The 98,642-nt window shown below is 60.1% G+C and carries 82 protein-coding genes, 1 other RNA gene and 4 pseudogenes (1 of these 87 only partly in view); 41 read left to right on the plus strand and 46 right to left on the minus strand.

Annotated features, from left to right (window positions below; translation table 11 throughout):
* The 3 genes from M5B97_RS16430 to M5B97_RS16440 form a co-directional block, all read left to right on the plus strand.
* A protein-coding gene (locus M5B97_RS16430) for a DUF1302 domain-containing protein (protein WP_248732025.1) crosses the window boundary here: on the plus strand, positions 1-1,007 show its 3' portion. The gene continues 853 nt to the left of window position 1, outside the view; only the last 1,007 of its 1,860 coding nucleotides appear in the window; its start codon lies beyond the left edge, outside the window; the stop codon is at positions 1,005-1,007.
* Between the two features lie 29 nt (positions 1,008-1,036).
* Positions 1,037-2,401, plus strand: a complete 1,365-nt coding sequence (locus M5B97_RS16435) for a DUF1329 domain-containing protein (RefSeq protein ID WP_248732026.1) — start codon at positions 1,037-1,039, stop codon at positions 2,399-2,401.
* A 225-nt stretch (positions 2,402-2,626) separates the two neighbouring features.
* Positions 2,627-5,356 (plus strand): LuxR C-terminal-related transcriptional regulator, encoded by a 2,730-nt coding sequence (locus M5B97_RS16440; protein ID WP_248732027.1) that lies wholly within the window; start codon positions 2,627-2,629, stop codon positions 5,354-5,356.
* A 64-nt stretch (positions 5,357-5,420) separates the two neighbouring features.
* Here the strand turns inward: M5B97_RS16440 and M5B97_RS16445 are convergent, their stop codons facing one another.
* The 3 genes from M5B97_RS16445 to M5B97_RS16455 form a co-directional block, all read right to left on the minus strand.
* Complete coding sequence (locus M5B97_RS16445) at positions 5,421-5,555, minus strand: DUF2256 domain-containing protein (RefSeq protein ID WP_134658617.1); 135 nt, start codon at positions 5,553-5,555, stop codon at positions 5,421-5,423.
* Entirely contained in the window at positions 5,552-7,090 is a 1,539-nt protein-coding gene (locus M5B97_RS16450) for a cryptochrome/photolyase family protein (protein ID WP_248732028.1), read from the minus strand. Before M5B97_RS16450 ends, M5B97_RS16445 begins: the two co-directional genes overlap by 4 nt.
* Before the next feature lie 307 nt (positions 7,091-7,397).
* Positions 7,398-8,525: a HAMP domain-containing sensor histidine kinase gene (locus tag M5B97_RS16455; RefSeq protein WP_248732029.1), complete on the minus strand. Its 1,128-nt coding sequence runs from the start codon at positions 8,523-8,525 to the stop codon at positions 7,398-7,400.
* Between the two features lie 484 nt (positions 8,526-9,009).
* Between M5B97_RS16455 and M5B97_RS16460 the strand changes: the two genes are divergently transcribed.
* Both M5B97_RS16460 and M5B97_RS16465 read left to right on the plus strand, forming a co-directional pair.
* Positions 9,010-9,486 (plus strand): hemerythrin domain-containing protein, encoded by a 477-nt coding sequence (locus M5B97_RS16460; protein ID WP_123714627.1) that lies wholly within the window; start codon positions 9,010-9,012, stop codon positions 9,484-9,486.
* A gap of 356 nt (positions 9,487-9,842) precedes the next feature.
* On the plus strand, positions 9,843-10,616 hold the full coding sequence (locus M5B97_RS16465) for an OmpA family protein (protein WP_134658611.1): 774 nt from the start codon (positions 9,843-9,845) through the stop codon (positions 10,614-10,616).
* A gap of 68 nt (positions 10,617-10,684) precedes the next feature.
* On the opposite strand, the gene M5B97_RS16470 is transcribed toward M5B97_RS16465, so the two are convergent.
* The 4 genes from M5B97_RS16470 to M5B97_RS16485 form a co-directional block, all read right to left on the minus strand.
* A complete protein-coding gene (locus M5B97_RS16470; RefSeq protein WP_123714628.1) occupies positions 10,685-11,266 on the minus strand; it encodes a BON domain-containing protein in 582 nt (193 codons plus the stop codon).
* A complete protein-coding gene (locus M5B97_RS16475; protein WP_007904374.1) occupies positions 11,263-11,856 on the minus strand; it encodes a phosphoheptose isomerase in 594 nt (197 codons plus the stop codon). The genes M5B97_RS16470 and M5B97_RS16475 overlap by 4 nt, the downstream gene beginning before the upstream one ends.
* 92 nt (positions 11,857-11,948) lie before the next feature.
* A complete protein-coding gene (locus M5B97_RS16480) occupies positions 11,949-12,320 on the minus strand; it encodes a YraN family protein (RefSeq protein ID WP_248732030.1) in 372 nt (123 codons plus the stop codon).
* Entirely contained in the window at positions 12,320-14,131 is a 1,812-nt protein-coding gene (locus tag M5B97_RS16485; protein WP_248732031.1) for a penicillin-binding protein activator, read from the minus strand. Before M5B97_RS16485 ends, M5B97_RS16480 begins: the two co-directional genes overlap by 1 nt.
* Positions 14,132-14,340: 209 nt before the next feature.
* On the opposite strand from M5B97_RS16485, the gene rsmI reads away from it, so the two are divergent.
* The 18 genes from rsmI (at position 14,341) to lpxC (ending at position 33,827) form a co-directional block, all read left to right on the plus strand.
* Positions 14,341-15,213: a 16S rRNA (cytidine(1402)-2'-O)-methyltransferase gene (gene rsmI / locus M5B97_RS16490; protein WP_248732032.1), complete on the plus strand. Its 873-nt coding sequence runs from the start codon at positions 14,341-14,343 to the stop codon at positions 15,211-15,213.
* A gap of 96 nt (positions 15,214-15,309) precedes the next feature.
* An RNA gene (gene rnpB / locus M5B97_RS16495) (RNase P RNA component class A) lies at positions 15,310-15,663 on the plus strand.
* A 354-nt stretch (positions 15,664-16,017) separates the two neighbouring features.
* Positions 16,018-16,473: a division/cell wall cluster transcriptional repressor MraZ gene (gene mraZ, locus M5B97_RS16500; protein WP_003171868.1), complete on the plus strand. Its 456-nt coding sequence runs from the start codon at positions 16,018-16,020 to the stop codon at positions 16,471-16,473.
* A gap of 2 nt (positions 16,474-16,475) precedes the next feature.
* A complete protein-coding gene (gene rsmH, locus M5B97_RS16505) occupies positions 16,476-17,417 on the plus strand; it encodes a 16S rRNA (cytosine(1402)-N(4))-methyltransferase RsmH (protein ID WP_134658938.1) in 942 nt (313 codons plus the stop codon).
* Positions 17,414-17,707, plus strand: a complete 294-nt coding sequence (ftsL, locus tag M5B97_RS16510; RefSeq protein ID WP_123714631.1) for a cell division protein FtsL — start codon at positions 17,414-17,416, stop codon at positions 17,705-17,707. Before rsmH ends, ftsL begins: the two co-directional genes overlap by 4 nt.
* Entirely contained in the window at positions 17,707-19,449 is a 1,743-nt protein-coding gene (locus M5B97_RS16515) for a penicillin-binding protein 2 (protein WP_167659676.1), read from the plus strand. The genes ftsL and M5B97_RS16515 overlap by 1 nt, the downstream gene beginning before the upstream one ends.
* Complete coding sequence (locus tag M5B97_RS16520; RefSeq protein WP_123714633.1) at positions 19,449-20,912, plus strand: UDP-N-acetylmuramoyl-L-alanyl-D-glutamate--2,6-diaminopimelate ligase; 1,464 nt, start codon at positions 19,449-19,451, stop codon at positions 20,910-20,912. The genes M5B97_RS16515 and M5B97_RS16520 overlap by 1 nt, the downstream gene beginning before the upstream one ends.
* Complete coding sequence (murF, locus tag M5B97_RS16525; RefSeq protein WP_134658601.1) at positions 20,905-22,275, plus strand: UDP-N-acetylmuramoyl-tripeptide--D-alanyl-D-alanine ligase; 1,371 nt, start codon at positions 20,905-20,907, stop codon at positions 22,273-22,275. The genes M5B97_RS16520 and murF overlap by 8 nt, the downstream gene beginning before the upstream one ends.
* Positions 22,275-23,357, plus strand: coding sequence for a phospho-N-acetylmuramoyl-pentapeptide-transferase (gene mraY / locus M5B97_RS16530; RefSeq protein WP_123714635.1), 1,083 nt, complete (start codon positions 22,275-22,277; stop codon positions 23,355-23,357). Before murF ends, mraY begins: the two co-directional genes overlap by 1 nt.
* Before the next feature lie 6 nt (positions 23,358-23,363).
* Positions 23,364-24,710 carry a UDP-N-acetylmuramoyl-L-alanine--D-glutamate ligase gene (gene murD / locus M5B97_RS16535; protein ID WP_123714636.1) on the plus strand — a complete coding sequence of 449 codons (1,347 nt, stop codon included), beginning with the start codon at positions 23,364-23,366 and terminating at the stop codon, positions 24,708-24,710.
* Positions 24,711-24,712: 2 nt separating this feature from the next.
* Positions 24,713-25,930: a putative lipid II flippase FtsW gene (gene ftsW / locus M5B97_RS16540; RefSeq protein WP_123715206.1), complete on the plus strand. Its 1,218-nt coding sequence runs from the start codon at positions 24,713-24,715 to the stop codon at positions 25,928-25,930.
* Positions 25,920-26,990 carry an undecaprenyldiphospho-muramoylpentapeptide beta-N-acetylglucosaminyltransferase gene (gene murG / locus M5B97_RS16545; RefSeq protein ID WP_123714637.1) on the plus strand — a complete coding sequence of 357 codons (1,071 nt, stop codon included), beginning with the start codon at positions 25,920-25,922 and terminating at the stop codon, positions 26,988-26,990. Before ftsW ends, murG begins: the two co-directional genes overlap by 11 nt.
* Positions 26,983-28,428 carry a UDP-N-acetylmuramate--L-alanine ligase gene (gene murC, locus M5B97_RS16550; RefSeq protein WP_123714638.1) on the plus strand — a complete coding sequence of 482 codons (1,446 nt, stop codon included), beginning with the start codon at positions 26,983-26,985 and terminating at the stop codon, positions 28,426-28,428. Before murG ends, murC begins: the two co-directional genes overlap by 8 nt.
* Entirely contained in the window at positions 28,425-29,381 is a 957-nt protein-coding gene (locus M5B97_RS16555; protein ID WP_123714639.1) for a D-alanine--D-alanine ligase, read from the plus strand. The genes murC and M5B97_RS16555 overlap by 4 nt, the downstream gene beginning before the upstream one ends.
* 4 nt (positions 29,382-29,385) lie before the next feature.
* On the plus strand, positions 29,386-30,255 hold the full coding sequence (locus M5B97_RS16560; RefSeq protein ID WP_123714640.1) for a cell division protein FtsQ/DivIB: 870 nt from the start codon (positions 29,386-29,388) through the stop codon (positions 30,253-30,255).
* A 15-nt stretch (positions 30,256-30,270) separates the two neighbouring features.
* A complete protein-coding gene (gene ftsA, locus M5B97_RS16565; protein ID WP_060753906.1) occupies positions 30,271-31,533 on the plus strand; it encodes a cell division protein FtsA in 1,263 nt (420 codons plus the stop codon).
* 73 nt (positions 31,534-31,606) lie between these two features.
* Positions 31,607-32,803, plus strand: a complete 1,197-nt coding sequence (gene ftsZ / locus M5B97_RS16570; RefSeq protein WP_123714641.1) for a cell division protein FtsZ — start codon at positions 31,607-31,609, stop codon at positions 32,801-32,803.
* A gap of 112 nt (positions 32,804-32,915) precedes the next feature.
* A complete protein-coding gene (gene lpxC, locus M5B97_RS16575; protein WP_003171886.1) occupies positions 32,916-33,827 on the plus strand; it encodes a UDP-3-O-acyl-N-acetylglucosamine deacetylase in 912 nt (303 codons plus the stop codon).
* Positions 33,828-33,935: 108 nt separating this feature from the next.
* Here lpxC and M5B97_RS16580 read toward each other — a convergent pair whose 3' ends face one another.
* The 7 genes from M5B97_RS16580 to M5B97_RS16610 form a co-directional block, all read right to left on the minus strand.
* Positions 33,936-35,426 (minus strand): sensor domain-containing diguanylate cyclase, encoded by a 1,491-nt coding sequence (locus M5B97_RS16580; RefSeq protein ID WP_134658593.1) that lies wholly within the window; start codon positions 35,424-35,426, stop codon positions 33,936-33,938.
* Between the two features lie 84 nt (positions 35,427-35,510).
* The gene (locus M5B97_RS16585; protein ID WP_248732033.1) at positions 35,511-37,004 is read right to left on the minus strand and encodes a sensor domain-containing diguanylate cyclase; all 1,494 of its coding nucleotides are present in this window, start codon (positions 37,002-37,004) and stop codon (positions 35,511-35,513) included.
* Positions 37,005-37,088: 84 nt separating this feature from the next.
* Positions 37,089-38,411, minus strand: a complete 1,323-nt coding sequence (locus M5B97_RS16590) for an OprD family porin (protein ID WP_248732034.1) — start codon at positions 38,409-38,411, stop codon at positions 37,089-37,091.
* Positions 38,412-38,695: 284 nt separating this feature from the next.
* Positions 38,696-40,060 (minus strand): heavy metal sensor histidine kinase, encoded by a 1,365-nt coding sequence (locus M5B97_RS16595; protein ID WP_134658587.1) that lies wholly within the window; start codon positions 40,058-40,060, stop codon positions 38,696-38,698.
* The gene (locus M5B97_RS16600) at positions 40,050-40,742 is read right to left on the minus strand and encodes a heavy metal response regulator transcription factor (RefSeq protein ID WP_134658585.1); all 693 of its coding nucleotides are present in this window, start codon (positions 40,740-40,742) and stop codon (positions 40,050-40,052) included. The genes M5B97_RS16595 and M5B97_RS16600 overlap by 11 nt, the downstream gene beginning before the upstream one ends.
* A gap of 30 nt (positions 40,743-40,772) precedes the next feature.
* Entirely contained in the window at positions 40,773-43,868 is a 3,096-nt protein-coding gene (locus M5B97_RS16605; protein WP_248732035.1) for a multidrug efflux RND transporter permease subunit, read from the minus strand.
* Positions 43,865-45,031: an efflux RND transporter periplasmic adaptor subunit gene (locus M5B97_RS16610; protein ID WP_248732036.1), complete on the minus strand. Its 1,167-nt coding sequence runs from the start codon at positions 45,029-45,031 to the stop codon at positions 43,865-43,867. The genes M5B97_RS16605 and M5B97_RS16610 overlap by 4 nt, the downstream gene beginning before the upstream one ends.
* Before the next feature lie 214 nt (positions 45,032-45,245).
* Here M5B97_RS16610 and M5B97_RS16615 point away from each other — a divergent pair, with 214 nt between their 5' ends.
* Positions 45,246-45,479, plus strand: coding sequence for a hypothetical protein (locus tag M5B97_RS16615; protein WP_123714647.1), 234 nt, complete (start codon positions 45,246-45,248; stop codon positions 45,477-45,479).
* 168 nt (positions 45,480-45,647) lie between these two features.
* Positions 45,648-46,439 (plus strand): transporter substrate-binding domain-containing protein, encoded by a 792-nt coding sequence (locus M5B97_RS16620; protein ID WP_248732037.1) that lies wholly within the window; start codon positions 45,648-45,650, stop codon positions 46,437-46,439.
* Positions 46,440-46,486: 47 nt separating this feature from the next.
* On the opposite strand, the gene M5B97_RS16625 is transcribed toward M5B97_RS16620, so the two are convergent.
* The 5 genes from M5B97_RS16625 to M5B97_RS16645 all read right to left on the minus strand — a co-directional run bounded on the left by M5B97_RS16625 (position 46,487) and on the right by M5B97_RS16645 (position 50,844).
* On the minus strand, positions 46,487-47,230 hold the full coding sequence (locus M5B97_RS16625; protein WP_248732038.1) for a YkgJ family cysteine cluster protein: 744 nt from the start codon (positions 47,228-47,230) through the stop codon (positions 46,487-46,489).
* Positions 47,231-47,337: 107 nt separating this feature from the next.
* Complete coding sequence (locus M5B97_RS16630; RefSeq protein ID WP_248732039.1) at positions 47,338-47,820, minus strand: GNAT family N-acetyltransferase; 483 nt, start codon at positions 47,818-47,820, stop codon at positions 47,338-47,340.
* Between the two features lie 3 nt (positions 47,821-47,823).
* A complete protein-coding gene (locus M5B97_RS16635; RefSeq protein ID WP_248732040.1) occupies positions 47,824-48,726 on the minus strand; it encodes a chemotaxis protein in 903 nt (300 codons plus the stop codon).
* Between the two features lie 112 nt (positions 48,727-48,838).
* Positions 48,839-49,813 (minus strand): D-glycerate dehydrogenase, encoded by a 975-nt coding sequence (locus M5B97_RS16640; RefSeq protein ID WP_123714651.1) that lies wholly within the window; start codon positions 49,811-49,813, stop codon positions 48,839-48,841.
* Between the two features lie 62 nt (positions 49,814-49,875).
* Positions 49,876-50,844, minus strand: coding sequence for a LysR family transcriptional regulator (locus M5B97_RS16645; protein ID WP_123714652.1), 969 nt, complete (start codon positions 50,842-50,844; stop codon positions 49,876-49,878).
* A gap of 183 nt (positions 50,845-51,027) precedes the next feature.
* On the opposite strand from M5B97_RS16645, the gene M5B97_RS16650 reads away from it, so the two are divergent.
* Genes M5B97_RS16650 through M5B97_RS16665 form a run of 4 tightly spaced genes read left to right on the plus strand, consistent with a single transcriptional unit; the run spans position 51,028 to position 55,803 of the window.
* Positions 51,028-52,539, plus strand: coding sequence for an efflux transporter outer membrane subunit (locus M5B97_RS16650; RefSeq protein ID WP_248732041.1), 1,512 nt, complete (start codon positions 51,028-51,030; stop codon positions 52,537-52,539).
* A 10-nt stretch (positions 52,540-52,549) separates the two neighbouring features.
* Positions 52,550-54,739, plus strand: coding sequence for an FUSC family protein (locus M5B97_RS16655; RefSeq protein ID WP_248732042.1), 2,190 nt, complete (start codon positions 52,550-52,552; stop codon positions 54,737-54,739).
* Complete coding sequence (locus tag M5B97_RS16660; RefSeq protein ID WP_248732043.1) at positions 54,729-54,929, plus strand: DUF1656 domain-containing protein; 201 nt, start codon at positions 54,729-54,731, stop codon at positions 54,927-54,929. The genes M5B97_RS16655 and M5B97_RS16660 overlap by 11 nt, the downstream gene beginning before the upstream one ends.
* Positions 54,930-54,939: 10 nt before the next feature.
* Positions 54,940-55,803, plus strand: coding sequence for an HlyD family secretion protein (locus M5B97_RS16665; RefSeq protein ID WP_134658568.1), 864 nt, complete (start codon positions 54,940-54,942; stop codon positions 55,801-55,803).
* A 115-nt stretch (positions 55,804-55,918) separates the two neighbouring features.
* On the opposite strand, the gene M5B97_RS16670 is transcribed toward M5B97_RS16665, so the two are convergent.
* Positions 55,919-56,548: a dual specificity protein phosphatase family protein gene (locus tag M5B97_RS16670; RefSeq protein WP_248732044.1), complete on the minus strand. Its 630-nt coding sequence runs from the start codon at positions 56,546-56,548 to the stop codon at positions 55,919-55,921.
* 216 nt (positions 56,549-56,764) lie between these two features.
* Here M5B97_RS16670 and M5B97_RS16675 point away from each other — a divergent pair.
* Positions 56,765-57,097, plus strand: a pseudogene (locus M5B97_RS16675) (transposase); the annotation flags it as partial.
* A 61-nt stretch (positions 57,098-57,158) separates the two neighbouring features.
* Here the strand turns inward: M5B97_RS16675 and M5B97_RS16680 are convergent.
* Positions 57,159-57,638: pseudogene (locus M5B97_RS16680) on the minus strand (IS66 family transposase); the annotation flags it as partial.
* 81 nt (positions 57,639-57,719) lie between these two features.
* The gene (gene tnpB / locus M5B97_RS16685) at positions 57,720-58,100 is read right to left on the minus strand and encodes an IS66 family insertion sequence element accessory protein TnpB (protein ID WP_349292530.1); all 381 of its coding nucleotides are present in this window, start codon (positions 58,098-58,100) and stop codon (positions 57,720-57,722) included.
* A 53-nt stretch (positions 58,101-58,153) separates the two neighbouring features.
* Here tnpB and M5B97_RS16690 point away from each other — a divergent pair.
* Positions 58,154-58,438, plus strand: a pseudogene (locus M5B97_RS16690) (efflux transporter periplasmic adaptor subunit); the annotation flags it as partial.
* Between the two features lie 35 nt (positions 58,439-58,473).
* Here the strand turns inward: M5B97_RS16690 and M5B97_RS16695 are convergent.
* From M5B97_RS16695 to yaaA, 21 genes and pseudogenes are all read right to left on the minus strand, one after another.
* Positions 58,474-59,376 (minus strand): HlyD family efflux transporter periplasmic adaptor subunit, encoded by a 903-nt coding sequence (locus M5B97_RS16695; protein ID WP_248732046.1) that lies wholly within the window; start codon positions 59,374-59,376, stop codon positions 58,474-58,476.
* Entirely contained in the window at positions 59,373-60,125 is a 753-nt protein-coding gene (locus tag M5B97_RS16700) for an ABC transporter ATP-binding protein (protein ID WP_248732047.1), read from the minus strand. Before M5B97_RS16700 ends, M5B97_RS16695 begins: the two co-directional genes overlap by 4 nt.
* Positions 60,126-60,131: 6 nt before the next feature.
* Positions 60,132-61,262 carry an ABC transporter permease gene (locus M5B97_RS16705; RefSeq protein WP_248732048.1) on the minus strand — a complete coding sequence of 377 codons (1,131 nt, stop codon included), beginning with the start codon at positions 61,260-61,262 and terminating at the stop codon, positions 60,132-60,134.
* Positions 61,262-62,620: a TolC family protein gene (locus M5B97_RS16710; RefSeq protein ID WP_248732065.1), complete on the minus strand. Its 1,359-nt coding sequence runs from the start codon at positions 62,618-62,620 to the stop codon at positions 61,262-61,264. Before M5B97_RS16710 ends, M5B97_RS16705 begins: the two co-directional genes overlap by 1 nt.
* Positions 62,621-62,851: 231 nt before the next feature.
* Positions 62,852-63,253: a DUF4440 domain-containing protein gene (locus M5B97_RS16715; protein ID WP_248732049.1), complete on the minus strand. Its 402-nt coding sequence runs from the start codon at positions 63,251-63,253 to the stop codon at positions 62,852-62,854.
* Positions 63,250-63,462: pseudogene (locus M5B97_RS16720) on the minus strand (MFS transporter); the annotation flags it as partial. The gene M5B97_RS16715 and the pseudogene M5B97_RS16720, both read right to left, overlap by 4 nt.
* Positions 63,463-63,470: 8 nt before the next feature.
* Positions 63,471-64,283, minus strand: coding sequence for an SDR family oxidoreductase (locus M5B97_RS16725; protein ID WP_248732050.1), 813 nt, complete (start codon positions 64,281-64,283; stop codon positions 63,471-63,473).
* Positions 64,284-64,297: 14 nt separating this feature from the next.
* Positions 64,298-64,762, minus strand: coding sequence for a multidrug transporter (locus tag M5B97_RS16730; protein ID WP_123714663.1), 465 nt, complete (start codon positions 64,760-64,762; stop codon positions 64,298-64,300).
* Positions 64,763-64,958: 196 nt separating this feature from the next.
* Positions 64,959-66,410, minus strand: coding sequence for a mannose-1-phosphate guanylyltransferase/mannose-6-phosphate isomerase (locus M5B97_RS16735; RefSeq protein ID WP_134658552.1), 1,452 nt, complete (start codon positions 66,408-66,410; stop codon positions 64,959-64,961).
* 218 nt (positions 66,411-66,628) lie between these two features.
* Entirely contained in the window at positions 66,629-67,285 is a 657-nt protein-coding gene (locus M5B97_RS16740; RefSeq protein WP_134658550.1) for an alginate O-acetyltransferase AlgF, read from the minus strand.
* 16 nt (positions 67,286-67,301) lie between these two features.
* The gene (locus M5B97_RS16745) at positions 67,302-68,486 is read right to left on the minus strand and encodes an alginate O-acetyltransferase (protein ID WP_248732051.1); all 1,185 of its coding nucleotides are present in this window, start codon (positions 68,484-68,486) and stop codon (positions 67,302-67,304) included.
* A gap of 11 nt (positions 68,487-68,497) precedes the next feature.
* Positions 68,498-70,030 (minus strand): MBOAT family protein, encoded by a 1,533-nt coding sequence (locus M5B97_RS16750; protein ID WP_134658546.1) that lies wholly within the window; start codon positions 70,028-70,030, stop codon positions 68,498-68,500.
* A 155-nt stretch (positions 70,031-70,185) separates the two neighbouring features.
* Entirely contained in the window at positions 70,186-71,295 is a 1,110-nt protein-coding gene (locus M5B97_RS16755) for a mannuronate-specific alginate lyase (RefSeq protein WP_123714666.1), read from the minus strand.
* 8 nt (positions 71,296-71,303) lie between these two features.
* The gene (locus tag M5B97_RS16760) at positions 71,304-72,752 is read right to left on the minus strand and encodes an alginate O-acetyltransferase (RefSeq protein WP_134658934.1); all 1,449 of its coding nucleotides are present in this window, start codon (positions 72,750-72,752) and stop codon (positions 71,304-71,306) included.
* Between the two features lie 11 nt (positions 72,753-72,763).
* Positions 72,764-74,332, minus strand: coding sequence for a mannuronan 5-epimerase AlgG (gene algG / locus M5B97_RS16765; RefSeq protein WP_248732052.1), 1,569 nt, complete (start codon positions 74,330-74,332; stop codon positions 72,764-72,766).
* On the minus strand, positions 74,332-75,819 hold the full coding sequence (locus M5B97_RS16770) for an alginate export family protein (RefSeq protein ID WP_248732053.1): 1,488 nt from the start codon (positions 75,817-75,819) through the stop codon (positions 74,332-74,334). The genes algG and M5B97_RS16770 overlap by 1 nt, the downstream gene beginning before the upstream one ends.
* Entirely contained in the window at positions 75,816-77,357 is a 1,542-nt protein-coding gene (algK, locus tag M5B97_RS16775) for an alginate biosynthesis TPR repeat lipoprotein AlgK (RefSeq protein WP_248732054.1), read from the minus strand. The genes M5B97_RS16770 and algK overlap by 4 nt, the downstream gene beginning before the upstream one ends.
* An 8-nt stretch (positions 77,358-77,365) precedes the next feature.
* Positions 77,366-78,532 (minus strand): alginate biosynthesis protein Alg44, encoded by a 1,167-nt coding sequence (locus M5B97_RS16780; protein WP_248732055.1) that lies wholly within the window; start codon positions 78,530-78,532, stop codon positions 77,366-77,368.
* A 37-nt stretch (positions 78,533-78,569) separates the two neighbouring features.
* A complete protein-coding gene (gene alg8, locus M5B97_RS16785; RefSeq protein WP_167659673.1) occupies positions 78,570-80,054 on the minus strand; it encodes a mannuronan synthase in 1,485 nt (494 codons plus the stop codon).
* An 88-nt stretch (positions 80,055-80,142) separates the two neighbouring features.
* Complete coding sequence (locus tag M5B97_RS16790; RefSeq protein ID WP_123714671.1) at positions 80,143-81,459, minus strand: nucleotide sugar dehydrogenase; 1,317 nt, start codon at positions 81,457-81,459, stop codon at positions 80,143-80,145.
* An 824-nt stretch (positions 81,460-82,283) separates the two neighbouring features.
* On the minus strand, positions 82,284-83,063 hold the full coding sequence (gene yaaA / locus M5B97_RS16795; RefSeq protein WP_248732056.1) for a peroxide stress protein YaaA: 780 nt from the start codon (positions 83,061-83,063) through the stop codon (positions 82,284-82,286).
* Positions 83,064-83,182: 119 nt separating this feature from the next.
* On the opposite strand from yaaA, the gene M5B97_RS16800 reads away from it, so the two are divergent.
* The 6 genes from M5B97_RS16800 to moaE all read left to right on the plus strand — a co-directional run bounded on the left by M5B97_RS16800 (position 83,183) and on the right by moaE (position 91,358).
* Positions 83,183-84,307, plus strand: a complete 1,125-nt coding sequence (locus tag M5B97_RS16800) for a polysaccharide deacetylase family protein (RefSeq protein ID WP_248732057.1) — start codon at positions 83,183-83,185, stop codon at positions 84,305-84,307.
* Between the two features lie 347 nt (positions 84,308-84,654).
* Positions 84,655-86,049 (plus strand): PhoH family protein, encoded by a 1,395-nt coding sequence (locus M5B97_RS16805; RefSeq protein ID WP_003188745.1) that lies wholly within the window; start codon positions 84,655-84,657, stop codon positions 86,047-86,049.
* A gap of 312 nt (positions 86,050-86,361) precedes the next feature.
* A complete protein-coding gene (locus M5B97_RS16810) occupies positions 86,362-90,081 on the plus strand; it encodes an autotransporter serine protease (RefSeq protein WP_248732058.1) in 3,720 nt (1,239 codons plus the stop codon).
* Positions 90,082-90,193: 112 nt separating this feature from the next.
* On the plus strand, positions 90,194-90,667 hold the full coding sequence (moaC, locus tag M5B97_RS16815) for a cyclic pyranopterin monophosphate synthase MoaC (protein WP_123714675.1): 474 nt from the start codon (positions 90,194-90,196) through the stop codon (positions 90,665-90,667).
* Positions 90,664-90,906, plus strand: a complete 243-nt coding sequence (gene moaD, locus M5B97_RS16820) for a molybdopterin converting factor subunit 1 (protein WP_123714676.1) — start codon at positions 90,664-90,666, stop codon at positions 90,904-90,906. The genes moaC and moaD overlap by 4 nt, the downstream gene beginning before the upstream one ends.
* A gap of 2 nt (positions 90,907-90,908) precedes the next feature.
* A complete protein-coding gene (gene moaE / locus M5B97_RS16825; RefSeq protein ID WP_134658526.1) occupies positions 90,909-91,358 on the plus strand; it encodes a molybdopterin synthase catalytic subunit MoaE in 450 nt (149 codons plus the stop codon).
* 61 nt (positions 91,359-91,419) lie between these two features.
* Here moaE and rhlB read toward each other — a convergent pair whose 3' ends face one another.
* Together rhlB and M5B97_RS16835 are read right to left on the minus strand one after the other, a co-directional pair.
* Entirely contained in the window at positions 91,420-92,889 is a 1,470-nt protein-coding gene (rhlB, locus tag M5B97_RS16830; RefSeq protein WP_134658524.1) for an ATP-dependent RNA helicase RhlB, read from the minus strand.
* A gap of 96 nt (positions 92,890-92,985) precedes the next feature.
* Positions 92,986-93,642, minus strand: coding sequence for an alpha/beta fold hydrolase (locus tag M5B97_RS16835; protein ID WP_123714679.1), 657 nt, complete (start codon positions 93,640-93,642; stop codon positions 92,986-92,988).
* Positions 93,643-93,987: 345 nt separating this feature from the next.
* Here M5B97_RS16835 and M5B97_RS16840 point away from each other — a divergent pair, with 345 nt between their 5' ends.
* The 4 genes from M5B97_RS16840 to M5B97_RS16855 all read left to right on the plus strand — a co-directional run bounded on the left by M5B97_RS16840 (position 93,988) and on the right by M5B97_RS16855 (position 98,156).
* Positions 93,988-95,019, plus strand: coding sequence for an amino acid ABC transporter substrate-binding protein (locus M5B97_RS16840; RefSeq protein WP_053254520.1), 1,032 nt, complete (start codon positions 93,988-93,990; stop codon positions 95,017-95,019).
* 72 nt (positions 95,020-95,091) lie between these two features.
* Positions 95,092-96,273 (plus strand): amino acid ABC transporter permease, encoded by a 1,182-nt coding sequence (locus M5B97_RS16845; protein WP_248732059.1) that lies wholly within the window; start codon positions 95,092-95,094, stop codon positions 96,271-96,273.
* 10 nt (positions 96,274-96,283) lie between these two features.
* Complete coding sequence (locus M5B97_RS16850) at positions 96,284-97,381, plus strand: amino acid ABC transporter permease (protein ID WP_123714681.1); 1,098 nt, start codon at positions 96,284-96,286, stop codon at positions 97,379-97,381.
* A gap of 10 nt (positions 97,382-97,391) precedes the next feature.
* The gene (locus M5B97_RS16855; RefSeq protein WP_003221897.1) at positions 97,392-98,156 is read left to right on the plus strand and encodes an amino acid ABC transporter ATP-binding protein; all 765 of its coding nucleotides are present in this window, start codon (positions 97,392-97,394) and stop codon (positions 98,154-98,156) included.
* Positions 98,157-98,409: 253 nt separating this feature from the next.
* Here M5B97_RS16855 and M5B97_RS16860 read toward each other — a convergent pair.
* The coding region (locus M5B97_RS16860; RefSeq protein WP_248732060.1) for a methyl-accepting chemotaxis protein at positions 98,410-98,642 on the minus strand (233 nt) is incomplete at its 5' end.

The following is a 98,642-nucleotide window of genomic DNA, read 5'->3' on the forward strand; positions in this document are numbered from 1 at the left end:
TGGTACGTCGCGGTCCGGACCGAGATGCCCGCGACAGCGGCCAATTCGGCGTGGCCATGCACTACAACTTCGAGCCGCTGGATACCGAGTTCGGCGCGTACTTCATGAATTACCACAGCCGGGCGCCGATCTTCAGTGCACAAGGTGCTCCGTCGTCGGCTTACACGCGCCCTCTGGGGCCTCTGGCTGCCTTGCGTCCATTGATCGTGGCAGGCAGCTCCAACTACTTCGTCGAGTACCCGGAAGATATCCGTCTGTACGGTTTGAGCTTCTCGACAACGTTGCCGACAGGCACTGCCTGGAGTGGTGAACTGAGCTATCGTCCAAACGCTCCCGTGCAGTTGAGCACCACCGATATCCTGTATGCCGGCGTCACTCCGATCCCTGGTTTTGGCAACGCATCCGTGCTCAAAGGCACACCAGGCCAGGACTTGCATGGTTACAACCGTAAGGAAGTGACGCAGTTCCAGACCACCTTCACGCACTTCTTCGACCAAGTCATGGGCGCCAGTCGCCTGACCACCGTCGGTGAGATCGGGGTGACCCATGTCGGGGGGTTGGAAAGCAAATCACAAGCCCGCTATGGCCGCGATCCGGTCTTCGGCCCTGGTAGCTTGCCGGGTGGCTTCTGCAACGCGCTCAACAACTCCACTGCGACGGGGGCAGGCCTGCCCAATGCCGCTGGCCTGAACACCAACTGCAACAATGATGGCTACACCACAGCAACCTCCTGGGGCTACCGCGCTCGAGCCATCTGGGAGTACCCGGACGTGTTCGCGGGCGTCAACCTCAAGCCAAACGTGGCTTGGTCGCATGACGTCAAGGGGTATTCACCCGGCCCCGGCGGTAACTTCGAAGAAGGTCGCAAGGCAGTCAGCCTCGGCTTGGATGCCGAGTACCAGAACACCTACACCGCGAGCCTGGCCTACACCAACTTCTTTGGTGGCAAGTTCACCACGGTGGATGACCGCGACTTTATCGCCCTGAGCTTTGGCGCCAACTTCTAAGCACACTGTATTTTCAGGAAGACCAGAATATGCAAATAACAAAAAGTCTGTTGCACCTGGGTTTGCTGGGGCTGTCGATCCTGGCGGGCAACGCCATGGCCGCGGTATCGGCCGATGAAGCCGCCAAACTGGGCACCACCCTGACGCCGATGGGCGCGGAAATGGCCGGTAATGCGGCGGGCACCATCCCGAAATGGTCGCCGCTGCCCACCAATGCCGGTGCCGTGGATGCCCGCGGTTTCCTGGCCAACCCGTACGCCAATGAACAGCCGCAGTTCGTTATTACTGCGCAGAACGTCGAGCAGTACAAAGACAAGCTGGCGCCTGGGCAGTACGCGATGTTCAAGCGTTACCCCGACACTTTCAAAATGCCGGTCTACCCGACCCATCGCGGCGCGACCGTGCCGGCTGCGGTATTTGCCTCCATCAAGAAGAACGCCACGCAAACCAACCTCGTTTCCGGTGGCAACGGCCTGGAAAACTTCGAGACGGCGGTCCCATTCCCGATCCCGAAAAGCGGCGTGGAAGTCATCTGGAACCACATCACCCGTTATCGTGGCGGCAGCGTGACCCGCCTGGTCACCCAGGCCACGCCGCAAACCAATGGTTCGTTCAGCCTGGTGTACTTCAGGGACCAGTTCGTGTTCCGCGACAAAATGAAGGATTACGACCCGAAAAACCCGGGCAACGTGCTGTTCTACTTCAAGCAGCAAGTGACTGCGCCGGCGCGCCTGGCCGGTGGCGTGCTGCTGGTGCACGAAACCCTGGACCAGGTGAAGGAGCCGCGTTCGGCGTGGGTCTACAACGCCGGTCAGCGCCGTGTGCGTCGGGCGCCGCAAGTGTCCTATGACGGGCCGGGCACTGCCGCCGACGGCCTGCGTACTTCCGACAACCTCGACATGTACAACGGTGCCCCGGACCGCTACGACTGGAAACTGGAAGGCAAGAAAGAAATCTACATCGCCTCCAACAGCTACAAGGTCGACGATCCCAAGCTCAAGTACACCGACATCATCAAGGCCGGGCACATCAACCAAGACCTGGCACGCTACGAGCTGCGCCGCGTCTGGCACGTGGTCGCCACGTTGAAGGAGGGCCAGCGCCACATCTACGCCAAGCGTGATTTCTTCATCGACGAGGATACCTGGCAAGCGGCAGTGATCGACCACTACGACGGCCGTGGCCAACTGTGGCGCGTCGCCGAAGCCCATGCCGAGAACTACTACGACAAGCAAGTGCCGTGGTACGCCCTGGAAACCCTCTATGACCTGCAGTCCGGCCGCTACCTGGCCTTGGGCATGAAGAACGAAGAGAAGCAGGCGTATGACTTCGGCTTCACCGCCACCACCAGCGATTTCACACCCGCGGCCCTGCGCCAGGACGGTGTTCGCTAAGTTGTAGCCGCTCGACAATGTGTGAGGGGGCTTGCTCCCGATAGCGGTGTGACAGTCAATCATTGCATTGGCTGATCCTCCGCCACCGGGGGCAAGCCCCCTTTCACATTTTTTGTCGCAGTTCTTTTTCAGGCAAATGTTGCAAAGATCTACAAACCTGTGGCTTTTACCGCTAGTCTGCGGACATCTGCAATGCCGACAACAGCCTTCCAAAAGAGCCCGGCGATGACTGATCTGTCCCGAATCCAAAGGCCAGCAAGCGCAGTGATTCCGACGCTGGAAGCGCGCTTCTACCGGCCGCCGCTGCCTGATGGCTACGTGCTGCGACCGCGCTTGTGCGAGCGTTTGAGCGCCGGCCTGGAGGGACGATTGCTGCTGGTCAGCGCACCGGCAGGGTTCGGCAAAAGCTCGTTGGCGGTTGAATTCTGCCAGGCCTTGCCGACGCATTGGCAAAGCCTGTGGTTGGGGTTGAGCCCCCGGGACAGCGACCCCGGCCGATTCCTTGAGCGTCTGCTCGACGGTTTGCAGCAATATTTCCCGCAGCTCGGTGCCCAGTCCCTCGGCTTGCTGAAAATGCGCCAACGCCACCAACCCTTTGCCTTCGAAGAGTGGCTGGATGGTTTGCTGGATGAACTGACGGGGCACCTTTCCACGCAGGCGCCTTTATTGCTTGTTCTGGATGACTACCATCTGGCCCAGGGGCCGGTGCTGGATCGCTGCCTGCAATTTTTCCTCAATCATTTACCTGATGGCCTGGTGGTATTGGTCACCAGTCGACAGCGCCCGGATTGGCATCTGGCGCGCTTGCGCTTGTCGCGGCACCTGCTGGAGTTGCATGAGCAGGACCTGCGTCTGACCCACGATGAGTCCCTGGCTGTTTTGGACCGCCATAGCAGCTCCTTGCGGGGGGAGGCCCTGGATAATCTGATTCGCCGCAGTGAAGGCTGGGTCGCCGGCCTGCGTTTCTGGCTGTTGGCGGCTTCCGAAGCCGGCAATGAAGGCGCGCTGCCGCAAAGCCTGCACGGTGGGGAAGGGCTGATCCGTGATTACCTGCTGGAGGAGGTCATCGACTGCCTGCCGGTCGAGGTTCAAGCATTTTTGTATGACACGGCCCCGCAGGATCGTTTTTGCAGCGAACTGTGCGATGCCGTACGCGAAGCCCATGACAGCGCTGAAATCCTGCGCTACCTGCTGGCCCATCAGGTGTTCCTGGTGCCTTTGGATGAACAGGGACATTGGTATCGCTACCACCATCTGTTTTCCGACCTGCTGCGTACCCGCCGTGCCAGCAGCGCCACGTTGCCCCTGGCCAGTCTGCACTTGCGCGCATGCCGCTGGTTCAATGCCCAGGGTTTGATCGATGAAGCGGTCGAGCAGGCGCTGCGGGCCGGCCATCTCGATGTCGCGGCGAACCTGGTGCAAAACCTGTCGGAAGAGCAACTGCTGGCCGAGCAGAATGTGGGTATGTTGTTGCGCTGGAAGATGGACTTGCCCGACAGCCTGTTGATCAGCACGCCACGGCTGATCGTGTTGTATAGCTGGGCCTTGGGCCTGGCCTGCCAACTGGACGCGGCGCAGGATTTGTCCAGCTATCTCAGTCGCTTCCTGCCGGCCCCGTCGGCTACCGCGCAGAAATCCATGCTGGCCCAATGGCTGGCATTGAGTGGCATCATCGCCCGTGGCCGCGGGGATCGCGAGTTGACTCAGCGCTATTGCAGCGAGGCGTTGGAAAGCCTGCCGCAGAAGCGCTATGGCCAACGCCTGATGTGCCTGTCCACGCTCTCCAACCTGGCCATCGTCGATGCAGACCTATGGCGGGCCCGCGGTTTGAATCGAGAGTCCCTGGAGCTGGCGCAACGCGTCGGCAACCCTCTGTTTGAAGCGCTGGCCCATTACGATCGCGCCCGGGTGTTGCAGGCGCGTGGCGAAATCCTGCGCTCGCTGGACGAAGTGCATCAGGGTTTGCAGCGCTTGCACGGCCTGGCGCCGCAGCGGTTGTATGCCGTGCGGGCGCGACTGTCGCTGTATGAAGGTTATCTGTTGCTGGTGCGTTACCAGCCCGAAGCCGGCATTGTTCGGTTGCGGGCCGGGCTGGCGGAAGCCCGCGCCTGCCGGGATATCAGCGTATTGATCGGGCACTGCGTGCTGGCCAGTTTCGAAGGGCGACGCGGTGATTTCCCCAAGGCGTTCGCCGAACTGGCCGAGGCCGAGCGCCTGATGCATATATGGGATGTGCCGCCGATCTACTACTTGGCGATGATCACACTGATCAAATGCGAGCTGTGGCTGGTCCAGGGGCGCACTGACCTGGCCGATGCCTGGCTGACCCGCCTGGGGCAGACCTATAACGGTGAGCATGCGGCAGCCGCGCCGGAGTTTCATCCGCACTTGCCGCAACATATCGAGCTGCAACAGGCCGCGCTGGATGCAACTCGTCATCAATCTGATGCCTCGCTGCGACGGCTCGAAACGTTGGCGCACCAGGCGCATAACAGCGGGCGCCAGATGATCGCACTGATGGCGTTGACGCAGCAGGCGCACTTGCTATTGGAGTGCGGCCAGGAAGCCAAGGCTCGGCCCATTCTCGCTCGAGCCCTGCAAGCGGGCGCCGGCGGTGCACTGCAACCGTTCCAGCGCTTGCTGGAACACTACCCGGACTGGATGCGCGACCAGCTTGGCAAAGATCCCCATGGCCTGTTGAACCAGAGTCTGCTGGCGCTGCTCCCCGTGGTTACACCGGCCGAAACGTCGCCTGCCCAAGAGACCCTGAGTGCCCGTGAAAGGGCAGTGCTGCAACTGATCGCCCAAGGGTGTTCGAATCAGGAAATCAGCAATCGGCTGTTTATTTCACTGCATACCGTCAAGACCCACGCCAGTCATATAAACAGCAAGCTGGGGGTGGAGCGGCGTACTCAGGCGGTCGCACGGGCGCAGGAATTGGGGTTGATAGGCTAGGGTGCCGCCCGGTGCTTTCAAGTTATAGCCATGGGGGCTCACTCGATCACCAGGACGCGCAGCACTACACACCCTTGTTGCGCCGGCAGCGCTCCGAGCAGTAGCGCACTTCATTCCAGCAGCGGGCCCACTTCTTTCGCCAGGCAAATGTGAGGCCGCAAGACACGCAGGTTTTGACCGGCAGTTCAGACTTTTTCAAAAAGACTCACCTGCATCCAGCCGGGCAAGCAACATCTGCCCCCGCTGCCAGAGCGCATGCTGCTTGGCGTCCGTCAGGCGGTCAAGATTTTTATACACCATGCTCATTCGTTGATTCCCTCGCAAAAGGTCGCCGTGACGCATCACAAAGTGCCAATAGAGCGCGTTGAAGGGGCAGGCATCTTCGGTGGTGCTTTCACTGACCTTGTAGGCACAGGTACCACAGTAATCAGACATACGTTTGATGTACTGACCGCTCGCACAGTAGGGTTTTGAGCCCAGATACCCACCATCGGCGTGCATCACCATGCCCAGCGTGTTGGGCAGCTCGACCCAATCGAATGCATCCATGTAGATCGCCAGGTACCACTCGCATATCTGGGGAGGTGCAATACCGGCCAAGAGGGCAAAATTGCCTGTGACCATCAGCCGTTGAATGTGATGGGCATAGGCGTGCTCCAGGCTTTGGTTGATCGCTTGGCGCATGCAATTCATCTTGGTAGCGCCTGTCCAGTAGAACGCTGGAAGCGGCCTCGTATTACCGAACACATTGCCATTGGCGTAGTCGGGCATCCTCAGCCAGTAGACTCCCCGGACATATTCCCGCCAACCGATCAATTGGCGAATAAAGCCCTCGGCGGCATTCAGCGCGACAGTGCCCGACCAGTACGCTGCCTCCACGTCGTTGCACAGTTGGCGAAGATCCAGCAGGCCGATATTGAGTGCGGCGCTGATACGAGCATGGAACAGAAAGGGTTCATCAGTGGCCATTGCGTCCTGATAGTCACCGAACGCCGCCAGCCCCCAATCGCGGAAATAATCCCACAGCGCCTGCGCGTCTGCATGCGTTACCGGGTAGTCGAAGTTATCAAGGGTGCCGTAGTGGCTGGAAAAGTGTTCAGCCACCAAGGCAAGCACTTCCCGGGTGATTGCGTCTGGCGGGAAACGGGCGGGCGGAGGGGGGCGCACGCCCTTGGGCAGCGGTTTGCGGTTGGCTGCATCAAAATTCCAGGCGCCGCCTGCCGGGGTGCCGTCACCATTGAGCAGGATCCTGTTTTTCCGGCGCATTTCTCGATAGAAAAACTCCATGCGCAGCTGCTTTTTATCTGCGGCCCAGCGGGAGAATTCGGCGCGAGTACAGAGAAATCGACTATCGCAGTGCCATTGAATCGGCAAGCCGCACGCTCGGATCGACTGCTCCAGGCGCCAATCGCCGCATTCGGTGACGTGCAGTTCATCGGGTTCCAGCAGTGACTGCCACCGTTGCAGCTCGCTCGGCACGGACCCACTGTTCTGCGGGTCATCCAGGGTTACGTAGTGAACCTGCATTCCACGCTGCCTCAACGCTTCGGCGAAGTGGCGCATGGCACTGAAGATCAGGGCGATCTTCTGCGGGTGGTGAGGTACGTGACGGGCCTCTTCCATCACCTCGACGAAAAGTACGGCATCGCTCCCCTTATCCAATCCCTGTAGCGAGGCAAGATCGAAAGATAATTGGTCGCCCAGAACGAGGAATAGTCGGTGAGGTGCTTTCATCAAGCGGTTCCAGTGAAAGGAAGAAACGTATAAGGCGGCTGAACACCTGAAGCCATGCTGAAAGGGCGCACGGGTGACAGGCTGTTCACTGATACTTGTACAATAGTAAAAAATTGTACAATTTCTTATACGCCTTGCCGCAAAACGCGCAATGATTTTTTGCCGCTGGGGTGGGGCAAGCCCGGAAAACTCAGCAGGTTTTCTGCCGAGCCGTCTGCCGCCCTCTCGTTTGATTGCGCAGGCGCAGCATGCAGGGCTTGTTTACCCATTGCCTTGCCCGCAGCTCTCCGCCCACTGGGCGAAGGGTTCACTCGGTGAGTGGAAGCTTTACGAGAAAAGTGGTGCCTTGCTTTGAGTCGGAAGTGACGTTGATCGAACCCTTATGGGATGTCACGATTTCCGACGCGATAAACAGGCCCAGGCCCAACCCTTCGGTAGGTCCGCTTTCAGTTGCAGAGTGCTGGGAGAAACGTCCCATTGGGTTGAAGATAAACGGCAGGACATCTTCAGGAATAGGCTCGCCACTGTTGTGCACGCTGAAGACGGCGACGTCCTCTGCCACCGACAATTGCACTGTTATTGGAAAGTGGATATTTCCGTGATTCACAGCGTTGCTGATGATGTTTGAAAACACTTGCTCCAATCGTGGCCCATCAAACTTGCCGACAACCGGAGTCGGTGCGACAAATAACACGTTGGCTTCAGGATGAAACGCCTGGACCTCGTCCACAACTCTCCTGCACACCGGTAAAAGATCCAGGTCCGTCTTGTTGACGGGAATGCCTGGCCCCATATGGCAGCGTGTCAGATCCAGTAAATCTCCAACGATCTGGTTCGCCCGTGTAACGCTGGTATGTATCTGGGTAGCGACCTTGGCGGCCCGCGCCTCAAGACCCTGGGAATGTTTGAGTATTTCGCTGCCCAGCAGAATTGCGCCGAGCGGGGTGCGTAAGTCGTGGCCGAGAACACCCAGGAAAACGTTGCGCGACGCTTCAACCGCTCGGGAGTAACTGGCGATAGACTCCGCGAGCGCTTGGTCAATGGCCTCGTGGAACCGGGTCATATCATCAATATTCAATGACGTACCGGTTTTAACCTGGCTCATCCACTGTCTGAGCACACTCGCCCTGAGGGCTCGATATTCAGAGACCATTTGATCAATGGTGAAGCCCGCCAGTAGCCGAGTAACCGCATGGGTTTCCGCGGCTGTTTGATGCATTGCCACAGGCCCCAGGCCTTGAGATTTTTCAATTTGCTCTTGTACGGTTTGCGCGGTTCGCAAGTCGGTTACGATCGCCAACAGCATTTGTTCCGCATGGTCGCGCAATGCAGCGCGATTGAGGTCAGCGCCTGGCGTCTCAATCGTTCGTGCGAAGTCTTCCCAAGACTGCAAGATGGATTCGAGGTTTTCTAAAATAAAATCTGGCAGGCGCATGTCGGTGTCCCGATCAGGTCCGTTATCAGCGGACTAAACGAAATTGCACAGGGGGTGTGCGAGGCGGTGAGACAGTCTAGGAGGTTCTCCTGCGGATATCAAAGTGCGATTAAGTGTGGTCCTTCCCATCGATATCTGCAGGTATTCATGCCTCTTGTCAGCAACCTCGACTTTCTTGTGAATTCTGCCTAAACGCATTGATGGCAGCTCACGACGTTCCGTTGACAGGCCGCCACAATAAGGCCGCCCAGGGGCGCGATTAACCAGGAAAGTTCGGGCATCCAGGAGTGTTGCTAACTGCAACCATCTCAATGCTCGCTCGGGCAAAGTGCATGAGCGCAACTTGCCATCATTCTGCATAACTTATTGAAAATTAATGTTTTTAAAATTTAAAGGATGTGGCACGGCAAATGCGAGACAGGTATGCAGATAGCCGACAAAGAACGGCTGAACCATTCCGTGATAGTGATAATGAGGTAATAAAATGAATGCCATCGACCTTCTCAAAGCCGACCATGAAAAAGTGAAAGCCATCCTGACCCAACTGAGTGAGTCCACTGACCGCGGGGTAAAGAAACGTACTGATCTTCTGGACAAATTGGAGATGGAAATTTCTATTCATACCCAATTGGAGGAGCAGATTCTGTATCCCGCCTTCAAGGCTGCCGGTGGAAAAGACGAAGCCGAGATGTACTATGAGGCAAAAGAGGAGCACCGCACAGTCGATGCTCTCGTCCTTCCCGATCTGAAGGCAACTGATCCTACGTCCCCCGAGTTCGCGGGGCGGGTGAAGGTGGTTAAAGAATTGCTCGAACATCACATTGAGGAAGAGGAAACCGAGATGTTTCCCAAGGCTAAAAAGCTTCTGGGCAAAGCTCAGCTTGAACAACTGGGTGAAGAAATGCTGGCCATGAAGGCATCGTTGAAAAAGACGCTGACGGCTCAAAAAGTTGCAGCCTGAACCAATGGGGCTGTAAGCGCCGCCTCGTTAGCGATATGAGCCCGATTCCCCGTCGGGCTCGACTTTACGTTCTTCCTGACATGCGCCGTGAACGGTTGAGCTTCTGCTTACGTGGTCCCTGTCTTTCTTTGCCCTTCGGATCTTCTGGATACCAAGTGGCTACTTTCCGGCGACATTTCTGGAAAAATCGACAATCACGGTTCAGCAACAGTCTGCTAGGGTTTGAGTGTGCTCGCTTGCTTCAGAGCACTGCGCGCCGGGTACGGAATTTTTACCGTTTGTCGTGTTCCAAGCTCGGCACAGGTCCATTGCCAATGTCCTCTGCATCATAGAATGCAAAAGTAGGAGCTTCCTTCATGTTTACTCCGCGTCGTCTGCTTGTTGTCGCTACCGCCGTAGCCTTTTTATCCGGCTGCGCTTCACCTAATCCTTATGACGGCAGCAGCCAGGGACAGGCAAGTAATGAGTCCGGCGGTATGAGCAAGACCGCCAAGTATGGTGGCTTGGGTGCCCTGGCCGGTGCATTGGCAGGCGCGGCCATCGACCATAACAACCGTGGTAAAGGCGCACTGATCGGTGCGGCTGTCGCCGGTATTGGTGCTGCAGGTTATGGTTACTATGCCGATCAGCAGGAAAAGAAACTGCGCGAAAGCATGGCCAACACGGGGGTTGAGGTTCAGCGTCAGGGTGATCAGATCAAGCTGATCATGCCGGGCAACATTACCTTCGCCACCAACTCTGACGCGATCGCCAGCAGCTTCTACCAGCCGTTGAACAATCTGGCCAATTCCCTCAAGCAGTTCAACCAGAATACTATCCAGATTGTTGGCTACACCGACAGCACCGGCAGCCGCCAGTTGAACATGGACCTGTCCCAGCGCCGTGCGCAGAGCGTAGCGAATTACCTGACGTCTCAAGGCGTCAGCCCAACCAACCTGAGCGCCCGTGGTGCAGGCCCGGATAACCCGATTGCCAGCAACGCCGACGTGAATGGCCGGGCCCAGAACCGCCGTGTAGAGGTCAACCTCGGTCCGATTCCTGGTCAGCAATACGGCCAGCCTGGCCAGCAGCAACAGGCACCCCAACAGAACAACCAGTTCCAGGGTAATCCGTACCAGCAGTACCAATAAACCCGGGCTGCAAAAAAGGGCGACGTGCACTTAGTGCACGCCGCCCTTTTCTATGCCTGTCGGTTACATCAATCGATGTACTCGAACACCTTCACGATCTTCTGCACACCCGATACGCCTTGCACAAGGTTGGCTGCGCGCGTGGCCTCCGCCTGGGTCAGCAAGCCCATCAGGTAGACGATGCCGTTATCGGTGACGACCTTGATGCGCGAGCCGGGAATGGCGTTATCGGTCAGCATCTGCGCCTTGATCTTGGTGGTCAGCAAGGCGTCGTTGCTGATGGCCAGCAGGGTAATCGGGTCCATTACCTGCAGTTCGTTGTGAACCTTCTTGACGCGCTGAACACTTGAAGCGGCTTGTTCGGCCTGGGCCTTGAGGTCGGCACGCGGGGTTTGGCCGGCCAGCAAGACCACGCCGTTGAAGCTTGTCACGACGATGCGCGAGGCACCGTTGCCCAGGTCCGGTGCGGCTTTGGCAACGTTGACCTCGACCTTGGTTTCGATCAGCGAGTCGTCGATCTTGCTGCCAAAGGTACGAGTGCCCTTATCGTCCTGAATGGGGGTGTCACGTGTTGCGGTGATTGCCGTGCTGCAGCCGCTGATGGCGAGGCACAGCGTCATGGCCAAAAGGCTGAGGCGTTTAACGGTCATTCTTCACTCCCGAACAGTTGGCTGTCGATCAGATCGCACAGGCAGTGGATCGCCAGCAGGTGGACTTCCTGAATGCGTGCAGTGACATTGGCCGGGACGCGGATCTCCACGTCCTCGGGTAGCAACAGCGAGGCCATGCCACCGCCGTCACGGCCGGTCAATGCTACGACAATCATTTCGCGATCATGTGCGGCCTGGATCGCTTGAATAATATTCGCCGAGTTGCCGCTGGTGGAAATCGCCAGCAACACATCGCCCGGTTGGCCAAGGGCGCGGATTTGCTTGGAGAAGATTTCGTTGTAGCTGTAATCGTTGGCAATCGAGGTGATCGTCGACGAGTCGGTGGTCAGAGCGATGGCCGGCAGGCTCGGTCGCTCACGCTCGAAGCGGTTGAGCAACTCGGAGGAGAAGTGCTGAGCGTCACCGGCCGAACCACCATTGCCGCACGAAAGCATTTTGCCTTCGTTGAGCAAGGCATTGACCATGACCTGACTGGCTTGCTCGATGTGCGGTGCAAGTACGTCCATCGCCTGTTGCTTGGTGTCGATGCTGGCCTGGAAAAGCTGGCGAATTCGGGATTGCATGTCCATCTGTGTGACCTTAAGTGGCGCGGCTGATTGGCACGGAAATGTGCAGCCCGCAATGCAAAGAGCAAAAGTGTGTGGTGAAGGTGTCCGGTGATTCAGCTGTCGAAGGCATCTTTGAGCCAATTCAGGCCAGCAAAGCCTGTCGGTGTGCTTTCTATGGCAACCACGTCGAAACGGCAGGGAGAGTCGGCCCAGCGATGCTCTTTTTGCAGGAAAAACTGCGCAGCGAGTATCAGCTTTTGACGCTTGCGCCCGTCGATACTGGCGAGCGCGCCACCCCATTGTGCGTGTTTTCTGTAGCGGACTTCGACGAATACTACTGTATCGCCGTCGAGCATGACCAGATCAAGCTCGCCGCGTTTACACAACCAGTTTTGCGCCAGCAGGCGCAAACCCTGTTGTTGCAGATGCTGGAGAGCTTGAAGTTCGGCATCCTTGCCGCTTTGTGCGCTGGACCGCTCGGGCATCAGCGCGGTGTGTCCGGCAGGCGCTGGATGTCGCCACCGACAAACTTCGCCCAAGGCATCTGGCGGTCGACACGCTGGTTGGCGCTGACGCCCAGACTGCCCGAAAGCCCGTCGACCCGAGTGTCAGGCAGCGCCTTGAGCTGGCCCAGGCGTGGTGCCAGGCGATAGGCGTCGACGCCCATCGCGTACAGGCGGCCGAGGCTGCCATTGGCCTGCGGCCATTGCGCGGCGACCTGATTGCGCAGCGGGTCGGTGCTGTTGAGCAACCATGGGGTCTCGCAGAACATGACGTTGGTCATGTCCAGGTACTGGTTCTTGTCACCGCTGGCACTGAACACGTGGGAGGTTGCATAAACAGGCACATCACCGGCGTACTGGAAGTTCAGGGTCGGTTTGATCTGCTGGGCCAGTTGCGGGGTGACTGCCAGGAAGATGAACTCGATATCCTGGCGACGCGATGGCTGAGCGGCTACGTCAGTACCGACGGTGCTTTGCAGGCTCTTGGCACGGCCTTCGCTTTTACGCAGTTGGAACAGGTCGGCGATCTGCTGGGCGAGGGCGACGGGCTGATCGACGTACTCAACGCCGACGACGGTGCCGCCATTGGCTTCCCAATCCTGGCGGAAGGCCTTGTAGACGCGCTCGCCCCATTCGCCACGAGGAACCATGGCGGCAGCGCGGTGCAGACCATCGGCACGAGCACGGCGCGATACTTCGCGGGCTTCATCTTCAGCGGCCAGACCGAATTGGAACAGCTGGGCCGGGCTGCGCTCAGCCTCGCTGTAGTTCAGTGCCAGGGTAGTGATCGGCAGTTGCGGGCGTGCGCTGAGTTGTTTGACCAGCGGCTTCTCCAGTGGGCCAACCACCAGTTGCACACCGGCGGCCTGGGCCTTGGCGTAGAACTCGTCAAGGGAGTTCAGGCGCGAGCTGTCGTAGAACTCGATTACCGGTGGCTTCTGTCCGGCCTGTTCGGCCTGGTAGTGCGCGGCCATAAAGCCTTCGCGCAGCGCCTTGCCGACCGAGGCCAGCGGACCTTCCTGCGGCAACAGCAGGGCGATCTTGTTCAGGGGCTGGCTGGCCAGTTCCTTGAGCTTGGTCAGCGGCAGGGGCAGTTGTACTGCCGCTGGATGTCCCGGGTTCTGCGCGCGCCAGGTATCGATAGCCGCTTGTTGCTGTTCCAGGGTACCGGCGCCCTTGACGGCCTGGGCAAGTGTGATCCAGCCATCCAATACAGGGTTGCCGCTGGCTTGCAACTGATCGGCCGGCAGCGCGGCAATCAACACCCAGATCGCTTCGTGGTTGCTCTTGGCGGCGTCGCCGCTGAGCAGTGGGGCCATGGCGACGCGTTCGCGAGCGGCGGCCAGGGTCTGGCCATCGGCTTCATAGGCGCGGGCATGCACGGTGCCGGTACGAATCTGCTGGTCTGGCGGCAGATCCTTCAGGTTTTGCAGGCTGGGGTGGTTCAACGCCGCCAGTGCAGCCTTGGGCTGATTGCGGGTCATAGCCAATTCAGCGGCCAGGGTGCTGGCAAATATCTGTGCGGCCGGTTTCAGGACATCCAGCGGCACCTGCGCAAGAATCTGCGACGAACGGCCAGGGTTGTTCTGGTGGAACGCCAGGTCAGCCGCACTCAGGCGCAGCAATGCGGCCTTTTCTGGCGTCTTGGCGGTGGTTGCCTGTTCGAGCAGTTGCTCGATACTGGCATCCGGAGTCCGGGGCAGGTCGCCAAGGCTGGACGAGGGCGAGCTGGCACAAGCGGCCAGGAGGGCAGCGAGGCAGAGGGCGGAGAGCAGCCGCAGGCAAGCGATCATGTAAGTGTTCCTGATACCGATCAAATTAGCGTGGAATTGTACCCAAGCACTGGCTCAGGCGCGATGTTACTGGCGTGAAAGCGTCGATTTAGGTCGTGCAAATGTTGCAATCGGTCGTTGATGGCTTGAAACGCATCCATCGCGATGGCGTATTTTCGAAGCGCCTACGCGCTACAATATGGCTTTTGCCAACCATCGAGGTGTGCGTTTTGACTGCTCCAGGTCCTTTGAATTCCACTGCTGGCTCGCTTTTTGTGGTGGCGACGCCCATTGGCAACCTGGACGACATCAGTGCCCGGGCGTTGAAGGTGTTGCGCGAAGTCAAGCTGATCGCGGCGGAAGATACGCGTCACTCCCAGCGTTTGATGCAGCATTTTGGTATCAGCACGCCACTGGCTGCGTGCCATGAACACAACGAGCGCGAAGAAGGCAGCCGCTTCATCACCCGTCTGCTTGCGGGGGATGACGTGGCATTGATCTCCGACGCGGGCACGCCGCTGATTTCCGACCCCGGCTACCATTTGGTCCGTCAGGCGCGTGCCGCTGGTATCAATGTAGTGCCTGTTCCGGGTGCGTGCGCGTTGATTGCCGCTTTATCTGCCGCCGGCTTGCCGTCGGACCGTTTTATCTTCGAAGGTTTTTTACCGGCCAAGGCGGTCGGGCGGCGTGCTCGTCTTCAAGCATTGAAGGAAGAACCGCGTACGTTGATTTTCTACGAGGCTCCGCATCGCATCCTGGAATGTCTGGAGGATATGGAGCTGGTGTTTGGCGGTGAGCGCCTGGCGCTGCTTGCTCGCGAGCTGACCAAGACGTTCGAGACCCTCAAGGGGCTGCCGTTGGAGGCATTGCGTGCCTTTGTCGAGGGTGACAGCAACCAGCAGCGTGGCGAGTGTGTGGTGTTGGTCGCCGGCTGGACTGCGCCGGAAAATGAGGAGGCTGTCGGCGGTGAGGCGATGCGCATCCTCGATTTACTGCTCAAGGAAATGCCCCTCAAGCGTGCCGCAGCGCTGGCGGCGGAAATTACCGGTCTGCGTAAAAACGTGCTGTATCAAGTTGCGCTGGATAAACAGAAAGCCGAATAGTTCCGGGGGCGAGCCTGTATTTCGTCTGAACGTGATGGCCATTCTGAACTTTTATTACTTGTCCTAAGCCCGCCGTGCCGTTAACCTGCGCGGCGGAGAGTCGATTGGACAGTCGCTGCCCTCTATGAGAATTAGGGGGGGGAGGAAAGTCCGGGCTCCATAGGGCGAAGTGCCAGGTAATGCCTGGGAGGCGTGAGCCTACGGAAAGTGCCACAGAAAATAACCGCCTAAGCACTTCGGTGCCGGTAAGGGTGAAAAGGTGCGGTAAGAGCGCACCGCACGACTGGCAACAGTTCGTGGCTAGGTAAACCCCACTTGGAGCAAGACCAAATAGGGTCCCAAGGCGTGGCCCGCGCTGGGACCGGGTAGGTTGCTAAAGATGTCCAGTGATGGCCATCGTAGACGAATGACTGTTCAAGACAGAACCCGGCTTATAGATCGACTCTCCACCTTTTTCCTTTTGTCCGAATCTCGGGCAGAAAACCGGTAGTAACGCAAGAATCCCTCCCTGCCGAATCATTGGCAGATGCATCTTCGTAATACCAAAAAAATCTTACTCTTAATAAATCACTTTAACTTTAAGCCATAGCTCTATGAGCTATTTGCGGTTGTTGAGTCAAAAACATCGCCAAACTCTCGTTTCTCCTCCTTTTACACTCCTAAATCTCCGTTCTGTAAGGCTTTTCCTTGAATCCGTGCCTTGACGGTGTGGTGGGCGCATTCCTATAGTGTGCGCAAGTGGCGGAAAGTGGCACAAAGTGGGTTTTTTGAACGTAAAACGCTAAAATTTGGAGAAACGCATCTGTGTTTCGCGGAGCTAACGCTATCAGTCTCGATGCAAAAGGCCGTCTCGCCATGCCGAGCCGGTATCGTGACGAGCTCATTTCGCGAAGTTCAGGCCAGTTAATCATCACGATTGACGCCGTTGACCCTTGTTTATGTGTTTACCCCCTCGATGAGTGGGAGTTGATTGAAACCAAGTTGCGCGCTCTGCCTTCATTGCGTGAAGAAAACCGCCGCCTGCAGCGTTTGCTGATTGGTAATGCCGTCGACCTTGAACTCGATGGCAGTGGTCGTTTCCTGGTGCCACCGCGTCTGCGCGAGTACGCCAAGCTCGACAAGCGCGCAATGCTGGTGGGCCAACTGAACAAGTTCCAATTGTGGGACGAAGATGCCTGGGATGCTGTTTCCGCAGCTGACCTGGCTGCTATTCAACAACCGGGCGCCATGCCTGATGAACTGCGTGATTTGATCCTGTGACTATTGATAGCGGCTTTAACCACATCACCGTACTGCTTGACGAAGCCGTTGAGGCTCTCGCCGTACGCGCGGATGGCTGCTATTTGGATGGCACCTTCGGCAGGGGCGGGCATAGCCGGTTGATACTCAGCCAGCTCGGGTCTGACGGCAAACTCCTCGGATTCGACAAAGACCCTCAAGCGATTGCCACCGGGCAAGCGCTAGCGGCCGAAGACGGCCGCTTTGTCGTTGTGCAGCGCAGCTTTGCCGAGCTGGGTGCGGAAGTGGCCGAGCGGGGTATGGCAGGCAAGGTGGCCGGGGTTTTGCTCGATCTGGGCGTGTCTTCGCCGCAACTCGACGACCCGGAGCGCGGCTTCAGCTTCATGAACGACGGCCCCCTCGACATGCGCATGGACCCTACCCGGGGTGTCAGCGCTGCGCAGTTCATCGCCACTGCGCCGGTGGAAGAAATCGCCCGTGTGTTCAAAGAATACGGTGAAGAGCGTTTCGCCGGCCGCATGGCCCGCGCCGTGGTCGAGCGCCGCGAGATCCAGCCGTTCGAACGGACCGCCGACCTGGCCGAAGTGCTGAAGGTCGCCAACCCGGCGTGGGAAAAAGGCAAAAACCCGGCCACCCGCGCGTTCCAGGGGCTGCGTATTCACGTCAATAACGAATTGGGCGATCTGGAAGCCGGCCTCGAAGCCGCGCTGGACGCCTTGGAAGTGGGCGGTCGCCTGGTGGTGATCAGCTTCCACTCTCTGGAAGACCGCATCGTCAAACTGTTCATGCGTCGTCTGGCCAAGGGTGAGTCGGATAACCTGCCGCGCAACCTGCCGGTGCGTTTCGAAGCCTTTGTGCCGAAAATCAAGATCCATGGCAAAGCGCAGTTCGCTTCCGAAGCCGAACTCAAGGCCAACCCACGTTCCCGTAGTGCCGTCATGCGTGTCGCGGAGAAGTTGCGGTGAGCAAGCTTTTCGCCAAGCCCCTCCCGGGCGGCAGCTTCTTTATGTTGCTGCTGTTTATCGGCGTGCTGGTGTCCGCAATCGCGGTGTCCTACAGCGCCCACTGGAACCGCCAGTTGCTCAATACCCTGTACGGGGAATTGAACGTGCGCGATAAGGCACAGGCGGAGTGGGGCCGGTTGATCCTCGAGCAAAGCACCTGGACCGCTCACAGCCGTATCGAGGTGCTGGCCACCGAACAGCTGAAAATGCACATTCCGGGCGCGGCTGAAGTCCGCATGGTGGCGCCATGATGAAGCTCGAAGGCGCACTCTACCCATGGCGCTTCCGCGTGGTGCTTGGCTTGCTGGCACTGATGGTGGGCGCAATCGCCTGGCGCATCATCGACCTGCAGGTCGTCGACCGTGACTTCCTGATTGGTCAGGGCGATGCCCGTAGCCTGCGTCATATCCCGATCCCGGCGCACCGCGGCCTGATCACCGACCGCAACGGCGAGCCTCTGGCCGTCAGTACCCCGGTGACCACCCTGTGGGCCAACGCCAAGGAACTGCAGACCGCCAAGGAAAAGTGGCCGGAGCTCGCAGCTGCCCTGGGTCAGGACCCGAAAGCCCTGGCTGAACGTCTGGAAGCCCAGGCCAACAAGGAATTCATCTACCTGGTTCGCGGGCTGACCCCTGAACAGGGCCAGCAGGTACTCGACCTTAAAGTCCCTGGTGTCTACGGCATCGAGGAGTTTCGTCGTTTTTACCCGGCCGGTGAAACCACCGCGCACATGGTCGGCTTCACCGATATCGACGACCACGGTCGTGAAGGTGTCGAGTTGGCCTACGATGAATGGCTGGCCGGGGTCCCCGGCAAGCGACAGGTCATCAAGGATCGTCGCGGCAGGCTGATCAAGGATGTCCAGGTCACCAAAAACGCCAAGGCCGGCAAGCCCTTGGCGTTGTCGATTGACTTGCGCCTGCAATACCTGGCCAACCGCGAACTGCGTAACGCGATTATAGAGAACGGCGCCAAGGCCGGTAGCCTGGTTATCATGGACGTGAAGACCGGCGAAATCCTCGCCATGGTCAACCAGCCGACCTACAACCCGAATAACCGTCGCAACCTGCAGCCGGCGATGATGCGTAACCGCGCAATGATCGACGTGTTCGAGCCGGGTTCGACCATGAAAGCCATCTCCATGAGTGCCGCCCTGGAAACCGGGCGCTGGAAACCGAGCGACAAAGTCGAGGTTTACCCTGGCACTTTGCAGTTGGGCAAATACACCATTCGTGACGTATCCCGTACCGAAGGTCCGGTGCTGGATTTGACAGGCATCCTGATCAACTCCAGTAACGTGGGCATGAGTAAGGTCGCCTTCGATATCGGCGGCGAAACCATCTACCACCTCGCGCAAAAGATCGGCTTGGGCCAACCCACCGGCCTGGACTTCCCGGGTGAGCGTGTGGGCAACCTGCCGAACTACCGCGACTGGAAAAAGGCCGAGACCGCCACGCTTTCCTACGGCTACGGCATCTCGGTGACGGCGATCCAGCTGGCGCACGCTTTCTCGGTATTGGCCAATAACGGTCGCATGGTTCCGCTGAGCCTGATCCATGTCGACGAAGCGCCGAAAGCCACCCAGGTGATTCCGGAAAACGTCGCCAAGACCATGCAGGGCATGCTGCAACAAGTGATCGAAGCACCGCGTGGCGTATTCCGCGCCCAGGTGCCGGCATACCACGTGGCAGGCAAGTCCGGTACCGCGCGTAAAACGTCGGTGGGCACCAAGGGCTATGCCGAAAACTCCTACCGTTCGCTGTTCGCCGGCTTCGGCCCGATGAGTGATCCGCGCTACGCCATCGTTGTCGTGATTGATGAGCCGAGCAAAGCCGGCTACTTCGGTGGCCTGGTATCGGCGCCGGTGTTCAGCAAAGTGATGTCGGGCACCCTGCGCCTGATGAATATCACGCCGGACAATCTGCCGCCGACCCAACAAGCGAACGCCGGACCACCGGCCGCCGCTGCAAAAGCCAATGGAGGGCGCGGCTGATGTCTCTTAGCCTGAACAAGATTTTCGCCCACGCCGGTCGCGACCTGTTGATTCGCGAGCTGAGCCTGGATAGCCGCAGCGTACGCGCCGGAGACCTGTTCCTGGCGGTGCCTGGCGGCAAATTCGATGGCCGTGAACATATTGCCGATGCATTGCAACGCGGCGCTGCGGCCGTGGCTTATGAAGTGGAAGGCGCCACCGTGCTGCCGATCACCGACGTACCGTTGATTCCGGTCAAGGGCCTTGCAGCACAATTGTCCGATATCGCCGGGCGTTTCTATGGCGACCCGAGTCGCCAATTGAACCTGGTGGGCGTGACCGGTACCAACGGCAAGACCAGCGTGACCCAACTGGTCGCCCAGGCGCTTGACCTGCTGGGTCAGCACTGCGGCATTGTGGGTACTCTGGGCACCGGCTTTTACGGTGCATTGCAAAGCGGCCTGCATACCACGCCGAACCCGATCGCCGTGCAAGCGACCCTGGCCGACCTGAAAAAGGCGGGTGCCAAGGCGGTTGCCATGGAAGTGTCTTCTCACGGTTTGCACCAGGGGCGCGTTGCTGCGCTGGCCTTTGATGTGGCGGTGATGACCAACCTGTCCCGCGATCATCTGGACTACCACGGCACCATGGAGGCCTACGCTGCCGAAAAGGCCAAGCTGTTTGCCTGGAATGACTTGAAGTGTCGGGTGGTGAACCTCGATGACGAGTTCGGTCGCCAGCTGGCGGCTGAAGAGCGTGAGTCGCGCCTGATCAGCTACAGCCTGGAAGACGCCAGCGCCTACTTGTATTGCCGCGAAGCCCAATTCAATGACGAAGGCGTGCTCGCTACGCTAGTGACGCCACAAGGCGAGCATCATTTGCGCAGCACCCTGTTGGGGCGTTTCAACCTGAGTAACGTCCTTGCCGCTATCGGTGCGTTGCTCGGCCTGGATTATGCCCTCGACGAAATCCTTAAAGTCCTGCCGAAGCTGGAAGGCCCGGTGGGTCGCATGCAGCGTCTCGGTGGCGGTTCGCAGCCGTTGGTGGTGGTCGATTATGCCCACACCCCGGATGCCCTCGAAAAAGTCCTCGTGGCGCTGCGCCCACACGCCAAGGGCAAGCTGCTCTGCCTGTTCGGCTGCGGCGGTGATCGCGATCGGGGCAAGCGCCCATTGATGGCAGAGATCGTCGAGCGCCTGGCGGACGGCGTACTCGTGACTGACGATAACCCGCGCAGCGAAAATCCGAGCCAGATTTTCGACGACATCCGTGCCGGCTTCAAAGATGCCTCCAAGGCCACTTTCGTCGCAGGTCGTGGTGCAGCCATTGCCCAATTGATCGCCAGCGCCGGCGCTGACGATGTGGTGGTGCTGGCCGGTAAAGGCCACGAGGACTACCAGGAAATCAACGGCGAACGCCATGCCTTCTCCGACCTGGTCGAGGCCGATCATGCCTTGACCGCCTGGGAGGTTGCCCATGCTTAAAGCGATGAAGTTCAGCGAGCTGACCCAGGCTCTTTCGGCCCGTATGTTGTCGAGCGACTGCAGCTTCGACGGCGTCAGTATCGACAGCCGTAACATCAAGCCAGGCCAGTTGTTTGTTGCCCTGGCCGGCCCGCGTTTTGACGGTCACGATTACCTGAACGAGGTTGCCGCCAAAGGCGCCGTTGGTGCCCTGGTGCAACGTGAAGTCGCGGACTCCACCTTGCCGCAATTGCTGGTCGCCGATACCCGCCTGGCCCTCGGTCAGTTGGGCGCGCTGAACCGCGCCGCGTTCGACAAGCCTGTCGCAGCCATCACCGGCTCCAGCGGCAAGACCACGGTCAAAGAGTTGCTCGCCGGTGTGCTGCGCACGCGTGGGCCGGTACTCGCTACCCGTGGCAACCTGAACAATGATTTCGGCGCTCCGCTGACCCTGCTCGAACTGGCCCCGGAACACACGGCGGCAGTGATCGAACTGGGAGCCTCGCGTATTGGCGAAATTGCCTACACCGTGGCGCTGACCAAGCCTCACGTGACGATTATCAGCAATGCCGGTACTGCCCACGTCGGCGAGTTCGGCGGCCCGCAGAAGATCGTCGAAGCCAAGGGTGAAATCCTTGAAGGCCTGGCTGCTTCGGGCACCGCGGTATTGAATCTCGACGACAAGGCCTTCGAGACCTGGCGCGTGCGCGCTGCTGGTCGCAAGATCCTGACGTTTGCCGTACTGAACGCAGCCGCTGACTTCCATGCTTCCGGTATCACTGTCGATGCCCGCGGCTGTCCGTCATTCACTTTGCACACGCCGCAGGGGAGTGAGCAGGTGCAACTGAATCTGCTCGGCAACCATAACGTAGCCAATGCCCTGGCCGCCGCCGCCGCCGCCCACGCCCTGGGGGTGTCGTTGTTCGGTATCGCTACTGGCCTGGGCGCGGTGCAGCCGGTCAAGGGGCGCACCGTGGCGCAGTTGGCAACCAACGGCATGCGCGTCATTGATGACACTTACAACGCCAACCCATCCTCCATCAATGCTGCCGTGGATCTGCTCAAAGGCTTTGACGGACGCAAGGTGCTGGTGCTGGGCGATATCGGCGAATTGGGCGACTGGGCTGAACAAGGCCACCGCGAAGTCGGTGCCTACGCCGCCGGCAAAGTCGATGCGCTTTACGCCGTCGGTTCGAACATGGCGCACGCCGTCAACGCCTTTGGCCCCGGCGCGCGACACTTCGCGACTCAGGCTGAATTGATCCAGGCGCTGACGGCGGCGGAACAAGACAAAAACACCACTATTTTGATCAAGGGATCGCGCAGCGCGGTGATGGAAAACGTCGTCGCGGCCTTGTGTGGCTCAAGTACGGAGAAACATTAATGCTGCTGCTGCTGGCTGAGTATCTGCAACAGTTCTACAAAGGCTTCGCGGTCTTTCAGTACCTGACCCTGCGCGGGATTCTGGGTGTGCTGACCGCGCTGTCTCTGTCGCTGTTCCTGGGGCCGTGGATGATCCGTACCCTGCAGAACCTGCAAATTGGTCAATCGGTTCGCAATGACGGCCCGCAGTCGCACCTGTCCAAGTCCGGCACCCCGACCATGGGCGGCGCGTTGATCCTGTCGTCCATCGGTATCAGCACCTTGCTGTGGGCCGACCTGCACAACCGCTATGTGTGGGTGGTGTTGCTGGTGACCCTGTTGTTCGGTGCCATCGGCTGGGTGGACGACTACCGCAAAGTGATCGAGAAAAACTCCAAGGGGCTGCCAAGCCGCTGGAAATATTTCTGGCAATCGGTGTTCGGGCTCGCCGCTGCAATTTTCCTCTACACCACTGCGCCAAGCGCCGTTGAAACCACTCTGATCATCCCGATGCTCAAAGACGCCAGCATTCCCCTCGGCATCGGTTTCGTGGTGTTGACCTACTTCGTGATCGTCGGCTCCAGCAACGCGGTGAACCTGACCGACGGCCTGGATGGCCTGGCAATCATGCCGACGGTGATGGTGGGCGGCGCGCTCGGCATCTTCTGCTACCTGTCGGGTAACGTGAAATTCGCTGAATACCTGCTGATTCCCTACGTACCGGGCGCGGGTGAACTGATCGTGTTCTGTGGCGCGCTGATCGGTGCCGGGCTGGGCTTCCTGTGGTTCAACACCTACCCGGCACAAGTCTTCATGGGCGACGTCGGCGCACTGGCACTGGGCGCAGCCCTGGGCACCATCGCAGTGATCGTGCGTCAGGAAATCGTGCTGTTCATCATGGGCGGTGTGTTCGTGATGGAAACCCTGTCGGTGGTCATCCAGGTGGCTTCCTTCAAATTGACCGGGCGTCGTGTGTTCCGCATGGCGCCGATTCACCACCACTTTGAACTCAAGGGCTGGCCCGAGCCACGCGTGATCGTCCGTTTCTGGATCATCACCGTGATTCTCGTGCTGATCGGCCTTGCCACCCTGAAACTGAGGTAGAAACGAGTGTCCCTGATCGCTTCAGACCACTTCCGCATCGTTGTCGGCCTCGGCAAGAGCGGCATGTCCCTGGTTCGCTTCCTGGCGAACCGGGGTGTGTCGTTCGCCGTGGCCGATACGCGGGAAAATCCACCGGAGCTGGTCACGCTGCGCCGTGACTACCCGCACGTGGAAGTGCGTTGTGGCGAGCTGGATGTCGAGTTTCTGTGCCGTGCCGACGAGCTCTACGTGAGCCCCGGCCTGGCCCTGGCGACACCAGCCCTGCAAGCTGCGGCGGCACGTGGCGTGAAGCTGTCGGGCGATATCGACCTGTTCGCGCGTAACGCGAAGGCGCCGATCGTGGCCATCAGCGGCTCCAATGCGAAAAGCACCGTGACCACCCTGGTCGGGGACATGGCGTTGGCGGCCGGCAAGCGCGTGGCCGTGGGCGGCAACCTCGGCACTCCTGCACTGGATTTGCTCAGCGACGACATCGAGCTGTACGTGATGGAGCTGTCGAGCTTCCAACTGGAAACCACCCATGACCTGGGTGCCGAAGTAGCCACCGTGTTGAACGTCAGCGAAGACCACATGGACCGCTACAGCGGCCTGCCGGCGTATCACCTGGCCAAGCACCGGATCTTCCGTGGTGCCAGGCAGGTGGTGGTCAATCGTCAGGACGCCTTGAGCCGTCCGCTGATGAGCGAGGGCCTGCCGTGCTGGACCTTCGGTCTCGGCAAACCCGATTTCAAAGCCTTCGGCATCCGTGAAGAGAACGGCGAGAAATACCTGGCCTTCGAATTCCAGAACCTGATGCCGGTGCGCGAGCTGAAAATCCGCGGTGCCCATAATCAGTCCAACGCCCTGGCGGCGCTGGCGCTCGGGCATGCCGTTGGCCTGCCGTTTGACGCCATGCTGTCGGCACTGCGTACCTTTGGCGGCCTCGAGCATCGCTGCCAGTGGGTGCGCGATCTGAATGGCGTCAGCTATTACAACGACTCCAAGGCTACCAACGTCGGTGCGGCGCTGGCTGCCATCGAAGGCCTCGGTGCCGATATCGAGGGCAAGCTGGTGCTGATCGCCGGTGGCGACGGCAAGGGCGCCGACTTCAAGGACCTCAAAGGCCCGGTGGCTGAACATTGCCGCGCGGTGGTGCTGATGGGGCGCGACTCCGACCTGATCGCCGCCGCCCTGGGCGATGCCGTGGCGCAAGTGCGCGCCACCTCGCTGGACGACGCCATCGCCCAATGCAAAGCCCTGGCCCAGCCAGGTGATGCGGTGCTGCTGTCGCCAGCCTGCGCCAGTTTCGACATGTTCAAGAACTACGAAGAGCGCGGCCAGCTGTTCGCCCGCGCCGTGGAGGCCTTAGCATGAGCATGAATTTCAGAAACATCATCAAGCCCTACCCGTCGCCGATCATCACCGGACGCGGTATCGACCTCGATTTCCCGATGCTCGCCGGTTGCCTTGCACTGTTGGGCCTGGGCCTGGTGATGATCACTTCGGCATCTTCCGAAGTGGCCGCGGTGCAGTCGGGCAACACGCTGTACATGATGATCCGTCACCTGGTGTACCTGGTGATCGGCCTCGGTGCCTGCGTTGTCACCATGATGATCCCTATTGCCACCTGGCAACGCCTGGGCTGGATGATGCTGATCGGCGCGTTCGGCTTGTTGGTGATGGTGATCCTGCCCGGTATCGGTCGCGAGGTGAACGGTTCGATGCGCTGGATCGGCTTCGGTGCGTTCAACGTGCAGCCGTCGGAAATCGCCAAGGTGTTCGTGGTGATCTATCTCGCCGGCTACTTGGTACGTCGCCAGAAAGAAGTGCGCGAAAGCTGGATGGGCTTCTTCAAGCCGTTCATCGTGCTGCTGCCGATGGCCGGCCTGTTGCTGATGGAGCCCGACTTCGGAGCAACCGTCGTAATGATGGGCGCGGCGGCAGCGATGTTGTTCCTTGGCGGTGTGGGCCTGTTCCGTTTTACCTTGATGGTGGTGCTGGCGGTCGCGGCCGTGACGATTCTGGTGCAGGCGCAACCCTACCGTATGGCGCGTCTGATCACCTTTACCGACCCATGGTCCGACCAGTTCGGCTCCGGCTACCAGTTGACCCAGGCGCTGATCGCCTTCGGTCGCGGCGAGTGGCTGGGCGTGGGCCTGGGCAACAGTGTGCAGAAGCAGTTTTACCTGCCGGAAGCGCACACCGACTTCGTATTCTCGGTACTCGCCGAAGAGCTGGGCGTAGTCGGGTCGTTGTGCACCGTCGCGCTGTTTCTGTTCGTGTGCGTACGCGGCATGTACATCGGCTTGTGGGCCGAGAAGGCCAAACAGTATTTCGCCGCCTATGTGGCATACGGCTTGTCTTTCCTGTGGATCGGCCAGTTCCTCATCAACATCGGTGTGAACGTCGGCCTGCTGCCGACCAAGGGCCTGACCTTGCCGTTCCTCAGTTACGGCGGCAGTTCGTTGGTGATCTGCTGTGTGTGCCTGGGCTTGTTGCTGCGCATCGAGTGGGAGAGTCGAACCCACCTGGGCAGCGAAGAGATGGAGTTCAGCGAAAGCGACTTCGCCGAGGAGCCATCTCATGGGCGCTAACGTGCTGATCATGGCGGGCGGCACCGGGGGCCATGTGTTCCCGGCGCTGGCTTGCGCCCGTGAATTCCAGAGCCGTGGCTATACGGTGCATTGGCTGGGTACGCCGCGCGGCATCGAAAACGATCTGGTACCGAATGCCGGCCTGCCCTTGCATCTGATCAACGTCACCGGCTTGCGTGGCAAAAGCAAATTGTCCCTGCTCAAGGCACCGTTTGTATTGCTCAAGGCGGTGTGGCAGGCGCGCAAGATCATTCGTCAATTGCAGCCAGTGTGCGTGCTCGGGTTTGGCGGTTATGTGACCGGCCCGGGTGGCGTTGCGGCAAAGCTTGCCGGCGTGCCGGTGATCGTGCACGAGCAGAACGCCGTTGCCGGCACTGCCAACCGCCTGTTGGTGCCGTTGGCTGCACGGGTGTGCGAGGCCTTCCCGAAGACCTTTGGCGCATCGGACAAACTGCGTACCACCGGCAACCCGGTACGCACCGAGCTGTTTATGGATATCGCGCGCCAGGCCCTGGTCGGGCGCAAGGCTCACCTGCTGATCCTGGGTGGAAGCCTGGGCTCCGAGCCTCTGAACAAATTGCTGCCGGAAGCGGTAGCGCAACTCCCTGTGGAGTTGCGTCCGGAGATCTTCCATCAGGCCGGCAAGGATCACGGTGAAGTCACCGCCAAGCGCTACCGCGAGGCCGGTGTGGAGGCGAACGTACAGCCCTTCATCAAAGACATGGCCCATGCCTATGGCTGGGCCGACCTGGTGGTCTGCCGCTCTGGTGCGCTGACCGTCAGTGAACTGGCCGCCGCCGGTCTGCCGTCGTTGCTGGTGCCTTTGCCCCACGCCATCGACGATCACCAGACCCGCAACGCCGAATATTTGGCCGGGGAGGGCGCTGCCTTCCTGCTGCCGCAAAGAACGACTGGCGCCGCCGATTTGGCCGCACGCCTGACCGAGGTTTTGATGCAACCGCAACGACTCAGCAACATGGCGAGCACCGCAAGCCGCCTGGCCAAACCTGACGCAACCCGCACCGTGGTCGACATCTGCCTGGAGGTGGCCCATGGTTGAGAATCAGAAAGCCATGCCACAACCGGAAATGCGCCGTATCCGTCGCATCCACTTCGTCGGTATCGGCGGCGTGGGCATGTGCGGTATTGCCGAGGTATTGCTGAACCTGGGTTACCAGGTATCCGGTTCGGACTTGAAAGAGTCGCCGGTCACCGATCGCCTGAAGTCCTTCGGTGCACAGATCTTCATCGGCCATCGCGCCGAGAACGCCGCCGAGGCTGATGTACTGGTGGTTTCCAGTGCCGTGAACACCTCGAACCCGGAAGTGGCGACCGCCCTTGAGCGTCGTATTCCGGTGGTGCCACGCGCCGAGATGCTGGCCGAGTTGATGCGCTATCGCCATGGCATCGCCGTCGCCGGTACCCACGGCAAAACCACCACCACCAGTTTGATCGCTTCCGTATTCGCCGCCGGTGGCCTGGACCCGACGTTCGTGATCGGTGGCCGCCTGAATGCAGCCGGCACCAATGCACAGCTCGGCACCAGCCGCTACCTGATCGCCGAAGCCGACGAAAGTGATGCCAGCTTCCTGCACCTGCAACCTTTGGTTGCTGTGGTGACCAACATCGACGCCGACCACATGGCGACCTACGACGGCGACTTCAACAAGTTGAAGAAAACCTTCGTCGAGTTCCTGCACAACCTGCCGTTCTACGGGTTGGCCGTGGTGTGCCTGGATGATCCGGTCGTGCGTGAAATCCTGCCGCTGGTCAAGCGTCCGACCGTGACCTATGGCTTCAGCGAAGACGCAGACGTGCGCGCAATCAATGTGCGCCAGGAAGGCATGCAGACCTTCTTCACCGTGCTGCGTCCTGACCGCGAGCCGCTGGATGTTTCGGTGAACATGCCGGGCAACCACAACGTGTTGAACTCCCTCGCGACCATCTGCATCGCTACCGACGAAGGCGTCAGTGATGAAGCCATTGTCGAAGGCTTGTCGCGCTTTGCCGGTGTGGGCCGCCGCTTCCAGGTCTACGGCCAACTGCCGGTAGAAGGCGGCGATGTCATGCTGGTCGACGACTACGGTCACCATCCGACCGAAGTCGCTGCGGTGATCAAAGCCGTGCGTGGAGGCTGGCCGGAGCGCCGCCTGGTGATGGTCTACCAGCCGCACCGTTATAGCCGTACCCGCGACCTGTACGACGATTTCGTCAATGTATTGGCTGATGCCAACGTGTTGTTGTTGATGGAGGTCTACCCGGCCGGTGAAGAACCGATCCCGGGCGCCGATAGCCGCAAGTTATGCAACAGCATCCGCCAGCGCGGCCAGCTGGACCCGATCTACATCGAGCGCGGTGTGGACCTGGCGCCGCTGGTCAAGCCACTGCTGCGCGCCGGTGACATCCTGCTGTGCCAGGGCGCCGGCGATATTGGTGGCCTTGCCCCTAAATTGCTGGCGAGCCCGTTGTTCGCCGCAGCACAGGGGAAGTCGAAATGATCACGAATTACGACGCCCTGTTTTCCACCCTCACGCCCGCCGACTTTGGCCGCGTGGCGGTATTGTTCGGCGGCAAAAGTGCTGAGCGCGAAGTGTCGCTCAAGTCCGGCAACGCCGTGCTGCAAGCGCTGCAAAGTGCCGGTGTGAACGCCTTCGGCATCGACGTGGGCGACGACTTCCTCGCTCGTCTGCAGGCCGAGAAAATCGACCGTGCCTTCATCATCCTGCACGGCCGTGGTGGTGAAGACGGCAGCATGCAGGGCTTGCTGGAGTGCGCCGGCATTCCTTACACCGGTAGTGGCATTCTGGCTTCGGCCCTGGCCATGGACAAGTTGCGCACCAAGCAGGTGTGGCACAGCCTGGGTATTCCAACCCCGCGTCACAGTGTTCTGTGCAGCGAAGACGATTGTATTTCTGCAGCCGAGGAACTGGGCCTGCCTTTGATCGTCAAACCAGCCCATGAAGGCTCCAGTATCGGCATGGCCAAAGTGAACTCGGCCGCCGAATTGATCGACGCATGGAAAGCGGCAAGTACCTACGATTCGCAAGTGTTGGTGGAACAGTGGATCTCCGGTCCCGAGTACACCATCGCCACCCTGCGTGGCCAGGTATTGCCGCCTATCGCATTGGGCACGCCCCACACCTTTTATGACTACGACGCCAAGTACCTGGCCTCCGATACTCAGTACCGGATTCCATGTGGCCTCGACGCAACCAAGGAACAGGAATTGATGGACCTCACGGCGAAAGCCTGTGAGGCACTGGGTATCGCCGGTTGGGCGCGGGCAGACGTGATGCAGGATGAGCAAGGGAATTTCTGGTTCCTGGAAGTCAATACCGCACCCGGCATGACCGATCACAGCCTGGTACCTATGGCTGCCCGTGCCGCCGGTTTGGATTTCCAGCAGTTGGTGCTGGCGATTCTGGCCGCAAGCATTGAGTCAAGAGGCTAAGAACATGAACGGCGCATCGCTTCGTCATCAGCCCCCACAAGCACCGAGCCGCAAGCCGGTGCCGCGGGGTGCCAGCCGGATGGTGGCTAAAGAGCCGATGTCGGTGCGCTTGCCGAAAGCCAACTTTGGTTTTCTCAAGGCGCTGTTCTGGCCGGTGCTGCTGGTGGTGTTGGGTTTCGGCACCTACGAGGGCGCCCAGCGTCTGTTGCCGTATGCCGACCGACCGATCACCAAGATCAGTGTGCAGGGCGACTTGAGCTACATCAGCCAGCAGGCAGTGCAGCAGCGCATCGGCCCGTACCTGTCGGCGAGCTTCTTCACCATCGACCTGGCCGGCATGCGCTCGGAGCTTGAACAGATGCCGTGGATCGCCCACGCCGAAGTCCGCCGTGTGTGGCCGGACCAGGTGACGATCCGCCTGGAAGAACAGCTGCCCGTGGCCCGTTGGGGCGATGGCGCGCTGTTGAACAACCAGGGGCAGGCGTTCGCGCCGCGTGAAGTGGCCAACTACGAGCACCTGCCGCAGCTGTTCGGGCCGCAGCGGGCGCAACAGCAAGTGATGCAGCAGTATCAGGCGTTGAGCCAGATGCTGCGGCCACTGGGCTTCTCCATCGCACGCCTGGAGTTGCGTGAGCGGGGCAGCTGGTTTTTGACGACCGGGGCAGGCAGTTCCGGCCCGGGCATCGAGTTGTTGCTGGGACGCGACCGCTTGGTGGAGAAGATGCGCCGCTTTATTGCCATCTATGACAAAACCTTGAAAGAACAGATTACGAACATTGCGAGCGTCGACCTGCGTTACGCCAACGGCCTGGCCGTCGGCTGGCGTACACCGGTTGCGCCCACGGCAGCACAACCCGCTGTCGCGAAGAATTAAGAAGAGGCAGGACCCATGGCAAACGTGCAAAGCGGCAAAATGATCGTCGGTCTCGATATCGGCACCTCCAAGGTGGTGGCGCTGGTGGGCGAGGTCGGGGAAGACGGCACGATCGAAATCGTCGGTATTGGCACGCATCCGTCCCGGGGCCTCAAGAAGGGCGTGGTGGTGAACATCGAGTCCACCGTGCAATCGATCCAGCGCGCCATCGAAGAAGCGCAGCTGATGGCCGGTTGCCGGATTCACTCGGCGTTCGTCGGCGTGGCCGGCAACCATATCCGCAGCTTGAACTCCCACGGCATCGTGGCGATCCGCGACCGTGAAGTCAGCTCGGCCGACCTTGAGCGCGTCCTCGACGCCGCCCAGGCCGTGGCGATCCCGGCTGACCAGCGCGTGCTGCACACCCTGCCGCAGGACTATGTGATCGACAACCAGGAAGGTGTTCGCGAGCCCCTGGGCATGTCGGGCGTACGCCTGGAAGCCAAGGTCCACGTGGTGACCTGCGCTGTCAACGCCGCGCAGAACATCGAGAAGTGCGTGCGTCGCTGCGGCCTGGAAATCGACGACATCATTCTCGAGCAGTTGGCCTCGGCCTACTCGGTACTGACCGACGACGAAAAAGAACTGGGCGTGTGCCTGGTGGACATCGGCGGTGGCACCACCGACATCGCGATCTTCACCGAAGGTGCGATCCGTCACACCGCCGTGATCCCGATTGCGGGTGATCAGGTGACCAACGACATCGCCATGGCCTTGCGTACACCTACCCAGTACGCCGAAGAAATCAAGATCCGCTACGCCTGCGCCCTGGCCAAGCTGGCCGGTGCCGGTGAAACCATCAAGGTCCCGAGCGTCGGCGACCGTCCACCGCGCGAACTGTCGCGCCAGGCCTTGGCCGAAGTGGTCGAGCCGCGCTACGACGAGCTGTTCACCCTGATCCAGGCGGAACTGCGCCGCAGTGGCTACGAAGACCTGATTCCGGCCGGCATCGTGCTGACCGGTGGCACCTCGAAGATGGAAGGCGCGGTCGAACTGGCCGAGGAAATCTTCCACATGCCGGTGCGCCTGGGTGTACCCCATGGCGTCAAGGGCCTGGGCGATGTGGTGCGCAACCCGATTTATTCCACCGGTGTGGGCTTGCTGTTGTACGGACTGCAAAAGCAGACCGACGGCATTTCCCTGTCGGGCCCGAGCATCCGTGACAGCTACCGCAGCGACGACGATGAGAAAGCGCCGTTGCTGGATCGGATCAAAAGCTGGGTGCAAGGCAACTTCTGACGATTTACCGCAACACCGCAACACCGTTCTAAGCAGTAGGCGAAAAAACTAGAGAAATGAAAGGAGAGGGAACATGTTCGAACTCGTAGACAACATCCCCGCAAGCCCGGTTATCAAAGTGATCGGTGTCGGCGGTGGCGGCGGCAACGCTGTCAACCATATGGTCAAGAGCAACATTGAAGGCGTTGAATTCATCTGCGCCAACACTGATGCCCAAGCACTGAAAAGCATCGGTGCGCGGACCATCCTGCAATTGGGCACAGCCGTGACCAAGGGCCTCGGCGCCGGCGCCAACCCGGAAGTCGGCCGTCAAGCCGCTCTGGAAGACCGCGAGCGTATCGCCGAAGTGCTGCAAGGCACCAACATGGTGTTCATCACCACCGGCATGGGCGGTGGTACCGGTACCGGTGCTGCGCCGATCATTGCCGAAGTGGCTAAGGAAATGGGCATTCTGACGGTCGCTGTCGTGACCCGTCCGTTCCCGTTCGAAGGTCGCAAGCGCATGCAGATCGCCGACGAAGGTATCCGTCTGCTGTCTGAAAGCGTTGACTCGTTGATCACCATTCCCAACGAGAAACTGCTGACCATCCTGGGCAAGGACGCCAGCCTGCTGTCGGCTTTCGCCAAGGCTGACGACGTATTGGCCGGTGCCGTTCGCGGTATTTCCGACATCATCAAGCGTCCAGGCATGATCAACGTCGACTTTGCTGACGTTCGTACCGTGATGAGCGAAATGGGCATGGCGATGATGGGCACTGGCTGCGCCAGCGGTCCGAACCGTGCACGTGAAGCCACTGAAGCGGCGATCCGCAACCCGTTGCTGGAAGACGTGAACCTGCAAGGCGCGCGCGGCATCCTGGTGAACATCACCGCCGGTCCCGACCTGTCCCTGGGCGAGTACTCCGACGTGGGTAGCATCATTGAAGCCTTCGCTTCCGAGCACGCCATGGTCAAAGTCGGCACCGTTATCGATCCGGACATGCGTGATGAACTGCACGTGACCGTGGTTGCTACCGGCCTGGGTGCGAAAATCGAGAAGCCTGTGAAGGTCATCGACAACACCCTGCACAACAGCCAAGCCAGCCAGGCAGCGGCCGCTCCAGCACCTGTGCGTCAGGAACAACCGTCGGTGAACTACCGTGACCTGGACCGTCCGACCGTGATGCGCAACCAGGCTCAGGCCGGTACTGCGGCATCCCGTAGCCTGAATCCGCAAGATGATCTGGACTATCTGGACATCCCGGCATTCTTGCGTCGTCAGGCCGATTAATGGAATGTATCAGGGCTATGAAGGTGATTGGTGTTCAGCAAAGGTCTGGTCTGCTATTATCGCCAGCCTTTGTTGATACCAGTTCGCAATTTGCGCTGAAGCGGTCCAAGCCATGATTAAACAACGCACCCTGAAGAATATTATCCGTGCAACAGGTGTAGGTCTGCACTCCGGGGAGAAGGTATACCTGACCCTCAAACCTGCACCTGTCGACACCGGCATCGTGTTTGTTCGTGCCGACCTGGACCCTGTGGTGCAGATTCCTGCTCGCGCGGAAAACGTTGGCGAAACCACTATGTCGACCACGTTGGTCAACGGTGACGTCAAAGTGGATACGGTGGAGCACTTGCTCTCGGCCATGGCTGGCCTGGGCATCGATAACGCCTACGTCGAGCTCTCCGCGTCCGAAGTCCCTATCATGGATGGCAGCGCCGGACCCTTCGTATTCTTGATTCAATCTGCCGGCCTGGAAGAACAGGACGCAGCCAAGAAGTTCATTCGCATTCTGCGGGAAGTGACAGTAGAAGACGGCGACAAGCGCGCCACCTTCGTCCCGTTCGAAGGCTTTAAAGTGAGCTTTGAGATCGATTTCGATCACCCGGTATTCCGTGACCGCACCCAAAGTGCAAGCGTGGATTTTTCCAGCACTTCGTTCGTAAAAGAAGTCAGCCGCGCCCGTACCTTTGGTTTCATGAGTGACATCGAGTACCTGCGCAAGCACAACCTCGCACTCGGCGGTAGCGTTGAAAACGCCATTGTGGTCGACGCGGATGGTGTACTGAACGAAGACGGCCTTCGCTATGAAGACGAATTCGTGAAGCACAAGATCCTCGATGCAATCGGTGACCTCTACCTGCTGGGCAATAGCCTGATAGGTGAGTTCAAAGGCTTCAAGTCGGGCCACGCCCTTAACAACCAGCTGCTGCGCAAGTTGATTGAGCAGACAGACGCTTGGGAAGTCGTGACCTTCGAAGATGCCAGCACCGCACCGATCTCTTACATGCGTCCCGTTGCGGCGGTGTAAGTAACAACTCTCTTTCTTTAGTTTTGAAAGGCCACCTTCGGGTGGCCTTTTTTTTGCTCAAATTTAAATGCAGTCCAATCCGGGAGGGGGGGTGGCTCCCTTGCACGTTCAAACGGTCGCCGCATCCACGATACGGTTACGGCCTGTGTGCTTGGCCTGATAGAGCGCCTGGTCTGCACTGAGCAACAGCGCTTCCAGCGACATGCGGCTGCGTTTATCCCAAGTGCTCGCACCAATGCTCACGGTAATCGGCTGATCGGCACCGGCTACCCGAGGCAGGTGCTCGACACTGCTACGGATATGCTCGGCAATCACCCATGCACCCTTGGCATCGGTATTCGGCAGCACCACCGCGAACTCTTCCCCGCCATACCGCGCCGCCAGGTCGGCAGGTCGACGGATGTTGTCGTCTATCACCCGGGCGACTGTGCGCAGTGCCTCGTCGCCGCCGTGGTGGCCGTGGCGGTCGTTGAACGCCTTGAAGTGGTCGACATCGATCATCAACAACGTCAGGGGTTCGGTGGTGCGTTGTGCGCGGTCCCATTCCAAACGCAGACGTTCGTCGAGGGTGCGGCGGTTGGCGACCCCGGTCAGGGCGTCGGTGGCTGCCAATTCTGACAGCACCTGCTCGGCGCGATGACGGCGTCCGAGTTCCTTGCTCAGCATCCAGGTCAGCCACAAAAGGCCGGTGCATAGCACCCCGGTGGCGAGGCTGATCAGCACGGTCGCGCGTTTCCATTGGGCAAAGACCTCATCGGTAGACAGCGCCACCGCTACGATCAGCGGCAAGCTGCCGACGCTGGAGAAGGTGTAAAGCCGCTCCTGGCCGTCCACACTGGAAATGCCACGAAAGCTGCCATCCCGCTCTTTGAGCATGCGCGCCACATTGGGGCGTTGGCTCAGGTCTTTGTCGACGATGTCCTGCTCCAGCAACGGTTGTTGCGCGAGCAGGATGCCCCGGTGGTTGATCAGGTTGATGGTGCTGTTACTGCCGATACTCAGGCTGCTGAACAACTGATGGAAGTACGACAGGCGCATGGAGGCCACCGCAACACCCTGGAAACTGCCGTCCGGTGCGGTAAGCCGGCGACTGAACGCGATGCGCCATTGGTCATCGCATACGCAGCGCGCCGAAAACGGTCGGCTGATATACAGGCCTGAGTCAGGGTGCGTACGGTGCACTTGGAAATAGTCACGATCAGCGAAATTGCCCGCCTTGGGGACGAGCAATGAAGAGTCGGCGATCACCTCGCCATCTGCGTCCAGCAGCAGGATATCGCCCTTGTACGGTGCCGCAGCGGAGCGGTCGAACAGCACCAGGTGCCGGATGTTCGCGGAAACACCCTGCAAGTCACTGCGTTGGGCGGCGGCGATCAAACCTTGGAGGGCCGTGTCATAAAGCTCGACGTTGCGCAGTACATCGGCATCGATGAGTTGTGTGATGTTGTTCGCCGTGCGCGTGGCGGTTCTCAGGGTATTGCCGTGCTCTCGAATCAGCAGTGCGGTGACGATCGCCACGATCAGCATGACAGTGAGGACGCTGCCCAGGATCAACAAACGTTCCGGGCGACGTGTGGGGCGTGAGGGGCTCGGGCTCATCGGGCTGACTTCTGTTTCCTGGATGCCAATAGCGTAGTACGTGCAGGCATTTGCAGGGTACAGGTTGCTGGTGAGTGATCAAGCTCAGAGCAGGCCGGCGTCTACAATTCGATTACGCCCCGTGTGCTTGGCTTCGTAGAGCGCCTGATCGGCCCCGAGCAACAAGGCTTCCAATGAAAGGCGGCTGCCTTTATCCCAGGTGCTCATGCCGATGCTCACGGTAATCGGCTGCTCGGCGCCGGCCACCAGTGGCAGACGCTCGACACTGCTGCGGATATGTTCGGCAATCACCCAGGCGCCTTTGACGTCGGTATGCGGCAGCACCACCGCAAACTCTTCCCCGCCGTAGCGTGCAGCCAGGTCGGCCGGGCGACGGATGTTGCTGCCGATTACCTGGGCGACCGTACGCAGCGCCTCATCGCCACCGTGATGACCATGGCGATCGTTGAACGCCTTGAAGTGGTCGACGTCGATCATCAGCAGCGTCAGCGGCTCGGTCGAGCGTTGTGCGCGGTCCCACTCCAGTTGCAGGCGCTGGTCGAGGATACGGCGGTTCGCCAGGCCGGTCAGGGCGTCGGTGGCGGCCAGTTCCGACAGCACTTGTTCGGCGCGATAGCGGCGGCGCAGTTCCCGGCGCAGCATCCAGGTCAACCATAACAAGCCGATGCACAGTACACCGGTGGCGCCACTGGTCAGCAGTGCGGCACGTTTCCAGGGAGCGAACACATCCTCGCTGGACAGGGCCACCACCACGATCAGCGGCAGCTCGCCCACCTTGGTGAAGGTGTACAGGCGCTTTGCCCCGCTGAGAGTGGAGACCGCCTGGAAACTGCCTTCACCCTCGCGCATGATGCGTTTGAAATTGGGCCGATCGCTCAGGTCCTTGTCGATCATGTCGCTTTCCAGCAGTGGCTGCTGGGCCAGGAGAATGCCTTGGGTGTTCAGCAGGTTGACGCTGCCGCTATTGCCGATAGTGAGGCGATTGAACAACTGATCGAAATACGCCAGGCGCATGGTCGCCACCGCCACGCCGAGAAACTCGCCATTGGGGCCTGATACGCGGCGGCTGAATGCGATACGCCAGACTTGGTCGCAGTCGCAACGGATCTTGAACGGGCGACTGATGAACAGCCCAGCCTGGGGATCCTCTTTCTGCGCCTGGAAGTAATCGCGCTCGGCGAAATTGCGCCGCGTCGGGCGCAGGGTCGAGGAGTCGGCAATCACCGCGCCATTGGCATCCAGCAGCAGGACTTCGCCTTTGAAGGGGGCCGCATTGGATTGATCAAACTGCACCAGGTGCTGGATAGCCGCAGGGGCCTGCGTCAAATCCTTGCGCGAGGTGGCTGCGATCAATCCCTGCAACGCAAGGTCGTAGAGTTCGACATTACGCAGCACATCGGCATTGATCAGTTGGGTGATGTTGGTGGCCATGCGCTTGGCCGCCTGCAGGGTGCTGGCGTGTTCGCGGCTCAGCAACACCGTGACGATCACGACAATCAGGATCACCGTCAGGCTACTGCCCACAATCAGCAGCAGCTCCGAGTGGACAGGCAGTTTACGATTGCGGGGTTGGCTCATCGCGCAGACTTCAACAGGAAGATGCTGGCAGTTTAGTTCTGCACGATGAAAATTAAATCATTGGTTAATAAGAAAAGTGTGTGGTCAGAATACGTTGATCGGGTAATCCACGATCACTCGGTATTCATCCACATCCCGGTCTACCGCCGAGTAGCCATCGCCACCGCGGTTGGTCGCCCATTGCAGGCGCACGGCTAGGTTCTTGGCCTTACCGCCCTGCACGACGTATTTCAGGTCGATGTCACGTTCCCAGTGCCTGGCGTCTTTACCCTCGGCGCTGTACCAGGCGCTGTAGCCGCGGCTGTTGGGGTCGACCTTGGTCAGGTCGGTTTTACCGCTGATATACGATACGGCAGAGGTCAGGCCGGGCATGCCGAGGCCGGCAAAGTCATAGGCGTACTTGAGTTTCCATGAGCGCTCGCCAGGTCCGTTGAAGTCCGAGTACTGCTGGGAGTTGTCCAGGTAAATACTGTCGCCCTGGGTGATGTAGTCGAACGGTGTATTGCCGTTGACCCGCTGGTAGGCGGCAGTGACGCTGTGATGGCCGATGCCCACGGTGAAATGCAGGCTGTAGGTGTTGTTGTCGATGTTGCCCAGCAACGACTGCCCCGTGTCCTGGGTGTGATAGTAGTGCAGGCCAGGGTTGAGGCTGACCAGGTCGTTCAGCGCGTAGGTGTAGTCCAGGTCGTAGTAGTACTGGTGCCAGACATCTTTGAGCTCGGAAGCGTATAGATTGCTGGTCAGTCCCGGGACACCGCTGAACGATACGCCGGCCCAGTTCAGGTGCTGGCTGTCGGCGTGGTCCGGCAGGGTGCCGTAGCTGGTGCCGATACGGCGGTGGCCGCTCTGGTTGTAGAGCTTGGTGAAGCTGGCCTGGCCACCTTCAAGCATCCAGCCATCGAAGCTGTGGTTGGTCAGGCTTACGCCACGGAAGGTTTGCGGCAGCATACGGGTCATGCCGCCGGCGATCACCGGGTTGTTGAGGAATAAATCGCCGGCCTTCAGCTCGGTGTCGAATGCACGCATTTTCAGGGTGCCGCCAGCGGTGGAGAACGAACCGGGGGCTTTGCCGTTGCCGCTGCCGTAAGGAAGGATGCTGGAGCCGTCGGTGCCGCCGCCGCCGTCAAGCTTGAGGCCGAGCATAGCGTTGAGGTCCAGGCCGAAACCGAGCGTGCCCTCGGTGTAGCCAGACTCGAAAGTGCCGATAAAACCCTGGCCCCATTCCTTGCTGTCATCGGTGTGAATGTCGCGGCGGTCGCGGTTCATGTAGTAGTTGCGGGTGTTGATGTTGAGGTGCGAGCCTGCCACGAATCCCTCTTGCGGGGTGGCGTCCGTTGCATGGGCGAGAGGGGTGATCGTTGCTGCAATGGCAATGAATAGCGGGCTGAATATCAGTGAAGTTTTCACCGGTGGAGCTCCTTTGGTCAATCATTAACGGCCAATGTCGTAGGGAGTGCCTGGCCTTTTTTAGCGCAAAAAAAAGCCGCTGAAGTCAGCGGCTTTAAGACGAATTCCCAGTGTAGAGCCCTGGAAATAAGTCGAGGGAAATTCGGGTGAGCGTTAAGCTGTCTTTGCCGTCGCGCTCATCGGTGCGTCAAAGTAACGCAGGCGAGCGATGCGATATAGAGTGTAACAAGATAATGACTGTTGCCCAAACCGCAACAGTCAGGTTTGGATGACGGTGTGTCCATTCAGACGGGCAGGGTGATACCGAAGGTATTGCCACCGCCCTCGCTGCGTACAAACACATCTCCACCGTGCATCAGCGCAATCGCCTTGACGATAGCCAGCCCCAAGCCATGATTGGCCCCGCTGTTGCTGCGGGACGCGTCCACCCGATAGAAGCGTTCGAACAACCGTGGCAAGTGCTCGCCGGCTATCTCATCGCCAGGGTTGGTCACCGCAATCGTCACCTGATGCGCTTGCTGTTCAATGATCACGTCGATGATCTGCCCCGGCGCGGTGTGCTGCACCGCATTGCTCAGCAGGTTGATCAGCGCCCGGCGCAGATGGGCCTTTTCGATATGCACCAAGGCATCGCCACGTACCTGCACGTTGACCTGGGCGTCTTCGAGGATGAAGTCCAGGTAGTCGAGGGTGGTCGCCACCTCATCGGCCAGTGAGCTTTCAATCAGTTTGGTTGCCTTGCTGCCCTGGTCGGCGCTGGCCAGGAACAGCATGTCATTGATGATCGAACGCAGGCGTTCCAGCTCTTCAAGGTTGGATTGCAGCACCTCGAAGTAATGCTCCGCCGAGCGTCCTCGTGTGAGCGCGACTTGGGTTTGACCGATCAGGTTGGTCAGCGGCGAACGCAATTCGTGGGCGACATCGGCGTTGAACGATTCCAGGCGCGAGTAGGCCTGTTCCACCCGGTCGAGGGTGGAGTTGAACGAGTTGACGAACTGGCTCAGTTCCGGCGGCAGCGGTGATAACTGCAGCCGTCCGGAAAGTTTTGGCGGCGCAAGCTTCTGCGCTTCATCCGAGAGCTTGCCCAAGGGTTTGAGCCCGATGCGTGACACCCAGAACCCCAACAGGGCTGCCAGCATCACGCCGACGAAGGCCAGGCCGATCAGGGCCATCAACAACTGGTGTTGGGTGGCGCGGAAATTCTCGGTGTCGATGGCAATCATGAAGCGCAATGGCGGGCGCTGTTCCTTGGCCGGGAATTGGCTCACCAGCACTTTGAACGGGTACTCATGCCCCGGCAGACGCAGGTCACGCTTGCCGGTGGGGCCGGCGGCGAAGGCGCGAATCTGCGCATCCGGTGCACCGTATTCATAGTTGGGGTCACTGCTGACCACCCAAAACCGGATGCGTTTGTCTTCCTCACCCAACAGCTTGAGTTTGGCGGTGATCTTTGCCCAATGGTCCGGCGTACCGAAGCGTGTCACCGAGGACTCCAGCACGCTGTAGCGTGCATCCAGCTCGGCGCCGGGCAGCAAGCCCAGGCCACGGTCCACCTGCTGGTACAGCGCGCCGCCGATCAGTACGAAGATCAGCAGCGCCACCAGGGTGAACATGCCGCTCAGGCGCAGGGCGATAGAGTTAGCCACCACTTTGGTTTTCCAGCATGCGGCTCTCCAGCACATAACCCATGCCGCGAATGGTGTGCAGCAGTTTCTGTTCGAACGGTCCGTCGAGCTTGGCGCGCAGGCGTTTGATTGCAACTTCCACCACGTTGGCGTCACTGTCGAAATTGATGTCCCAGACCATTTCCGCAATAGCGGTCTTGGACAGAATTTCCCCCTGGCGTCGTGCCAATACACTGAGCAACGAGAACTCTTTCGCCGTGAGGTCCAGGCGTATGCCATTGCGGCTGGCCTTGCGGCTGATCAAGTCGATCCACAAGTCGGCGACGGTGACCTGTACAGGCTCATGCCCGCCACTGCGGCGGGTCAACGCTTGCAGGCGCGCCACCAGTTCCAGGAACGAAAACGGTTTGCCCAGATAATCATCCGCGCCTTCGCGCAGGCCACGAATACGGTCTTCCACGCGCTCGCGGGCGGTGAGCATGATCACCGGCGTCTGCTTGCGCGCACGCAATGCGCGCAGCACACCGAAGCCGTCGAGGCCGGGCAGCATGACGTCGAGCACGATCACCGCGTAGTCATTTTCCAGTGCCAGGTGCAAACCCTCGACGCCTTCGCGTGCCACATCGACGGTGTAGCCTTGCTCTGTCAGGCCGCGGTGCAGGTAATCCGCGGTTTTCTCTTCATCTTCAATAATCAGAACGCGCATGAGCCATTGCTCCAGGACGGGGCCTCAGCCTCAGTGTGGCGTCGCCAGCTCAAGCGCTGGTTTGGGCCGGTGAAAAAACTTCTCGAGGTACAAGTATATGACCGGCGTGGTGAACAGCGTCAGCGCCTGACTCACCAGCAGGCCACCCACCACGGCAATGCCCAGTGGTTGACGCAGTTCGGCACCCGGGCCGGAACCCAGCATCAACGGCACCGCGCCGAGCAACGCGGCGAGGGTCGTCATGATGATCGGCCGGAACCGCGTGACACACGCTTCGTAGATCGCCTCTTGCGGTGGCAGCCCGCGCACGCGCTGGGCTTCCAGGGCGAAGTCGATCATCAGGATGCCGTTTTTCTTGACGATACCGATCAGCAATACCAGGCCGATCAACGCCATGATCGAAAAGTCCTGGCCCAGCAGCCACAGCATGATCAGCGCGCCCAGGCCTGCCGAGGGCAATGTGGAGATGATCGTCAGCGGGTGCACGAAGCTCTCATACAGCACACCCAGAATAATGTAGACCGCCACCAGCGCCGCGAGGATCAGCCACGGTTGGCTGGCCAGCGAACTCTGGAACGCCTGCGCCGCGCCCTGGAACGTACCGATCAACGTTGCGGGCATACCGATTTCATTCTTGGCCTGGTTGAGCATGATGACCGCATCACCCAATGCAACGCCGGGCGCCAGGTTGAACGACAGGTTGGCGGCCGGGAACATGCCGTCATGGCTGATGGACAGCGGCCCGACGCTGGGCGGGTCGACCTTGGCCAGTGCCGACAGTGGCACCATTTCGTTGGTCAGCGGCGAGCGCAGGTAAAAGTAGTTCAGGCTTTCGGCCTTGCCGCGCTGTTGGCTGTCCAGTTCCAGGACCACTTGGTATTGGTTGATCTCGGTCTGGAATTCGTTGATCTGGCGCTGGCCGAAGGCGTCGTACAGCGCCTGGTCGACATCGGTGGCGGTCAGGCCGAAGCGCGCGGCGGCCTGGCGATCAATACTGATGTGGGTGATGCTGCCGCCCAGTTGCAGGTCGTTGGACAGGTCCCGAAAGGCCGGGTTGGCGCGCAGTTTTTCGGTGAGGCGTTGGGTCCAGGTGTTCAGCGTCGGGCCGTCATTGCTCTTGAGGACATATTGGTACTGGGCGCGGCTGGGGCCGGAGCTGAGGTTGATATCCTGGCCGGCGCGCAGGTACAGCACAACGCCCGGCACCTTCGCCAACTTGGGGCGGATGCGGTCGATGAACTGGCTGGCGGACACATCGCGATCACCGCGGTCCTTCAGGGCGATCCAGAAGCGGCCGTTGGCGATGGTCTGGTTGCTGCCGGTCACGCCCACCGAATGGGAAAACGCCTCCACTGCCGGGTCGGCCTTGACGATCTCGGCCAGGGCCTTGTGCTTGGCGACCATGTCCGAGTACGACACGTCGGCCGCCGCCTCGCTGGTACCCAGTACAAAGCCGGTGTCCTGCACCGGGAAAAACCCCTTGGGGATAAACACATAGCCAACCACGGCCAGGGCCAGGGTCACCAGGAAGATCGCCGCCATACTGCGTTGATGTGCCAGGGCGCGGCGCAGATTGCGCGCATAACCGGCCAGCAGGCGTTCGCTGAAGCCGGGTTTGTCTTGGGCGTGGTGGTGCGGCGCGCGCATGAACAATGCGGCCAGGGTGGGCGCCAATGTCAGCGAAACCACCACCGAAATCAGAATGGTCGAGGTGGCCGTCAGCGCAAATTCCTTGAACAACCGCCCGACCACGCCGCCCATGAACAGCAGCGGAATAAACGCCGCCACCAGCGAGAAGCTGATGGACACTACGGTAAAGCCAATCTCGTCTGAACCCTTGATTGCGGCTGCGCGTTTGTCGAGACCCGCTTCCAGGTGGCGGTGAATGTTCTCCACCACCACGATAGCGTCGTCCACGACAAAACCCACGGCGATCACGATCGCCACCAACGTGAGGTTGTTCAGGCTGAAGCCCAGCACATACATCAGCGCGAAACTGGCGATCAGCGACACGCCGAGCACGCTGGACACAATCAGTGTCGCCGACAACTGGCGCAGAAACAACGCCATCACTGCCACCACCAGCAGGATGGCGATCATCAGCGTCACTTCCACTTCATGCAGGGACGCGCGGATGGTCTTGGTACGGTCGGTCAGCACGCTGACGTTGACCGAGGCCGGCAGCATGCCTTCCAGGCGCGGCAGTTCGGCTTGGATACGGTCCACGGTCTCGACGATATTGGCGCCCGGCTGGCGCGAAATCACCAGGTTGACCCCGGGCGTATCGCCTGACCAGGCTTGCACGTAGGCGTTTTCCGAACCGTTGATGACTTTAGCGATGTCACGCAGTTGGACCGGTGAGCCGTTCTTGTAGGAAACGATCAGTTGGCCGTATTCGTCCGGGTGAAACAACTGATCGTTGGTCGACAGCGTCGACACGCTGTTTTCCCCGTAGATGGCGCCCTTGGCCAGGTTCAGGCTCGACTGCTGGATGGCCAGGCGCACGTCGGCGAGGGTCAGGCCGATGGCCGCGAGTTTATCCGGCGAGGCTTGAACACGAATCGCCGGGCGCTGCTGGCCGGTGATGTTGATCTGGCCGACGCCATCGATCTGGCTGATCTGGCGGGCCAGCAGGGTTTCCACGTAGTCACTCAGTTCGGTGCTGGGCATGCTATCGGAACTGACGCTGAGAATCAGCACCGGGCTGTCTGCCGGGTTGACCTTTTTCCAGGTCGGCAGGCTCGGCATGTCCCTGGGCAGTTTGCCGGACGCGGTGTTGATCGCCGCCTGCACTTCCTGCGCGGCGGTGTCGATGCTCTTGTTCAGCGTGAATTGCAGGGTCAAGAGGCTTGAGCCCAAGGCGCTGCTGGAGGTCATCTGGGTCACGCCGGGGATGGCACTGAATTGCACCTCCAGCGGCGTCGCGACCGATGACGCCATAGTGTCCGGGCTGGCTCCGGGCAGGGTGGCCGTGACCTGGATCGTCGGAAACTCCGCTTCCGGCAGTGGGGCGATAGCCAGGCGTGGGAAGGCAATCAGCCCCAGTAGCACCAGGGCGAAGGTCAGCAGCAGGGTGGCAACCGGGTGGTCAACACACCACGCGGAAGGTGAGCGGCTGCCGCTCATGGTTGCACCTGCTTGTCAGCGGTCTGGACCACCTGGGGCGGCTCCTTGAGCACCTCCACCTGAGCCCCCGCCTTGAGCCGCGACTGACCATCGCTGACCAGCACGTCCCCCGCCTGCACACCCTTGATGATGTTGATGTCGCTGTTCTGATAGGCCACTTGCACCGGCACTACTTCGACCTTGTCACCGTTGACCCGGTACACGAAGTGCGAATCCAGGCCACGCTGCACCACGGTCGGCGGCACCACCAGCGCATTTTTGTCCAGGGCGGTCTGGATCTTGATGGTCACCAGTTGCCCCGGCCACAGGCGCTGGGCGGCGTTGTTGAACTCGGCCTTGGCGCGCAGGGTGCCGGTGGTTGAGTTGATCTGGTTGTCGATCAGGCTCAAGTGACCTTCGCCGAGCAACTCGCCGGTCTGGCCGTCGGTGTCGGCGCCCGTATAGACGTCGACTTTGGCCTGGGCAGGCGCGGCGATCAAACCTTGCAGGGTCGGCAGCATTTGCTGCGGCAGGGAAAATTCGACGGCAATCGGGTCGATCTGGGTAACGGAGAACAGGCCTTGGGCATCACTCATACGCAGGAAGTTGCCCTCATCCACGGTACGAATACCTACGCGGCCGCTGACTGGCGAGCGAATCTGCGTGTAGGAAAGTTGTACCTGAGCCGCGTCAATCGCGGCCTGGTTCCCCTGGGCGGTGGCCTTGAGCTGATTGACCAAGGCTTGTTGCTGGTCATAAGTCTGCTTGGATACGCCGTCGTCTACGCTCAATGCCTTGTAGCGCTTGAGGTTGACCAATGCCACCTGCAACTGGGCCTGGCTTTCTCCCAACTGTGCCTTGGCCTGGTCGAGGCTGGCACGGATCGAGCGGTCATCAATGGTCGCCAGCAGGTCACCGGCCTTGACCAACTGGCCCTCCTTGACCAGCAGCCTGGTAAGAATGCCGTCGATTTGCGGGCGAATCACCACGCTGTGCAGCGACAACACCGAGCCGATGCCACTGACAAAACGCGGGACATCCTGTTGTGCAACGCTCACCACACGCACCGGAATGGCAGCCGGTGCGGCCAGTTTGGTCTTGGCTGGCCGGGTCGATACCCAGGCCGCAACCGCCAGCACCAAAAGAACGCCCACCATCAGGACTGTGTTTCGTTTTATTTGCATAGGTGAGGCGCCAGGGCAAAGTATCGGAAGAATGAAAGCACCTTTATAGCCCGTCGACCGGGTCAGCAAAGTGACCGCTGTCTGACAGCGCTGTCAGTTAAGGTCCGACCATTCGTATGACAATAGATAAAGATACGAGGGCCGCAGGTATACTGCTCACCAGTGTGGCCTGCAAGCCGGCCTCACTCCATTTTTTGCCCGCTCCGGAGCTTTCATGACTTCCCCGACCCAACCCCCTGTTGAAGCGACCGACCTCGTTGACTCGGCCAACGCCGACGGCGTTGAAAAGGCCGAGATCCCGGCTTTCAAGTTCCCTTTCAAGCCAGGTGAGTTGGCTGGGGCCAAAAATGCCGGCCAGCCTTGGTACAAGGGCGGTGCCAAGAACGGTCATACCAAGACGCCAGGTATGGCCCCACCGGGTACTCGCCGTTCTATGGGTAAACGTTAAGAGTAAAAAATCGGCAGCATTACCGATCATTGCCTACGCCAATAGCTGAAATTTCGCATTGTAGGCCCGCGGACCTTTCTTGAAAGCTTGCACCGTATCCGCTCCGCTCCGGCTGTTTTTGCCGGGACGGAGTGAGAAGAGGCTGGTTTTTCCGGAAAGGATGTCCCCGTGATACTGAAACAGCTCTGTGTTGTGTTAGCCGTATTGGTGCTGCTCGTGATGTTCAGCACCGCCACCGCCAGTGATCCACCACGCCGCGAAATCCGTTTCGCCGTCGCAGCCCATTTCCCGCCTTTTCAAAGCCGCGATCAGCAAGGCCATCTGGTGGGGCTGAACATCGAATTGGGTAACGCCCTGTGCGTGCAGCTCAATGTGCGTTGTACCTGGGTGGACCAGGTTGTCGTGGAAAATTTCCCCGCCCTTGAAGCCCGACAATTCGATGCGATCATGGGCATCGCGCCTACATCGGCGCGGCGCCAGTGGGTGAATTTCACGGATGATCTCTACCCGATCACTACCCACCTGGTAGCCCGTAAGTCATCGGGTTTGACCCCCGATCGTCGGGCGCTCAAGGGCAAGCGTGTCGGCGTATTGGTGAAGAGTAATCGTGAAGCCTTTGCCCTGTCGCAGTGGGCGCCGGCGGGGGTGATCATCAAGAGTTTCTGGCTCAATGACCAACTGGTTCGCAGCCTGGTCGCCGGCGACATCGATGCAACCCTGCAAGGGAGCGTGGAAATTCGTGAAGCGCTGCTCGACACACCCGACGGCCTGGGCTTCGATTTCCTCGGCCCCGTCGTCTCGGCGCAACTGTTGGGCGACAGCGTGGCGATTGCGCTGCGCAAACCTGATACGGCGTTGCGCAGCGAACTCAACCGCGCGCTCGAACAACTGATGCAGAACGGCGAGTACCGACGCATCCTCCAGTCTTACCATCTCAATGCGCTGCATGCCTGTCCGTGATGGCTGGTGATACCGTCCGCCGCGTTTACGCAGGGATAGCCGACCGGTCAGTCGGCGCGCAACGGGATGAATGCGTAGTTGGCTGGCACTTCGGTGGCAATTTGTGCCCCAGCCTCCAGCACCTGTTCGGCGATATCCATACCGGACACATGAAATACCCACTCATTGGCCACGCACGGCTGATCGACCGCCCACTCGATCGCATGGGTAAAGGCATGCATGTCCGGCAGGTAGGCCGTAAACCCATCACCTTTCAGCGCTGTGGTGCGAATGCCGAGCAGGGCGCACACCGCCTCTTTGGTCTGCACATCATCACGGTCTGCCTGGCGTGAGCGGCGGATGAGCTCCGCCAGCTCCGAGTCCATCAGCTCGCCGCCGACGATCAGGGCCGGGCCCTGCTCCCAGGATTCCGGCGGGCACTCCTTGGCCGCCGGGTTCAGCGGAATATGCGGGTTGATTTCCATCGGGTAGATACGACACACCAGCGGCCGACGCTCGTAGATAACGCAACGGTTGTCTTCGTCAAGATTCCGGCAGCGTCCGGCGTTGTAGGCGGCAAAGGTGATTGCCACGAAGGCTTCGGTACTGCCGCTGGGCACCACCACCGAACGGCGCTCGGCATGTTCACGTTGCTGCTGCGGCAAACCCAGGCCGCCGGCCAGGAAACCCTCGACAAGAACGATGACGCTGCCGCCATCCGCCGCCCATTGCCGGGCTTCGTCGAGGGTCAGGGGGACATGGTGGTCGCTGCAGCATTTGCCGCAACCTACGCAGGAAAAATGAGTGTTCATGGCAGAGCTTTCACCAGGCAAGGTAAGAGGGCACGCAGGACGATGACGGGTTTTTACCTCTATCCACCGCTCGGGCTCTCTTGAAGCAAGTTACACGCCAGCGCCTGTCAGGCCTCTGAAACTACACCGCGCAGGACAAATTTCATGCCTGCGCTTTCATATAACTGCCGCGCGCGGAGGTTGCTCTCCAGCACCTTGAGGTCCACATAGGGTTCGCCGCGCTGCTTGAACACGTGAAAGGTATGCAGCAACAGCGCCCGGCCCAGCCCCTGGCCTTGGGCGCAGGGGTGGATAGACAGGTTCTTGATAAAGGCGCTGGTCCAGCATTGAGCCACGCCGAGTACGCCGGTGCCGTTACTGGCCACCAGGCACAGCGTCGGGTCGAACTCGGCGTCCGTGACGAACTGGTGCTGCCATTTTTCCAGGTTGGCCACGTGGCCACCGCCCTGGCCTTGGGTCAGGCACAAGACCGAATGGATGGCCGGGGCCAGTTCGGCGCGGTAATGATCCAGCAGAATATCCCTCGGCCACTGCGGCGCGGGCAGGCTGCCCGTGAGGTCACGGCGCAGCAGCTGGAAGAACGCACTCATGCTTCAGAGGCCGTTTTGCGCCACGCTCTGTGCGGCGATCACCAGGCATTTGGTCAGCTCTGGCGAGGAGAACTTGGTCAATACCGAGTTGGCACCGGCCAGGCGAGCTTTCTCGCTGTTCATCGCGCTGTCGAGGGAGGTGTGCAGCAGCACGTAAAGGTGCTGGAAGTCTGGGGTTTCGCGCAAGGTGCGGGTGAGGGCGTAACCGTCCATTTCGGACATCTCGATGTCCGACACCAGCACGTTGATCTGCTGGTCTGTGCCTTGCAACTCCAGCAACACATCAATGGCTTCCTTGGCGCTGCGTGCGGTATGGCAGGTCAAGCCGAGGTTACGCAGGGTATGCACCGACTGTTGCAAGGCAACCTGGCTGTCATCCACCACCAGGACGCGGGCATGGCCCAGTACTTCGGCTTCTTCCATGGTCAGGTCGGTCGGCGCCGCTTCAATCGGGGCCGGGGCGATGCCGTGAATGACTTTCTCGATATCCAGCACCTGCACCAACCCGCCTTCCACTTGGGTAACGCCGGTGATAAATGCACGATTGCCACCGGAGCCATAGGGCGGTGGGCGGATATCGGTCGTCAGGCAGTGCACGATCTTGCTCACCGCCTGCACATGCAGGCCCTGCTTGGAGCGGCTCACATCGGTGACGATCAGGCATCCGCCGTCCGGGTCCTGCAGGGGCATTTCACCCAGGGCACGGCTCAGGTCGATCACCGACAACGAAGCGCCGCGCAAGGTGGCGATACCTTTGACATGGGGGTGGGACTCCGGCAGCCGGGTCAGCGGCGGGCAGGGAATGATTTCACTGACTTTCAGCAGGTTGATCGCCATCAGCTTGCCGCTGCGCAAGGTAAAGAGCAGAAGCGAGAGTGAGTCTGCGCGGGCTTTGTTGGTGGACATAAAAACCTTCTGTGGATCAGGGAGGGTGATCTATAGAACGTTATCGACTTGGGGGAGCCAGGCTTTAGCCGGATTTTGTTTCGGGCCTGCCGCTCCCCCTATTGGATCTATGTCAGCCCTTCCAGACTTGTGGGTTGACCAGATCCTGCGGACGCTGCCCCAGCAAAGCGCTGCGCAGGTTGTCCAGGGCACGGTTGGCCATGGCTTCGCGGGTTTCATGCGTCGCCGAGCCGATGTGCGGCAGCGTCACGGCATTGCTCAGTTGGAACAGGGGGGATTCAGCCAAGGGCTCCTGTTCATATACATCCAGACCGGCACCGCGAATGCGCTGGTTTTGCAAGGCTTCGACCAGCGCCGGTTCATCGACGACCGGCCCTCGGGAAATATTGATCAGGATCGCACTGGACTTCATCAGCCCCAGCTCGCGAGCGCTGATCAGGTGGCGGGTTTTTTCGCTCAACGGCACCACCAGGCAGACGAAGTCGGCCTCGGCCAGCAACTGGTCCAGGCTGCGAAATTGCGCGCCCAGCTCTTGTTCCAGCGCGACCTTGCGGCTATTGCCGCTGTACAGGATGGGCATGTTGAAACCCAGCCGCCCGCGCCGGGCGATCGCCGCGCCGATATTGCCCATGCCCACAATACCGAGGGTCTTGCCATGCACATCGCAGCCGAACAATGGCGCGCCGACGCTGGCTTTCCATTGGCCGGCCTTGGTCCAGGCATCCAGCTCAGCCACGCGGCGTGCGCTGCTCATCAGCAGGGCAAAGGCCAGGTCGGCGGTGCTTTCGGTGAGTACGTCGGGGGTGTTGGTGAGCATGATCCCGCGCTCGTTGAAGTAGGGCACGTCGTAGTTGTCGTAGCCCACCGAGACGCTGGACACCACTTCCAGTTGGCTCGCCCCTTCAAGCTGCGCGCGGCCCAGCTTGCGGCCCACGCCGATCAGGCCGTGGGCGTGGGGCAGGGCTTCGTTGAACTGGGCATTGATGTCCCCGCGCTTGGGGTCGGGCACGATCACCTCGAACTCCTCTCGCAGGCGTTCGATCATGGGTGGGGTGATACGACTGAAGGCGAGGACGGTCTTTTTCATTGCAGGCGGGCTCATCGACTACGGGAGAATGCCAAGCACGCTAACATTCCTGCCGCCGGTTGTCAGTTCGCCAGGCGCACACCGCCCACACTGCCGCTCAACTCATACGCCGCCAACTCCGCCTGATGCGCCGCGAGAATCTCCGGCAACGAACCGCGCAGGTATTCCACCCAGGTCTTGATCTTTGCATCCAGGTATTGGCGCGAAGGGTAGATGGCGTATAGGTTCAGCTCTTGCGAGCGGTAGGTCGGCATCACCCGTACCAACGTGCCGTTGCGCAGCCCTTCGATGGCGGCGTACACCGGCAGCAGGCCGACGCCCATGCCGCTGGTGATCGCGGTTTTCATCGCATCGGCCGAGTTCACCAGGAACGGCGAGGTGTTGACCGCCACGCTTTCCTGGCCTTCGGGGCCATTAAAGGTCCATTTATCCAGTTGGATCACCGGGCTGACCAGGCGCAGGCAGGCATGGTTGAGCAAATCCTGGGGGCGTTGCGCGCAACCCTTGGCCTTGACGTAATCCGGTGAGGCACAGGCGATGCTGTAGGTGATGCCCAGGCGTTGGGACACAAAGCCTGAGTCCGGCAGCTCGCTGGCCAGCACGATCGACACATCGTAGCCTTCGTCGAGCAAGTCCGGCACACGGTTGGCCAGGGTCAGGTCAAAGGTCACGTCAGGGTGGGTACGGCGGTAGCGGGCAATGGCGTCGATCACGAAATGCTGGCCGATGCCGGTCATGGTGTGCACTTTCAGCTGCCCGGCGGGGCGCGCGTGGGCGTCACTGGCTTCGGCCTCGGCTTCCTCGACGTAGGCGAGGATCTGCTCGCAGCGCAGCAAATAGCGCTTGCCGGCTTCGGTCAGCGCGATGCGTCGGGTAGTGCGGTTCAACAAGCGGGTTTGCAGATGGGCCTCAAGGTTGGAGACCGCGCGCGAGACGTTGGCAGTGGTGGTATCCAGTTGCGCGGCGGCGGCGGTAAAGCTGCCGGCTTCGGCGACACAACTGAAAGCGCGCATGTTTTGCAAAGTGTCCATGGAGTGTTCTCAAGGGAGATGACAAATTGTGACAGAAAGTTGCGCCGTCCAGTGATCCCTACCAACGGATTATCGCCTGAACGGTAACAAAGATTCACAGGAATGCCAGCTTATCGTCCTGCATGCCGCCGCCTAGAATTGCGCCACCTTCCCCGCATCACCCACCTCAGGAATTCGCTTGCCGTGCCGTGCCGCATCAGCAGAGAGCTGAAGACTCTCAGTGTTTGGGCTTTATCGTTAGCAATCAGCGGCTGCATCGGAACCGGAGGAATCGCCCCACAAGGCCAGGTCCTCAATGCCAATACCCTGGCCACCGACGAAGCCATCCAAAGCGCCGCCGAGGACGCCCATTGGCCCACCGCCCATTGGTGGCAAGCCTACAACGACGCGCAACTGAACCGTTGGGTCGAACTCGCCACGCAAAACAGCCCGAGCATGGCCATGGCTGCCGCGCGGGTGCGTGAAGCGCGGGCCATGGCGGGTGTGGCGGAGTCGGCCGAATCGTTGCAGATCAACAGCGACACCACCCTCAAGCGCCACAACTGGCCCAAGGATCAGTTCTATGGCCCGGGCGAACTGAGTGGCGCGAACACCTGGGACAACAGCTCCACCCTGGGCCTGAGCTATGCGCTCGACCTGTGGGGCCGTGAAAGCAACACCACGGAACGCGCTGTCGACCTGGCCCACATGAGCGCCGCCGAGGCGCGTCAGGCCCAGCTCGAACTGCAGAACAACGTGGTGCGTGCCTATATCCAGCTGTCGCTGCACTACGCCAACCGCGATATCGTCGCCGCCACGCTAGCCCAGCAACAGCAAATCCTGGAGTTGGCCAACAAACGCCTGGACGCGGGCATCGGCACGCACTTCGACGTCAGCCAGGCCGAAACCCCACTGCCGGAAACCCACCGCCAACTGGACGCCCTGGACGAAGAAATCGCCCTGAGCCGTAACCAACTGGCGGCGTTGGCCGGCAAAGGCCCGGGAGAGGGCGCGATGTTGCAGCGCCCGACGCTGTCCCTCGCCGCTCCGCTGAAACTGCCGTCCAGGCTGCCCGCGCAATTGCTCGGCCAGCGCCCCGACGTGGTCGCCAGTCGCTGGCAGGTCGCGGCCCAGGCTCGAGGTATTGATGTGGCCCATGCCGGTTTCTACCCCAACGTCGACCTGGTCGGCAGCCTCGGCTACATGGCCACCGGCGGTACGATGCTGGGTTTTCTCAGTGGACAGAAATTCAACTACACCGTCGGCCCGGCGATCACCTTGCCGATCTTCGACGGTGGTCGCCTGCGTGGGCAATTGGGCGAGGCGAGCGCCGGTTATGACATCGCCGTGGCCAGGTACAACCAGACCCTGGTCAACGCGCTCAAAGGCATCAGCGACCAGTTGATCCGCCGCGAGTCCATGGACAAGCAGGCGGCCTTCGCCGCGCAGTCGGTGGCTTCGGCGCAGAAAACCTACGACATCGCGATGATCGCCTACCAGCGCGGCCTCACGGATTATCTCAACGTGCTGAACGCCCAGACCCTGCTGTTCCGCCAGCAACAGGTCGAGCAACAGGTGCAGGCCGCGCGCTTGAGTGCTCACGCCGAACTGGTGACCGCCCTGGGCGGCGGCCTCGGCGCTGGCGGCGACGTGCCGCAACCGGCCAAAACCCTCCCGAGCAAGACCCCGGCGGCGCTCGCCGTGTTTGACCACTGAGTAGGATGTGATGACTCCTTTGCCTGCACCGTTGCGCTGGCTGCATTCCCTTGAGTGGCGCCGTGGTTTCTTCGACTGGGCACGCAGCGACGGTGTGACCTGGGTCTACATCTTCAAGGTACTGATCGCCGCGTTCCTCACGTTATGGCTGGCCATGCGCCTGGAACTGCCGCAACCGCGCACGGCGATGATTACCGTCTTCATTGTGATGCAGCCGCAAAGCGGCCAGGTGTTCGCCAAGAGCTTCTACCGTTTCCTCGGCACCCTGGCGGGGTCAGCGGTGATGGTCTTGCTGATCGCGCTGTTTGCGCAGAACACCGAACTGTTCCTCGGCGCCTTGGCGATCTGGGTCGGCATCTGTACCGCCGGTGCGACGCGTAACCGCAATTTTCGCGCCTATGGTTTCGTGTTGGCGGGCTACACGGCGGCGATGGTCGGCTTGCCCGCCCTGGCCCATCCGGAAGGCGCCTTCATGGCGGCGGTGTGGCGTGTGCTGGAAATCTCCCTGGGCATTCTATGTTCCACGCTGGTCAGCGCGGCGTTCCTGCCGCAAACCTCCAGCGCAGCGATGCGCAATGCCCTGTACCAGCGTTTCGGCGTTTTCGCCTTGTTCGTCACCGATGGCCTGCGTGGGCGCAGCCAGCGCGAAGGCTTCGAGGCCAGCAACGTGCGCTTTATCGCCGAAGCGGTAGGCCTGGAGGGGCTGCGCAGCGTCACCGTGTTCGAAGACCCGCATATGCGCCGGCGCAATGGTCGCCTCAGCCGCCTCAACAGCGAATTCATGAGCATCACCACGCGCTTTAACGCCTTGCACCAATTGTTGGAGCGGCTGCGCACGGATGAGGCCGATCACGTTGTGGCGGCGATCAAGCCGGGTTTGCAGGACCTGGCCGAAGTGCTCGACGGTTTTTCCGGTCGCGCCCTTACCAGCCCTGACGCCGCTCGCCTGGCCAACCAACTGAGCGCTTATAAGGACGGCCTGCCGGCCAAGGTACGCAGCCTGCGCGCGACCTTCCAGGAGGGCGAACCCACTGAGGCCGAGCAGTTGGATTTCCACACCGCCTACGAGTTGCTGTACCGCTTCGTCGATGATCTGCACAACTACGCGTTGACCCACGCCTCCCTGGCCGACCACCGCCACGCGCGGGAAGACTGGGACGAGCCCTACACGCCGAAAACCAACTGGCTGGCCTGCGCCGCCTCGGGAATTCGCGCGTCGTTCATTCTCGTCGTGCTCGGCAGTTACTGGGTGGCCACCGCCTGGCCAAGCGGCGCGACCATGACCTTGATCGCCGCCGCCACGGTCGGGCTGTCCGCCGCCACGCCCAACCCGAAACGCATGGCTTTCCAGATGGCCTGCGGCACCTTGATCGGTGCGCTGGTGGGCTTCGTCGAAATGTTTTTCGTATTCCCGTGGATCGACGGTTTCCCGCTGCTGTGCACGATGCTCGCCCCCGTCATCATCTTCGGCGCGTTCCTCGCTTCACGCCCGCAATACGCCGGCGTGGGCGTGGGCCTGCTGATTTTCTTCAGCACCGGCTCGGTGCCGGACAACCTCACGATCTACAACCCCTACACCTTTATCAACGACTACATCGCCATGGTTATCGGCATGCTGGTGTGCGCGGCGGCGGGGGCGATCATTCTGCCGCCCAACAGCCGCTGGCTGTGGCGCCGCCTGGAACAGGATCTGCGCGAGCAGGTGGTGTATGCGATCAGCGGCAAACTCAAGGGCCTGGCGTCGAGCTTTGAAAGCCGCACCCGCGACCTGCTGCATCAGGCGTATGGCCTTGCTGTCGGTCAGCCGCAGGTACAGCGCGACCTGCTGCGCTGGATGTTTGTGGTTTTGGAAGTCGGCCACGCGATCATTGAGTTGCGCAAGGAACAGGCGATCCTGCCGGTGCACCCGGCGTATGCCCAATCCCAGCCGTGGCGCCAGGCGATACGCGTGATGGGCCGCTCGCTGGTGCGACTGTTCCTGCAACCTAGCGCGAGCAACCTGGAGCGTGGCCTGGTTGCCGTCGACCACGCCATCAGTCGCGTGCAAGCCACCGACGAACCCTTCGCCCCGCATTTCGACACTTCGGCCCTGCGCCGAGTGAAAAGCTATCTGCACTTTATCCGCACCTCGCTGCTGGACCCGCAATCACCCCTGGCGGCGCTCAAAGGCACCACGCAAGGAGCCACGCATGCCCCGTGAAATCGCGTTCCATGGCATCTACATGCCGACCATGACCCTGATGTTTTTGATCGCGGCGGGGCTGGCCTGGGGCGTGGACCGCTTCCTGGCCGGGTTCGACCTGTACCGTTTTTTCTGGCATCCGGCGTTGCTGCGCCTGAGCCTGTTTGCTTGCCTGTTCGGCGCCCTGGCGCTGACCGTCTACCGTTGAGAATGCTCCGATGAAAAAGTTTTTCAGCCTGCTCGCGACCTTGCTGGTGTTGGCCCTGGCCATCTGGATTGGCCGCACGCTGTGGGTGCACTACATGCAAACCCCGTGGACCCGCGATGGCCGTGTGCGCGCCGATATCATCAACGTCGCCGCCGACGTGACCGGCGAAGTGGTGGACGTGCCGGTGCGTGACAACCAACTGGTTAAAAAGGGCGACCTGCTGATGCAGATTGACCCCGAGCATTACCGCATCGCGGTCAAACAGGCGCAATCGCTGGTGGCCTCGCGTAAAGCCACCTGGGAAATGCGCAAGGTCAATGCCCACCGCCGTGCCGACCTCGACGCCCTGGTGATCTCCAAGGAAAACCGTGACGACGCCAGCAACATTGCCGACTCGGCATTGGCCGATTACCAGCACGCATTGGCGCAACTGGAAGCCGCCGAACTCAACTTGAAGCGCACTCAAGTGGTCGCGGCCGTCGACGGTTATGTCACCAACCTCAATGTGCATCGGGGCGACTATGCGCGCATCGGCGAAGCCAAGATGGCCGTGGTGGATATGAACTCGTTCTGGGTCTATGGCTTCTTCGAGGAAACCAAGTTGCCCCACGTCAAAGTCGGTGACAAAGCCGATATGCAGTTGATGAGCGGCGAGACGCTCAAGGGCCACGTGGAAAGCATCTCACGGGGTATCTATGACCGTGACAACCCCGAAAGTCGCGAGTTGATTGCTGATGTGAATCCGACCTTCAACTGGGTGCGATTGGCCCAGCGGGTGCCGGTGCGGATTCATATTGATGAAGTACCGGAGGGAGTGTTACTGGCGGCGGGGATTACTTGCACAGTGATTGTTCGAGAAAATGGCCGATATTGATCGGCCGATTATAATGGGGGAGGGCGTCGACTCTAATGTTTTATAGATAAATTTTAGTTATGTGCAAGTTTGTTTTTGTATAAAGGTTTAGGGTGTGGGTTTTGAGTAATGTAGTCTAAAGCTCAGGCTTGCCTCCTGGGGGCGGGAGTGTTATGTCGGTTGGGTCGGGAAGTTCTGGTTCGCCTACGCCGAGTTCTTTTGCGAATAGGCGTAGTCTCGTTTCTTGTCCGGCAGTTTCTGCTGTAGATGCCTCGATTAAAGCATTTAGTTCCGCTCGCGAACTCTCGTTCCTGGGAAGGTTGTAAATTTGCCAGGCGGTCCACATGGTGCCTGTCCTACCCTCACCAAATCCACAATGAATTAAAACGTTATGCCCTTTCGCTATCGCATCCTGGATCGCCGTGCAGCCGAGGATCAGATCGTGGTTAGTTGGAGTTCCGAAGTCCATAACGGGTAAATGAACATGAATTACGCCAGCGTTGGTCAGTTCGAGACATCCCAATAAAGTATAGGGGGCATTGTGGTTTAGACTGATTACTAGTGCTATAGCATATTGTTGTAAAATCGCAACTGCAGCACTGTCCCAGTAAGGAGGAGTGTCGACATTACCATTGTAGTAAGGCTGTGAGCTTCTAAAAACTCGTGTACCTTGAGGATCAAGGGTTACCCAGTTATTGAATACTGCACTTCCAGTTTGAGGTAAGTTTTGTGTGTATCCGGGAAGACCGCTGGCAGGCTTGTTCATATTGTTTCTCCAGTGAGAATTTTTTAACAGCTCAGTTACAGCTCAGTTACAGCTCAGATATTAATGAGTGTGCCGGTGGCGTCTACTGTCAAAGTTGACAGGTAGGAGGGGAGAACCGATGAGTGGTAGATCTTTGATAGTGCAGCTAGAGACACTCTGAAAAAGACTTTCTAATTTGGCAAAATCTCCGAACACCAGTTGCCGGGCTTTTCGATGATGAAACAGATGACCTTCGCTGACGCCCAGTACGCCAGTAAGTGCAAGCAAACCCGTAAGGAGTTGTTCCTGATCGAGATGGATCAGGTAGTGCTCTGGAAGGGCTTGGTTACCCTGGTCGAGCTACATTATCCAAAGGGTGAAGACGGTCGTCCGGCCTATCCACTGATGGCGATGCTGCGTGTTCACCTGATGCAGAACTGGTTCGGTTACAGCGACCCGGCAATGGAAGAAGCGCTGTATGAGACGACCATCCTGCGTCAGTTTTCAGGATTGGGCCTGGAGCGAATCCCGGACGAAACTACCATTCTCAACTTCCGTTGCTTGTTGGAGACACGTAAGCGCTCCATAAACCCCACCGACTTCAATATGGGTGGTGCGCTCAGCTACCATTTTCGAAATGGTGAAACGGCAGTCCATCGACGTACTTGGTGGTCAGCAGCATCGCCAGAACACTGGGGCTGGCCATGCTTTTTTCAATCAGTTGAGTCGGCTTGTCAGCACTGACCGGCGTGGATCTGCATCGGCACGATTTCAAGCTGCTCGCTGACTTCCTCGCCAATAGTGTGTTTGTGGCAGTCGCAGATGCACGTCAGTTCATGTTCGGGAAATTCGTGGATGATCTCAATGCGAGGCAGATCGGCGGGCAGTGGCTTTCGTTTGCCTCGGCGCCTGGTCGGGGCAGCGAGCTCTTCATCAGAGGCTTCTCCACAGGCTCGACGACGCTTTCTTCTTCATTGACGAGGGCTAGTTGCGGTGCTGGTGCATCAGCTGTTTGCTCGGAATTACGTCCGAACAGACGCTGAAGCAGGAGGGCATTCTGTTCTTCTAGCCGAACAATCTTTCCCTTATCCAACTGACGACCGTCGAGCAGCTACCCAAGTATTTGCTTGAGCAGAACGGGATCGTCTGGAAGATTTTCGGGCAAGGAATTCATGCCCTGGATTATCCCGAATCAGGCTACGAATCGCGGCGTCAAAACTTGATGAGGACGGTTGCGCCAGAGGTCAAAGCCATCGAGCATCCAGTTGAGTTCCTGGACGGTCAGAACGATCGCCTCGTCGGTGACGTCAGGCGATGTTTTGAATCGTTCGGACTCGAGGAGCTTGAGCCAAAGGCAGAAGCTGTTGCGCTCCCAATACAGAATCTTCACTCGGTTTCGAGGCTTGTTGAGGAGGACGAAAATCACGGGGCCAAATACTGCGACTTTAATATCTAGCTCAACTAGCACAGCCAAGCCTCCAATGGATTTTCGGAAGTCGGCCGGCTTGGGGTACTTTTGGCTTTGGCATCGGGTCTCATCATGGCGAGCTGGTTCCTGAGAGAATCGGAGCACAGCATCCGGGATCCGCTAAGCGTTTTGAATGTGGGGTTTATGGAGCGCTTACCTTTGAAGAAACCAAGCTGCCCCACGTCAAAGTCGGTGACAAAGCCGATATGCAATTGATGAGTGGCGAGACGCTCAAGGGCCACGTGGAAAGCATCTCGCGGGGTATCTATGACCGTGACAACCCCGAAAGTCGCGAGTTGATTGCCGATGTGAACCCGACCTTCAACTGGGTACGATTGGCCCAGCGGGTGCCGGAGCGCATTCATATCGATGAGGTGCCCCAAGGCGTGCTGCTGGCGGCAGGCATCACCTGCACGGTGATCGTCAACCCGACGACCCGTTGAGCAGGCCGCGTTGCACGGCCTGCCCAGGCACACGCCTACGGGCCGAACCGCACCAGCATGCGTTGACCGACCCGCAGTGACGCCGGCGGGGGCTGGTCGAACGCCAGGATACATTCGACCGTACGCATATTGGCGCGTACCTGTGCATCGTCTTCAAGGGTGCTGTTGCCCAGTACCGCACTGATACGGATAACGTGGGCAGACAACGGTGCCGAACCATTGCCGCCGTCATCCGTCACTTCGGCCTTCATTCCTGGAGTGACCACGCCGGCGAATGATTCATTCAGCTCGGCACGTACGATACGCGGCTGATTCGGCAACAATACGAAGGCAGGCCCGGACTGCGCGGAGACAGCCGCGCCAGGCTGGATCAGGCGGCGAACCACTTCGGCATCGATAGGTGCGCGAAGGCTGCGCTTGGTCAGTTCGTAGCGTGCTGCGTTGAGCTTTCTCGCCGCGATGTCGGCTTCTACCTTATTGGTTTCGCTCTCGTCGCGCAGCCGCTCGGCCGCTTCGTGAGCCTCATCGGCACTTTGCTTGTCGCCGGCGCCTGCTCCGGCTGCCAGTGTCAGGCGTTTGGCCTTCTGTTCGGCAAACTTGAGCTGGCGCGCCAATTGCCTGGCTTGCACCTGTACCTGTTGTTGCCCGGTCAGTGCTGCACCGACCGCCAGTTGCTCCAGCTCGCTGTCCAGGGTGGCGAGCAGTTGGCCTTTTTTGACCTGATCGCCTTCTTTTACCTTGATGTCATTAACCACCGCTTCACGTGTGAAGCCGAGTTTGAGCAGGCCGCCTTCCACATCAATGCGGCCACGGGCGACTGCCAGGTAGCCTGGGGCTGATGCGGCGGGTTTTGCGGGTTGATCTTCACGAGAGCAACCAATGAGCAACAACAGTGCGCTACTCAGAACCAGCCATGGGCGAAGCGAACGCGAGTTCATACGGAATGTTCCTGGGCACCGGCCAGTCCGGCGGGTGGGAAGGGTTGGAAGTGATCGTTCAGGATGCGGCCGTCTTCCATGCTCAGCACGCGGTCGGAGCTGTTGATCAGACGCGGGTCGTGACTGACACACAGCACCGTGGTCCCGTGTGTGCGTGCGATCCTGTGCAAAATGTCGATCACGATATGGCCGTTCGCGGCATCGAGGGCGCTGGTGGGCTCGTCGGCGAACAGCAGTTCGGGGGCTTTGGCCACCGCACGCGCGATGGCGACACGTTGCTTTTCACCGCCGGACAATTCGGCCGGGCGCAGCTTCATGCGCGCGCCCAGTCCGACTTCTTCCAGGGCCTCAATGGCGCGCTGGCGTACTTCCCGGGCGGGTAAGCCCAGGTAGCTCAAAGGCAGTTCGACCTGCTGCAGTGCGGTCAGGGCCGGGAACAGGTTGAACCCCTGGAACACAAAGCCGGTGTGCTTGAGGCGAAAGCGCTCCAGCGCCTGGTTATCCAGGCTTGCCAGGTTTTGCTCCAGCGCGGTGGTGCTGCCCTGGTCGGGGCGCTGCAAACCGCTGAGGATCGCCAGCAGCGTACTCTTGCCACAACCGGACGGGCCTGAGATCAGGGTCAATTCCCCTGGCCGTATCGACAGGGAAATGTCATGCAGCACAGGCGTGACGATCCGACCCGAAGTAAACGACTTGCTGATATTGCGGGCTTGAAGCGTGACGGCGGGTGCCGATGTCGAGAGGCTCATGGGTGATTATCTCAAAAGGCTTGCCGGGTCGGCGTGACGCAGGGTGCGGATCGCCGCGAGGCCCGACACCAGTGCCAGGAGCATGCTCAGGAACAGGCACGCCAGGGCCGCGATGGGCGACAGTTGCAACGGCACGTTGTAGTGCGCCGCCATGACAAAGAACAGGCCCGCCAGGACCGAACTGCCAAGCAGCCCCAGCGCGCCGACCCAGAACGCCTGCTCCATCACCACTTTGCGCAGGGCATTCACGCCCACGCCAAGGGCATTCAGGGTCGCGTATTCGCGGATCGAACCGACAATAGCGGCCACCAGCGTCTGGCTGGTGATCACGGCGCCCACCAGAAAGACAATGCCTGCCAGGAACAACACACCTGCACCGGCGCCCGTGTCGAACATCCAGTACATCTGCGAGCGCTGCGCGAACTGCTGGGCAGTCCATACCGCGTAGTTGCCGAACCCCGCACCGCCGCCTACGCGCGCGGCAACGGTCTCGGCCTGGCCTGGGTCGCGCACTTTCGCGACCAGGTAAGTCATGCGGTCCGCCGTGGCGGTGGCGTCGAGTTGTTGAGCCGTGGAGAGCGACGCCAGCACGTTGACCCCGCCCAACGCACGCAGGCCGCTGGTGACGCCGACCACATGGACGCGCTGGCCATTGATGATTGCGCTATCCCCAAGCTTGACGCCCAGGCTGTCCAGGTCGGCCCGGTCAACGATCACCGCTCCGGGCTCGTCCAGGCGCGCACGCAGTTGTGGCGGCAGCGTGCGTTCAAACATCAGGCCTTGTGGCCCGGCATCGATGCCGCAGACGTAGACCGACACACCACCGGTATCGCGTGCCCCGCGCCAGTCGGCGTCCACCCAACGGAATGACTCCACGCGCAGGATATCGGCGTCCATGCGCAGGCGCATTTCCACATCGGCGTTGATCGGCCGCCCGAGGTTGACGCTTTGAGTGCCGGGATAACCAACCCAAAGGTCCGCCGTGGAACCGGTGATATACACACTGGCGCTGCCGAAGATGCCCAGTACCAGGGCCGTCTGGAGCAACTGCAGCAAACCGGCGAAGCCTACCGCGATCATCGCGGGCAGGAAGCGGCGCCACTCATGGACCAGTGTCAGACGGGCAAGAGCCACCATCAGTCAGCATCCTTCAACGTTGTCGCCGGTAAAGGCGCGCCGCCGAGCGCCTTGTAGAGTGCAACGTAGGCGACATCCCGTTGGGCGGTCGCGCTGTCGGCCTGTTGCTGGGCACGCAGCGTTTCCACCTGGGCGCCCGTCAGTTCCAGCGGGCTCATCAAACCCAGGTCGACGCGCTGTTGTGCCGCTTCCAGGCGTGTCCGTTGCGCGGCATAGACCTGTTTCGCCGATTGCTCGCGCAGACGCAGTTGCTCAAGGTCACCCAGCGCGATTTCGGCCTCAGCGACGCCTTGCAGCACCGCCTGCCGATAAGCCAGCACGGCGACCTGCATCTGATGACTGCTGGCTTTGGCGGCGGCGGCTCGCTGGCCCCAATCGAACAGCGGGATACTGATCCCCGGCCCGGCCGAGAAAATGCTGTTGCCGCTGGGCGTGCGCTTGCGATTGCTGGCAATGTTCAGCGACCACTGCAACGAGGCGCCCAGGCTCAGGTGCGGGTACATATCGGCTTGGCTCAGCCCCAGTTCACCGGCGGCGATCAATACATTGGCCTCGGCGCCGGCAATCTCCGGACGTGTGCGCAACAGGTCCGCCGGCAGGCCGTTGAGTTGCCATTGGCCAAGCGTGGGCGGGGAGCCGGGTTGCAGCCAGCGTGCGTCGGGTTCCGGTTGCCCCGTCAGTAGCGCCAATTGTTGCGCATGGCTGTTGATCCGTTGCCGTGGCTCGGTCAGCAGCATGTCGGTCTGCGCCAGTTCAGCCTCGGCGCCGGCCACGTCAACCCGGGGTGCCAGGGTGAGCTGCTCACGCACCTGCAACAGCTGCAGCTTTTCACGCTGGGTGTCGCGCAGGGTCATCAGGGCGTGTTCAGCCTGTTGTGCCGAACGCAGTTCGATCCATTGGCGCACCACTTCAGCCACCAACGACACCTGGACGTTGCGCAAGTCGGCTACGACCAGCGCCTGATTACCCTGGGCCACACGGTCAGCGCTTTGTCCGGCGCCAAAAAGCGGTAGTTCCCACTGCGCGTCAAAGCCGATCAGGAAGTACGACGTGCTGGTGTCAGGGCTTATCGCATCATGGGTCTTGATGCCCAGCGCGGGGAGATAGGGCGATTGCGAATGCTCGCGCAAGACCCGCGCGGCCCGCAGGCGCTCGACGGCGGCGGCGACATCCAGGTTGTTCTGCAGTGCCCGCTCCACCAGCGCATCGAGCTGGGGATCATTGAATGCGCGCCACCACCGGTTCAGGTCGGGTTTGAGTGGCGACCCGGCAGGCGGCGCATTGCGCCAGGCTTCGGGTGGGGTGGGCTTCAGTGCGGGCAACGGGGCGACTGAGCAGCCGGTCACCGCTATCAACACCAGTGACAATGTGCAAAGCGTCCGGCAAGAGCGCGATTGGTTAAAAGGCTTGATAAGGTTCACCTAGAAGGTCCCAGGACTGCTTTAGAGGATCGACGCGGACTTCGATCAACGACCAGCCGGATAGGAACGAGGTGATTGTTGAGTCAAGAATCAGGGCGCAACTTTACGCAATGCGCCCGTTCAAGTTTGTAGCGAAATTGTATTGCTCTGTAATGAATGACCGCAGGGTCACGGTTGGCAGTAGGTCTCGTGCAGGTGGCGCCATAGCAGCGCGCCACCGGCCTGCTTCTCGAACACCACCGTGGCCCGGCGGTCCGTCTGGGTGCCGCTGTCATCGATCTGATGTTCGCGATAAGTGACAGTCGCACCGTTCGCGTGTTGATCAATCCCGGCCATCTCGCTCAAGGTGATTTTCAAACCCGGGCGCATGCCGCCCAGGCGTGTGAACAGCGCATTGACCCCGGCGGCATTCACCCTGGCGCCGGTCGCGGGTGCGACCATGCTGAACTCGGGCGAGAAACGCGCGAGCAGGCTCTGTAACGTGCCTTCAGGCGCAACCCCGGCAAACCATTGCTCGATCTGGATGTGGGTGTGGATCACTTCGTCGAAAAAAACACTGTAATCATTCATGGCTTTAGCTCGTTGGCAGGATGAAGCAGTGCGCGGACCCTGGAGGTATCCAGGCGTAACACTGCAAAGAAGGGCAGCACGGTCAAGGCTGCGGCTATCGTGAAGGTTGTAGCGAAACAATCCAAGACCGACAACAGCGCACTGAGTGCGGCGGCGCCGAGGCAGAAGCTGACTTGCCGATTGATGTTCCACAGGGCACTGGCATGGCCATGAAGGGCTAGAGGGAACCGGACAGCCCGAAGCGCTTCTTCAACACCTTCTCCAGCAAGCCCTTGGGCAACAACGCCGCCATCAACGGCAGCGCCCGGCTGCCATTGCCCGAACGCAACAGGCGCGCAGGTTCTTTCTGTTGCACCGCCTTGAGCACATCCGCCGCGAACACGTTGGCGGGGGTCGGCTTGTCCTGGGAGGCCTGGCTGCGCGCGCGAATGCCGTCCCGCAACGGCCACCACGGCGATTGTTCGTTGATTAACAGCTCGGCCTGGGCGCCGGCATTTTTGGCAAAGCGGGTATTGATCGCGCCGGGTTGGACTTCCATCACCCGCACGCCAAACGGCGCCAATTCCATGCGCAGTGCATCGCTCAAGGCATGCACGGCGGCTTTTGATGCGCAGTACGCACCGGCAAACGGTGTCACCAGCACCCCGGAAACGCTGCCGATATTCACCACCAGTCCTTTGCTGCGCCGCAGGGCCGGGAACAGGGCCTGGGTCACGCCGACGATGGAAAATACATTGGTCTCGAATTGGCGTTGCATCGCGTCGGTGCCGCCATCGAGCAGTGGGCCCATAGCGCCATAACCCGCGTTGTTCACCAGCACGTCCAACTCGCCCAGTTGTTCGGCCAGGCGCTGCAAGGCGGCATTGTCGTTGACGTCCAGTTGCACGGCATTGAAGCCGGCAGCGGATAGTCCGGCCACATCGTCCTGGCGGCGGGCACTGGCCCACACGTCGTAGCCTGCGGTTTTGAATGCGTCGGCGAGGGCGCGGCCGATGCCGCTGGAGCAACCGGTGATAAGTACGTTGGGCATGGATCAGTCCTTTGTCAGTCCGAGAAACTGCCTTGCAGGTGCTCGGCGCGAAATTCCAGGGTTTGCGGGCGGTAGCCGGGACGTAGCGGTGGTGTGGGCAGGCAATCTTCCCAGGTCTCACCGGCCTGTAGTTCGCCGGGGCCGCGATAGCGCGGAGCGGCGTAGACGTTGTCGGCGAGGTTGACCGTGTCGCCGGGTGCATAGGCGGCCACGCGCCAGCGCAACTCCGTCAGGGGGACGTCGTTGGTATTCTTCAAGGTCAGCTTCAACGGGCGGTCAGCCTGGCAGTCTTGTGGCGCGTAGAGGATACGCAGCTCGAGACGCGCCAGTTGCGAGGCCTCGCGGTTATCCAGCCACACCACCCAGATCGCCACGAAACCCAGGCCGACAGCGGCGGCGAGGGAGACCGGCAGCGCCTTGGCGGGGTAGCGCAGCAGCAGGACCAGCCAAGTGATGATCAGGAGAACGCCGAAGAACATGGAGACCACCTCAAGTAGGGAACGAGCATCCTAACTTAAGCGTAGGTGGGATTGGCCAGCTTGAAATAGGTGTTGCCTGGGTTCGCTGCCGATTTGGCCTTCGCCGTCGACGCAAAGCCCAAAGAAAAAGCCCCCGCCCAACCGGCTGCGGATAGGGGACGCAGTCGGCTGGACGAGGGCTTCTTGTACGACTGTTTTACTGCGCGATAGTTTTCACCGAAACGCCACGTTCAATCGGGGTCGAGCGCCCATAGATATCTTCGAACCGCTCGATATCGTCTTCACCCAGGTAACTGCCCGATTGCACTTCGATAATTTCCAGCGGGATCTTGCCCGGGTTGCGCAGGCGGTGCACCGAGGCAATCGGGATGTAGGTTGACTGGTTCTCACAGAGCAGGAACACGTTCTCGTCGCAGGTGACTTCAGCGGTGCCGCTGACCACGATCCAATGCTCGGCGCGGTGGTGGTGCATTTGCAGCGACAGGCATGCGCCCGGCTTGACCGAGATGTGCTTGACCTGGAAGCGTCCGCCCATGTCCACCGAGTCGTAGGAACCCCACGGACGGTAGACTTCACAATGGTTCTGGGTTTCGCTGCGGCCTTGCTCATTCAGCGTGTTGACCATCTGCTTGACGCCCTGGACCTTGTCCTTGTGGGCAATCATCATCGCGTCCTTGGTTTCCACCACCACGATGTTGTCCAGGCCGATCACCGACACCAGCTTGCCGTTGCCATGCACCATGCAGTTGCGGCTGTCCTGGATCACCACGTCGCCTTTGCTCACGTTGCCGTTGGCGTCCTTATCGTTGACCGCCCACAGCGAGGCCCAGCAACCCACGTCGCTCCAACCGGCGCTCAACGGCACTACGCAGGCGCGCTGGGTTTTTTCCATCACAGCGTAGTCGATGGAATTGTCCGGGCAGCAGGCGAAGGTGGCTTCGTCGAACGTCACGGTGTCGGCATCCTGGGCACTGCGTTCCAGGGTCAGTACGCAGGTGTCGTAGATGTCCGGGTCGTGCTTTTTCAGCTCTTCGAGGAAGCGGCTGGCGCGGAACAGGAACATGCCGCTGTTCCAGAAGTAACCGCCGTTTTTGACAAACTCCACGGCACGTTTCTCATCGGGTTTTTCCACGAACTGTTGCACGCGGCTCACGCCTTCGGGCAGCAGTGAGTCGTTGGTGGACTTGATATAGCCGTAGCCGGTTTCCGGACGGGTCGCCGGTACACCGAACAGCACCATCTCGCCACGCTCGGCGGCCACGGTGGCCAGGGCCAGGGCGCGTTGCAGGGCTTTCTGGTCATCGATCACGTGGTCGGCGGGCAGCACCAGCATCAGTTCGTCGCGGCCTTCATTGACCAGCATCATCGCGGTGAGGGCCACGGCCGGCGCGGTGTTGCGGCCGAACGGTTCCATCAGGATGCGCTGGCATTCGAGCTTACGCGCGGCCAGTTGCTCGTTGACGATGAAACGGTGGTCCTTGTTGCAGACCACGATCGGGGAGTCCATGCCTTCGAACACCAGGCGTTCCAGGGTTTGCTGGAACAGCGTGTGCTCGCCGGTCAGGGCCAGGAATTGTTTAGGGAACTGTTTACGGGAAAGCGGCCAAAGACGTGAGCCGCTACCACCGGAAAGGATTACTGGGATCATGCTGTTTCTCCTTGAATCGATATGGGTCAGAGCTACGAAGGTTTGTCGTTTCACTCTTGTTTTTGTCTCGGTCCGAACTGACCACTCGACCCTCTGTAGGAGCGAGCTTGCTCGCGAAGCACTTCCAGACACTGCGGGCATTCAGAATGCCCGCGTTATCCTTGGCGATTTTCGCGAGCAAGCTCGCTCCTACAGGGGGTAGTCAGTCCGGAAAATAGTTAGCGGGTCGACACGGGGCGTTTCACCCACACTGGCGACAGGCTCGAACCGGAACCGGTGACGTACAGCACCGCGGCCTCACCACGCTCCAGCGCCACCGGCTTCACGTCGCCGACTTTCTTGTCGCCGTCATACAGCGCCAGGCTGACTTTCACCGGGTTGATCTCGCGCTCGCCACGGCCTTTGGCGGCCACCGACTGGACGACGTCGGTCTTGCCGTCGGCGGTTTTCAGGGTCAGGGCCTTGTCGCTGAGGTTCTGCACGCGTACCAGGGATTTTTGCTTGTTCTTGAACGGTGGTTCTTCGATCAACTGAGGCTGGCCGCTGCCGCTGTTGACCAGGGTGTAGTAGTGGTCCGGGGCGAGTTTGACCGGCACGGTCTGGCTGCCGATCTTGGCGCTGTAGTCACCCCCTGGCATGAAGCTGAAGTCACTGCTGGCCAGTGGCGCTACGTCGCTCAGGTTGGTGGCGCCGACGGTGGCGCTGACTTCCTGGTTGGAAGCGTTGTAGACCCGTACGAAGCTTGAACCTTTTGGCGCGGTCGGGCCGTAGAGCGCGGCGTCGCCACCGGCGAAGGCCGACATCGATACGAAGCTCAAGCCGGCCGCGATAGCCAGGGTTTTAGCGAGACGACGAGGAGTTGTAGTGAAAGTCATGTGAGTTACCTCTCTTTCAGTTTTGCGCCCGGTCGGGCGTCTCGGATTTTTGGTTTTTAACTGGGGTATTCAGTGCCATGTTCTGTTGGCGCGAACCGGCTTGTTTAAGTTGCGCAACCCACGAGGGGTCGGCATCACCGATTTCGTTGTTCACGGGCAGATAACGTTCAGGAAACTCCCAGATCAGCACTTGTGGCGGGCTGTTCTTGAAGTCATCGCTTTTCAGGTAGCTGAGCATCGGCAGGATCGGGCCGTGGCCGTCTTCGGCGTAGTTGATGACGTCGCTGTGCAAGGCTTGCTTGAGCGCACCGACGAAGTTCCAGTTGGGGTTGGCGCTGTAGCTGGTGCCAACCAGGGCCACCGGGTGTTCGCTGTCGCTGAACAACGCATCGTCACCTTTAGTTTCAGCCAGATGAGTGACGCGTTTTTGCAGCGGCTCTTTGGGCGGCATCAGGTTTTCGAACAGCGGATCCAGGGGCAGGAACAGGCGCAGGTCGCCTTTATGCGGCTCGGTTTTTTCGGCTTCGGTGACAAAGCGCTGCGGCTCGCCGCTCAACGGTGTCTTGTCGGCAATCACCTTGGCAATTTGCCTGGCGGCGATTTCGGCACCGTCCGGTGTCCAGTGGGTGTCGGTGCGCAGGAACACCTGCTTGCCGCCGAGCTTGGCCTGTTGCAGCGGGCCAAGCAGGTCGGGAGCGATGATCTTGTCGGCTGCCACACGGGCGTGGAAGTCCTGGTACAGGTTGGCGTGGATGCTCGCCGGTTTCACCTCACCCAGGTGTTCCGGGTACAGACGCACCTTGGCCGGCACGATCGCCATGACCAGTTGAATGCCTTGGGTCTTGAGCTTCTGGCGTACGCCTTCGACCAGTGCGTAATTGTCTTGCAGGTTCTGGTCTTCGTTGGCGGTAGGGTTGAACTCCTCGTCGCTGTACAACCAGTGATCGCGGCCGAGCACCACGCCCTTGCGGCCTTCGTTGAACAGTTTGTAGTCCAGCGCCGCCCAGAGGTTGGTGCCCAGGCGTTTGATCGGGAACTCGTCGTCGTAGTGGGTCTCGACGGCCTTGGTCCAGCGACCGTTGAGTACGGTCGCGTCGGCATTGGTGCTGAAGCCGAAGAAGCTGCGCAGCGACCAGGCGCCCAGGGCCAGCAGCAGCGCCAGGAACAGGCCGATATAGAGGATGCGGAATGAACGGGTCATGGTCGGCTCCCTCAGAATTGGAAGTAAAGGAACGGCGAGAAACTCTGCGCCGACAGTTTGAGAATCGACGCCACGAACAGCAGCAGCACCGCAGCGCGCATGGCGTAGCGTGGCCAGTCAGCGGTCCAGTAGGCCGGTTGCACGGCGGCATCCCGGCCAACGGTGAAGCCTGGCTCATGGATACTGCCTGGGTTGTCGCCCGGTACCGCCTTGATCAGGCTCGGGTCGGCCGGCTTGGCTTTCTCGGCGGGGCGGTTGCTGTAGAAGTCACGCAGGCCGAAGAACGCCAGGGTTGCGTACGCCACCACCAGGGTCGCCACTTGCAGGCCGGTGAGGCTGGCGCGGTTGAGTTCCGACAGAGACCATTCGTTGAAGCTGAACATCGCGCCGTACATACGGCCGGCGACGTGCAGGTTTTCGGCGCGGAAGATCACCCAGCCCATCACCACCAGCAGGAAGGTCAATGCCCAGCGCACGGGGTTGAAGCTGCGCGGGGAAGTATTGAGGCCGATGGCTTTTTCAATCGCCAGCCACATGCCATGCCACGCACCCCACACGATGTAGGTGATGTTCGCGCCGTGCCAAAGACCACCGAGCAGCATGGTCAGGAACAGGTTGCGATAGGTGGTCAGCGTGCCTTTGCGGTTACCGCCCAGGGTGATGTACAGGTAATCACGCAGCCAGGTGGACAGGCTGATGTGCCAGCGCCGCCAGAACTCGGTGATCGACTGGCTGATGTACGGCTGCTTGAAGTTTTCCATGAAGCGAAAACCCATCATCAGGCCCAGGCCGATAGCCATGTCGCTGTAGCCGGAGAAGTCGAAGTACAGCTGCGCGGTGTAGGCCAGCGCACCGAGCCAGGCGTCGCCCGTGGTGGGGTTTTGCAGGGCGAAGCAATGGTCGGCCACCACCGCGAGGGTGTCGGCAATGAACACCTTCTTGATGAAACCCTGCATGAACCGCGTGCAGCCCTCGGAGAATTTATCGAGGGTGTGGGTGCGATTGTTGAACTGGTCGGCCAGGTCGCGAAAGCGCAACACCGGGCCGGCGATCAGGTGCGGGAAGATCGCCACGAACGCCGCGAAGTCGATGAGGTTGCGGGTGGCCGGTGTGTCGCCGCGGTACACGTCGATGATGTAGCTGATGGACTCGAAGATGTAGAACGAGATCCCGATCGGCAACAGCACGTGGGTGAGGATGAACGGCTCCAGCCCCATCGACTTCATCATCACGTTGATGCTGTCGACGCCGAAGTTGGCGTACTTGAAGTAGCCGAGGATGCACAGGTCGACCGCCACGCCGAGCAGCAGCCAGCGTTGAGCCGGCTTGGTGCGCACGCCGGCTGCACCGACCTTGAGGCCGATCCAGTAGTTCCACAGCGTCACGGCGGCGAACAGCGCCAGGAAGTCCACTCGCCACCAGGCGTAGAACACGTAGCTGGCAATCAGCAGCAGCAGGTTGCGATAGCGTTGCCCGCTCAGATAGTACAAGCCGAGAAAGATCGGCAAGAACAGGAACAGGAACACATTGGACGAGAAAACCATCCCGATCTCTCCATGTTTAACCAACAGTCAAGGGCCAACGCCCCCCCCAAACCCCCCCACGAATTCGGGGAGGCGGTACTACATTCCTACTGATGAAACCGGCTTGAAAATGTGGGTGGGGGCTTGCCCCACACACATTTTTTTACCGGGTTCGCTCAGGAACCTTTTTTGCCTTTTTCATGCGTCGGGTCGTAGACCTTGGTCAGGTCGCCGCCCAGGCGGAACGTCTTGAACGGCTGCATCCCGTGCTTGCGCTCGATCACATCCGGGGCGCAGGTGTAGAGGGTGCAGAAAGGTTCGAGCCAGGCGAATTTCATGTCCTGTTTCAAGTCCTTCATGTCCTGTTCTTTGCCGTTCTTCTGCTCGAAGATGCTCGGGTCTTTCACCCCGGCCAGCACCTTTTCGCCCAGGCGCTTGAGCGCACCATGGTTTTCCTCGCGCAGATCTACGCCGTTGACCAGCGCAAAACTGGCGATCATCGACAGCGGCGGCAGCGCGTAGTTGTGGTAGGACAATGCGCGTTGTTGACGCTTGAGTTCATTCGGCAGGAAGCCTTGGTCGTCGACCTGGTTCACGCCGACCTTGTATTCCTTCACCGCCCAATCAAACAGGTCGCGACGGTTGGTGGCGATGGACGTGGCCATCACCGACCAGGCGGCCCAGTAAGAGTGGTTGTTGGTTTTTTCCAGCGGCAGGTTGTCCCAGTCGCTGACGACTTGATCGGCCAGCTTGTTGAACCACGCCTCGATCAGCTGCGATTCCTGCTGATGGTTGGCCAGCGGGTGGGAGTCGGAGAACTTCAGGCGCACATAGGCCGAGGCCATGCTGCCCAACGCCCATTTGCGCATGGATTTGCCGGTGTGGTTGAAGTCCTTGGACATCAATGCGTCAGCCTTGGCCCACGACACCAGCCAGTTCAACGTGCACTCGAGCTGCTCCGGGCGGCCGTCGCGCATGAACTGCATCACCCGCTTGCTGGTGTCTTTTTCCAGCTTGGTGATATCGGCGGTGCTGTCGCGAAAGGCTTGTTCGGACTTCATGTTCAGCGTGGCGCGAGCCTTGTCCGACCCTTCGTACTTGCTGCGAAATTGCAGAGGCCCGGTGTAGGGCGTCGGCATGGTGTCGCAGTTTTCCTTGAAGTCGCCGGTCTTGAACGCTTCGATCGGTGCGAAGTAGCCCTGGGGTGGCCGCAGCGGGGCGGCGGCGTTGACTGAACCTGCGAAGATCGCCAGGCCGAGCAACGATGGAATCCATAGTTTTTGCATAAGTCACCTCACTTCCCGAGTTGGGCGGTCTGCTGACCACCGCTTGGGAATACGTTGCGTGTGCAAATTTTCGCTTCGACCTTTTGCGCGGCAGCGCCCGCTTCGGGACCCTGCACTTCTACAGCCAGCAAGTTCTGCGAGGCCCAGTCTTCATCGGTGCGCAGTTCAAAGGCGAAACGCCCATCTGTATCGGATGTTTCGGGTTTCTCGATCTTGATGTCCTCATGGCGCCCGTTCATGTACCAGAGGGTGGCTTGCAAGGTTTTCACCGACGGATCGGCGAAGCGGATATCCACTTGATGACTGCTGTTACGCAGGTCTTTGTTCGAGCTGTTGACCAGCAGTTCGTTCTTGCCGGGTTTGAGCGTTGTGCTGGCGCTCATCTGCGCGGGCTTGCCTTCACAGCCGTTGTCGAGCAGCGCCATCATCTGGCGGTAGATGGTTTCCTGGTCCAGGCGATACAGCGGCGAGAACTCCCAGATCAGAATCTTCGGCGGGCTCTTCTGGAACTCATCGCTGCCCAGGTACTGGATCATCGAACCTTCCAGGCCACCGCCAGGGAAGGCGACGTTAAGGATGTCGGCACCGATTTCCTCTTCCAGGAAGCCGGCGAAGTTGTAGTTCTTGCCGCTGTGGCTGGTGCCCACCAGGGTGATCTGCGGGTTGCCCGAATCACCGAACAGATCGCCGTCGCCCGCTTCGCCCTTGGGCTCGGTGGTGAACTGGTCCATGTACTGGATCGCGTAGCTGGTGCCGCACAATTGCCCGGCCATGTTGTGCAGGGTGCCGGTCTTGCCCATGCGCCCGGAGCGTTTGGTTTCGAATTCACGCTTGGGAATATCCGCGAACTCAGGCATGGCACGTACTTTGGCACCGACGATTTTCGCGGTGCGCTGGGCGCCGTAGGGCGTCCAGTGCTGGTCGCCACGGAAGTAAAAGTCGTGGGCCGGCAATTCATCGGGCAGTTGCTCATTGGTCAACGGTGACAGGTCCGGCACCACAAAGCCCATCTTGGCGAAACGGCCGAGCATGGTCTTGTAGTTGGCCAGCGCCTTGTCGAAATCGAACTTTGCTTTTTCCTCGGGGTTGAGCTTGTTGCGGTTCACCAGGCCGCGGGTCGGCTGGTAGACCACCACCAGTTCCACGCCCTTGGCCTTGAACGCATCGTGCAATTGCTGCATGCGCTTGTAGCCGGCGGGGCTGGTGTCGAATTCGGTGCGCAAATCTTCCTGAGTACGGAACAGCCAGTCGCCCTGGGCCTGCACCAGGGTGGTGAAATTCTGCTGGTAACGCGTGGTGTAGTTTTTCGCGTCGTGGGCGGCCGGGCACAGGCTGCAGCACGGTTCGGCGGTGAAAGTCGGGGCTTTCACTTCATCGGCGCGTACGCCCTGGCTGGCCGCGAGCAGGCCGAGGGTCAGACCCGATAGGCTCAGCAGTTTGATCATGTGTGGGTGCATAAGGGTCATCCTCAATCCTGCATTTCGGTCTGGCGTTCGACAGGGTCGATCAGCACGGCTTTCTGCTGGCGTACCAGCAGGTCGAGAATCTCTTCCTGGCGATCTCCAAGGACGCCGGAGAAGCTGATGCCGCTGGATTTGGTCGGTGCCAGCATCGACACGCGGTACAGCTCAATACTCAATGGCGAGTCGATGGACAGTGGCCCGCTGCCGTTACCCGCCAGTTCACCGCCGACCACGATCAGCGACACCTTGGCGTCGAACGGGTCGAGGGCGATGTCGCGGTCGGTGTCGGTCAGATCCTTGATGTGGCCGTACACGCCGGTCAGGCCGTTGGCCATGGCCGTGTTCTCGTACAGCTTGATGTTCACACTGTTGCGCACGCGAATGCCGTGGCGACGGTTGCTGATCACCTTGTTGCCCCACAGCAGGTTGTCGCCGCTCTCATAGAGGGTGATGCCGTCGGTGTGGTTGCGGTAGATCTCGTTGTCGACGATCAGGTTGTTCACGCTGTTACGGTCGATCACCAGGCCCGAGAGCTTGTTGTCGTAGCTGCGGTTGTTGAAGATGAAGCTGTCGTTCACCTCACGGGAAATGATGATGCCGTGCTTCTTCTTGGTGCCGTACACGGTGTTGTCGGCGATGATCAGGCCGTGGGAACGGTCGTGGGGGTCGATGCCGTAGACGATGTTGTCTTTGTAGGTATTGCCCTTGAGCACAAAACCCGTGGTTTCGTAGCAGTAGAAGCCGTACCACATGTCCGAGAACTCGGAGTCGATGATCCAGCCGGTAGGCTCGGGACGCTTGAGCACCTTGGCCATGTTCGGCGTGTACTGGGAAATACTCACCCCATAGGACTTACTGTTGGCGTAGCCGAAGCTGGCCATCTTGCTGTTGGCGACGTAGGTCTCGGTGCCGCCCCAGGCCAGCAGGAAGGGACGGAATTCCTTGGGTGACTGGAACAGCGCCGGGCCGTTGGTCTTTTCGTTCCAACCGGTGATTTTGGTATCACGCACAAACAGCTGGCCATCGTTGATCAGGAACGAACCGGCTTGCTGGGAGAGGCGCAGCTCCTGGGTTTTCTTGTCGATTTCCAGGATGCCTTTACGCCCGACCACGATCGGCAGCTTGGCCAGGAACACGCCCGGCGAGGTCTCGCTGAAGTACTGCTTGGGCACTTTGCCGAGCAAGTCCTTGAGGTTCATGTAACCGTCATCGACGAAGATCGCCTGGGGAATGCCATGCTGGCGCACCACCCATTCGGCCATCTTGTTGTCACCGCCGATAAAGTCCTTGAGCGCATCTTCCTGCATCATGCGGCGAATGCTGATTTTGCCCGGCTTGGTTCTTACGATCTTTTTTTCCATCGCTGCGGCGGTGTAGCCCGACAGGTCAGGCAGGGCCGGCTTGGCCATTTCCAGCGGCGCCGTCGGCGGGCTGGAAATGGTGTAGGTCTTGGCCTGTTGCAGCCCTTTGGCGATGGTCGGCGCCTTGGCCGCCTGATCGGCAGAGGCCGTGGCGCTGGCCAGCAGCATTGCCGCGACGAGTAGGCTTTGAGCGTTCATTGCACAGGCTCCCATCAGAATCGCCAGATCACGTCGACAAAGGCGCGGTGCATGTACGAGTCGACCTGGCTGCCATAGGCATCGCCCGGTTTGAACACGCCTGCGCGAAAGCGCACCAAAGCCGAGGGTTCGTCGATCGACTGGCTCAGCGCGGCCGGCAGCAGACCCTTCTTGAAATACTTGGTGACCACCAGGTCCATCTCTTGACCCAGGTCTTTCTTGCCGTCTTCAAGGGGCAGGGAAGTGCTGGACAGGATCGCGCCGGTCACGTCGTCGGTGTTGTTCTGCACGGCGTCGATACCATTGCTGCCCACCGGCTTGTTGCCGTCCACGCGCCAGAACTTGTGATAGACCAGGCTGGCGTCATAGTCCTCGCGCAGTTGCCAGGAACCGAAAAGGCTCATCGACTGCATGTTGTTCATCTCGCCACGGAACGCCTCGCCGAAGCGGTGCACGCGGGACTGAGTGCCGGTCCAGTTCGAACGGTTGCTCTGCAGGCCGTTCTGCTCGTATTCGGCGCTGGCGCGGGAGTAGGCCGCACCGACTTGCCATTGCGGATCGAGGCGCAAGCGCACGCCGATATCGGTGGCCCAGCCATTCACGTCATCACTGCGCTTGGCGTTGCTCGGGCGGGTGCCATCGGCGTTCAACGCGTTGACCGTGTCGCGGTTGCCCTGCATGCCGGTGATGCTGGCCCAGTAGTTGACGGTATTGGTGTTGCGCCAGTTATAGGCGTCGCTGTTGGCTTCGATGCCAAGCCAGGTCAGGTCGCCGTTTTCGCGCTTGTCCAATGGGTCGCTGGCGACGCCGGGTTCGGCGTAGTCGAGCTTGCCGTCGTCATGGGTATGGTGGCCGCGCAGGCCGATCCACTGGCCCGGTGTCCACTGGTAGGACGCATCGGCGTAGAAATGCTGGCGGTCCTTGTCCTTGGGCGACAGTTCCTTGAGGTCGGTGCGGTATTCGCTAAAACGCTCGGCGGCGCCGACGTTGGCCTTGAGCAAGGTGGTGTCGAACGTCCAGTTCAGCGCTTCGATATTGGTGTCGCGCCATTGGCCGTCGTCATTGCGCAGGCGTTGGCGACCCAACTTGAGCAGCTCGCCGGGGTAGGGCGTGAAGCCGCTGTAGCCGACCCAGAACTCGCGCAGGGCGAGGTAGTTTTTCTTGGTTTTGCGGTCGTCATTGCTCGACTGCTCGGTGGCGTCATCGGAGGACTGTTGCAGGGTGTCGGTCTCGATGATGTCACTCGATGTCACGGCCCGGCCCATGGCATAGGCGCTCCACGCGCCGCTTTCACCATAGACCCACGGGCGCAGGTCGAGGCCGATGCCGTTGACGTCGCCGCCGGGCTTGGTGCCCAGGTCGCGGTCGTCTTCGGACTGGCCGGTGATTTTCACTTCCAGGCCGAAGTTCTTGGCTTCGGTCAGCGCGGCCAGGGTCGGGCACGACCATAGCAGGGCGAAGGTCAGGCCAATGCCGGCCTTGACGAATGGGTTGAGCTTCATAGGGATTCCTCGCCGTCTTCTTCTTGCAGGGCGTGCAGTTGCAGCGTGCTCTGGGCCAGGGTGCCGCGGGTGGCCAGCTCTTGTTGCACCAGGCGTTGGCCTTCGGCGCGCTGCTCTGGCGTCAGCGGGGCTTCGAGCTGCGTGGCCAATTCATTGGCCTCAGGTGTGTCCTGGGCCTTGGCCAATTGACTGAAGACATAGGCGTTCAATGGATTGGGCTTGGTGCCCTTGCCTTGGGAAAACAACTGGGCGATGGCGAAATCGGCGCTGTTCTGGCCGTTGCGCGCAGCGGTCAGCAAGTGGTCCAGGGCTTTTTGCGAGTAGACCTTGCCCAGGTAGCCGCGGCGGTAGATCTGGCCGAGGTAGTAATCGGCGGCCACCTCCTTGCCCACGGCTTTTTCGAAATGGGCTTCGGCGGCTTTTGCGTCGGCCGGTACCCACTTGCCTTCGTAGTAGAGCTTGCCCAGCAACAGCTCGGCACGCGGCTGGTCGGCGGCGCGGCCGTTGTCCAGGTACTTCATCATCTGATCGACGTCGCCCAGTTCGGGGAAGTCGTAGAGCAACTGTGCCAGGCTGACCCAGGAAGCGGGGTAGCCGGGGGCGATCTTCTCCAGCAGCGCCTGGGCCGTTTTTTCGTCCGGCGTGCCGAGGCTGGCGTCGCCGAGCACGCGGGCGACGCTGTCGACGCGCTGTGCGGTGACGGTGCCACGGCTGTAGCCTGCTTCCATCTGCTTGAGCAACTGCGCCTGTTTTTCCGGCTCGGCTTTTTTCTGGTAGACCGTGGCCAACTCGACGTAGCAGATATCGGTGGTGTTCAGTGCGCTCTTGCAGATGCGTTCTACGTCATCCAAGTGCTGGTCGTAGGTGCCCTGGGTGCGATACAGCAGCACCTGGGCCAGGCCGGCCTCCGGATAACCTGCCGCTTGCCACTGGCTGATCTGCTGCTGGGCGTTCACGTTCGCAAAGCTATGCGGGTATTGCAGGTACAGCATCGCCAGCGGGATCAGGGTGTTGCCTTCACCATTGGCAAAGGCTTTTTTCAGCAGGGCTTCGGCTTCGTGGTGCTCGGCTTCGGTGGCACCGGGCTTGGCCACCAGCAGGCGGCCAAGGCGTGCCTGGGCCCGCGGCGAGGTGTCGGCGGCTGCGCGATAAGTAGCCTCGGCCTGGCGGATCTGCTCGGGATCGCGGGTGGTGACCTGGATATCGGCCAGGCCGACTTGGGCTTCGCTGTAACCGAGGTCGGCCAACTGCTGGTAGTTCTGCTGGGCAGTCACGGTGTCGCCGCGCTTGAGAGCTTCATTGGCCAAGCGCTGGTCGGGCAGACCGGCACAACCGGCCAGGCTGACTGCAAGCGCCAGCAACGCGACTGTACCCAAGTGGGAACTGCTTTTGTGGCGAGGGAGCTTGCTCCCGCTGGGGTGCGCAGCGCCCCCAAAAGCGGGCTCCAGCTGCGCTGTCGAACGGGAGCAAGCTCCCTCGCCACAGTAAGCCCGCTCCCACAGGGATTGCGGTGTTTTCAAATGAGTCGTCACAGGCATGTCCTCGCTTACAGACCGTGGGCCATGGCTTTATCGATCAGCCAGTTCAGCGATGGGCCACGGTCGCTCGACACTTCCACCGGGCGACCGGCGTAGGTGCTGTCCAGCGGGGCGTCAGGCTTGATCTGCACGCGGATATCGGAAGACAAGTCGGCGCTGTTCAGGCTGGTGCTGCTGACGATGGTGCCGGTGCGTACCTGTTCCTCGTCGGCCACCTGGAAGTTCACCGGAGTGCCTGGGCGGACGTCGGCGAACTGGCGATAGGTGAAGCGCGCTTCCACGTTGGCCTGGCTGCCGCGAGGTACCAGGTGGAAGATCACATCGCCCTTGCTGGCGTACTGGCCGTCGGCGACCAGTTGCTGGGCGACCACGCAATCGCACGGCGACGTCAGGGTGCCGGTCATTTGCTTGCCGAACAGTTCTTCAACCTTGGCCGGTTGCAGTTGATCTTCGTCCAGGTGGCCCTTGAGTACGTCGAGCATGCTGGTGCTGAAGGTCGCCAGTGGCGCGCCCTTGGCGGCGACCGCATCACCTTTGAGCAGGCTTTGCACGGTACCGTCGCGGGGCATGGTCACGTTCATGCCGGGTACGCTGACCAGGCCGGCCTGGGCGTGGCTGACGAAGTACATGCCGTACAGCGATTTGAAGATGAAGCCGAATGCCGCCAGGCCGACGATGAAGATCCCGGCGCTGAACGTCACTGCCCGCAGGCGACCGAACGCGGTCATGCCGCTGCCGCTGTCCTTGACCTTGCGCGCCTTGGTGAAGTTATCCCGTTGCAGGGTGGCGAGCACGTCGCCCATGGTCACGATGTCACCGGACAAGTGTGAGGTGATCAGGTGGCGCAGGGTGGAAATGTCTTGCGGCTCCAGGTTCTGGAACTGGCAACCGGTGCGGCCGGTCTGGCGGTCGTAGGAGCGGATCTGCAGCTCCACGTCCATCGCCAGGCCGAGGTTGTCGATGACAAATTGCAGGCGGCCTTTATGCACTGCGCCGACGGTCAGCGGCTGGGTGGCGGTGAATGCCAGGCCACCGGCAGACAAGTCGATCACCCGTGCTTCGGTCGGTGCGCGGTCAGTGTTGAAGAAGCGCAACTTGGCCGGAATCTTGACTCGGGCATGTTGGCGCTGGGCTTCGGATTCGTGGACAACATTGGCGTTTACTGGGCTGTTCATACTGTTCGATTTCCTAGTTAATTCAGGCTTGGCAGGGTCAGACCATCATCAAAAGCACGGCGACAAAAATGCTCCCGGCGGAGAAGGTCATGGTCCGAGACGACCAGGTGTTGAACCAACGTTGAAAGCTGGCCAAATCGCGGGTCAGTTTGGTGTCCTGGCGGGTCCAGGACTGTTGATCAAGGCGGAAGAACACATAGATCTTCACCAGTGCGCCCATGATCTGGTTGTAATAGAGAATCACCGGGTAGGCCGGGCCGATCTTGTGTCCGGAACACGACAGCAACAGGGTGAGAATCAGGCGGGTGATGCCGATCCACAGCAGGTACGCGAGGATGAACGCGCCGCCGTATTTGAAGGTCGCGATGAAGGCTACGGTCAGGCCGAGCAGCGAGGTCCACATCGACACGCGCTGGTCGAACAACACGATGCTGGTAAACAGACCCAGGCGGCGTACACCGAGACCCAGGGCCCGGGAGTTCTGGCGCAGGTTGTTGCCGTACCAGCGGAACATCAGTTTGCGGCTGGCCTTGATGAAGCTCTTTTCCGGCGGGTGTTCCACCGTGTTGATCGCGGCATCCGGCACGTAGAAGGTGTCGTAGCCCAGGCGCATGAGGCTGAACCAGCTGGACTTGTCGTCACCGGTCAAAAACTTGAAACGGCCCAGGCGCCAGTGTTGCAGCGAGTCGCTTTCCACGTCGGCGATAAAGCCCGGGTCGGTTACGACGCTGGCACGGAACACCGACATGCGCCCGGTCATGGTCAGCACGCGTTTGGACAGGGCCATGGAGCACATGTTGATGTGGCGCTGGGCGAACCGCAGCTTGTGCCATTCGCTCATGATGTAGCCACCGCGGACTTCGCAGAACTCGTTGGTGGTCAGGCCGCCGACATTGCCGAACAGCTGGAACCACGGCACGGTCTTGCGCACCACGCCTTCTGCGAGCACGGTGTCGCCGTCGATCACGGCAACCACGGCGCGGTCATCCGGCAGGTGGCGGGAGATGGCGCGGAAACCGAAGGCCAGGCCATCACGCTTGCCGGTACCGGCGATGCGCACGAAGTCGAGCTTCACGTGAGCGGGCGGGTTCATCTTTTCCCACAGGCTCTTGACCAGCAGCTCATCGGACATTTCCACCAGCGAGCAGACCACGGTGGTGGGGAAGCCACATTCGATGGCTTCGCGGATCACCGAGCTGTAGACCTGCGCGGTCGTCAGTGCATCGATGCGGAAACTGGTGACCATCAGGAACACGTGGGACGGGTCGGCGGCCTTGCCCAGCTTGCGTACTTTGCGCCGCAGGTGCGGGTAGACCACGTACAGGAACAGCATGCCGCGAAAGAAATGCGTAGCACCCATGGAGTAGCGCCAGATACCGACGGCGCCAATCAGGAAAATAAAATTCTTCGACTCGGAGTCGAAGGTGCTGGCTGGCAGAGCCAGAGCTAGAAGCGCTAAAAGCCCCAGAAAGAATAGCCAGCCAGTCGCTTGGTTTAACCGTCGCATATTTGTATCCGTCACGAGGGAGTAGAGCCACAAGCGGCAAGCTACAAGCTGAAAAACATCGCTTCTAACTTGCAGCTTGCCGCTTGAAACTAGCCGCTGCTCCTTACCAGCAAATGCCTTCGGTACGGCCTGTCGCGCAGGTGGCCTTGGACATGAAGCCCACCAGGTCGACCACTTGCTTGCCGTCCGGAGCGTTCTGCGCCAAGGCACGGAATTTCTCGTCACGGTTGCCGAGGATGATCACGTCGGAGTTGTTGATCACGTCGTCGAAGTTCGAGTTGAGCAGGGACGACACGTGCGGGATCTTGCCTTCGATGTAGTCCTTGTTCGCACCGTGTACACGGGCGTACTCGACGTTGCTGTCGTAGATGCTCAGGTCGTAGCCCTTGCCGATCAGCATTTCCGCCAGTTCCACCAATGGGCTTTCACGCAGGTCGTCGGTGCCGGCCTTGAAGCTCAGGCCCAACAGGGCGACTTTGCGTTTGTCGTGGCTGGAAACGATGTCGAAAGCGTTCTGTACCTGCGACTCGTTGCTGCGCATCAGCGAGTTGAGCAGCGGTGCTTCCACGTCGAGGGAACCGGCGCGGTAGGTCAGCGCGCGGACATCCTTGGGCAGGCACGAGCCACCGAAGGCGAAGCCTGGGCGCATGTAGTACTGGGACAGGTTGAGGGTCTTGTCCTGGCACACCACTTCCATCACTTCACGGCCATCGACACCGACGGCCTTGGCAATGTTGCCGATCTCGTTGGCAAAGGTGACTTTGGTGGCGTGCCACACGTTGCAGGTGTACTTGATCATCTCGGCGACGGCGATGTCCTTGCGGATGATCGGTGCGTCGAGTTCTTCGTACAGCGACTGCAGTACGTCGCCGGAAGCTGTGTCGAACTCGCCGATAACGGTCATCGGTGGCTGGTCGTAGTCGGCGATGGCGGTGGATTCACGCAGGAACTCCGGATTGACCGCAACACCGAAGTCGACGCCGGCTTTCTTGCCGGAGCAGTCTTCGAGGATCGGGATCACCACGTTGGCGACGGTGCCCGGCAACACGGTGCTGCGCACCACGATGGTGTGGCGGGTGGTCTTGTCACGCAGGACGAAACCGATTTCGCGGCACACCGATTCGATGTAGTTGAGTTCCAGGTCGCCGTTCTTCTTGCTCGGCGTGCCAACGCAGATCATCGACAGGTCGGTGTCGCGGATGGCTTCGGCAAAGTTGGTGGTGCCGCGCAGGCGACCGTTTGCGATGCCCTGGCTCAACAGTTCGCCCAGACCTGGTTCAACGATTGGCGATTTGCCAGCGTTGATCAGGTCGATCTTTTCCTTGGAGATATCTACGCCGACCACTTCGTGGCCACGGGCAGACAGGCAACCGGCACATACTGCGCCAACGTAACCTAGACCAAATATGCTGATGCGCATCGCAATTACCTCTGTATTTAAATCATGCCATTAGATGGCTGGAGTTCATGTTTGCAAGCGTCACAAGTGCCGCGAAAGTTAGGCGAATAGACGCCGACTTGCCGCGTGCAGGCATGTTGAATAACGAGTGACTAATTATTGCACTCAAGTTGTGCGCAACTTGGCCTTGTTATTGGGGCTTGCCCTGAAATGCAGCCAGCCTTCCTGGGAGAAGAGCCTGGCGCCAGTGCCGCAGAGCCTTGATAGAGGCTTTAAGCCTTTAATTATCAATGCCTTGGGTTTTATCACTGACCCATTAGGGTAAGCACAGCCTTGGCCTTATAGTTCGTGGCAATGGATCCTTATCGCCGCTCTCTACTGATCGATTGGTAATATGACCACTGAGTCGAAGTTTAATATGACAACTTCGCTACTTCCGTTGGTCTGCCATGTAAGTCATCTCCTACAGAACCAGAGAATTTCGTTACCGGTGGTATGAGCGGTGCTTTAGGACGAAGTTCCGGGCCGCTCATCCTGTTTCCGGAAATTTCTTGAAATATGGGAAAAGATGGCACTGGTACTATATTGATAGCACTTGCTATTTGGCCTAGTAGTTACAGGTAGTTGACGCGCGGGGATAGTTTTGTGCCACTAGTGATTTTAAAAATTGGTGCCACTACGAAAAAAAATCGGAAATGTCGAGTGAAAAAAAAGTTAGAGATGTTTCAGACTGTTTTTTGGCGTCAAATAAATGACTGTTTTGAGGTGTGAAAAGCACGCAGAAAGGGTGGGGGGGTTGCCCCCACCCACCTCTGGATTCCGTTGTCTGAAAAAGAGGTGCGGCCTTATTCCGGTGCGTGATCGCGCAAAAACACCAGATTATCCGGTTTGGACTGCTCCGCGTTGAAGCGATAACCCTGCACATCGAACTGCTTGAGCTGGTCAGGGTTGTTGATGCGTTGTTCGATCACAAAGCGGCTCATCATGCCCCGGGCCTTCTTGGCGTAGAAGCTGATGATCTTGTACTGGCCGTTCTTCAGGTCCTTGAACTCGGTATTGATGATGCGTGCGTTCAGGGCCGTACGCTTGACCGCAGAGAAGTACTCGTTGGAAGCCAGGTTGAGCAGCACATCGTCGCCTTGTTCGACCAGGGCTTCATTGAGCCACTCGCTCATGCGTGTACCCCAGAACGCATAGAGGTCCTTACCACGGGCGTTGGCCAGCTTGGTGCCCATCTCCAGGCGGTACGGCATCATCAGGTCCAGGGGGCGCAGCAGGCCATACAGGCCCGAGAGCATGCGCAGGTGGTCCTGGGCGTAGCTGAAATCGGCATCGGTGAAGGTTTCAGCGTTCAGGCCGGTGTACACGTCACCCTTGAAGGCCAGCAGCGCCTGCTTGGCGTTGGACGGGGTGAAGGCGGGCGTCCAACTGCCGAAGCGCGCAGCATTGAGGCCGCCGATCTTGTCGGAGACGTGCATCAACTCGCTGATTTGCGCCGGGCTCAGTCCGCGCAATTGTTCGATCAGTTCCTGGGAGTGGTCCAGGTACTGCGGCTGGGTAAAGCGCTGGGTTACCGGCGGCGTCTCGAAGTCGAGAGTCTTGGCGGGGGAAATCACCATCAGCATAAAGTCGTCTCCTTAAATCGTGGGGCGATTCTAGGGGGTGCAGCGTTTTGACTCCACCTATGATGGCGATAGTCGCGATCCGCTATGATGCCCGGTGACTCTGGAGAGGGAGACCCTGTGTGCGAATCGCGCTTTTAATCTCGGCTTGTCTGTTATGCCTGAATGCCCAGGCCGCGCCGGTGGATCTGGCGAGCCTGGATCGCGGCATCTGGCCCGAAAAGCTCAGCAGCCCGGCGCTGTTCGATGTGGCCTCGCGTGCGGAAATCCTGATGTTCGCCCACAGCCTGTTGGCCAGCGAGGCCCAGGATGAAACCGTGCTCAAGCAACGGCTGGGCCTGAAGATCATCAACCTGGCATCCATCAATGACATGCGTCGCCAGCTCTGGCAGCGCCTGCTGGAGAACTACACCTTCGCCCAGCAGAGTTGCGAGGAAGACGCCTCGTTTTGCTACCTGGTGGAGAACATGGATGACCTGCGCGAGCAGGCCGGCAAGTTCGAGGTCAGTGAAAATTCTTTCTATATAGGCTGGGCGGGGCCGAGCCACCGCTTCCATGAGCGCTACCTCGATGAGCTGCTGCGCAAGGCCGCGCTGTTCCCGCAGATCAGCAGCGAAGTGGCGCGTTTTGGTGACCATGAACGCAATGGCGACGAGCTCAACGATCGAATGTTCCTGCTGACCTTCGACGGTGGCCCGGCACCGCTCAACGGCAATACCGACTGGCTCACCGACTATTTGCGCAAACAGAAGATGAACGCCACTTTCTTCGCCCTCGGCAGCAGCCTGCAAACCCGCTTGGAGCGCAGTTCCGCCAGCGATGTGCAGGCGCTGTACCAAGGCCAGTGCGTGGGCACCCAGGGTTGGCAATACCGGTCTCATAGCCACTGGGTCGACTGGCAAAGCTCCATCACCCGCAGTGCGTCGCTGACGCAAAACCTGATGCCGGAAAACTACGTGCCGCTGTTTCGCCCGCCGTACGGCCAGCGTCGCGCGGACAGCCAGGGTTTCTTCCAGGCGCAAGGTCTGCAGGTGGCGTTGTGGGATATCGACTCCCAGGATGAGCCGGGCCAGCTCAAGGCCGATGAATCGGCGCAGCGGGTGCTGACGCTGATGTTGCTGTGGCGCAGGGGGATGATCGTGTTCCACGACACTCAGGACAAGGCGCGGGTGGCATTGCCGCTGTTGTTGCAGGCTACGGCGCAGAGTGGCCTGGGCTGGCAGGACTGCCGGGAAGCTTTTCGTTGAAAAGATGAAACGCCCGGCCCTGTTGGGGCTAACGCCTTTTTGGGGTGATTTTGTGCGACAAATCGATGCAGGCGGACTTCTGACTTTAACGGGGTACCTGGCACTCGGCTAGTGCTATTCGTCATCCTGAAAAATAAACTTCAAAAAAGCGTCAAAGTGCTTTTTCCTGTCATGGGTTTTGCGGTATTACGAAGTCAGATCGCCGAAACCTGCAGCACAGGTGGCGTCTTACAAGACTCCTCATGTGGGCACCGCGCTTGACGTCACTCAGGTGCGGTCGGTGGTCGAATCGAGGCGCAGCACCGCCCAGGTATTGCGTCGAATGGCTCCCACAAAGGTGACCGAGTATGGATGATCATGGACGTAACCCTTCTTCCGACCAGCCAATCCTTTATGTGCTTGATACCAACGTATTGATCCACGATCCAAACGCACTGCTTAACTTCGAAGAACACCACGTCGCCATCCCGATGATCGTGCTTGAGGAGCTCGACAAACTCAAAAGCGGGCACCACAGCGTGGCCGCCGAATGCCGCCAGGCGATTCGCCTGATCGACAAGACCCTGGGTGAAGCTTCACCCGAAGACGTTGAGGTCGGCGTGCCGATCCAGCGTGGCAAAGGCGGGCCCAAGGGCTTGCTGTCGATTCTGATGAGCAAGCGCAGCGAGCCCAACAGCCTGCTGCCGGAGAATCTGAACGACAACAAAATCATCAACCAGTTGATCGACTTGCACGCACGCGACAAGGATCTGCGCGTGGTGCTGGTGACCAAAGACATCAACATGCGCCTCAAGGCACGAGCATGTGGGATCGCTGCCGAGGACTACAGTACCGACCAACTGGTCGACGACGTGTCGATGCTGTCCCGTGGTTATCACATGATGACCGGCTCGTTCTGGGATCGCGTCAGCAAAGTCGAAACCCGTCAGGACCACGGCCGCACCTGGCATCAGGTACAACTGATCGACAACCTGCCGGCCGTGCATATCAATGAGTTTATCGTCGACGAGCAGGGCTTCGTGGGCTGGATCAAAGAGATCCAGGTCGACAAGCTGCTGATCCTCGACCTGCATCAGGAACCCCTGTTGCACCAGGAAGCCTGGGGCCTGAAACCGCGCGATATCTACCAGAGCCTGGCGTTGTATGCGCTGCTCGACCCGGATATCCACCTGGTCAACCTGACGGGCGCCGCAGGTTCGGGGAAAACCATCCTCGCCCTGGCTGCCGCCATCGAACAGACCATGGTTACCAAGCGCTATCGCCGCATCATCGCCACCCGCAGTGTGCAGGGCCTGGACCAGGAGATCGGTTTCCTGCCCGGCACCGAGGCGGAAAAAATGGAGCCGTGGCTGGGGGCGATCACCGACAACCTCGAAGCCTTGCACATGGATGACGAAAACACCCATGGCAGCGTCGATTACATCCTCAGCAAAGTGCCGTTGCAGTTCAAATCCCTCAACTACATCCGAGGTCGCAGCTTCCAGCAAAGCCTGATTCTGATCGATGAATGCCAGAACCTCACGCCGCACCAGATGAAAACCATCATCACCCGCGCCGGCGCCGGTTCCAAAGTGGTGTGCCTGGGCAACCTGGCACAGATCGACACCCCTTACCTGTCCGCGACCAGCTCCGGGTTGACCTACCTGACGGAACGCTTCAAAGACTTCCCCAACGGCGTGCACATCGCGCTGCAAGGGGTGCCTCGTTCGATCCTGGCCGAATACGCCGAGTCGCACCTGTAAAAACACACCTGTGATAGTTGGTGGCTAAATGCCACGAACCACCCCGGATTTTTCACGAAATCCGGGGTTTTTGTTGTGGGCGACATTTGTCTTCGTTAATGCGCCCAGGGTGCTTGTGGTCTTTGTAATTATTTTGTTACATTTTTTGCCGCTGCAAAAACAATAAGAACACCGCGTGACCCCGTCGGAAAACCACCTCATTCATTCGACGAAATCTTGAAAACCCCCTCGGGTTTTCTGCGTGACCCTGCCTATTACAAAAAGCCCGATACATCGCTCATTGACGACGCACATATCCAAAGGGAAAGGAAAATGGACGTAGCAGGTAATGGCTCCACTGTGTTTTATCGCAAGCGCAAATCGATACCCCTGACACCCATCGCACTCGGCCTGGCCTTATGGCTCGGTCACGGCCCAATGGCCTGGGCGGACGACAGCAACCCCTACACCGCCCAGGTGCTGGAGTCGGCATTTCGCAAAGCGGTGGCGTCGTTTGGCCCGAATACCGATGTGTATAAAAATCTGCGATTCGCCTATGCCGATATCGTCGATCTTGCAGCCAAGGACTTTGCCGGCCAGTCCGCCAAATTCGATTCGGCCCTCAAGCAAAACTACGAGTTGCAACCGGAAAACCTGACCATTGGCGCCATGCTCGGTGACACCAAGCGGCCGCTGGACTACACCTCACGCCTGGATTACTACCGCAGCCGGCTCTTCAGCAACAGCGGCCGCTACACCACCAATATTCTCGATTTCTCCAAGGCCATCATCGCCAACCTGCCGGCAGCCAAGCCTTACACCTATGTCGAGCCGGGTGTCAGCAGCAACCTCAATGGGCAACTCAACGCCGGCCAGTCCTGGGCCACCGCCACCCGTGACTGGAGCGCCAACGCGCAAACCTGGAAGACCCCGGAAGCCCAGGTCAACTCCGGCCTGGATCGCACCAACGCCTATTTCGCCTATGCCTTGGGCATGACCGGCAAGGGCGTGAATGTCGGCGTGCTCGACTCCGGCATTCTCACCGAACACTTTGAGTTCCAGGGCAAGAATGCCCAGGGCCAGGACCGTGTACAGGCGGTGACGTCCACGGGTGAGTACTACGCCACCCATCCGCGCTATATCCATGACACCCCGGACGGCGAATTTCAAAAAGGCGAGCACTTCAGTATTTCCGGTGAGTACGACCCGACCATCAACGACGGCCATGGCACGGAAATGTCTGGAGTGCTGGGCGCCAGCCGCAATGGCACCGGCATGCACGGCATTGCCTTTGACGCGAACATTTTTGTCGCTAACACCGGCGGTACCGACGACAACCGTTTCCAGGGCTCCAACGATCTGGACTACAACGCGTTCATGGCCAGCTACAACGCCCTGGCCGCCAAGAACGTGTCGATCGTCAACCAGAGCTGGGGGCAGAACTCGCGCAATGACGTCGAAAACCATTTCGGCAATGTCGGCGACAGCGCGGCCGACAACTTGCGCGACATGACCGCCGCCTATCGCCCGTTCTGGGACAAGGCCCACGCCGGCCAGAAAACCTGGATGGACGCCATGGCCGACGCTGCCCGGCAAAACACCTTCATCCAGATCATCTCGGCGGGCAACGACAGTCACGGCGCCAACCCGGACACCAATGCCAACCTGCCGTTTTTCAAGCCGGATATCGAAGCCAGATTCCTCTCGATCACCGGTTACGACGAGACCAGCGCGCAGGTCTACAACCGTTGCGGCACCTCGAAATGGTGGTGTGTGATGGGCGTTTCGGGGATTCCGTCCACCGGGCCGGAAGGTGAAATCATCCCTAACGCCAACGGCACCTCCGCTGCAGCACCGAGTGTTTCCGGCGCGCTGGCGCTGGTGCTCCAGCGCTTTCCCTACATGACCGCCAGCCAGGCCCGGGATGTGTTGCTCACCACCTCCAGCCTGCAAGCGCCGGATGGGCCGGACACACCCGTGGGCACCCTGACCGGTGGCCGCACCTACGACAACCTGCAACCGGTGCACGATGCCGCGCCGGGCACACCGCAAGTGCCGGGTGTGGTCAGCGGCTGGGGCCTGCCCAACCTGCAAAAAGCCATGCAGGGGCCGGGGCAGTTCCTCGGTTCGGTGGCGGTGGCATTGCCTGCCGGCACACGCGATATCTGGGCTAACCCGATTTCCGATGAAGCGATCCGCGCCCGCCGTGTAGAAGACGCCACCGAGCAGGCGACCTGGGCGGCCACCAAGCAACAAAAGGGCTGGCTCAATGGTTTGCCGGCGAATGCCTCTGACGATGATCAGTTTGAATACGAAATCGGCCATGCGCGCGAACAGGCAACGCTGGCACGCGGCAAGGATTTGCTCACCGGCAATACCTATGTCGGCAGTCTGGCCAAGTCCGGCGACGGCGAACTGGTGCTGGAAGGCCAGAACACCTACTCCGGCAGCACTTGGGTGCGCGGCGGCAAGCTGTCGGTGGACGGTTCATTGACGTCCGCCGTCACCGTGGATGGCAGCGCCGTGGGCACGCGCAATACTGATAACGGCGTGATGACCACGCTGGGCGGCACACTGGCCGGCAACGGTACGGTGGGTGCCTTGACCGTCAACAGCGGTGGCCGTGTGGCACCGGGTCACTCGATTGGCACGCTGCACACCGGCGACGTGACCTTCAACCCGGGCTCGGTGTATGCCGTCGAAGTCGGCCCTGACGGGCGAAGCGACCAGATCCAGAGCAGCGGCGTCGCCACCCTCAATGGCGGTGTGGTGACCGTGTCTCTGGAGAACAGCCCTAACCTGTTGTCCGCCACCGAGGCGCGCAGCCTGTTGGGCCAGCCGTTCAACATCCTCACCGCCACCCAGGGTATCAACGGACAGTTTGCGGCGATCTCGCCTGATTATCTGTTCATCGGGACTCGGCTTAATTACCAGCCTGACTCGCTGACCCTGGCCGTAGAACGCAACCAGACGACCTTTGCCAGCATTGCGCAAACGCGCAACGAGCGCGCCGTGGCGACGGCGGCCGAGGCATTGGGCGCGGGTAGCCCAGTGTATGAAAGCCTGCTCGCTTCAGACTCGGCCGCCCAGGCGCAAGCTGCGTTCAAGCAACTCTCGGGGCAACTGCACTCCGACGTGGCGGCGGCGCAGATGGCAGACAGCCGTTACCTGCGTGAAGCGGTCAACGGCCGCCTGCAACAGGCGCAGGCGCTGGATTCCAGTGCGCAGATCGAGACCCACGATAATGGCGGCTGGGTGCAACTGTTGGGGGGACGCAATAACGTCAGCGGCGACAACAACGCCAGCGGTTATTCCTCGTCCACCAGCGGCGTGCTGCTGGGCCTGGACACCGAGGTCGGCGACGGCTGGCGTGTGGGCGCGGCCACCGGCTACACCCAGAGCCACCTCAATGGCACTTCGGCTTCGGCAGACAGCGACAACTATCACCTGTCGGTCTACGGCGGAAAACGTTTCGACGCGATCGCCCTGCGCCTGGGGGGCGCCACCACGTGGCACCGTATCGATGCCTCGCGCCGCGTGGCTTATGCCAACCAGTCGGACTATGACAAAGCCGACTACAACGCCCGCACCGACCAAGTGTTCGGCGAGATCGGCTACACCCAATGGAGCCAGTTCGAACCCTTCGCCAACCTGACGTACCTGAACTACCAGAGCGATTCGTTCAAGGAGAAAGGCGGCGCTGCGGCCTTGCATGCCAGCAAGCAAAGCCAGGACGCCACGCTCTCGACACTGGGCCTGCGCGCGCATACCCAATTGCCGATCAGCTCGACGTCGGCGGTCACGTTGCGCGGTGAGTTGGGTTGGGAGCATCAGTTTGGCGATACCGATCGTGAAGCCTCGCTGAAGTTCGCCGGCAGCGACACGGCCTTTGCGGTCAACAGTGTGCCCGTGGCCCGCGATGGCGCGGTGATCAAGGCCAGTGCGGAAATGGCCCTGACCCCGGACACGCTGGTGTCCTTGAGCTACAGCGGCCTGTTGTCCAACCGCGGTAACAACAACGGGATCAATGCCGGGTTTACCTTCCGCTTCTGACCCTGGCTGTTGTATGGGAAGGGGCGCACTGCGCCCCTTCTTGCCAGGGAAACAGCCCTGCGCAATTTGACTCACAGGTTTACAATTGTCGCTCCTGATCAGGAGTAACCCTGTGCTGACTCATCTCGATTCCCAAGGTCGCGCCCATATGGTCGACGTCACCGACAAAGCCGTGACGTTCCGTGAGGCTGTGGCCGAAGCGCGGGTGCGCATGCTGCCCGAGACCCTGCAAATGATTGTCGACGGCGCCCACCCCAAGGGCGACGTGTTTGCCGTGGCCCGTATTGCCGGCATCCAGGCCGCAAAAAAAACCAGTGATCTGATCCCGCTGTGCCACCCGTTGATGCTTACCGGCGTCAAGGTCGAACTGCGCGCCGAGGGTGTGGATGCGGTGCACATCCTGGCGCGTTGCAAACTCAGCGGCCAGACCGGCGTGGAGATGGAAGCCCTGACCGCCGCCAGCGTCGCGGCGCTGACGATCTATGACATGTGCAAAGCGGTGGATCGCGGTATGACTATCGAAAGTATTCGCCTGCTGGAAAAACTCGGCGGCAAGAGCGGGCATTTCAAGGCGGACCAGGCATGAGCATCAATGTATTGTTTTTTGCGCGTTACGCCGAAGCGGTGGGCTTTGATTCGCTGGAGATGGAAGGCGATTTTGCCACCGTTGATGCGGTGCGCCAGGCGCTCGCCAGTGACCCGGAGTTTGCCGTGCTCAACGAGGCCAGCCTGATGTGTGCACGCAACGAAGAACTGTGCAGCCTTGATGAGCCCGTGCAGGCCGGCGACGAAGTGGCGTTTTTCCCGCCTGTGACCGGAGGCTGAGCATGGCGATTCGCGTGCAAACCGAGGCGTTTGATCCCGGTGCTGAAGTCAACGCGATGCACGCGGCGAATGTCGGCGTGGGCGCGGTGGTGAGTTTTGTCGGCTATGTACGCGACTTCAATGACGGTCGCGACGTGTCGGGGATGTTCCTTGAGCACTATCCGGGCATGACCGAAAAAGCCTTGGCCAAGATAACTGTCGAGGCCGAACAGCGTTGGCCATTGCTCAAGTTGGAAGTGCTGCACCGGATCGGCGCTCTTGAACCGGGCGAGCCGATTGTTTTCGTGGCTGCTGCCAGCGCACATCGCCAGGCGGCGTTTGATGCCTGTGCGTTTGTGATGGACTACTTGAAGACCCGCGCGCCGTTCTGGAAGAAAGAGAACACGCCGGAAGGCCCGCGTTGGGTGGAAGGGCGGGGCAGCGATCACGCAGCGGCGGATCGCTGGAAGTAAGCTTGGTGCAAAACCAAATGTGGGAGCGGGCTTGCTCCCACATTTTTTATCGTCTTTCAGCTTACGGGCGTTTGCGTTCCACGGCCCGCAACAGGTGTGTCGGCGGCGTCTCGCAGCTGATCTTGCGGCCCAGCAGCGCCTCGATCGACGGCAGCTGATACGAGTCATCCTCACCGGCGAAGCTGATCGACACGCCCGCCGCGCCGGCACGGCCTGTACGGCCAATGCGGTGCACGTAGTCGTCCGGCACTTCCGGCAGGGTGAAGTTGATCACATGGCTGATGCCGTCGATGTGAATCCCGCGACCCGCCACGTCGGTGGCCACCAGCACGCGAATCTTGCCTTCGCGAAAACCTTCCAGGGTCTTGATGCGCTTGTGTTGCGGCACGTCACCTGACAGCTGCGCGGCGTTGACGCCGTCACGCACCAGGCGTTCTTCGATGCGGCGAACTTCGTCCTTGCGGTTGGCAAAGACCATCACGCGCTCCCAACCGTTGTCGTTGACCAGGTTGTAGAGCAATTTGTACTTGTCGGCCCCGGCTACGGCATAGATGTGCTGTTCGACGTTGACGTTGGCGACGTTTTCAGACTCGATCTCGACGATGGACGGGTCGGTGGTCCATTGCTTGGCGAGGTTCATCACGTCATCGGTGAAGGTCGCGGAGAACAGCAGGGTCTGGCGCTCGGTTTTCGGCGGAGTCTGGCGAATGATCTGACGTACCTGAGGGATAAAGCCCATGTCGAGCATGCGGTCGGCTTCGTCCAGCACCATCACTTCGACCATGTCCAGGTGCACGTCGCCGCGCTGGTTGAAGTCCAGCAAGCGGCCCGGCGTGGCCACCAGGATGTCGCAGTGGCGGGCTTCGAGGTGCTTGAGCTGCTTGTCGAAGTCCATGCCGCCCACGAACGTCATCACGTTGAGGCCGGTGTACTTGGTCAGGTCGGCGGCGTCCTTGGCGATCTGCACCACCAGTTCCCGTGTGGGGGCAATGATCAGGGCGCGCGGTTCACCCATGTAGCGTTCTTTCGGCGGCGGCGTCTGCAGCAGCTGGGTGATGATCGAGATCAGGAACGCGGCGGTCTTGCCGGTGCCGGTCTGCGCACGGCCGATGGCGTCTTTGCCGGCCAGGGTGAAACCCAGTACTTGCGCCTGGATCGGCGTGCAGTACGGGAAGCCCAGGTCCTGGATGGCGTGCATCAGTTCCGGGGCGAGCTTGAAATCGTGGAAGCGGGTCTTGCCTTCCTGGGGCTCGACGACGAAGTCTTCGAGTTTCCATGGCGTGACCGGCGGTTTTGGCGCACGTTCGCGGCGTGGCTTGGGCGCAGCGGGTGCAGGCGTGGCCTCGAGCGGTTTTGCCTGTTCAGGTGGCGTCACCGTCGGCTTCTTCGGCTGGGCGGCAGCTGCGGTCCGGCCGGGCTGTTTACCGTCATTGCGGCTGCCGGACGTGGGGACAGGAGCACTGGAAACAGGCGCGAGCGGCTCAGCCTCGCTTTTGCCGAACATCTTCTTAAGTGCTTTGAGCACGGTGATCTCATTAATTGGTTAAGGAATGTACGCCGGCCAGTGTAATGCAAGAAACGGGCGCGGCGTAGTGCGTCTGTCATACGGCTACATAAACAGCAGGTTTCAGCCCAGCCGAGCGCTCAACCAGTTACCGATATCGCGTATCTCTTCTGGTAACACTTCGTGACCCATTGGGTATTCCTGCCATGTCACGGTGACACTACGGGTCTTCAAGTGCTCGTAGGCACTGCGGCCCATGGCGTTCTGTACCACGTCGTCGTAGTGACCATGCAGGCATAGCGCCGGAATGCGCTGCTGGCTGGCGGATAATTCCAGTTCATTGTCGAACGTCGGTGCGTAGGTGGAGAGGGCGATCACGCCACCCAGGGCGCCTTGCCATTTCAAGTACGCGGTGTGGTACACCACGGCGCCGCCTTGAGAGAAACCGGCAAGAAAAATCCGCGAAGCGTCTATTCCGCTGCTTTTTTGTTCTTTGATCAAGTCGGTGACCATTCTGGCCGACGTTTCCAGCTCTTCCAGGCTGATGGAACGGGCCGGGCTCATGGCCTTGATATCGTACCAACTGGGCATTTCGTAGCCGCCATTGATCGTCACCGGACGGGTCGGTGCCTGGGGCAAAACGAAGCGGGTTGTCAGTAAGTTTTCCTGCAACGCTTCGGCCACCGGCAGGAAGTCGTAGCGATCGGCGCCCAGGCCATGCAGCCAGATTACGCAGGCGTCTGCGGGCTTGGCGGGCTGAAGAATCAAGGGTTCGGTCATGTCTGCTCCATCTGTGTGCGTGCGCTCCGATTGGGTGCGTCGGAACGGTGCGTAAAAGGTCGATCTGTTAAGAGAATGTCGCAAGGTTGAATCTTTTTCTATTGCATGTGGGCTGAAACGACTCAGCCGGCACTCTGGTACGCGCCTTGCTATGTGTAGGTCGATGTCAGAACTATTCGCAGACGGTAACACTATCAGTGACTGCCGCTTGTGGGATAGCAGCTGGAATTACCGCGACGACTTCATGCCGCTTGACCCCAAAAAAAACCAACACGGGTCGATATCGCCTCAAAAGGGTGCGCTGAAGTTCGAGCTCCGACACAACAAGAGCAATTGGAGGTTTGAATGAAGGTATTGAAATCCACCCTGGCCATCGTCACCGCGGCCGCTGTTTTGGGTGTCAGCGGGTTCGCCCAGGCCGGCGCCACCCTGGACGCCGTGCAGAAGAAAGGCTTCGTGCAATGTGGCGTGAGTGATGGCCTGCCGGGTTTCTCGGTGCCGGATGCCAGCGGCAAGATCCTCGGGATCGACGCTGACGTGTGTCGTGCCGTGGCCGCTGCCGTGTTCGGTGATGCGACCAAGGTCAAGTTCAGCCAGTTGAACGCCAAGGAGCGTTTCACCGCGCTTCAGTCCGGCGAAGTCGACATCCTGTCCCGCAACACCACCATGACCAGCTCCCGCGACGCGGGTATGGGCCTGAAATTCCCGGGCTTCATTACCTACTACGACGGCATCGGCTTCTTGGTTAACAACAAGCTGGGCGTGAAAAGTGCCAAGGAACTGGACGGTGCAACCATCTGCATCCAGGCCGGTACCACCACCGAGCTGAACGTTTCGGATTACTTCCGTGGCAACAACCTCAAATACACCCCGATCACCTTCGACACCTCCGATGAAAGCGCCAAGTCGCTGGAATCCGGTCGTTGCGACGTACTGACCTCCGACAAGTCCCAACTGTTCGCCCAGCGCAGCAAGCTGGCCTCGCCGAAGGACTACGTGGTTCTGCCGGAAACCATTTCCAAGGAGCCGCTGGGCCCGGTCGTGCGTAACGGCGACGACGAATGGCTGGCCATCGTGCGCTGGGTAGGCTACGCCATGCTCAACGCTGAAGAAGCCGGCATCACGTCGAAAAACGTTGAAGCTGAAGCCAAGTCCACCAAGAACCCGGACGTTGCGCGTCTGCTCGGTGCTGACGGCGAATACGGCAAAGACCTGAAAGTGAAGAAAGACTGGGTTGTACAGATCGTCAAGCAAGTCGGTAACTACGGTGAAGTGTTCGAGCGCAACCTGGGCAAGAGCACCCCGCTGGAAATCGACCGTGGCCTGAACGCACTGTGGAACAACGGCGGCATTCAATACGCACCACCTGTGCGCTGATCGCTGATGGTTCTGTCACCCGGTGGGCCAACCGCCGGGTGATGTTCTGTTCCATTATTTCCGGGGCACTTCATGCAAAATCAAATCGGCGCACCAAAGCAGAAGCTCAGCTTCAGCGATCCCAAAGTGCGTGCGTGGCTCTTCCAGATCATCACGATTGTGGCGGTGGTCTCGCTGGGCTGGTACCTCTTCAACAATACCCAAACCAACCTTCAGCACCGGGGCATTACCTCGGGTTTCGACTTTCTTGAGCGCAGTGCCGGCTTCGGCATCGCTCAGCACCTGATCGACTACACCGAATCGGACAGCTATGCCCGGGTCTTCGTGATCGGTCTGCTCAATACCTTGCTGGTAACCGGGATCGGCGTAGTCCTGGCCACCCTGCTGGGTTTTCTCATCGGCGTGGCGCGACTGTCACCCAACTGGATGATCAACAAGCTGGCGACCGTGTATGTGGAAGTGTTCCGCAACATTCCGCCGCTGCTGCAAATCCTGTTCTGGTATTTCGCGGTGTTCCTGACCATGCCGGGACCGCGTAACAGTCATAACTTCGGCGATACCTTCTTTGTCAGCAGCCGTGGCCTGAACATGCCGGCAGCGATTGCCGCTGACGGTTTCTGGCCGTTCGTGGTCAGCATCGTTGTCGCCATCGTGGCAATCGTGCTGATGACGCGTTGGGCCAACAAGCGCTTCGAAGCGACCGGTGTTCCGTTCCATAAGTTCTGGGCGGGCCTGGCCCTGTTCATCGCGATCCCGGGGTTGTGCGCGTTGATCTTCGGCGCGCCGCTGCACTGGGAAATGCCCAAGTTGCTGGGGTTCAACTTTGTCGGTGGCTGGGTACTCATCCCTGAATTGCTGGCACTGACCCTGGCGCTTACCGTCTACACGGCAGCGTTTATCGCTGAGATCGTGCGTTCGGGCATCAAGTCCGTCAGCCATGGCCAGACCGAAGCCGCGCGTTCCCTGGGCCTGCGCCCGGGGCCGACGCTGCGCAAGGTCATCATCCCGCAAGCCCTGCGGGTGATCATCCCGCCGTTGACCAGCCAATACCTGAACCTGGCGAAAAACTCGTCCCTGGCCGCCGGTATCGGTTACCCGGAAATGGTTTCGCTGTTTGCCGGCACGGTGCTCAACCAGACCGGCCAGGCCATCGAAGTCATTGCCATCACCATGAGCGTGTACCTGGCGATCAGCATCAGCATTTCCCTGCTGATGAACTGGTACAACAAGCGCATTGCGCTGATCGAGCGGTGAGGAAACGCACATGAGTTCTCATACTTTCAAACCTGACATGCCACCGCCGAACAAGGTCTTCGGGCCCATGGCATGGATGCGCGCCAACCTGTTTTCCAGTTGGCTCAACACCCTGCTGACCTTGCTGGCGATTTACCTGGTGTACCTGGTGGTGCCACCGATTCTGCACTGGGCGATTCTGGACGCCAATTGGGTCGGCACTACACGCGCCGACTGTACGAAGGAAGGCGCCTGCTGGGTGTTCATCCAACAGCGTTTCGGGCAGTTCATGTACGGCTACTATCCCGCCGACCTGCGCTGGCGAGTAGACCTGACCGTGTGGCTGGCCGTCGTGGGCGTGGCGCCGTTGTTCATCTCGCGTTTTCAACGCAAGGCGGTCTACGGCCTGAGCTTCCTGGTGCTGTACCCGATCATTGCCTACTTCCTGTTGCATGGCGGCGTCTTCGGCCTGACCAACGTGGCGACCAGCCAATGGGGCGGCCTGATGCTGACCCTGGTGATCGCCACCGTCGGTATTGCCGGCGCATTGCCGCTGGGCATCATGCTCGCGTTGGGGCGGCGTTCGAACATGCCGGCGATTCGCGTGGTCTGCGTGACCTTCATCGAATTCTGGCGCGGCGTGCCGTTGATCACGGTGTTATTCATGTCCTCGGTGATGCTGCCGCTGTTCCTGCCCGAAGGCATGAACTTCGACAAGCTGCTGCGGGCGCTGATCGGTGTGATCCTGTTCCAGTCGGCCTACGTGGCCGAAGTGGTGCGTGGCGGTCTGCAGGCGATTCCCAAGGGGCAATACGAAGCGGCTGCGGCGATGGGCCTGGGCTACTGGCGCAGCATGGGCCTGGTGATCCTGCCCCAAGCCTTGAAGCTGGTAATCCCGGGCATCGTCAACACGTTTATCGCGTTGTTCAAGGACACGAGCCTGGTGATCATCATCGGCCTGTTCGACCTGCTCAACAGCGTCAAGCAAGCCGCCGCCGACCCGAAATGGTTGGGCATGGCCACTGAAGGCTACGTGTTCGCCGCCCTGGTGTTCTGGATTTTCTGTTTTGGTATGTCGCGCTATTCCATGCATCTGGAACGCAAGCTCGACACAGGCCACAAGCGTTAGGAGTTCTTTTATGAGCGAAGCAATCAAAAAGCCTGTAGGCCCTGAAGGCATTATCCAGATGCAGGGCGTCAACAAGTGGTACGGCCAGTTCCACGTGTTGAAAGACATCAACCTCAACGTCAAGCAGGGCGAGCGTATCGTGCTGTGCGGTCCGTCGGGTTCGGGCAAGTCCACCACCATCCGCTGCCTCAACCGCCTGGAAGAACACCAGCAGGGTCGCATCGTGGTCGACGGTGTGGAACTGACCAACGACCTCAAGCAGATCGAAGCGATCCGCCGCGAAGTCGGCATGGTGTTCCAGCACTTCAACCTGTTCCCGCACCTGACCATCCTGCAGAACTGCACGCTGGCGCCGATGTGGGTGCGCAAGATGCCCAAGCGCAAGGCCGAAGAAATCGCCATGCACTACCTGGAGCGTGTGCGTATTCCGGAGCAGGCCCACAAGTTTCCGGGGCAGTTGTCCGGCGGCCAGCAACAGCGTGTGGCCATCGCCCGTGCGCTGTGCATGAAGCCGAAAATCATGCTGTTCGACGAGCCGACCTCGGCCCTCGACCCGGAAATGGTGAAGGAAGTACTCGACACCATGATCGGCCTGGCCGAAGACGGCATGACCATGTTGTGCGTGACTCACGAAATGGGCTTTGCGCGCACCGTGGCCAACCGCGTGATCTTCATGGACAAGGGTGAGATCGTGGAACAGGCGGCGCCGAATGACTTCTTCGACAACCCGCAGAATGATCGGACCAAGTTGTTCTTGAGCCAGATTTTGCATTGATCCACGCTTGAACAGATAAACCCGGCCTTGGTGCCTAATGCCAGTCAGTTAAGGGTGAACGCTGTATTTGTGGCGAGGGAGCTTGCTCCCGTTGGGCCGCGAAGCGGCCCTGCTCTTTGTTTACAAAGAATGGGACTGCTGCGCAGTCCAACGGGAGCAAGCTCCCTCGCCACAGGTTACTTTTCAGCCTTTCTCCTTCTTAACTGGCTGGCATTAGAGCCAGCCCCCTGCATATTTTTGAGCGAGTGGTGTGTTAGAGGCGGAACCGCCCCACCATCCCATTCAAATCCGACGCCAGGCGCGACAACTCACTGCTTGCCGTGCTGGTCTGGCTGGCACCGGTCGCTGACTGTACCGACAGATCACGAATATTCACCAGGTTACGGTCCACTTCATGTGCCACCTGGGCCTGTTCTTCCGCTGCGCTGGCGATCATCGTGCGGATCCAAATGTGCGAGGGAGCAGCCCTAATGCCAGTCAGGGAGC

This window comes from Pseudomonas sp. MWU13-2517 (assembly GCF_023242545.1).
Lineage (GTDB): Bacteria > Pseudomonadota > Gammaproteobacteria > Pseudomonadales > Pseudomonadaceae > Aquipseudomonas.

Coding starts and splice junctions, on each gene's coding strand:
- M5B97_RS16435 (WP_248732026.1), top strand. CDS start 1,037: ATGCAAATAACAAAAAGTCTGTTGCACCTGGGTTTGCTGGGGCTGTCG.
- M5B97_RS16440 (WP_248732027.1), top strand. CDS start 2,627: ATGACTGATCTGTCCCGAATCCAAAGGCCAGCAAGCGCAGTGATTCCG.
- M5B97_RS16450 (WP_248732028.1), bottom strand. CDS start 7,090: ATGAAAGCACCTCACCGACTATTCCTCGTTCTGGGCGACCAATTATCT.
- M5B97_RS16455 (WP_248732029.1), bottom strand. CDS start 8,525: ATGCGCCTGCCAGATTTTATTTTAGAAAACCTCGAATCCATCTTGCAG.
- M5B97_RS16460 (WP_123714627.1), top strand. CDS start 9,010: ATGAATGCCATCGACCTTCTCAAAGCCGACCATGAAAAAGTGAAAGCC.
- M5B97_RS16465 (WP_134658611.1), top strand. CDS start 9,843: ATGTTTACTCCGCGTCGTCTGCTTGTTGTCGCTACCGCCGTAGCCTTT.
- M5B97_RS16470 (WP_123714628.1), bottom strand. CDS start 11,266: ATGACCGTTAAACGCCTCAGCCTTTTGGCCATGACGCTGTGCCTCGCC.
- M5B97_RS16475 (WP_007904374.1), bottom strand. CDS start 11,856: ATGGACATGCAATCCCGAATTCGCCAGCTTTTCCAGGCCAGCATCGAC.
- M5B97_RS16480 (WP_248732030.1), bottom strand. CDS start 12,320: ATGCCCGAGCGGTCCAGCGCACAAAGCGGCAAGGATGCCGAACTTCAA.
- M5B97_RS16485 (WP_248732031.1), bottom strand. CDS start 14,131: ATGATCGCTTGCCTGCGGCTGCTCTCCGCCCTCTGCCTCGCTGCCCTC.
- M5B97_RS16515 (WP_167659676.1), top strand. CDS start 17,707: ATGAAGCTCGAAGGCGCACTCTACCCATGGCGCTTCCGCGTGGTGCTT.
- M5B97_RS16520 (WP_123714633.1), top strand. CDS start 19,449: ATGTCTCTTAGCCTGAACAAGATTTTCGCCCACGCCGGTCGCGACCTG.
- murF (WP_134658601.1), top strand. CDS start 20,905: ATGCTTAAAGCGATGAAGTTCAGCGAGCTGACCCAGGCTCTTTCGGCC.
- mraY (WP_123714635.1), top strand. CDS start 22,275: ATGCTGCTGCTGCTGGCTGAGTATCTGCAACAGTTCTACAAAGGCTTC.
- ftsW (WP_123715206.1), top strand. CDS start 24,713: ATGAATTTCAGAAACATCATCAAGCCCTACCCGTCGCCGATCATCACC.
- murG (WP_123714637.1), top strand. CDS start 25,920: ATGGGCGCTAACGTGCTGATCATGGCGGGCGGCACCGGGGGCCATGTG.
- murC (WP_123714638.1), top strand. CDS start 26,983: ATGGTTGAGAATCAGAAAGCCATGCCACAACCGGAAATGCGCCGTATC.
- M5B97_RS16555 (WP_123714639.1), top strand. CDS start 28,425: ATGATCACGAATTACGACGCCCTGTTTTCCACCCTCACGCCCGCCGAC.
- M5B97_RS16560 (WP_123714640.1), top strand. CDS start 29,386: ATGAACGGCGCATCGCTTCGTCATCAGCCCCCACAAGCACCGAGCCGC.
- ftsA (WP_060753906.1), top strand. CDS start 30,271: ATGGCAAACGTGCAAAGCGGCAAAATGATCGTCGGTCTCGATATCGGC.
- ftsZ (WP_123714641.1), top strand. CDS start 31,607: ATGTTCGAACTCGTAGACAACATCCCCGCAAGCCCGGTTATCAAAGTG.
- lpxC (WP_003171886.1), top strand. CDS start 32,916: ATGATTAAACAACGCACCCTGAAGAATATTATCCGTGCAACAGGTGTA.
- M5B97_RS16580 (WP_134658593.1), bottom strand. CDS start 35,426: ATGAGCCCGAGCCCCTCACGCCCCACACGTCGCCCGGAACGTTTGTTG.
- M5B97_RS16585 (WP_248732033.1), bottom strand. CDS start 37,004: ATGAGCCAACCCCGCAATCGTAAACTGCCTGTCCACTCGGAGCTGCTG.
- M5B97_RS16600 (WP_134658585.1), bottom strand. CDS start 40,742: ATGCGCGTTCTGATTATTGAAGATGAAGAGAAAACCGCGGATTACCTG.
- M5B97_RS16605 (WP_248732035.1), bottom strand. CDS start 43,868: ATGAGCGGCAGCCGCTCACCTTCCGCGTGGTGTGTTGACCACCCGGTT.
- M5B97_RS16610 (WP_248732036.1), bottom strand. CDS start 45,031: ATGCAAATAAAACGAAACACAGTCCTGATGGTGGGCGTTCTTTTGGTG.
- M5B97_RS16615 (WP_123714647.1), top strand. CDS start 45,246: ATGACTTCCCCGACCCAACCCCCTGTTGAAGCGACCGACCTCGTTGAC.
- M5B97_RS16625 (WP_248732038.1), bottom strand. CDS start 47,230: ATGAACACTCATTTTTCCTGCGTAGGTTGCGGCAAATGCTGCAGCGAC.
- M5B97_RS16630 (WP_248732039.1), bottom strand. CDS start 47,820: ATGAGTGCGTTCTTCCAGCTGCTGCGCCGTGACCTCACGGGCAGCCTG.
- M5B97_RS16635 (WP_248732040.1), bottom strand. CDS start 48,726: ATGTCCACCAACAAAGCCCGCGCAGACTCACTCTCGCTTCTGCTCTTT.
- M5B97_RS16640 (WP_123714651.1), bottom strand. CDS start 49,813: ATGAAAAAGACCGTCCTCGCCTTCAGTCGTATCACCCCACCCATGATC.
- M5B97_RS16645 (WP_123714652.1), bottom strand. CDS start 50,844: ATGGACACTTTGCAAAACATGCGCGCTTTCAGTTGTGTCGCCGAAGCC.
- M5B97_RS16655 (WP_248732042.1), top strand. CDS start 52,550: ATGACTCCTTTGCCTGCACCGTTGCGCTGGCTGCATTCCCTTGAGTGG.
- M5B97_RS16660 (WP_248732043.1), top strand. CDS start 54,729: ATGCCCCGTGAAATCGCGTTCCATGGCATCTACATGCCGACCATGACC.
- M5B97_RS16665 (WP_134658568.1), top strand. CDS start 54,940: ATGAAAAAGTTTTTCAGCCTGCTCGCGACCTTGCTGGTGTTGGCCCTG.
- M5B97_RS16670 (WP_248732044.1), bottom strand. CDS start 56,548: ATGAACAAGCCTGCCAGCGGTCTTCCCGGATACACACAAAACTTACCT.
- M5B97_RS16695 (WP_248732046.1), bottom strand. CDS start 59,376: ATGAACTCGCGTTCGCTTCGCCCATGGCTGGTTCTGAGTAGCGCACTG.
- M5B97_RS16700 (WP_248732047.1), bottom strand. CDS start 60,125: ATGAGCCTCTCGACATCGGCACCCGCCGTCACGCTTCAAGCCCGCAAT.
- M5B97_RS16705 (WP_248732048.1), bottom strand. CDS start 61,262: ATGGTGGCTCTTGCCCGTCTGACACTGGTCCATGAGTGGCGCCGCTTC.
- M5B97_RS16715 (WP_248732049.1), bottom strand. CDS start 63,253: ATGAATGATTACAGTGTTTTTTTCGACGAAGTGATCCACACCCACATC.
- M5B97_RS16725 (WP_248732050.1), bottom strand. CDS start 64,283: ATGCCCAACGTACTTATCACCGGTTGCTCCAGCGGCATCGGCCGCGCC.
- M5B97_RS16730 (WP_123714663.1), bottom strand. CDS start 64,762: ATGTTCTTCGGCGTTCTCCTGATCATCACTTGGCTGGTCCTGCTGCTG.
- M5B97_RS16735 (WP_134658552.1), bottom strand. CDS start 66,410: ATGATCCCAGTAATCCTTTCCGGTGGTAGCGGCTCACGTCTTTGGCCG.
- M5B97_RS16740 (WP_134658550.1), bottom strand. CDS start 67,285: ATGACTTTCACTACAACTCCTCGTCGTCTCGCTAAAACCCTGGCTATC.
- M5B97_RS16745 (WP_248732051.1), bottom strand. CDS start 68,486: ATGACCCGTTCATTCCGCATCCTCTATATCGGCCTGTTCCTGGCGCTG.
- M5B97_RS16750 (WP_134658546.1), bottom strand. CDS start 70,030: ATGGTTTTCTCGTCCAATGTGTTCCTGTTCCTGTTCTTGCCGATCTTT.
- M5B97_RS16755 (WP_123714666.1), bottom strand. CDS start 71,295: ATGCAAAAACTATGGATTCCATCGTTGCTCGGCCTGGCGATCTTCGCA.
- M5B97_RS16760 (WP_134658934.1), bottom strand. CDS start 72,752: ATGCACCCACACATGATCAAACTGCTGAGCCTATCGGGTCTGACCCTC.
- algG (WP_248732052.1), bottom strand. CDS start 74,332: ATGGGAGCCTGTGCAATGAACGCTCAAAGCCTACTCGTCGCGGCAATG.
- M5B97_RS16770 (WP_248732053.1), bottom strand. CDS start 75,819: ATGAAGCTCAACCCATTCGTCAAGGCCGGCATTGGCCTGACCTTCGCC.
- algK (WP_248732054.1), bottom strand. CDS start 77,357: ATGCCTGTGACGACTCATTTGAAAACACCGCAATCCCTGTGGGAGCGG.
- M5B97_RS16780 (WP_248732055.1), bottom strand. CDS start 78,532: ATGAACAGCCCAGTAAACGCCAATGTTGTCCACGAATCCGAAGCCCAG.
- M5B97_RS16790 (WP_123714671.1), bottom strand. CDS start 81,459: ATGCGCATCAGCATATTTGGTCTAGGTTACGTTGGCGCAGTATGTGCC.
- yaaA (WP_248732056.1), bottom strand. CDS start 83,063: ATGCTGATGGTGATTTCCCCCGCCAAGACTCTCGACTTCGAGACGCCG.
- M5B97_RS16805 (WP_003188745.1), top strand. CDS start 84,655: ATGGATGATCATGGACGTAACCCTTCTTCCGACCAGCCAATCCTTTAT.
- M5B97_RS16810 (WP_248732058.1), top strand. CDS start 86,362: ATGGACGTAGCAGGTAATGGCTCCACTGTGTTTTATCGCAAGCGCAAA.
- moaD (WP_123714676.1), top strand. CDS start 90,664: ATGAGCATCAATGTATTGTTTTTTGCGCGTTACGCCGAAGCGGTGGGC.
- moaE (WP_134658526.1), top strand. CDS start 90,909: ATGGCGATTCGCGTGCAAACCGAGGCGTTTGATCCCGGTGCTGAAGTC.
- M5B97_RS16835 (WP_123714679.1), bottom strand. CDS start 93,642: ATGACCGAACCCTTGATTCTTCAGCCCGCCAAGCCCGCAGACGCCTGC.
- M5B97_RS16840 (WP_053254520.1), top strand. CDS start 93,988: ATGAAGGTATTGAAATCCACCCTGGCCATCGTCACCGCGGCCGCTGTT.
- M5B97_RS16845 (WP_248732059.1), top strand. CDS start 95,092: ATGCAAAATCAAATCGGCGCACCAAAGCAGAAGCTCAGCTTCAGCGAT.
- M5B97_RS16850 (WP_123714681.1), top strand. CDS start 96,284: ATGAGTTCTCATACTTTCAAACCTGACATGCCACCGCCGAACAAGGTC.
- M5B97_RS16855 (WP_003221897.1), top strand. CDS start 97,392: ATGAGCGAAGCAATCAAAAAGCCTGTAGGCCCTGAAGGCATTATCCAG.